Annotated in this window: 109 protein-coding genes, 1 tRNA gene, 2 other RNA genes and 1 pseudogene (1 of these 113 cut by a window edge); 39 read left to right on the top strand and 74 right to left on the bottom strand. The window is 67.5% G+C overall.

Features of this window, described 5'->3' with window-relative positions:
- From EYR15_RS15430 to fdhE, 6 genes are all read right to left on the bottom strand, one after another.
- Window positions 1–636 carry the 5' portion of a molybdopterin molybdotransferase MoeA gene (locus tag EYR15_RS15430; RefSeq protein ID WP_131004463.1) on the bottom strand. The gene continues 609 nt to the left of window position 1, outside the view, so the window shows 636 of its 1245 coding nt (coding positions 1–636); its start codon is at window positions 634–636; its stop codon lies beyond the left edge, outside the window.
- Window positions 633–1022, bottom strand: a complete 390-nt coding sequence (locus EYR15_RS15425) for a hypothetical protein (protein WP_131004462.1) — start codon at window positions 1020–1022, stop codon at window positions 633–635. Before EYR15_RS15425 ends, EYR15_RS15430 begins: the two co-directional genes overlap by 4 nt.
- A 145-nt stretch (window positions 1023–1167) precedes the next feature.
- On the bottom strand, window positions 1168–3126 hold the full coding sequence (gene selB / locus EYR15_RS15420) for a selenocysteine-specific translation elongation factor (RefSeq protein WP_131004461.1): 1959 nt from the start codon (window positions 3124–3126) through the stop codon (window positions 1168–1170).
- Complete coding sequence (locus EYR15_RS15415; protein ID WP_245498349.1) at window positions 3123–3953, bottom strand: tetratricopeptide repeat protein; 831 nt, start codon at window positions 3951–3953, stop codon at window positions 3123–3125. The genes selB and EYR15_RS15415 overlap by 4 nt, the downstream gene beginning before the upstream one ends.
- Window positions 3950–5368 carry an L-seryl-tRNA(Sec) selenium transferase gene (gene selA / locus EYR15_RS15410; RefSeq protein WP_280987352.1) on the bottom strand — a complete coding sequence of 473 codons (1419 nt, stop codon included), beginning with the start codon at window positions 5366–5368 and terminating at the stop codon, window positions 3950–3952. The genes EYR15_RS15415 and selA overlap by 4 nt, the downstream gene beginning before the upstream one ends.
- Window positions 5369–5403: 35 nt before the next feature.
- On the bottom strand, window positions 5404–6375 hold the full coding sequence (gene fdhE, locus EYR15_RS15405) for a formate dehydrogenase accessory protein FdhE (protein ID WP_131004459.1): 972 nt from the start codon (window positions 6373–6375) through the stop codon (window positions 5404–5406).
- 309 nt (window positions 6376–6684) lie between these two features.
- On the opposite strand from fdhE, the gene EYR15_RS17025 reads away from it, so the two are divergent.
- The gene (locus EYR15_RS17025) at window positions 6685–6828 is read left to right on the top strand and encodes a hypothetical protein (RefSeq protein WP_165455520.1); all 144 of its coding nucleotides are present in this window, start codon (window positions 6685–6687) and stop codon (window positions 6826–6828) included.
- A gap of 65 nt (window positions 6829–6893) precedes the next feature.
- Here the strand turns inward: EYR15_RS17025 and EYR15_RS15400 are convergent, their stop codons facing one another.
- Genes EYR15_RS15400 through fdnG form a run of 3 tightly spaced genes read right to left on the bottom strand, consistent with a single transcriptional unit; the run spans window position 6894 to window position 11619 of the window.
- Window positions 6894–7580 carry a formate dehydrogenase subunit gamma gene (locus EYR15_RS15400; RefSeq protein WP_131004458.1) on the bottom strand — a complete coding sequence of 229 codons (687 nt, stop codon included), beginning with the start codon at window positions 7578–7580 and terminating at the stop codon, window positions 6894–6896.
- Window positions 7580–8521 carry a formate dehydrogenase subunit beta gene (gene fdxH / locus EYR15_RS15395; RefSeq protein WP_131004457.1) on the bottom strand — a complete coding sequence of 314 codons (942 nt, stop codon included), beginning with the start codon at window positions 8519–8521 and terminating at the stop codon, window positions 7580–7582. The genes EYR15_RS15400 and fdxH overlap by 1 nt, the downstream gene beginning before the upstream one ends.
- Window positions 8522–8535: 14 nt before the next feature.
- Window positions 8536–11619 carry a formate dehydrogenase-N subunit alpha gene (fdnG, locus tag EYR15_RS15390; RefSeq protein WP_165455519.1) on the bottom strand — a complete coding sequence of 1028 codons (3084 nt, stop codon included), beginning with the start codon at window positions 11617–11619 and terminating at the stop codon, window positions 8536–8538.
- 250 nt (window positions 11620–11869) lie between these two features.
- Between fdnG and EYR15_RS15380 the strand changes: the two genes are divergently transcribed.
- The 4 genes from EYR15_RS15380 to EYR15_RS15365 all read left to right on the top strand — a co-directional run bounded on the left by EYR15_RS15380 (window position 11870) and on the right by EYR15_RS15365 (window position 15446).
- Complete coding sequence (locus EYR15_RS15380; protein WP_131004454.1) at window positions 11870–12100, top strand: sulfurtransferase TusA family protein; 231 nt, start codon at window positions 11870–11872, stop codon at window positions 12098–12100.
- Window positions 12101–12177: 77 nt separating this feature from the next.
- Complete coding sequence (locus tag EYR15_RS15375; RefSeq protein ID WP_245498348.1) at window positions 12178–14241, top strand: ATP-dependent helicase; 2064 nt, start codon at window positions 12178–12180, stop codon at window positions 14239–14241.
- A gap of 135 nt (window positions 14242–14376) precedes the next feature.
- Window positions 14377–14616 carry a hypothetical protein gene (locus EYR15_RS15370; RefSeq protein ID WP_131004452.1) on the top strand — a complete coding sequence of 80 codons (240 nt, stop codon included), beginning with the start codon at window positions 14377–14379 and terminating at the stop codon, window positions 14614–14616.
- Between the two features lie 56 nt (window positions 14617–14672).
- The gene (locus EYR15_RS15365; protein ID WP_131004451.1) at window positions 14673–15446 is read left to right on the top strand and encodes a phosphotransferase; all 774 of its coding nucleotides are present in this window, start codon (window positions 14673–14675) and stop codon (window positions 15444–15446) included.
- Here EYR15_RS15365 and EYR15_RS15360 read toward each other — a convergent pair.
- Window positions 15436–15795, bottom strand: coding sequence for a gamma-butyrobetaine hydroxylase family protein (locus EYR15_RS15360; RefSeq protein ID WP_131004450.1), 360 nt, complete (start codon window positions 15793–15795; stop codon window positions 15436–15438). The two genes, EYR15_RS15365 and EYR15_RS15360, sit on opposite strands and share 11 nt — an antisense overlap.
- A gap of 145 nt (window positions 15796–15940) precedes the next feature.
- Between EYR15_RS15360 and moaA the strand changes: the two genes are divergently transcribed.
- Window positions 15941–16963 (top strand): GTP 3',8-cyclase MoaA, encoded by a 1023-nt coding sequence (moaA, locus tag EYR15_RS15355; protein ID WP_131004449.1) that lies wholly within the window; start codon window positions 15941–15943, stop codon window positions 16961–16963.
- A gap of 12 nt (window positions 16964–16975) precedes the next feature.
- Here the strand turns inward: moaA and EYR15_RS15350 are convergent, their stop codons facing one another.
- The 26 genes from EYR15_RS15350 to EYR15_RS15230 all read right to left on the bottom strand — a co-directional run bounded on the left by EYR15_RS15350 (window position 16976) and on the right by EYR15_RS15230 (window position 46817).
- A complete protein-coding gene (locus EYR15_RS15350) occupies window positions 16976–17281 on the bottom strand; it encodes a low affinity iron permease family protein (protein WP_131004448.1) in 306 nt (101 codons plus the stop codon).
- 131 nt (window positions 17282–17412) lie between these two features.
- Entirely contained in the window at window positions 17413–18828 is a 1416-nt protein-coding gene (otsA, locus tag EYR15_RS15345) for an alpha,alpha-trehalose-phosphate synthase (UDP-forming) (RefSeq protein ID WP_131004447.1), read from the bottom strand.
- Window positions 18829–18941: 113 nt separating this feature from the next.
- Complete coding sequence (gene ligA / locus EYR15_RS15340; protein WP_131004446.1) at window positions 18942–21056, bottom strand: NAD-dependent DNA ligase LigA; 2115 nt, start codon at window positions 21054–21056, stop codon at window positions 18942–18944.
- Window positions 21053–22723, bottom strand: a complete 1671-nt coding sequence (gene recN / locus EYR15_RS15335; protein ID WP_131004445.1) for a DNA repair protein RecN — start codon at window positions 22721–22723, stop codon at window positions 21053–21055. The genes ligA and recN overlap by 4 nt, the downstream gene beginning before the upstream one ends.
- Before the next feature lie 25 nt (window positions 22724–22748).
- Complete coding sequence (locus EYR15_RS15330; RefSeq protein WP_131004444.1) at window positions 22749–23606, bottom strand: outer membrane protein assembly factor BamD; 858 nt, start codon at window positions 23604–23606, stop codon at window positions 22749–22751.
- 200 nt (window positions 23607–23806) lie between these two features.
- Entirely contained in the window at window positions 23807–24130 is a 324-nt protein-coding gene (locus EYR15_RS15325; protein WP_131004443.1) for a DUF6968 family protein, read from the bottom strand.
- A gap of 86 nt (window positions 24131–24216) precedes the next feature.
- Entirely contained in the window at window positions 24217–25887 is a 1671-nt protein-coding gene (gene ftsZ, locus EYR15_RS15320; RefSeq protein ID WP_131004442.1) for a cell division protein FtsZ, read from the bottom strand.
- Window positions 25888–25998: 111 nt separating this feature from the next.
- Complete coding sequence (ftsA, locus tag EYR15_RS15315) at window positions 25999–27288, bottom strand: cell division protein FtsA (protein WP_131004484.1); 1290 nt, start codon at window positions 27286–27288, stop codon at window positions 25999–26001.
- Between the two features lie 32 nt (window positions 27289–27320).
- Window positions 27321–28241 (bottom strand): cell division protein FtsQ/DivIB, encoded by a 921-nt coding sequence (locus tag EYR15_RS15310; protein ID WP_165455518.1) that lies wholly within the window; start codon window positions 28239–28241, stop codon window positions 27321–27323.
- 83 nt (window positions 28242–28324) lie between these two features.
- Window positions 28325–29245 (bottom strand): D-alanine--D-alanine ligase, encoded by a 921-nt coding sequence (locus EYR15_RS15305; protein WP_131004440.1) that lies wholly within the window; start codon window positions 29243–29245, stop codon window positions 28325–28327.
- A 155-nt stretch (window positions 29246–29400) separates the two neighbouring features.
- Window positions 29401–30312, bottom strand: a complete 912-nt coding sequence (gene murB / locus EYR15_RS15300) for a UDP-N-acetylmuramate dehydrogenase (RefSeq protein WP_131004439.1) — start codon at window positions 30310–30312, stop codon at window positions 29401–29403.
- Window positions 30313–30436: 124 nt separating this feature from the next.
- Window positions 30437–31855, bottom strand: a complete 1419-nt coding sequence (gene murC, locus EYR15_RS15295) for a UDP-N-acetylmuramate--L-alanine ligase (RefSeq protein ID WP_131004438.1) — start codon at window positions 31853–31855, stop codon at window positions 30437–30439.
- A gap of 36 nt (window positions 31856–31891) precedes the next feature.
- Window positions 31892–33016 (bottom strand): undecaprenyldiphospho-muramoylpentapeptide beta-N-acetylglucosaminyltransferase, encoded by a 1125-nt coding sequence (gene murG, locus EYR15_RS15290; protein ID WP_205741660.1) that lies wholly within the window; start codon window positions 33014–33016, stop codon window positions 31892–31894.
- The gene (gene ftsW, locus EYR15_RS15285; RefSeq protein WP_131004437.1) at window positions 33013–34188 is read right to left on the bottom strand and encodes a putative lipid II flippase FtsW; all 1176 of its coding nucleotides are present in this window, start codon (window positions 34186–34188) and stop codon (window positions 33013–33015) included. The genes murG and ftsW overlap by 4 nt, the downstream gene beginning before the upstream one ends.
- Window positions 34189–34279: 91 nt before the next feature.
- Entirely contained in the window at window positions 34280–35590 is a 1311-nt protein-coding gene (murD, locus tag EYR15_RS15280) for a UDP-N-acetylmuramoyl-L-alanine--D-glutamate ligase (protein WP_131004436.1), read from the bottom strand.
- Between the two features lies 1 nt (window position 35591).
- Window positions 35592–36713, bottom strand: coding sequence for a phospho-N-acetylmuramoyl-pentapeptide-transferase (gene mraY / locus EYR15_RS15275; protein WP_131004435.1), 1122 nt, complete (start codon window positions 36711–36713; stop codon window positions 35592–35594).
- Window positions 36714–36721: 8 nt separating this feature from the next.
- The gene (locus EYR15_RS15270; RefSeq protein ID WP_131004434.1) at window positions 36722–38170 is read right to left on the bottom strand and encodes a UDP-N-acetylmuramoylalanyl-D-glutamyl-2,6-diaminopimelate--D-alanyl-D-alanine ligase; all 1449 of its coding nucleotides are present in this window, start codon (window positions 38168–38170) and stop codon (window positions 36722–36724) included.
- The gene (locus EYR15_RS15265; RefSeq protein ID WP_131004433.1) at window positions 38170–39624 is read right to left on the bottom strand and encodes a UDP-N-acetylmuramoyl-L-alanyl-D-glutamate--2,6-diaminopimelate ligase; all 1455 of its coding nucleotides are present in this window, start codon (window positions 39622–39624) and stop codon (window positions 38170–38172) included. Before EYR15_RS15265 ends, EYR15_RS15270 begins: the two co-directional genes overlap by 1 nt.
- Window positions 39621–41453 (bottom strand): peptidoglycan D,D-transpeptidase FtsI family protein, encoded by a 1833-nt coding sequence (locus EYR15_RS15260; protein WP_131004432.1) that lies wholly within the window; start codon window positions 41451–41453, stop codon window positions 39621–39623. The genes EYR15_RS15265 and EYR15_RS15260 overlap by 4 nt, the downstream gene beginning before the upstream one ends.
- Entirely contained in the window at window positions 41450–42007 is a 558-nt protein-coding gene (ftsL, locus tag EYR15_RS15255; protein WP_131004431.1) for a cell division protein FtsL, read from the bottom strand. Before ftsL ends, EYR15_RS15260 begins: the two co-directional genes overlap by 4 nt.
- Window positions 42004–42981 carry a 16S rRNA (cytosine(1402)-N(4))-methyltransferase RsmH gene (gene rsmH / locus EYR15_RS17230; protein WP_245498351.1) on the bottom strand — a complete coding sequence of 326 codons (978 nt, stop codon included), beginning with the start codon at window positions 42979–42981 and terminating at the stop codon, window positions 42004–42006. The genes ftsL and rsmH overlap by 4 nt, the downstream gene beginning before the upstream one ends.
- A gap of 47 nt (window positions 42982–43028) precedes the next feature.
- A complete protein-coding gene (locus EYR15_RS17225; protein ID WP_245498347.1) occupies window positions 43029–43481 on the bottom strand; it encodes a division/cell wall cluster transcriptional repressor MraZ in 453 nt (150 codons plus the stop codon).
- A gap of 417 nt (window positions 43482–43898) precedes the next feature.
- An RNA gene (gene rnpB / locus EYR15_RS15245) (RNase P RNA component class A) lies at window positions 43899–44302 on the bottom strand.
- Between the two features lie 63 nt (window positions 44303–44365).
- The gene (locus tag EYR15_RS15240) at window positions 44366–44929 is read right to left on the bottom strand and encodes a lytic transglycosylase domain-containing protein (protein WP_165455517.1); all 564 of its coding nucleotides are present in this window, start codon (window positions 44927–44929) and stop codon (window positions 44366–44368) included.
- A gap of 395 nt (window positions 44930–45324) precedes the next feature.
- On the bottom strand, window positions 45325–46086 hold the full coding sequence (locus tag EYR15_RS15235) for a peptidoglycan recognition protein family protein (protein ID WP_131004428.1): 762 nt from the start codon (window positions 46084–46086) through the stop codon (window positions 45325–45327).
- Window positions 46083–46817, bottom strand: coding sequence for a TerB family tellurite resistance protein (locus EYR15_RS15230; protein WP_131004427.1), 735 nt, complete (start codon window positions 46815–46817; stop codon window positions 46083–46085). Before EYR15_RS15230 ends, EYR15_RS15235 begins: the two co-directional genes overlap by 4 nt.
- Before the next feature lie 209 nt (window positions 46818–47026).
- Here EYR15_RS15230 and panB point away from each other — a divergent pair, with 209 nt between their 5' ends.
- The 4 genes from panB (at window position 47027) to EYR15_RS15210 (ending at window position 49264) form a co-directional block, all read left to right on the top strand.
- On the top strand, window positions 47027–47890 hold the full coding sequence (gene panB, locus EYR15_RS15225; protein WP_131004426.1) for a 3-methyl-2-oxobutanoate hydroxymethyltransferase: 864 nt from the start codon (window positions 47027–47029) through the stop codon (window positions 47888–47890).
- A gap of 246 nt (window positions 47891–48136) precedes the next feature.
- Window positions 48137–48739: a cysteine hydrolase family protein gene (locus tag EYR15_RS15220; RefSeq protein ID WP_131004425.1), complete on the top strand. Its 603-nt coding sequence runs from the start codon at window positions 48137–48139 to the stop codon at window positions 48737–48739.
- Between the two features lie 14 nt (window positions 48740–48753).
- Entirely contained in the window at window positions 48754–49065 is a 312-nt protein-coding gene (locus tag EYR15_RS15215) for a hypothetical protein (protein WP_131004424.1), read from the top strand.
- Window positions 49066–49069: 4 nt separating this feature from the next.
- Complete coding sequence (locus EYR15_RS15210; RefSeq protein ID WP_131004423.1) at window positions 49070–49264, top strand: hypothetical protein; 195 nt, start codon at window positions 49070–49072, stop codon at window positions 49262–49264.
- 9 nt (window positions 49265–49273) lie between these two features.
- Here the strand turns inward: EYR15_RS15210 and EYR15_RS15205 are convergent, their stop codons facing one another.
- From EYR15_RS15205 to EYR15_RS15185, 6 genes are all read right to left on the bottom strand, one after another.
- On the bottom strand, window positions 49274–50095 hold the full coding sequence (locus tag EYR15_RS15205; protein WP_131004422.1) for a TIGR00282 family metallophosphoesterase: 822 nt from the start codon (window positions 50093–50095) through the stop codon (window positions 49274–49276).
- A 105-nt stretch (window positions 50096–50200) separates the two neighbouring features.
- Window positions 50201–50326 carry an entericidin EcnAB gene (locus EYR15_RS17085; protein WP_205741659.1) on the bottom strand — a complete coding sequence of 42 codons (126 nt, stop codon included), beginning with the start codon at window positions 50324–50326 and terminating at the stop codon, window positions 50201–50203.
- A gap of 91 nt (window positions 50327–50417) precedes the next feature.
- Window positions 50418–51011, bottom strand: coding sequence for a 5-formyltetrahydrofolate cyclo-ligase (locus EYR15_RS15200; protein WP_131004421.1), 594 nt, complete (start codon window positions 51009–51011; stop codon window positions 50418–50420).
- 15 nt (window positions 51012–51026) lie between these two features.
- Window positions 51027–51186, bottom strand: a non-coding RNA gene (ssrS, locus tag EYR15_RS15195) — 6S RNA.
- 72 nt (window positions 51187–51258) lie between these two features.
- Window positions 51259–51630, bottom strand: coding sequence for a cell division protein ZapA (locus EYR15_RS15190; protein ID WP_131004420.1), 372 nt, complete (start codon window positions 51628–51630; stop codon window positions 51259–51261).
- Window positions 51631–51634: 4 nt separating this feature from the next.
- Entirely contained in the window at window positions 51635–51907 is a 273-nt protein-coding gene (locus EYR15_RS15185) for a DUF4164 family protein (RefSeq protein WP_131004419.1), read from the bottom strand.
- 331 nt (window positions 51908–52238) lie between these two features.
- Here EYR15_RS15185 and tkt point away from each other — a divergent pair, with 331 nt between their 5' ends.
- The 8 genes from tkt (at window position 52239) to EYR15_RS15145 (ending at window position 61645) form a co-directional block, all read left to right on the top strand.
- Entirely contained in the window at window positions 52239–54230 is a 1992-nt protein-coding gene (gene tkt / locus EYR15_RS15180) for a transketolase (RefSeq protein WP_131004418.1), read from the top strand.
- 160 nt (window positions 54231–54390) lie between these two features.
- Complete coding sequence (gene gap / locus EYR15_RS15175; RefSeq protein ID WP_131004417.1) at window positions 54391–55404, top strand: type I glyceraldehyde-3-phosphate dehydrogenase; 1014 nt, start codon at window positions 54391–54393, stop codon at window positions 55402–55404.
- Between the two features lie 216 nt (window positions 55405–55620).
- Window positions 55621–56820, top strand: coding sequence for a phosphoglycerate kinase (locus EYR15_RS15170; protein ID WP_131004416.1), 1200 nt, complete (start codon window positions 55621–55623; stop codon window positions 56818–56820).
- 56 nt (window positions 56821–56876) lie between these two features.
- Window positions 56877–57845, top strand: coding sequence for a class I fructose-bisphosphate aldolase (locus EYR15_RS15165; protein ID WP_131004415.1), 969 nt, complete (start codon window positions 56877–56879; stop codon window positions 57843–57845).
- Between the two features lie 238 nt (window positions 57846–58083).
- A complete protein-coding gene (locus EYR15_RS15160) occupies window positions 58084–58737 on the top strand; it encodes a thiamine phosphate synthase (RefSeq protein ID WP_131004414.1) in 654 nt (217 codons plus the stop codon).
- Complete coding sequence (locus tag EYR15_RS15155; protein WP_245498346.1) at window positions 58734–59870, top strand: tetratricopeptide repeat protein; 1137 nt, start codon at window positions 58734–58736, stop codon at window positions 59868–59870. Before EYR15_RS15160 ends, EYR15_RS15155 begins: the two co-directional genes overlap by 4 nt.
- Window positions 59871–59964: 94 nt before the next feature.
- Entirely contained in the window at window positions 59965–60528 is a 564-nt protein-coding gene (gene efp, locus EYR15_RS15150) for an elongation factor P (protein WP_131004413.1), read from the top strand.
- Window positions 60529–60862: 334 nt separating this feature from the next.
- Entirely contained in the window at window positions 60863–61645 is a 783-nt protein-coding gene (locus EYR15_RS15145) for an inositol monophosphatase family protein (protein ID WP_131004412.1), read from the top strand.
- Window positions 61646–61674: 29 nt separating this feature from the next.
- Here EYR15_RS15145 and EYR15_RS15140 read toward each other — a convergent pair whose 3' ends face one another.
- Window positions 61675–62073, bottom strand: coding sequence for a tautomerase family protein (locus EYR15_RS15140; RefSeq protein WP_131004411.1), 399 nt, complete (start codon window positions 62071–62073; stop codon window positions 61675–61677).
- 93 nt (window positions 62074–62166) lie between these two features.
- On the opposite strand from EYR15_RS15140, the gene EYR15_RS15135 reads away from it, so the two are divergent.
- A complete protein-coding gene (locus tag EYR15_RS15135; RefSeq protein ID WP_131004410.1) occupies window positions 62167–63018 on the top strand; it encodes a LysR family transcriptional regulator in 852 nt (283 codons plus the stop codon).
- 7 nt (window positions 63019–63025) lie between these two features.
- Here the strand turns inward: EYR15_RS15135 and EYR15_RS15130 are convergent, their stop codons facing one another.
- The 3 genes from EYR15_RS15130 to EYR15_RS15120 are packed head-to-tail and all read right to left on the bottom strand — an operon-like array spanning window position 63026 to window position 65796.
- The gene (locus tag EYR15_RS15130) at window positions 63026–63355 is read right to left on the bottom strand and encodes a DUF1491 family protein (RefSeq protein ID WP_131004409.1); all 330 of its coding nucleotides are present in this window, start codon (window positions 63353–63355) and stop codon (window positions 63026–63028) included.
- 7 nt (window positions 63356–63362) lie between these two features.
- The gene (locus tag EYR15_RS15125; protein WP_131004408.1) at window positions 63363–64067 is read right to left on the bottom strand and encodes a peptidoglycan-binding domain-containing protein; all 705 of its coding nucleotides are present in this window, start codon (window positions 64065–64067) and stop codon (window positions 63363–63365) included.
- Complete coding sequence (locus EYR15_RS15120) at window positions 64060–65796, bottom strand: sensor histidine kinase (RefSeq protein WP_131004481.1); 1737 nt, start codon at window positions 65794–65796, stop codon at window positions 64060–64062. The genes EYR15_RS15125 and EYR15_RS15120 overlap by 8 nt, the downstream gene beginning before the upstream one ends.
- A gap of 352 nt (window positions 65797–66148) precedes the next feature.
- Between EYR15_RS15120 and EYR15_RS15115 the strand changes: the two genes are divergently transcribed.
- On the top strand, window positions 66149–66544 hold the full coding sequence (locus EYR15_RS15115) for a DUF5330 domain-containing protein (protein WP_131004407.1): 396 nt from the start codon (window positions 66149–66151) through the stop codon (window positions 66542–66544).
- A gap of 69 nt (window positions 66545–66613) precedes the next feature.
- Entirely contained in the window at window positions 66614–67048 is a 435-nt protein-coding gene (locus tag EYR15_RS15110; RefSeq protein ID WP_131004406.1) for a SufE family protein, read from the top strand.
- A gap of 23 nt (window positions 67049–67071) precedes the next feature.
- Here EYR15_RS15110 and EYR15_RS15105 read toward each other — a convergent pair whose 3' ends face one another.
- Complete coding sequence (locus EYR15_RS15105; RefSeq protein WP_131004405.1) at window positions 67072–67866, bottom strand: DUF6456 domain-containing protein; 795 nt, start codon at window positions 67864–67866, stop codon at window positions 67072–67074.
- Window positions 67867–67972: 106 nt separating this feature from the next.
- Between EYR15_RS15105 and EYR15_RS15100 the strand changes: the two genes are divergently transcribed.
- Entirely contained in the window at window positions 67973–68317 is a 345-nt protein-coding gene (locus EYR15_RS15100) for a DUF6477 family protein (protein ID WP_245498345.1), read from the top strand.
- 419 nt (window positions 68318–68736) lie between these two features.
- The gene (locus EYR15_RS15095) at window positions 68737–69795 is read left to right on the top strand and encodes an ATP-binding cassette domain-containing protein (protein WP_131004404.1); all 1059 of its coding nucleotides are present in this window, start codon (window positions 68737–68739) and stop codon (window positions 69793–69795) included.
- A gap of 7 nt (window positions 69796–69802) precedes the next feature.
- Here the strand turns inward: EYR15_RS15095 and EYR15_RS15090 are convergent, their stop codons facing one another.
- From EYR15_RS15090 to EYR15_RS15030, 13 genes are all read right to left on the bottom strand, one after another.
- Window positions 69803–71623: a diguanylate cyclase domain-containing protein gene (locus EYR15_RS15090; RefSeq protein WP_131004403.1), complete on the bottom strand. Its 1821-nt coding sequence runs from the start codon at window positions 71621–71623 to the stop codon at window positions 69803–69805.
- 121 nt (window positions 71624–71744) lie between these two features.
- Window positions 71745–72518, bottom strand: coding sequence for an SDR family NAD(P)-dependent oxidoreductase (locus tag EYR15_RS15085; RefSeq protein WP_131004402.1), 774 nt, complete (start codon window positions 72516–72518; stop codon window positions 71745–71747).
- A gap of 241 nt (window positions 72519–72759) precedes the next feature.
- The gene (locus tag EYR15_RS15080; RefSeq protein WP_131004401.1) at window positions 72760–73065 is read right to left on the bottom strand and encodes a hypothetical protein; all 306 of its coding nucleotides are present in this window, start codon (window positions 73063–73065) and stop codon (window positions 72760–72762) included.
- Between the two features lie 166 nt (window positions 73066–73231).
- Window positions 73232–74569, bottom strand: coding sequence for a carbohydrate porin (locus EYR15_RS15075; protein ID WP_131004400.1), 1338 nt, complete (start codon window positions 74567–74569; stop codon window positions 73232–73234).
- Window positions 74570–74687: 118 nt separating this feature from the next.
- Window positions 74688–75674 (bottom strand): protein-methionine-sulfoxide reductase catalytic subunit MsrP, encoded by a 987-nt coding sequence (msrP, locus tag EYR15_RS15070; RefSeq protein ID WP_131004399.1) that lies wholly within the window; start codon window positions 75672–75674, stop codon window positions 74688–74690.
- 104 nt (window positions 75675–75778) lie between these two features.
- Window positions 75779–76300: a DUF992 domain-containing protein gene (locus EYR15_RS15065; protein ID WP_131004398.1), complete on the bottom strand. Its 522-nt coding sequence runs from the start codon at window positions 76298–76300 to the stop codon at window positions 75779–75781.
- Between the two features lie 99 nt (window positions 76301–76399).
- Window positions 76400–77602, bottom strand: coding sequence for a pyridoxal phosphate-dependent aminotransferase (locus EYR15_RS15060; protein ID WP_131004397.1), 1203 nt, complete (start codon window positions 77600–77602; stop codon window positions 76400–76402).
- Between the two features lie 69 nt (window positions 77603–77671).
- A complete protein-coding gene (locus tag EYR15_RS15055) occupies window positions 77672–78025 on the bottom strand; it encodes a DMT family protein (protein ID WP_131004396.1) in 354 nt (117 codons plus the stop codon).
- A 23-nt stretch (window positions 78026–78048) separates the two neighbouring features.
- On the bottom strand, window positions 78049–78930 hold the full coding sequence (locus EYR15_RS15050) for an NAD(P)-dependent oxidoreductase (RefSeq protein ID WP_131004395.1): 882 nt from the start codon (window positions 78928–78930) through the stop codon (window positions 78049–78051).
- Window positions 78931–78940: 10 nt separating this feature from the next.
- Entirely contained in the window at window positions 78941–79522 is a 582-nt protein-coding gene (locus EYR15_RS15045; RefSeq protein WP_245498344.1) for an ABC-type transport auxiliary lipoprotein family protein, read from the bottom strand.
- Between the two features lie 14 nt (window positions 79523–79536).
- Window positions 79537–81117, bottom strand: coding sequence for an MlaD family protein (locus tag EYR15_RS15040; RefSeq protein ID WP_131004393.1), 1581 nt, complete (start codon window positions 81115–81117; stop codon window positions 79537–79539).
- 19 nt (window positions 81118–81136) lie between these two features.
- Window positions 81137–81937 (bottom strand): ABC transporter ATP-binding protein, encoded by an 801-nt coding sequence (locus tag EYR15_RS15035; protein ID WP_131004392.1) that lies wholly within the window; start codon window positions 81935–81937, stop codon window positions 81137–81139.
- A 2-nt stretch (window positions 81938–81939) separates the two neighbouring features.
- On the bottom strand, window positions 81940–83067 hold the full coding sequence (locus EYR15_RS15030) for an MlaE family ABC transporter permease (protein ID WP_245498343.1): 1128 nt from the start codon (window positions 83065–83067) through the stop codon (window positions 81940–81942).
- A gap of 131 nt (window positions 83068–83198) precedes the next feature.
- On the opposite strand from EYR15_RS15030, the gene dgcN reads away from it, so the two are divergent.
- The 3 genes from dgcN to EYR15_RS15015 all read left to right on the top strand — a co-directional run bounded on the left by dgcN (window position 83199) and on the right by EYR15_RS15015 (window position 86101).
- Window positions 83199–84206: an N-acetyltransferase DgcN gene (gene dgcN / locus EYR15_RS15025; RefSeq protein WP_131004391.1), complete on the top strand. Its 1008-nt coding sequence runs from the start codon at window positions 83199–83201 to the stop codon at window positions 84204–84206.
- A 10-nt stretch (window positions 84207–84216) separates the two neighbouring features.
- Window positions 84217–85206: an N-acetyl-D-Glu racemase DgcA gene (gene dgcA, locus EYR15_RS15020; RefSeq protein WP_131004390.1), complete on the top strand. Its 990-nt coding sequence runs from the start codon at window positions 84217–84219 to the stop codon at window positions 85204–85206.
- A gap of 100 nt (window positions 85207–85306) precedes the next feature.
- Window positions 85307–86101, top strand: a complete 795-nt coding sequence (locus EYR15_RS15015) for a hypothetical protein (RefSeq protein ID WP_131004389.1) — start codon at window positions 85307–85309, stop codon at window positions 86099–86101.
- Between the two features lie 2 nt (window positions 86102–86103).
- Here the strand turns inward: EYR15_RS15015 and EYR15_RS15010 are convergent, their stop codons facing one another.
- Window positions 86104–87129 (bottom strand): glycosyltransferase family 4 protein, encoded by a 1026-nt coding sequence (locus EYR15_RS15010; RefSeq protein WP_131004388.1) that lies wholly within the window; start codon window positions 87127–87129, stop codon window positions 86104–86106.
- Window positions 87130–87161: 32 nt separating this feature from the next.
- Window positions 87162–87971: a UDP-2,3-diacylglucosamine diphosphatase gene (locus EYR15_RS15005; protein ID WP_131004478.1), complete on the bottom strand. Its 810-nt coding sequence runs from the start codon at window positions 87969–87971 to the stop codon at window positions 87162–87164.
- Between the two features lie 206 nt (window positions 87972–88177).
- Here EYR15_RS15005 and EYR15_RS15000 point away from each other — a divergent pair, with 206 nt between their 5' ends.
- From EYR15_RS15000 to mctP, 5 genes are all read left to right on the top strand, one after another.
- Complete coding sequence (locus EYR15_RS15000; RefSeq protein ID WP_131004387.1) at window positions 88178–88642, top strand: DUF2852 domain-containing protein; 465 nt, start codon at window positions 88178–88180, stop codon at window positions 88640–88642.
- A 66-nt stretch (window positions 88643–88708) separates the two neighbouring features.
- Window positions 88709–89488 (top strand): SDR family oxidoreductase, encoded by a 780-nt coding sequence (locus EYR15_RS14995; RefSeq protein WP_131004386.1) that lies wholly within the window; start codon window positions 88709–88711, stop codon window positions 89486–89488.
- A 342-nt stretch (window positions 89489–89830) separates the two neighbouring features.
- The gene (locus EYR15_RS14990) at window positions 89831–90727 is read left to right on the top strand and encodes a fumarylacetoacetate hydrolase family protein (RefSeq protein ID WP_131004385.1); all 897 of its coding nucleotides are present in this window, start codon (window positions 89831–89833) and stop codon (window positions 90725–90727) included.
- A 51-nt stretch (window positions 90728–90778) separates the two neighbouring features.
- The gene (locus EYR15_RS14985) at window positions 90779–90976 is read left to right on the top strand and encodes a DUF3311 domain-containing protein (protein ID WP_131004384.1); all 198 of its coding nucleotides are present in this window, start codon (window positions 90779–90781) and stop codon (window positions 90974–90976) included.
- The gene (gene mctP / locus EYR15_RS14980; protein ID WP_131004383.1) at window positions 90966–92498 is read left to right on the top strand and encodes a monocarboxylate uptake permease MctP; all 1533 of its coding nucleotides are present in this window, start codon (window positions 90966–90968) and stop codon (window positions 92496–92498) included. Before EYR15_RS14985 ends, mctP begins: the two co-directional genes overlap by 11 nt.
- Window positions 92499–92542: 44 nt before the next feature.
- Here the strand turns inward: mctP and EYR15_RS14975 are convergent, their stop codons facing one another.
- The 11 genes and pseudogenes from EYR15_RS14975 to EYR15_RS14925 form a co-directional block, all read right to left on the bottom strand.
- The gene (locus tag EYR15_RS14975) at window positions 92543–93151 is read right to left on the bottom strand and encodes a helix-turn-helix domain-containing protein (protein WP_131004382.1); all 609 of its coding nucleotides are present in this window, start codon (window positions 93149–93151) and stop codon (window positions 92543–92545) included.
- Between the two features lie 54 nt (window positions 93152–93205).
- On the bottom strand, window positions 93206–94060 hold the full coding sequence (gene thiD, locus EYR15_RS14970) for a bifunctional hydroxymethylpyrimidine kinase/phosphomethylpyrimidine kinase (RefSeq protein ID WP_131004381.1): 855 nt from the start codon (window positions 94058–94060) through the stop codon (window positions 93206–93208).
- Between the two features lie 48 nt (window positions 94061–94108).
- Entirely contained in the window at window positions 94109–95050 is a 942-nt protein-coding gene (locus EYR15_RS14965) for a DMT family transporter (protein WP_131004380.1), read from the bottom strand.
- An 87-nt stretch (window positions 95051–95137) separates the two neighbouring features.
- Window positions 95138–95869 carry a phosphatase PAP2 family protein gene (locus EYR15_RS14960; RefSeq protein WP_131004379.1) on the bottom strand — a complete coding sequence of 244 codons (732 nt, stop codon included), beginning with the start codon at window positions 95867–95869 and terminating at the stop codon, window positions 95138–95140.
- Between the two features lie 210 nt (window positions 95870–96079).
- A pseudogene (locus EYR15_RS17220) lies at window positions 96080–96265 on the bottom strand (formate dehydrogenase subunit delta); the annotation flags it as partial.
- Between the two features lie 92 nt (window positions 96266–96357).
- Window positions 96358–97206: a formate dehydrogenase accessory sulfurtransferase FdhD gene (gene fdhD, locus EYR15_RS14950; protein WP_131004377.1), complete on the bottom strand. Its 849-nt coding sequence runs from the start codon at window positions 97204–97206 to the stop codon at window positions 96358–96360.
- A gap of 138 nt (window positions 97207–97344) precedes the next feature.
- Entirely contained in the window at window positions 97345–100185 is a 2841-nt protein-coding gene (fdhF, locus tag EYR15_RS14945) for a formate dehydrogenase subunit alpha (protein ID WP_131004376.1), read from the bottom strand.
- A gap of 10 nt (window positions 100186–100195) precedes the next feature.
- Window positions 100196–101758 carry a formate dehydrogenase beta subunit gene (locus EYR15_RS14940; protein ID WP_131004375.1) on the bottom strand — a complete coding sequence of 521 codons (1563 nt, stop codon included), beginning with the start codon at window positions 101756–101758 and terminating at the stop codon, window positions 100196–100198.
- Window positions 101755–102264 (bottom strand): formate dehydrogenase subunit gamma, encoded by a 510-nt coding sequence (locus EYR15_RS14935; protein WP_131004374.1) that lies wholly within the window; start codon window positions 102262–102264, stop codon window positions 101755–101757. The genes EYR15_RS14940 and EYR15_RS14935 overlap by 4 nt, the downstream gene beginning before the upstream one ends.
- Before the next feature lie 125 nt (window positions 102265–102389).
- Entirely contained in the window at window positions 102390–103307 is a 918-nt protein-coding gene (locus EYR15_RS14930) for a LysR family transcriptional regulator (RefSeq protein WP_131004373.1), read from the bottom strand.
- Window positions 103308–103440: 133 nt separating this feature from the next.
- Window positions 103441–104256: a DUF4394 domain-containing protein gene (locus tag EYR15_RS14925; protein WP_131004372.1), complete on the bottom strand. Its 816-nt coding sequence runs from the start codon at window positions 104254–104256 to the stop codon at window positions 103441–103443.
- A 182-nt stretch (window positions 104257–104438) separates the two neighbouring features.
- Here EYR15_RS14925 and EYR15_RS14920 point away from each other — a divergent pair, with 182 nt between their 5' ends.
- The 5 genes from EYR15_RS14920 (at window position 104439) to EYR15_RS14900 (ending at window position 107382) form a co-directional block, all read left to right on the top strand.
- Entirely contained in the window at window positions 104439–104993 is a 555-nt protein-coding gene (locus tag EYR15_RS14920) for a sigma-70 family RNA polymerase sigma factor (protein ID WP_131004371.1), read from the top strand.
- Window positions 104990–105697 carry an anti-sigma factor gene (locus EYR15_RS14915; RefSeq protein ID WP_245498342.1) on the top strand — a complete coding sequence of 236 codons (708 nt, stop codon included), beginning with the start codon at window positions 104990–104992 and terminating at the stop codon, window positions 105695–105697. Before EYR15_RS14920 ends, EYR15_RS14915 begins: the two co-directional genes overlap by 4 nt.
- 68 nt (window positions 105698–105765) lie before the next feature.
- Window positions 105766–106476, top strand: coding sequence for a glutathione S-transferase family protein (locus EYR15_RS14910; protein ID WP_131004370.1), 711 nt, complete (start codon window positions 105766–105768; stop codon window positions 106474–106476).
- Window positions 106477–106594: 118 nt separating this feature from the next.
- A complete protein-coding gene (locus tag EYR15_RS14905) occupies window positions 106595–106912 on the top strand; it encodes an ElaB/YgaM/YqjD family protein (protein WP_131004369.1) in 318 nt (105 codons plus the stop codon).
- Window positions 106912–107382, top strand: a complete 471-nt coding sequence (locus EYR15_RS14900; protein WP_131004368.1) for a phage holin family protein — start codon at window positions 106912–106914, stop codon at window positions 107380–107382. The genes EYR15_RS14905 and EYR15_RS14900 overlap by 1 nt, the downstream gene beginning before the upstream one ends.
- Before the next feature lie 52 nt (window positions 107383–107434).
- Here EYR15_RS14900 and EYR15_RS14895 read toward each other — a convergent pair whose 3' ends face one another.
- A complete protein-coding gene (locus EYR15_RS14895; RefSeq protein ID WP_131004367.1) occupies window positions 107435–107770 on the bottom strand; it encodes a hypothetical protein in 336 nt (111 codons plus the stop codon).
- 474 nt (window positions 107771–108244) lie between these two features.
- Here EYR15_RS14895 and EYR15_RS14890 point away from each other — a divergent pair, with 474 nt between their 5' ends.
- From EYR15_RS14890 to EYR15_RS14880, 3 genes are all read left to right on the top strand, one after another.
- Window positions 108245–108511, top strand: coding sequence for an SEL1-like repeat protein (locus tag EYR15_RS14890; protein WP_131004366.1), 267 nt, complete (start codon window positions 108245–108247; stop codon window positions 108509–108511).
- A 65-nt stretch (window positions 108512–108576) separates the two neighbouring features.
- Window positions 108577–108668, top strand: a tRNA-Ser gene (locus tag EYR15_RS14885).
- 786 nt (window positions 108669–109454) lie between these two features.
- Window positions 109455–111599, top strand: coding sequence for a putative bifunctional diguanylate cyclase/phosphodiesterase (locus tag EYR15_RS14880; RefSeq protein ID WP_165455516.1), 2145 nt, complete (start codon window positions 109455–109457; stop codon window positions 111597–111599).
- Window positions 111600–112327 lie beyond the last annotated feature (728 nt).

The following is a 112327-nucleotide window of genomic DNA, read 5'->3' as shown; positions in this document are numbered from 1 at the left end:
CAGCATCGGCCGGTTGGCGTCGTGAATGCGGCCGGGCGTCAGCGGCTCGCCAGGACGCGCGAGTTCGTCGCCGGTCGAAAGCACGCCAATCCGGACACGTCGCCGGACACGCGCCTGGGTGACGCCGGCCGCGGCCAATATCGCAATGTGGCGCGCGTCAAGCCGCACGGCGGCGGGGACGATGACTTCGCCTGCAGCGACGTCCTCGCCGCGCCGACGGATGTTGGCGCCGGCCTCGACATCCGCCTCGAGGGTGATCCGGTCGCCTTCGCGCCGCACCCGCTCTTGCATGACGACAGCGATCGCGCCCGCCGGCATCGGCGCGCCGGTGAGAATGCGCGCAGCTTCGCCTGGAACCAGCGTCGGCGTCTCCTCCGCCCCGGCGGCGAGCCGCGCTCGCACCACATGGCTGCGCCCGAGACCAGCGAGCGCATATCCGTCCATGGCGGAGTGGTCGAAGGGCGGCAGAGGGGTTGGCGTGGCGACCGACTCGGACGAGACGCGTCCCGCGAGCTCCCGAAGGGGAACAAGCTCGTCCTCGACGGGACCCGCCACGAGCACCGCCGCCTGCTCCTGCGCGGCGGCGATCGACAGCAGCGCAGGGTCGGCGCAGAGGTCGCGGGCGAGAACGCTCACGCGCTGTCTCCATCTTCGTCGATCCGTAGACGCTGGCCTTTACGGTTGAAGAACGCAGCCTCGTTCAGCGCCATCCGGTCGTCGTCGATCATCTGCTCGACGCGGCGGAGCTCGATGCGGGCGAGCGGCTCGTCGAGCGGCCCGCCGTCCCGCGCGGTCTCGGCAAAGAAGGCCGCGCCGTTCCATCGGTTCGGCGCGCCTGCGAACAGGCGGCTCATCTCCGCCCAGTCGGCCTCGTCCCCAATGACGTGGAAGAAGGTGGAGGCGACGGGGGTCGCGTCCTTCCTGCCGATATCGACGAGGACAACCAAGGCGGTGAACGCGCCAGTCTCCGCGAAGGCCGCCTTCAGCCAACCGTCGAAGTGAAATTCTTCAGTGCTCGCCAAGACGGCTCTCACAGGTGCTGCGTGCTTCGAGACGCGCCTGCGCGTTCCTCAGCAGAGGAGGGTTGAGATGGCTCAAACGCTCCTCATGCTGTGGAGCCCGCGTTTACGAGCGTCTCGAAGCACGCATCACGTATCGTCGCACCTATCAAGCGTCCTCCTCGGCGCCGATCCCCGCCGTGACGTCGGCGCGGCGGAAGAGGTTGCGCCTCGCTTTGTTCATGCGCCGCTCGTCGCCGCGCCGGATGGTGACGCCGTGGCGGTCGAAGAATTCGAGGATCTGGATCGCCACCTTGCGACCGTTGTCCAGCCTGTCGCGGAAGCGCGCGGCCGTCACCACGGCGCCGGGATCCGCGAGCGCGGCGTCTTCGGCGGTGGCGACCATCTCGGCGGTCACCTCGCGCAGGAAAAAATGGTCGTGGGCGATCTCGTCGACCCGGCCAAGACGGCCGAGCAGCTTGAGGACGCGGCGAACGTCAGCCTCATCCTCTCCGGTCTCGGTCGCGAGGTCGCGCACGCGCGGCGGGCGGAAGCGGGTTTCGCCGCCGAGCCGCGGCGCGATGTCAGCCCACAGCGCCTCATCACCCTCCGCAAGCCGCGCCTCGTGGCCGGGCAGCCTTATCCACGCGCCCTCGACCGCGATCGCGCCGGATTTCTGCAGGGTCGCGAGGCCTGCGAGGAACACACGGCCCGGCAGCACGGGCTCGATCGAGAGCCGCAGCCGCTCCGCGCCGATCCCCTGCAGGTCCGGGTTTTCGGCATGGTGGAGGGCGAGCGCGGCGGCGATGGCTTGGCCGAACGCCGCCCAGGTCGCGGCGCTGAGCGCCGCAGTTCCCCGAGCAAGGCGAACGAGGCCGAGCCTGGCGACGATCGCCCCTTGCGCATCCGGCGCGACGTTGCGGTCGCGGAAGAAGGCGTCGAGCTCGACCGCGTGAGGCGGCACGGCCATTAAGGCCCGCAACGCCTCGCCATGATCGGAGATCGCCAGCGCATCGAGCTGGGCGCGCCGCTCCGGCGACCGGCGCTTTCGCGCAGGAGCGCGCAGATCGAGGATGCGGCCGCCCGCAATGGTGCGGCCCCCGGCTCCATCGCGAAGGACGAAACGATCGAGCGCGACTGCCGCGATCGGCTTTTCCAGCACGAGCTGCGCGCGCGCCATCTCGCCCGGCCTGATCGCATCGCCTTCGATCGGGACCAGCCGGGCGGCGAGCTCGGCAGAGCCGCAATGCAGCCGCAGCGGCGCCCAAGCGGCGAGGGCCTTCGGTTCGGAGGCGAGCACCCGGAGCTCGACGTCGATCCTGTCCGTCGGCGCGTGCAGATGAGGATCGAGCGCCACGTCGCCGCGCCGGATCGCCTCCTTCGAGACGCCGGGTCCGGCGAGATTCAGCGCGCAGCGCTCGCCGGGACGGCCCTCCTCCGCCGGCCGATTCTGGGCATGGATGCCGCGCACTCGCGCCGTGATTCCTGAGGGCGAGACCACGATCTGATCGCCGACCCGCACCACGCCGTCGCGCACGGCGCCAGTGACCACAACGCCGGCGCCGGTGAGCGTGAAGCAGCGATCGATGGCGAGCCGGAAACGGCCGGTCTGCGCAGGGCGGATGAACCGGGCGCGCTCGGCGTCGAGCCGTTCGAGCAGTTCGCCCTCGCCTTCCCCCGTAATCGAGGAGAACGGCAGCACGTCGGCGCCTTCGAGCGCGGCGCCGCGCGTCAGCTCCGAGATCTCGGCCTCGACGGTGGCGCGGCGCTCGGCGTCGGCGAGATCGCTCTTCGTCATCACCACGAGCCCGCGGGAGACGCCCAGCATGTCGAGAATCGCGAGATGTTCGCGGGTCTGCGGCATCGGCCCGTCATCCGCCGCGACGACGAGCAGCACGAAGTCGATCGCGCTCGCGCCGGCCAGCATGTGGCGGACGAACCGCTCGTGCCCGGGCACGTCGACGAAGCCCAGCGTCGCGCCGTCCGGCCGGGGGAGGTAGGCGAAGCCGAGGTCGATCGAGACGCCGCGGGCCTTCTCTTCCTTGAGCCGGTCCGGATCGACCCCCGTCAACCGGCGCACCAGCGCCGACTTGCCGTGATCGATGTGGCCGGCCGTGCCGACGATCACTGCGCGGCTCCCGGCTCCTCAGCCTCCTCGACCAGAGGCTTGCGGGCAATCGCCTCGGCCTGGGCGATCTGCTCTTCGTCGAGCGCGCCCCTGACGGCGCCGAGGAACGGCGCGGAGAGCAGGCTGCCGCCATCCTCCGCGCGCGTGAGCCAGACGAGCGCGGCGCGGTCGTCCTTCTCGACGCCTCCGCCCATATGCAGCGCCGCGCCGAGCATCGCCTGACCGTCTGGATCGCCCCGGCGCGCCGCCTCGTACCACCAGCGCGCGGCTTCCTCCGGGTCGCGCTCCATGCCGAGCGCGTTGTGCGCGATCAGGCCGAGCCGCGTCATCGAAGTCGCGACCTCCCGTTCGGCGGCGGCGAGCGCCCAGCGGCGGGATTCGATGGGATCGGGCTCCACGCCATGCCCCTCCAACAGCATCCAGCTCAGCATGTCCTGCGCCGCCGCGTCGCCAGCTTCCGCCGCCGCGAGGTAGAGCGCGTAGGCCGTGGCGTCATCCTGCTGCGCGCCGCCCTCGCCCTTGAAGTGCAGCGCCGCCAGATTGCGCTGGCCGACGGCGTCGCCCGCCTCCGCCGCGCGTGCGAACCACGACGCGGCAACCTCAAGGTCGCGCAGGACGCCGAACCCTTCCGCATAGCAGGCGCCGAGATTGCTCTGCGCACGCGGCACGCCGGCTTCCGCAAGTTCGCTCCACATCGCGATCGCGCTCTCGTAGTCTCCCCTCTCCGCGGCGGAATAGGCGGAATCGAGCAGCGCCTCGACATCGGCCGCGTCCTGCTCCTCCTCGGATTCCGGCTTGTCGCCGAAGAACTTGCCGAACCAGCTCAAGTCGCGGCCCTCGCGCGCGTCATCTCGTCGAGCGCCGCGACGAAGACCGCTTCGTCATCAAGCGCGCGGAGGTCTAGAACCAGGCGATCCTCCGCGATGCGGCCGATGACCGGAACGCTCAGCGCCCGGAACGCGGCTGCGAGCGCGATCAGCGCGGACGATCCCCCCAAGAGCGCGCGTATGGCGAAGCCGCCGCTCGGGATCGTCTCCAGCGGCAGCGCGCCGGAGCCGATCTGGCTTCGCGTGTCCGTGACCGCCGTTTCGTAATCGGCGCCTACGGCGCGCGCGAGCGCGGGCAGCAGCCGCGCGGCCTGCGCCTTCAGCGCTTCCGGCGGCCGCGTCAGCAAAGCGAGCGTCGGCAGGCGGCCGGCGAGCCGGTCCGGGTCACGATAGAGCTTGAGAGTGGCCTCGAGAGCGGCGAGGCGGAGCTTGTCGAGGCGCAACGCGCGCTTGAGGTGATTTTTGGCGAGCCGCTTCACGAGATCGGCCCGGCCGACGACGAGCCCAGCCTGCGGACCGCCGAGCAGCTTGTCGCCGGAAAATGTGACGAGGTCCGCGCCGTCGGCCACCGCCTCCTGAACCGTGCGTTCGCGGGCGAGGCCGTGGTTGGAGAGATCGACCAGGACGCCTGAGCCGAGATCGTCGACGAGCGGCACGCCCTTTTCGCGCGCGAGTGGCGAAAGCGAGCGCGCGGAAACCTCCTTGGTGAAGCCCTCGATCCGGTAGTTCGAGGGATGCACCTTCATCATCAGCGCGGTGTCGGGGCCGGCGGCTTCCGCATAGTCCGAGAGATGGGTGCGGTTGGTCGTGCCGACCTCGACGAGCTTCGCGCCGGCGCGCGCCATGATGGAGGGCAGCCGGAACGAGCCTCCGATCTCGATCAACTCGCCGCGCGAGACGATGGTCTCGCGCCCCTCACTCAGCGAATTCAGCGTTAGTAGAACGGCGGCAGCGTTGTTGTTGATGACGACCGCATCCTCCGCGCCGGTAAGTTCCCGCAGCAGACCGCGCACATGGTCGTCGCGCTCGCCCCTTTGCCCGCTCGCAATATTAAACTCGAGCGCGGTTGGGCTGCGCATCGCGGCGGTGACGGCGGCGATCGCCTCCTCCGCCAAGAGGGCGCGGCCGAGATTGGTGTGCAGCACCGTGCCGGTGAGATTGATCACGCGCCGCTGGCTGGGCTGCTCCGCGCCCTCGAGCCGAAGCGTCGCGGCCGCCGCGATCCGCTCCGGCGCGACATCAACGGATGCGCCCGCGAGCCATGCCGGGCGAATCTCATCGAGGCTCGCACGGACGCTCGCAACCGCAGCGGTCCGGCCATAGGTCTCGGCGGCCACCCGCGCGGCATCGGTCGCCATCACGCGGTCGACGGACGGCAACTGCGCCTTGCGCTCGATCAAGCTCGCGTCGGTCACGGCTCCTCGGCCCTCGCGGAAACGCGTGGGAACCATCAATAGCCGAGAAGGAAGGGATTGAAAGCGGCGCGGCCCCAGCCGCCCTCCCGGACCTTGAGGTCGAGGCCAAGCGTCGCGACGTCGTCGGCGACCGGATCCGCCTGCGGATCAAGCGTCTGGTAGAAGATCTTGAGGTAGCTCTTGCAGGCGTCGCACGTTTCGGCCTTGGCGGTCGCCTCGTCCTCGCGCCGCTTCGCTGGCTTTGCTTCGACCGCTTCGCCCTCTTCGCTCAGCGCGTAATAGGCGATGCCCTTGGTGCTCTCGCAGATCACGCAGCGCACGCGGACCTGATTCCAGAGCGTGCCGCAAAGGCCGCAGGCGACGTAGCGTGAGCCGTGGGTGGCCGACCAGCTGACCAGCAGGCTCGAGACCGGCGCGCCGCCGCAGCACGGGCAGGCCCCCGCGCCGACCGGAACAAGCCGCGAAGCCCCGACTGCGGCCGCGAGTCGTGCGAAATGAACCTGCAGCGCCGCCGCGGCGAAGACATGCTCGGCGAGCGCGTCGACCGACGCGGAATTTTCCAGAGCTTCGGCGAGCACCGTCCGGCGAAGCGCCGGATCGGCCGCGAGCCGGGCGCGGGCCGCCATAGTCTGCGCGGGCGCGGCGACGGTCTCCATGTCGGCGAGCAGGCGCAGGAAGGTCTCGTCGAGCAGCGCGCCGAGCTCGATGCGGGCGCGATCGACCGGGGGCATGCCGAATTCAGCCGAGCGCTCCAGCGCGGCTTCGTCCGGACTCTCGGGCAGCGCCAAGCCCTGCTGGATCGCGTGCTGCGCATCACAGAGCCGGCCGAGGAAGCTGAGATAATCGCCGAGCGGATGGCCTTCCGCGAGCGAGCGGAAGCGCATGGCCCGGACGGCGAACATCGTTTCGGGCTTCGGGGCGACCGCGAAGTCGGGCTCCGATACGCCGCCGATGATGTCGGGCTGGGGCGAGATGGACGAGAAATCGACCAGGAGACGGCTCCGCATGCGATGTGTTGGAAGCTTAACGCGTTGGCGCGTGCGCGGATACGCCACGCTTCGTCCGGCGGCTGCGGCGCCGCGGATCATGAATGGTCGGCGGCAGGCAGCGGCTATCGAAGGCAAGAATTTCAGGAAAAACGCAGTTGAATCAATGATAGGTGCTACTTTAGGCGAGTGCTAAGAAATTCTGAACGTCGCGATGCGGTTTTCGCAAATCTGGCATGCCAGAAGCCGAGTTCTGCGCGTACCTCTGGTATGCCACATACCAGACACGAAACACGGTGGTCCCAAGCCGCCGCATCCAAGGTGCACGTCATGACCGCTCTCTTCTTCCAGGCCGCCTCGAAGTCCAGCCTGTTCGACACCCTCGCGAACCTCTTCCGCGACATCGTCGCGAACCTCGAAAAGTCCGGCCGCGCCACCTACGAGGCGCACCGTTACGGCCTCGGCGGCCTCTGAGCCGTCCGACATAGACTGACTAAGAACGGCGGCCGGGAAGAAATCCCCGCCGCCGTTCTTTGTTTTCAACCCTCGGTGCTCCCGCCGGGCTCCGCGCCTCTGACTTCGCGCCGCAGCCATTTGCGATGGTGCCGCCAGGCCCAGCCGCCCGTGACGTTGCCCTGCGTCATGCTGCGCACCGAGCCCTTCACCCAGATACCGGCATAGACGTGCACGATCAGCAGCAGGATCGCGCAGATCGCGATCGCTGAGTGCACCAGCGCGGCCAAGCGGTTGGTCTCGATCGTGACGATTCCGTGGAAGTACTGGTCCCAGATCACCAGGCCGGTGCAGAACAGGATCAGGATGAACAGCGCCATCAGCCAGAACACGATCTTCTGGCCGGCGTTGTATTTGTCGAGTTCTGGCAAGTGCTCCTCGTCGCCCTTCACGACATCGTCGATCTGCTTCACCCACTGCGTGTCGTCACGGTTCCAGAAGTTGTGCTTCCAGAACTGGATGAAGAGCAGCGAGAAGCTCATCAGCAGCACCACGCCGAACCAAGGATGGATCGCCCGCGTGCCCGACCCGCCGCCGAAGAACGCGGTGAGCCAGTAGAGCCCGGGGTGGAAGAGCGCGAGGCCGCTCAAAGTGAGGAGGGTGAAGGTGATGGCCGTCACCCAGTGGTTCACCCGCGCCTTGGCGTGGTAGCGGTCGATCACCGTATGCTCGACGAGCGGACGGACGGAGGTGCGTTCGACGTCGATCGCCATCAGCCTGCCCTCGTCGGTTCGGGCTGAGGCGAGCCGTTCTCGGCCTCCTCCACCAGATCAGCCGCATTCTCCTCATCAGTCGGCGACACCTTGTTGGGGCCGACCACGGTGTGGTGGAAGAAGGCCCCGACCGCCGCGAAGGCGATCGCCCCGAGGGCGAGCAGCTTCGCCCCGCCCTTCCAGGCGTTCACGAGCGGGCTGATCTTCGGGTCGTTCGGGAGACCGTGGTAGATTTCCGGCTTGTCGGCGTGGTGCAGCACGTACATCACGTGCGTGCCGCCCACGCCGGCCGGATCGTACAGGCCGGCATTGGCGTAGCCGCGCGACTTCAGGTCCTCGACGCGCCGCGCCGCCTGTTCTTGCATGTCCGTCTTCGAGCCGAACATGATCGCAGCCGTCGGGCAGGCCTTGGCGCAGGCCGGCCCTTGCCCCACCGCCACACGGTCGGAGCAAAGCGTGCATTTGTAGGATTTGCGGTCGACGGCGGAGATGCGCGGGATGTTGAAGGGGCAGCCCTTCACGCAATAGGCGCAGCCGATGCAGTTCTCCGAGATGAAGTCGACGATGCCGTTCGTGTACTGAACGATCGCGCCGGGGGCCGGGCACGCCTTGAGGCAGCCCGGATCCTCGCAGTGCATGCAGCCGTCCTTGCGGATCAGCCATTCCATGTTCCCGGTGTCGGGATTGTCCCACTCGCTGAACCGCATCAGCGTCCAGCTGTGCGGCGTCAGGTCGTGCGGGTTGTCGTAGACGCCGACATTGACGCCGACGTCCTCTTTCAAATTGTTCCACTCCAGGCATGCCGACTGGCAGGCCTTGCAGCCGATGCACTTCGAGACGTCGATGAGCTTGGCGACCTCGAGGCCCGTGGAGCGGATGGCCGGCGGCGTGAACTCCGTCGCCGAGCGCCGCTTGATGTCGAGGGACTGGTAGCTAGACATGGTTCAGCCCTCCCTCACGCCACGGGACCCGAGGCGATCGCCTCGATGTTGACGAGGAACGCCTTGTATTCGGGCGTCTCGATGTTCGCATCGCCGACGAACGGGGTCAGCGAGTTCGGGTGAAAGCCCTTCTTCGTCTTGCCCATGAAGCCCCAGTGCTGGGGAATGCCGACGACGTGAACCGGCTTTCCGTCGACCATCAGCGGCTTGATGCGCTTCGTGACGACGGCCTTGGCCTTCACCGAGCCGCGGTTCGACCAGACCCGGACCCAGCCGCCCTTATCGATGCCCTTCTCCTTCGCGAGCTGCTCGGAGATCTCGACGAAGAATTCGGGCTGCAGCACCGCGTTGACCCAGACATGCTTGGTCCACTGGTGGAAGTGCTCGGTCAGGCGGTAGCTCGTCGCGACGTACGGGTATTTGTCGGGCGTTCCGAGCGCGACGAGATCGTCCTTGAAGATGCGCGCGGCGGGATTGCCGCGGATCTTCGGAGCGATGACGTTCGCGACCGGCGACTCGAACGGCTCGTAATGGCTCGGGAACGGCCCGTCGCGCATCATCCCGCGACTGAACAGTCGCGCGACCCCTTCCGGGTTCATGATGAACGGCCCGACGGACTGTTCCGGCCTGATGGTCGGACCGTAATCGGGCACGTCGAACCCGCCCCACTTCTCGCCCGTCCAGTAGACGAGCTTGCGCGAGGGATCCCACGGCTTGCCGTTCACGTCGGACGAGGCGCGGTTGTAGAGGATGCGCCGGTTGACCGGCCACGCCCACGCCCATTTCGGCGCAAGGCCCGCGTCCCCGGGATCGGAGACGTCGCGGCGCGCCATCTGGTTGCCGGACTCGGTGAAGCAGCCGGCGTAGATCCAGCAGAACGAGAAGGTCGAACCGTCGTCCTTGAGCTGGGCGAAGGTGTCGAGCTGCTTGCCCTTAGCGACAAGAATCTTGGTCGGGTCGGTCGGATCGGTGACGTCGGCGAGCGCGGCGCCGTTCATCTCCTTCGCGAGCTCTTCAGGCGTCGGGTCCTCCGGATTGGCGTAGGGCCAGCGCAGGTTGACGATCGGGTCGGGGAGCTTGCCGCCCTCCTCCTGGTACATCGCCTTCAGCCGCAGATAGATCTGCGCCATGATCTCGGTGTCGAGCTTCGCCTCGCCCGGCGGCTTCACCGCCGGCCAGTGCCACTGCAGCCAGCGGCTCGAATTAACCAGCGAGCCCTCGTCCTCGGCGAAGCAGCTCGTCGGGAGCTGGAACACCTCGGTCTGGATGTCGGCCGACTTAACCTCGTTATATTCGCCGTGGTTCTCCCAGAAGCGCGAGGTCTCCGTCTCCAGCGGGTCCATCGTCACCAGGAATTTGAGCTTCGACAGCGCCTTGGTGATCTTGCCCCTGTCCGGGAAGGTCATCAGCGGGTTGAACCCCTGGCAGAAGTACCCGTTCATCTTGCCGTTCGCCATCAGGTCGAAGGCGCGCAGCACGTCGTAGGTGACGTCGAGCTTCGGCAGCCAGTCATAGGCCCAGTCGTTCTCGACCTTGGCGGCGTCGCCCCACATCGACTTCTGGAACGAGACGAAAAACTTCTTGTAGTTCTGCCAGTAGCTGGTTTGGCCCGGCCGCAGCGGCTTGAAGCCGCGGGTCGACATGTAGGCCCCGAGGTCCTTCTCCTTGTCCGTCGGCATGTTAAGGTAGCCGGGGATCAGGTTGGACATCAGGCCGAGGTCGGTCAGGCCCTGGATGTTCGAGTGGCCGCGCAGAGCCTGCATGCCGCCGCCGCGAACGCCGATATTGCCCAGCAAGAGCTGGATCATCGCCATGCCGCGGATGTTCTGCGCGCCCTTGGAGTGTTGGGTCCATCCAAGCGCGTAGAGCGACGTCATGGTCTTCGTCGGGGTGGAGCACTCCGACATCATCTCGGCCACCTTCAGGAACTTGTCCTTAGGCGAACCGCAGATCCGCTCCACCATCTCCGGCGTGTAGACCGCGAAATGCTTCTTCATGAGCTGGTAGACGCATTGCGGGTCCTGCAACGTGTCGTCGATCTTGGCGAAGCCGTCCTCGCCCAGCTGATAGTCCCAACTCGACGTGTCGTAGCCGCGCTTGGTCTCGTCGTAGCCCGTGAACAGCCCCTCGTTCCAGCCGAACTCGGGCTTGATCAGGTAGGAGGCGTTGGTGAACGCCTTCACGTACTCATGCTGAATTTTGTCGTTCGCCAGCAGATAGTTGATGACGCCGCCGAGGAAGGCGATGTCCGTGCCCGGCCTGATCGGACAGTAGAAGTCTGAGACCGACGCGGTCCGCGTATAGCGCGGGTCGACGACCACGAGCTTCGCGCCGCGATTGGCCTTCGCCTCGATCACCCATTTGAAGCCGCACGGATGCGCCTCCGCCGCGTTGCCGCCCATGACGACGACGAGGTCGGTGTTCTTGATGTCCTGCCATGTGTTCGTCATGGCGCCGCGACCGAACGTAGGGGCGAGACTCGCCACCGTAGGTCCGTGTCAGACGCGCGCTTGGTTGTCGAACACCAGCATGCCGGCGGAGCGGACCACCTTGTAGGTCAGCGTCGCCGTTTCGTTCGTGGTCGCGGACGCCGCCAGGAAGCCCGTCGTCGTCCAGCGGTTGACGGTTACGCCGTCCTTGTTCTTCTCGATGAAGTTCGCGTCGCGGTCGTCCTTCATGAGGCGCGCGATGCGGTCCAGCGCGAAGTCCCACGTCACCCGCTCGAACTTGTCCGAGCCGGGCTTGCGGTACATCGGGTGCTTCAGCCGCGTGTCGGCCTTCACGAAGTCGAGCAGCGCGGCGCCCTTGGGGCAAAGCGTGCCTCGGTTCACCGGATGGTCCGGGTCGCCCTCGATATGGATGAGCGACGCCTGGGTGTTCCTGGAACGGTCGCCGAGACCGTACATGATGATGCCGCACGCGACAGAGCAATACGGGCAGGTGTTCCGGGTCTCGGTGGTCTGGGCGAGCCTGAAGGGCCGCACCGCCTGGGCGAGCGCTTGTTCAGCGCCGCCAAAGCCCATCGCTCCGAGCGTTGTCCCGGCGATCCCTGCGCCCGCAGTCCGAAGGAACTGGCGGCGGGAAAATTCGCCGATCATGAGGGATGCATCCTCCCCTATAGGCGCTCGCGTTCCATCGGACGAAGCGCTCGACAACCGGCTCCATGCCAGCTTCAGGGTATGAGGCTACGACTCGCCTGCTTTCAATGTCAAACTATTCCAAGTCGTCGCCGAGCAAGAAAATCGTGTTAACAGAGGCTGTTAGCATGCGCAGCATGCCGCTTCGCAAGATACCGTCGCTCCGATTGCAAAACGTTTCCAATCAATGGGTTGTCCGTGACCGACGCTGATGAGCCGCGGCTGCGGGTTCGACCTCCGCGGACTGCGCTGTCCGCTCCCGGCGCTCAAGGCGAAGCGCGCGCTCGGCCGCGCTCGGACGGGAGAGCAAATTGTCGTGATCAGTGACGATCCTCTCGCCGGTATCGACGTCCCGAACGCCGCGCGGGAGGCCGGTGGCGAAATTGTCTCTGTCGAGCCGGATGGAGCGGCGTCCCGCTTCACCATGCGAAAGCCCGGATGAGGCGACGCAGACTTGACGCCCTTGCGAACAGACAGTGAATGGCGCCTCCTCGAACCGTCGTTCCGGAGCGTCGATTCGTGCCTGCAGCCGCCTATCTCGAGACGCTCAACCCCGAGCAACGGCGTGCGGTCGAGCATGGCGTCGGGCCGAAGGGCGCGGCCGGAGCGCCGCTGCTGGTGATTGCCGGCGCGGGCTCGGGAAAGACCAACACGCTCGCCCACCGTGTCGCTCATCTGGTCGCCTGCGGCGCCGACCCGCGCCGCATCCTGCTGCTGACCTTCTCCCGCCGCGCGGCCGCCGAGATGACCCGGCGGGCGGAGCGGATTGCGATCAAGGCGCTCGGGCCGAAGGCGGGGATCGCCGACAGCCTGCCCTGGGCCGGCACCTTCCATGCGATCGGCGCCCGCCTCATCCGCCGCTACGCCGAGACCATCGGGCTAGACCAGCAGTTCACGATCCTCGACCGCGAGGACGCTAGCGACCTGATGAACCTCGTCCGCCACGAGGCCGGCCTCTCGAAGGCGCCCAAGCGGTTTCCGACCAAGGGAACGTGCCTCGCGATCTATTCGCGCGCCGTGAACGCCGAGAGCTCAGTCGAGCAGGCGCTGGCCGCCGCCTTCCCGTGGTGCGCCGGCTGGACGGCGGAGCTGAAGGCGCTGTTCCAGGCTTATGTCGAGGCCAAGCAGCGCCAGAACGTGCTCGATTACGACGACCTGCTGCTCTACTGGGCGCAGATGGCGGCGGAGCCCGCGATCGCGGCCGAAATGGGCGCGCTGTTCGACCACGTGATGGTCGATGAATACCAGGACACCAACCGCCTTCAGGCCTCGATCCTGACCGGCCTCAAGCCCGACGGGCGCGGCCTTGCGGTGGTCGGCGACGACGCGCAGTCGATCTATTCGTTTCGGGCGGCGGAAGTACGCAACATCCTCGACTTTCCGAAAACGTTCTCGCCTCCCGCCGAGATCGTGACCCTCGACCGCAACTATCGCTCGACTGCCCCGATCCTCGACGCCGCGAACGCCGTCATCTCGCTCGCCCAGGAGCGCTTCACCAAGAATTTGCGCTCGGAGCGTGGCGATGGCGCGCTGCCGCGCCTCGTCTCGATTCGCGACGAGGCCGAACAGGCCCGCTATGTCGCCGACTCCGTGCTGGAGAACCGCGAAGCCGGCGCGACGCTGAAGTCGCAGGCCGTGCTGTTTCGCACCTCGCACCACAGCGCGGCGCTGGAGCTGGAACTTGTCCGGCGCGATATCCCGTTCGTAAAGTTCGGCGGCCTGAAATTTCTCGACGCCGCGCACGTCAAGGATCTGCTTTCGATCCTGCGCTTCGCCCAGAACCCACGCGACCGCGTGGCGGGCTTTCGTGCGGCGCAGCTGCTGCCGGGCGTCGGGCCGGGATCGGCGTCGAAGATCCTCGACGCCGTGGTCGCCTCCCCCGCCCCGCTTGAAACCCTGCTTGCCCAGCCCGCCCCTCCCCGCGCAGGCGCCGACTGGACGGGCTTCGTCGCGGCCGTCGCAGCCATCGCGCACGGTCAGGGCGGCTGGCCGGCGGAGATCGGCCTCGCGCGACGATGGTACGAGCCGCATCTCGAACGCATCCACGACGATGCAGGCGTTCGCGCGCTCGACCTCGCTCAACTCGAGCAGATCGCCGCGAGCTATCCCTCGCGCGAGCGCTTCCTGACCGAAGTCACGCTCGACCCGCCGGACGCGACCAGCGACGAGGCGGGGCCGCCGTCCCGCGACGAAGATTATCTGATCCTGTCCACCATCCACTCCGCCAAGGGCCAGGAATGGCGCTCGGTGTTCGTGCTGAACGGGGTCGACGGCTGCATGCCCTCGGACCTCGGCGTCGGCGCATCCGCCGACCTCGAGGAAGAGCGGCGGCTCCTCTACGTCGCCATGACGCGGGCGAAGGATGATCTGCGCATCCTGCTGCCGCAGCGCTTCTTCACCCACCAGCAGCGGGCGCATGGCGACCGCCACGTCTACGCCGCCCGCACGCGTTTCATCACGAAGGCCATGCTCGACCGATTCGAGCAGTTGCGCTGGCCGCCGCCATCGGCGGAGAACGAGGCCGCGCGCGGTCCTCTCCCGCGGGTCGATATCGGCGCCAGGATGCGCGCGATGTTCCGATAAAACGGCCGGGCGCGCTACTTATTGCTACGCGCTCTTCTTGCGGCGCAGCAAGGTTTCGGCTGGCCGAGACTTGGGCGACGCGCTAGCTTTCCAAGTTGACGCATCGGCACGACAAGATGCGCGAGGAGGACCGCCATGCAATGGCTTCAGCTCACCACACCAGGCAAGCACGAGATTTTCGTGAACATGTCGCTCGCGGTGCATATGCGCCGTTACGGCGACAAGACGACGATCGACATGCTGACCAGCTCGATGGACCGGACTCACTGCGTCGGCGTCGTTGAGACGCCGGAAGAGATCCTGCAGAAGATGTGCGACTGCGGCTGGGTCTCGCGAAAGGACGCCGAGGCCGACAGGCTGGCCGTCCCGAACTAGGCTGATCGCGCCGCGGGTTTGACGTCGGAGGCGTTTCGCGCTCGAAGTCGCGCGCCTTGATCCAGCATGTCGCGACCAATGAACGGACGGTCCTGCGGACCCTAGCCGTAACGGAGCTCGGGCCGCGAATCGGCCGCGGCCTCAGGTCTGAGGTGCACGCGCTCTGCGATGGCCGCGTAGCGAAGATTTTCAGGCGCTCGCGCAAGCTGCGTCGCGTCGCCCGCGAGTTCGACGTAACCCGCGCCGCACGCGCGGCTGGGGCGGCGGCCTGGCGGGTGGACGAGATCGTCCGCCTCGACGGGCGGCTCGCGATCATCGGCGAGCGCGTCGCGGGCGAGACTTACGCGGACGCTCTGCGCGCGGGCCGCGTTTCGGCTCGTCAGGCGCTCGAGGCCCTCGTCGTCGCTCAACGAACGATCGCCGGCCTGAGCATCCCCATGGAACTTGCCGGAATCGGGCGTCCGCTATCGAGGACCATCGGCCCCTCCCCCGTCGATCCCCGGCTGATGGCGCGGCGCGCCTTCAGCCACGGCGATCTTTCGCTCGAAAACCTCATGATCGACGCTGCGGGGCGGACGACCATCCTCGATTGGGGATCGGCCGGATACGGGCCGCTGCTCGCGGACGTCACCGTCGCGAACCGCGCGCTGCGGCGTACGCTGTTTCAGCGCAGCACGCCCCTGCGCCTCCGCGTGACCGCGCCGGCGATCATCCTGGCGCACCGCTGTCTCGCATTTCGCGCGCTCGGGCTGCCGATCACATCCTTCGTGCTGCTCTCGCCGGCGTGGTCGCCCCTGACGAGGCGGCGACCTGCCGGCCTCAGCGCCTGAGGCCCTTCGCCTCCAGCGCCTCCTCGTAATCCCGGAACATCTCGTCGCCCTCCTCGCCGAAGCGGCGCAAGGCGGGCCAGGTGTAGATGCCCGTGTCGTGGCCGTCGTCGAACACCAGGCGCACCGCGTAGGAGCCGACCTCCTGCACGTCACGGATCGTCACGTTCCGCTTGCCCGGAACAACGGTCTTCTGCTCGGCCGAATGACCCTGCACCTCGGCGCTCGGGCTCTCGACGCGCAGCAGCTCGGCCGTGATCGCGTGGCGCGTTCCGTCCCCCCAGGCGACGGTCAGCGTCCGCCCGTCCGGCGACAGCCTGAGCTCGGTCGGCCAGGTCGCGTCATCCGCCATCGTCATACCTCCCGAAGCGTCCGGACCCTTTACGGAAGGGGTCCGGGCGCCTAGCTTGTCGCGGACCACCCCTTTCGACGCAAGCGCCCCCGCTAAGCGGACCTTTGGCGCGCCGCGCGAAACGCGAAAGCTGCTGAAGCGCCTGATGGACGCCATTCCTTCTCTCGCCCCCGCTCCGCTGATCGATCCGTTCCAGCGCGCGATCTCCTATCTGCGCGTGTCGGTCACCGACCGCTGCGACTTCCGCTGCGTCTATTGCATGTCGGAAAACATGACCTTCCTGCCCAAGCGCGACCTGCTCACGCTTGAGGAGCTCGACCGGCTGTGCACCGCCTTCATCGGGCTCGGCGTGCGCAAGCTCCGCCTCACGGGCGGCGAACCGCTCGTCCGGCGGGACCTGATGACGCTGATCCGTTCGCTCGGCCGCCAGATCAAGACAGGCGCACTGGAGGAGCTGACGCTCACTACCAATGGCAGCCGCCTCGGTATCTACGCTGAAGAGCTCTACGCCGCGGGCGTGCGCCGGCTGAACGTCTCGATCGACACGCTGGACCCGGACAAGTTTCGTGAGGTCACCCGCCGCGGCGACCTCTCTGTCGTGCTCGCCGGCGTCGACGCCGCGCTGAAGGCCGGCCTCAAGATCAAGATCAACACCGTCGCGCTGCGTGGCGTGAACGAGGACGAGATCGCCTCGATCGCGGAATGGGCGCATGGCAAGGGCATGGACCTCTCGCTGATCGAGACCATGCCGCTCGGCGATATCGACGGCGATCGCACCGACCAGTATCTGCCGCTCAGCCTCGTGAAAGCCCGCCTTGGCCAGCGCTGGACGCTGAACGACATTCCTTATCGCACCGGCGGGCCGGCGCGTTACGTCTCGGTCGCCGAGACCGGCGGGCGCATCGGCTTCATCACGCCGATGACCCACAATTTCTGCGAGAGCTGCAACCGCGTCCGCGTGACCTGCACCGGCACGCTCTACATGTGCCTCGGCCAAGAGGACGCCGCGGATCTGCGGGAGCCCTTGCGGGCCAGCGCGAACGACGACCTGCTGGTCGAGGCGATCCGCGAGGCCATCACCCGCAAGCCCAAAGGCCACGACTTCATCATCGACCGGCGCAACGCCAAGCCCGCAGTGGCGCGGCATATGTCGACCACGGGCGGCTGAGCGCCCGAAGCGTCACTCGTCCTTCTCGATACCGATGACCTGGTTCCGGGCCTCGGAGGACCTGACGAGCTCGTCCAGCTTCGCGTGCACCGCCTCTGTGTCACGCCGTTGCGCGACCAGAACCGCATTGGTGATCGTGATGGCGGCGATCGACAGAGCGAGCGTGTAAACGTCGTCGTGGAGGAGATCGAGCCAGGTCAAAACCAGGCCGACCGCCATGATCGCGTTGACGATCAGGAAGCCGGCCGAACTCGACAGTGAGTTGGAAAAGCGGCCGATGAACCGTTCGATGAAGTTGCGACCACGACGACGCGCCATTCACGGGACCTTCTGATCCGACACGGCGAGGACCGCCGTCGCGGCTGTGCGATCAGCACACAGGGCGAGACAAAGCAGCCGTTTCACGGCTCAAGATCGAGCAGCCTGCGCGGTTTCTTGAATTCTGAGCCTCAACGCACCGCTGCGATCTTCGGCGTCGTCCGTTCCGGCTCCTCAAGCGCGCCGATGAAGGCTTTTCTCCAGTCCGTGACGTCGAACTTTGAGATGCGGTCATACATGCGTCGCCAGCGGTCAACACGCTCGTCGAGCGGCATTTCAAGCGCCCTGGCAAGCGCTCCGGCGGTGCCGTCGACGTCGTAAGGGTTCGTCAGCAACGCTCCGATGTCGAGCTCGTGGGCGGCGCCGGCGAAGCGCGACAGCAGCAGGACGCCCGGATCCGCCGGATCCTGAGCCGCCACATATTCTTTGGCGACGAGGTTCATTCCGTCCCGCAAGGGCGTGACGAGACCAACGCGTGCAAGCCGGTAAAGTCCCGCGAGCGCGTTGCGGCCGACGGTGCGGTTCACGTAGCGGATTGGCGTCCAGTCGAGATCCGAGTGCGCGCCGTTCACCCGGCCCGCGAGTTCCGCGACCTCGCGCTCCATGGCGGCGTATTCCGGCACGTCCTCGCGCGATTTCGGCGTCACCTGGAGATAGGTGCAGCGGCCGCGCCACTCCTCGTCGAGCGTCAGGAAGGTCTCGTAAGCCTGAATGCGCTCGGCGATGCCCTTGGAATAATCAAGCCGGTCGACGCCGATGATGAGCTGTCGACCAAGCAGACTCTCCTTCATCCGCTTGACCAGCGGGTTCTTGGCGGCGTGCTCCGCAGCCTCCGTGAACGCCTTGGTCTCGATCCCGACGGGATAGGCCCCGACCTTGATCGCGCGCCCATGCACGACGAATCGACCGTCGGAGAGACGGTGGCCCACCTTCTCGCGGCGGATATAGGTCTCGAAATTCTCGACGTCGCTCGGCGTCTGGAAGCCCACGACGTCATAGGCCGCGAGCCCGCGCACGATGTCGGCGTGATTCGGCAGCACGGTCAGGATGTCCGGCGGCGGGAACGGGATGTGGAGGAAGAAGCCGAGTCGGTTGGTCAGACCCTTGGCGCGCAGCTCGCCGCCCATCGGGATCAGATGGTAGTCATGGACCCAGATCAGATCGTCGGGCTCAACCTTCGGCGCGAGCAGCCGTGCGAACAGCTGATTGACCCGGTAGTAGCCCGCGAGCGCCACGCGGGTGAAATCGGCGAGGTCCATCCGGTAATGCAGCAGCGGCCACAACATGCGGTTGGAGAAACCTGCGTAATAGTCGTTGAGATCGCGCTCCGTCAGGTCGACGAGCGCATAGGTGACGCGGCCCTGTTCGACCATCTCCGGCTCTTCCTGGGCGGCGGAAGTCGCTGGCAGCGTGCGTCCGCTCCAGCCGAACCAGATCCCGCCGCGCTCCTGCATCGCGCCTGCGAGCGCAACTGCAAGCCCGCCTGCAGGCGGCGTGCCGGGCGTTGGAGTGGGAACCCTGTTCGAAACGACGACGAGACGGCCCATCAGATGGTCTCTCCCCGGACCGCAAGAACGCGCTGCTGGCGGGTCAGTAGAATCTGGAACTGGGTTTCTGTCATCTTGTTCATCCAACGTTCAGGGCCCGAACCCCGTTCCACCTAATCCCCGACGCGGGCGAGCCATTCCTCTTCGGTCAGGGTCTCGACGCCGAGCTCCTGCGCCTTGGTTAGCTTCGAGCCGGCGCCGGGTCCGGCGACGACGATGTCGGTCTTCTTCGACACCGTTCCCGAGACTTTCGCCCCGAGCCGCTCGGCCATCGCCTTCGCCTCGTCGCGGGTCATGCGCTCAAGCGTGCCGGTGAAGACGACCGTCTTCCCCGTCACCGGCGAACTTTTCGCGATCGCCTCCATCGGGGACGGCGTCAGCTCCTTGAGCAGCGCGTCGAGCGGCGGGTCGTTCTTCGGCTCCTGGAAGAACTCGACCGCAGCCTGCGCCACGATCGCGCCGATGCCCTCGATGTCGACCAACTCCCGCCAAGCTTCGTTGCCCTTGTCGCCTTTCACGCCCTTTTCAGGGGGCGTGGCGACCTTCGCAGCTTCGCGCAAGGCGTCGACCGTCCCGTAATGGCGCATCAGCCGCTTGGCGTTGATCTCGCCGATGTGGCGGATGCCGAGCGCGTAGAGCACGCGGTTCACCTCGCGCGTGCGGGCGTCCTCGATCGCGGCGAATAGCTTGTTCGCCGAAGCCTCGCCCCATCCGTCGCGGTTCTTCAGCCGGGTGAGGCCGTTCGCCTCCTCTCGCGCCTTGACCGTGAAGATGTCGGCCGGCTCGCGGATCTCGCCCCACTCGTAGAACGCCTCGATCTGCTTCTCGCCGAGCCCCTCGATGTCCATTGCGTTGCGCGACACGAAGTGGCGGAGCCGCTCGACGGCCTGCGCGCGGCAAGTCAGCCCGCCCGTGCAGCGCCAGACGACCTCGCCCTCGTCGCGCGCCGCATGGCTGCCGCAGACCGGGCAGACGTGCGGGAACTCGTAAGGCCTGGCGTCCTTTGGCCGCTTGTCCTCGACCACGGCCACGATCTGCGGGATCACGTCGCCGGCGCGCTGGACGATCACGGTGTCGCCGACGCGTACGTCCTTGCGGACGATCTCGTCCTCGTTGTGGAGCGTCGCGTTCTGCACGACGACGCCGCCGACCGTGACGGGTCGGAGCTTCGCGACCGGCGTCAGCGAGCCGGTGCGGCCGACCTGAATGTCGATGCCCTCGAGCACGGTCTGGGCCTGCTCGGCCGGAAATTTGTGCGCGATCGCCCAGCGGGGACTGCGCGAGACGAAACCTAAGCGCCGCTGGAGGGCGAGACTCTCGACCTTGTAGACGACGCCGTCGATGTCGTAGCCGAGGTTCGCGCGCTCGGCCTCGATGGCGTGATAATGCGCGATGAGATCCTCGACCGTGTCGAACGCCTTCATGAGTTCGTTCACGCGAAAGCCCCAGCGGCCGAGGTTTCCGACCATCTCCGTTTGCGTCTTCGCCGGTACGATGCTCGCCTCGCCCCAGGCATAGGCGAAGAACCGCAGGGGCCGAGCCCTGGTGTTCGCGGGATCGAGTTGGCGAAGGCTCCCCGCGGCGGCGTTGCGCGGGTTGGCGAAGACGGGTTTGCCCGCCTCCGCCTGACGCACATTGAGCGCCGCGAAGTCGGCGTGGCTCATATAGACCTCGCCACGGACCTCGAGCACGTCAGGAACGTCTTCGCCCTTCAGCCGCTGCGGCACGTCGCCCATGGTGCGGAGGTTCGCGGTGACGTCCTCGCCGACCGCGCCGTCGCCTCGGGTCGCGCCGCGGACGAAGCGGCCCTTCTCGTAGCGGAGCGAGGCGGAGAGCCCGTCGATCTTGGGCTCGGCAGCGACGCTGAGCGTCTGGTCGGCCTTCAGATCCAGAAAGCGCCGGACGCGCGCCACGAACTCGGCGACGTCGTCGTCGGAAAACGCGTTGGAGAGCGACAGCATCGGCACGGCGTGCCGCACTTTTGCGAAAGCCTCAGAGGGCGCGGCGCCGACGGTCTCGCTTGGAGAGTCCGGAGTTTTCAGCTCGGGATGCAGCGCCTCGAGCTCGTTCAGCCGGCGGCGGAGCGCATCGTATTCGCCATCGGAAATCGTAGGCGCATCGTCCTGGTAATAGCGCCTGTCGTGGCCGCGGATCTCCTCGGCGAGCCTCTTGTGCTCGGCGGCCGCATCTTCGAGCGAGGGCGGCAGTTCGCCGTCATCGTTCGTCACGCAGCGCCCTCCATCAGCCGCTTCGCCGCGGCGCGCGCTTCGTCCGTGACGGAGGCGCCGGCCAGCATGCGGGCGATCTCCTCGCGCCGCTCGGAGGCGTCCAGCGCCTGCACCCGGGTCGCGACGCTCGACGCGTCTCCCGTCGCGCCTTTCGAGATCAGGAAGTGGCGGCCGGCGCGCGCGGCGACCTGCGGCGCGTGGGTGACCGACAGCACCTGAACCCGCCGCGCAAGCCTCGCGAGCCGCGCGCCGATGGCGTCCGCGACCGCCCCTCCCACGCCGGTGTCGATCTCGTCGAAGACCAGCGTCGGCGCCGAGCCGCGGTCGGCCAGCGCGACCTTCAGCGCCAGCATGAAGCGCGAAAGCTCGCCGCCGGACGCGATCTTCGCGAGCGGACCGGCGCGCGTGCCGGGATTGGTCTGGACCCAGAACTCGACGCGATCGACGCCTTCGGGGCCGGCGGCCGCCGGCTCGTCGGCGATGTCGGTCATGAAGCGCGCGCGTTCGAGCTTGAGGTCGGGCAGTTCGTCCATCACCGCCGCATCGAGCGTTGCGGCGGCCGCCCGTCGGGCGGCGCTGAGCGCAGCCGATGCGGACTCATAGGCCGCCTCCGCCGCCTGCGCCTCTTCCGCCAGGGCCGCGAGCCGCGCCTCGCCAGCGTCGAGCGCCTCGAGCTCGCTTGCGCATTTGCGGGCGAGCGCGGAGAGATCGTCGACCGGCGCGCCGTATTTGCGCGAGGCCGCGCGAAGCGCGAACAGCCGCTCCTCGATCCGCTCTAGCTCGCGCGGATCGAACGCCGCGGCGTCGAGGGCCGCCTTCAGATGCGCGCCGCCCTCGTCGAGCGCGACCAGAGCCGCGTCGAGCGCTTTGATGGCGGGATCGACCAACTCGGGCGACGCTGCGGAGCGGCGCTCCAGCCGGCGGATCGCGTCGGCGATGCCGTGCGCCGGCGAGCGCGAGCCGGCGATCGCCTCATAGGCCTCGGAGAGATCCTCCGCCGCCTTCTCCGCCTTCATCATGGATTGGCGGCGATCGGCGAGTGTCTCTTCTTCGCCGGCCTCAGCGGCGAGCTTCGAGAGCTCCTCGCTGGCGTGGCGCAGGAAGTCGGCCTCGCGGCGGGCCTCTTCGACCTGCGCCTGATGCTCGCGGAGCGCCTTCGCGGTCGCGCGGCGGCGGTCCCAAGCCGTGGAGACAGCCAGCCGCTCGGGCCACAAACCGCCATAGGCGTCGAGCAATGTGCGATGAGCTGCGGGATCGACCAGCGCGCGGTCGTCATGCTGCCCGTGGATCTCGACCAGAACGGTCCCGAGCGTCTTCAGCGCCTGAACGCTGACCTGCTGATCGTTGATGAAGGCGCGGGTGCGCCCGTCGCGGGCCTGCACGCGGCGCAGGAACAGATCGCCGTCGTCCGGGATGTCCTGCTCTTTCAGGATGGCGCGCGCTGGATGGTCCGGCGCGAGGTCGAACACCGCCGTCACCTGGCCCTGCGCTTCGCCCGCGCGCACCAGCCCGCCGTCGCCCCGTCCGCCGAGCGCCAGAGAGACCGCGTCGAGCACGATCGACTTGCCGGCGCCTGTCTCGCCGGTGAGCACGGAGAGGCCGTCGCCAAAATCGAGATCGAGGCGGTCGATCAGGACGATGTCACGGATCGATAGCCGTGCGAGCACGGGTCCTCCCGCGCGGGGCTCTAAGTCAGCCGACGACGCCGCGGAATGCGCGGCTGATCCAGGAGTCCTGATTTTCCTGCGGCTTAAGGCCGTTGGAGTTCATCAGCGCGAAGCTCGCCTTGTACCACTCGCTGTCCGGATAGTTATGGCCGAGGATTGCGGCGGCGGTCTGCGCCTCACCGGTGATGCCGAGCGCCATATAGGCCTCGACAAGCCGGTGCAGCGCCTCCTCGATGTGGCGGGTCTGCTGGTACTGGCTGACGACGACACGGAAGCGGTTGATCGCGCCAGTGTAGTCGCGCCGCGAGAGATAGAAGCGGCCGACCTGCATCTCCTTGCCGGCGAGCTGGTCGCGGGCGACGCTGATGCGGTTGCGCGCGGTCGCGGCGTATTCGCTGTTCGGCCAGCGGCGCACCAGCTCCTCGAAAGCGTCGACCGCCTTGCGGGTGGTGTCCTGGTCGCGACTGACGTCCGGGACCTGATTGTAATAGGACATGCCGACGAGATACTGGGCGTAGGCCGCGTCGGGGCTCGTCGGATGCAGCTGGACGTAGCGCTGGCCGCTCTGGATCGCGTCCGTGTACTTGCCGCGCCGATAGTTCGTGTAGGTGGTCATGAGGACCGCCTTGCGGCCCCAATCCGTATAGGGGTGCTGGCGGTCGACCTCGGCGAACTTCTTGTTCGCCGCCTCGTAGTCGCCCTTCTCGATGCCGCCCAGGCCTTCGCCATAGAGCTTGTCGGCCGGCTCGTCGGGCGCAACCTCTTCCTTCTTGTCGAACATCGAGCAGCCCGCGATCGGCAATGCGGCTGCGAGCAGCACGGCGAAGCGAACCGTGCGGCGGCTGCCCGGAAGCGCCTGAGTTGAGGGCGTACGCACGACCATCGGGAGCCTCGCTATCCGATTCGAAACATCAGTCGGATCGGCTCGCCGATCCACGGGGCGCACGATGCAGACGCCGCAGCCGATGTCTATAGCGGAATGGCCGGAGGGACGCCACGCGGAGCGTTAACCACCCACAGTTGGACGCGCACCCGCTTCAGATCTCCTCCAACCCCGCTATTATCCCGCGACCTTGCTGAAGCTCAGCCATCGAAGCGCTTATCGTCGCCGATGAGAACGTCCCTCAGATCTTTGGGCGCGGAAAAGCCATAGCCTCCTCCGGCTCCGGGCCAGTTGAGTTCGCCTGCCTCATGATACGGACTGGTGTAGAGTTCGAGAGCGATCATCTGAAACGTCAACTGAAGCGCCTGAAGGGCGTCGACGCCGGAAGCGGCCCGTAGCGTCGCTCCATCGGGCCAGTCGATTTCGTACTGGCACTCCCAGTGACTGCCGACCTCAACAGGAGCGTGGACGCGCACGGCCAAAGTCGTCTCACCGAGACTAAGCGAGCGCTCCCCGACAACCATCAAAACAAGTCCATCTGCTGGAAATGATGAGGCCCGGATCGGCGGCGCGATCCGGGCCCGTTTTCAGTCAGACGTGGAGCCCCGACTCAGTTCGCCTGACGGCGAAGGAAGGCCGGGATTTCGAGCTGGTCATCCTCGAGCCCGCGCGGGTGCGAGACGGGAGCGCGGCCCTGTGGGTCGAACTGGCCCTGCGCCGGACGATGGATCGGCGCTTGGGGGCGACGGTTCATGTCGGGGTTCGGGGCCGGAGCGTGCGGCGCCTGCGGGTGCGGGGCGTGGGCCATCGGCTGCTGCGGAGCGTGGGGCGATTGGCCCTCCTCCTTGCCGCCGCTCAGGCCATTCGCGAGGCGCTGCAGCAGCGTCATGCGCTTCTTGTCCGGCGCGCCGGCGGCGGCCTCAGCCTGCTCGCGGTTCGCGCGGAGCTGCTGCTGGACCGGCATCGGCAGATCTTCGATCTGCGGCATGCGGGGCGCGCGGGAGGCCGGGCGTTCGGCGTGCGGCGGGATGAAGGGCTGGTCGACGCCGTGGTCTTCCTCCGCATGCGCCTCCTCGTGGAGCGGCTGCTCCATGACGGCCTGCTTCGGCGCGGCCTGACGGATCGTGACGTCCTCAATCGCGGCGACGATCTGCGCGTCGTAGTGGTTCTCGGCCTCGGGGGCCGGAGCCGGGGCGCGGAACTGCGGCAGCGGCTGCGGCTCAGGCGAGCGAGCCGCCGGGGCCTGCTGCTGCTTGATGCGGTTGGCGAGTTCCGCCACGCGCTGCTCGGCCGGGCTCTGCTGGCCGGCTTCGAGGATGTGGTCGATGCCGGTCGCGACGACCGACACGCGGATGATGCCGTCGAGGCTCTCGTCGAAGGTCGCGCCGAGGATGATGTTGGCCTCCGAATCGACTTCCTCGCGGATGCGGGTGGCCGCCTCGTCGACTTCGTACAGCGTGAGGTCCGAGCCGCCGGTGATCGAGATCAGCAGACCGCGGGCGCCGCGCATCGAGACGTCGTCGAGCAGCGGGTTGGCGATGGCGGCTTCGGCGGCCTGGACGGCGCGCTTGTCGCCAGAAGCTTCGCCCGTGCCCATCATCGCCTTGCCCATCTCACGCATGATCGCGCGGACGTCGGCGAAGTCGAGGTTGATGAGGCCTTCCTTGACCATCAGGTCGGTGATGCAGGCGACGCCGGAATAGAGCACCTGATCGGCCATCGCGAAGGCGTCGGCGAAGGTGGTGCGCTCGTTCGCGACCCGGAACAGGTTCTGGTTCGGGATGACGATGAGGGTGTCGACCGCCTTCTGCAGCTCCTCGATGCCGGCTTCCGCCGTCTTCATCCGGCGCATGCCTTCAAAGTGGAACGGCTTGGTCACGACGCCGACGGTCAGGATGCCGGCCTCGCGGGCCGCGCGGGCGACCACGGGGGCCGCGCCGGTGCCGGTGCCGCCGCCCATGCCGGCGGTGATGAAGGCCATATGCGCGCCGGAGAGGTGGTCGCGAATCTCGTCGATGACCTCTTCGGCGGCCGCGCGGCCGACTTCCGGCTGCGAGCCCGCGCCGAGGCCTTCGGTGACCTGAACGCCCATCTGGATGATGCGCTCGGCCTTGGAGAGGGTGAGGGCCTGCGCGTCGGTGTTGGCGACGACGAAGTCCACGCCCATCAGGCCGGCCTCGATCATGTTGTTGACGGCGTTGCCGCCGGCGCCGCCGCAGCCGAACACGGTGATGCGGGGCTTGAGTTCCCGGATGTCAGGCATCTTCAGGTTGATGGTCATCGCGTGCCTCTAAGGTTTGTCGCGCCATTCCGACGGGCGCCAATTCGAAAGTTCGGCGATCGGAGGGGCGCGATCGGCCCCCTTCCTGATCGACGGCCGCCGCGCCGCCGCTCAGAAACTCTCCTTCAGCCACCGGCCCACCCGGTGGATGTAAGTGTTCTTCTCAGGCGCTCCGCCGCGGCGCGCCCGCTTGGGATCGACATGCTCGAGCGCCGCGACCTGGGGGAAGACGAGCAGCCCGACAGGACCGGCGAAGGCCGGGCCCTTTGCGGCTTCCGGCAGCCCGCGGGCGCCCAACGGGCGACCGATGCGGACCGGACGGTCGAGGATGCGACGCGCAAGCTCGGGCAATCCCGTGAGCTGGCAGGCGCCGCCGGTGAGCACCACGCGGCGCGCCTCGGAGGCGTAGCCGGACGCTTTCAGCCGGTCGCGCACCAGCTCCAGCGTCTCCTCGACGCGTGGCTTCACGATCTTCACGATCATCGACTTCGGCAGATAGCTCGCGGCTTCCGGCTCGTTCTCGCCGACGGGAGTGACCGCGATCTGGTCGCGCTCGTCGGCGATCGAGGGGAACACGCTGGCGTGCAGGGTCTTCAGCCGCTCGGCCTCTTCGATCGAGGTCGAGAGCCCGCGGGCGAGATCGAGCGTCACGTGATGGCCGCCGAGCGCGACCGCGTCGCAGTGGACGAGGTTGCCGCCCTGGAAGACGGACATCGAAGTGGTGCCGCCGCCCATGTCGATCAGCGTGACGCCCATCTCGCTCTCGTCGTCGACGAGGGCCGCAAGACCAGAGGCGTAAGGCGCCGCCACCATCGTTTCGACGTTGAGGTGGCAGCGCTCGATGCAGAGCATGAGGTTGCGGAGCGGCGCGCCCTCGGCGGTGACGATATGCATGTCGACGCCGAGCTGCTGGCCGACCATGCCGCGCGGATCGCGGACGCCGCGCGTCGCGTCGAGGCCGAAGCCGGTCGGGATCGAGTGCACGACCGCCCTGCCCGGCCGCACCGAATGAGCGCAGCCCGCCTGCAGCACCCGGCGGATATCGCGGTCCTCGACCGGGTGACCGGCGATGCCGACATCGGCATGGAACGTCTCGCTGGCAAGCCGGCCTGCGGAGATCGAGACGATAACGCTCTCGATCTGAACGCCGGCCATGCGTTCGGCCGCGTCGACCGCGAGGCGGATGGCGTGCTCCGCTGCCTCCATGTCGACGACCTTGCCGCCCTTCACGCCGCGCGAGCGCTGATGGCCGACGCCGATGAGCTCGACGGTGTGGCTGCGGTCGGGCAGCGCGTCGCCGGCTTCCGTCGGGCGCAGCCGAGCGACCATGCAGACGATCTTCGACGTGCCGACGTCGAGCGCGGACACGACTACCGCGCGACGCGCCGGCAACGGCCGCATCTTGGGAACGACGCCGTAGGGGAAGGGCTGGCTCACGTCTGGCCTCCCTTCTTCTTCGCGGCCTTGGCGGCGGCCTTGTCGGCCTCTTCGGCCATCGCGGCGGCTTCGGGCGCCAGTCGGACGATGGTCCGGTCAGCTTCGCGCATGTCTACGACGTCGATCCACTTGGCGAGGACGTTGTCGCGGTCCTGCATGACCTCGAGGCGGCCGAGCGCCTCGGCGAAGCCGGTCTCGGGCAACTTCACCTCCACACCGGAGCGCAGGCGCAGGTTCCAGCGCCGCTCGGCGACGAGCACGGCGGCGTAGGTTTCCGCCTTGATCTTCGGGGCGGCGTCGAGGGCTGCGAGGAGAGTCTGCGCCCGCGTGTTCGCCAGGGGGCCGACGACAAGCGGCAGATGGGCGAAACGCGAATCGCGGAATTCGTCGATCGGGGTGCCGTCATCGGCGAGGATCTGCACCTTGCCGTCGTGCTGCCAGAGCGCGAACGGCTTGCGCTCGGTCAGATGGACGGTGACGCGGTCGGGATAGAGCTTGCGGACGGTGGCTTCGGCGACCAGCGGGTTCGCCATCAGCCGCTCGCGGGCCGCTTTCACGTCGAGGAAAGGCAGCGCCGTATCGTCCTTGATGCCGAGCGCGAGCAGGACCTCGTCGTCGGTCAGCGCGCTCTGGCCTTCGGTTTGGACCGCGAGCACGCGGAAGCCGAGCGCGTTTGCGGTCGTGATGTGGAGGTTCAGCGCCTCTTCCTTGACCGCCGGCCAGTGGCCGCCGTCGATCATGCCGAGCACGCCGACTGACGCGTAGAACAGCGCGGTCAGGCCAAGGCCGAGGCGGCGCTTGCGCGCGAGACGGGCGAGCTTGAGGCGAAGGTTCGTCGAGCGGCTGGCGCCCAGCATCTCGTCGAAGTCTTGAGAACCCGAGCGGCGGACGCGGCCGCCCTCATGGGTGGCGCGCATGTTGGGGTCGGTCTTGTAGACCAGTCTGGGCGCGGGTCGGCTGCGCGGAGCGCGACCGGCGGCGACCGCAAAGGGCGGCTCGTCTACCGATCTAAGGAGGCGTCCTCCACTAGCCATTTAACGAGCTCACCAAACCCCATGCCGGCATATGCGGCGAGTTCCGGCACGAGCGACGTCTCCGTCATGCCAGGCTGCGTGTTGACTTCGAGGCAGACGAGCTCGCCGGTTCCGCCCTTGCGGTCGTCGAAACGGAAATCGGCTCTGCTGACCCCGCGGCACCCGAGAGCGTGGTGCGCCGCGACAGTCAGTTTTCGGACCTGTTGGTAAACAAAGGGTGAAATTTCGGCCGGGAGAACGTGCTTGGAGCCGCCTTTGGCGTACTTCGCATCGAAGTCGTACCAGCCGTCGGTCGGCAGGATTTCGATGACATCGGAGGGCTCGCCCTTGATGACGGCGCAGGTAAGTTCTTTGCCAGCAACGAAATTCTCGGCGAGCAGCAGTTCGCCGTGCTCCCAGTCGTCGCGCGTGAGCTCCTGGGGCGGATGCCCATGGTCTTCGTTAACAATCAGCACACCGACCGACGATCCACCGTCGACAGGCTTGAGGACGTAAGGGGGCGTCAGCACATGGGCCTTCGCGGCTTCTGCTCGTGTGACCACTTTGCCACGGGGCACCGAAACTCCCGCTGCGGCCATCACCGTCTTCGCGCGCTCTTTGTGCATCGCGAGCGACGAGGCCAGCACGCCCGAATGCGTGTAGGGGATCGCCATCACCTCCAGCACGCCCTGGACCGTGCCGTCCTCGCCGAAGCGACCGTGAAGCGCGTTGAAGGCGACGTCCGGCTTCAGTCGCGCAAGCACGTCGGGAAGATCGCGGTTGGCGTCGACACGCGTGACGCGAAAACCCTCTCCCTCCAGAGCCTTGGCGCAGGCCTCTCCCGACCAGAGCGAGACCTGTCGCTCGGAGGACAGGCCGCCCATCAGGACGGCGACGTGCTTGGACATTGGGCAGTTCCCCCAGCAGAGATTTCGCGTCCCGGCCTTGAGCCGGGACCCAGATGCAGCCCGGCTCTCAGAGCCAGGCGACATCCGGCGCTTTCTTCTTTCGATCCAGCGGTTCTGGGTCCCGGCTCACGGCCGGGACGCGAAGGCGGCGGTTCTTAATCCACCCCTATCCGCTTGATCTCCCATTCTAATTCCACCCCGGAGGTCTCCCGCACCCGGCGACGGACTTCCTCTCCCAGAGCCTCGATATCGGCCGCCGTGGCGCCGCCGACATTGAGGAGGAAGTTGGTGTGCAACACCGAGACCTGCGCCCCGCCGATCTGCAAGCCCCGGCAGCCGGCCTCGTCCACCAGCTTCCAGGCGGTATGGCCGGGCGGGTTCTTGAAGGTGGAGCCGCCGGTGCGGCTCTTGGTCGGCTGCGTCGCCTCGCGGTGCGCGACGACGGCGTCGATCTCGGCCTTGATCGTCTCGCGCTCGCGCCGCTCGCCCTGCATCAGGACGCTGGTGAAGATCACGCCTGTCGGCGCGGCGGAATGCCGGTACGAATAGCCCATCTCGGCGTTCGAGAGCGTCACCGCGTCGCCGGATCGGTCAAAGCCGAACACCTCGACCACGCGCTGCGAGGTTTCCGTCCCGTTCGCCCCGGCGTTCATGGCGAGCGCGCCGCCGATCGCGCCGGGAATGCCGGCGAAGAAGGCGAAGCCGCCGATCCCCGCCTCCATGGCCTCCAACGCTACCCGCTTGTCGGCTGCGCCCGCTCCCGCCCAGATGGTCGCGTCCCTGCCGGGGGCAATCGTCGCGAAGGGCTTTCCGAGCCGGATCGTCACGCCGGGAATTCCCCCGTCGCGCACCAGCACGTTCGAGCCGAGCCCGATGACGACGTAAGGGACCTCGCTCGGCAGGCGACTCAGGAAGTAGGCGAGATCGTCCTCATCCACCGGCTGGAACAGGGCTTCCGCCTTGCCGCCGACCCGGAACCAGAGCGATTCCGCCAGGCTCTGCTCGGCGGCGAGCTTGCCGCGCAGCTTGGGCATGGCGGCGGAGAGAGAGGCGGCGAGTTCGGTCATCGGCCTCGGGCCGTCATCCCGGCCGCGGCGAAACGGAGAGCCGGGATCGTCTTCAGGAAGAGGCGCACTGTGCTGCGCGCGATCCCGGCTTGGCTTGCAGCCGTTCGGGATGACGGCTCTGGCGTCACGCGGCCGCCCCTGGTCCTAGCGCGGCGAGTTCGTCCGGCAGCGCTGCCGCCCAGTAGGTCGAGCTTCCGGCGCCGAGCAGAACCACATAATCACCGGGACGCGCTACGCCGGTGACCACGCCGGCCAGCGCCTGCGGATCCTCAAGCGGGATGACGTGGCGGTGGCCGCGGGCGCGGAGCGCCGCAACGAGGCCATCCTTGTCGGCGCCTTCGATCGGCGCTTCGCCGGCCGCGTAGACGTCGGCGACGATCACCGTGTCGGCGTCGTTGAAGCAGCTCGAAAAGCCCTCGAACAGCGCGTTCAGTCGCGAATAACGGTGGGGTTGGACGACGGCGATGACTTTGGCGTCCGTCGAGGCGCGGGCTGCCTTCAGCACGGCGGCGATCTCGACGGGGTGGTGCCCGTAATCGTCGAAGATCGTGACGCCATTCCATTCGCCCATGCGGGTGAAGCGCCGCTTCACGCCGCCGAACTTGGCGAGCCCGGCGCGGATCTTGTCCGCCGGAATGCCGAGTTCGTTCGCCACTGCGATCGCAGCGGTGGCGTTCAGCGCGTTGTGGCGACCGGCCATCGGCAGTTCCAGCGCATCGATCGTCCGCACCTCCCCGGATTTGCGGTCGCGCAGCGCGACCTTGAACCGGCAGACGCCGCCCTTGAGGTCGAGGTCGAGCAGGCGGACGTCGGCCTGCGGGTTCTCACCATAGGTGACGACGCGGCGGTCCTCGATCAGGCCGACCATCTCCTGCACGGTCGGGTGGTCGAGGCACATCACCGCGAAGCCGTAGAACGGCACGTTCTCCACGAAGGCGCGGAACGCGGTCTTGATCGCGTCGAACGTGCCGAAATGGTCGAGGTGCTCGGGGTCGATATTGGTGACGACCGCGACCTCGGTCGGCAGCTTCAGGAAGGTGCCGTCGCTCTCGTCGGCCTCGACGACCATCCAGTCGCCCTCGCCCATCCGGGCATTCGCGCCATAGGCGTTGATGATGCCGCCGTTGATCACCGTTGGGTCGAGGCCGCCGGCGTCGAGCAGGGTCGCGACCAGCGAGGTCGTCGTGGTCTTGCCATGCGTGCCCGCCACCGCCACGCAGGTCTTAAACCGCATCAACTCGGCCAGCATTTCCGCGCGGCGCACCACGGGCAGGCGCTTATCGCGGGCGGCGGAGAGCTCGGGATTGTTCCGCTTGATCGCGGAAGACACCACCACGACCTCGGCCTCGCCGAGGTTTTCGGCCGCATGGCCGATCGTGACGGAGATGCCCTTCTCGCGCAGGCGCTTCACGTTGGCGCTCTCGGCCGCGTCGGTGCCCTGTACGACATAGCCGTGGTTCGCCAGCACCTCCGCGATGCCGGACATGCCGATGCCGCCGATCCCGATGAAGTGGATGGGGCCGATTTCCTTGGGAAGCTGCATCGTTCTTCGTGAAGAGGTTCGGGGAGCCGGGACTTATCAGGAAACAGGCAGCGCCGTCGCGCCCTTCGATCGGTTGGCGGCGGCGAGCACCATGTCCGCGAGGCGGGCGGCGGCGTCCGGCGCGCCGACGCGCTTGGCGGCTTCGGCGGAAGCTTCGAGCGCATGGCCGTCGGCGAACTTCGCCGTCAGCTCTTCGGCCAAGCTTTCCGGCGTGAAGCGGGCCTGTGCGGTGACGACCGCCCCGCCGGCGAGCGCCAGCGCGTTGGCGTTGGCGAGCTGGTCGTTGTCGAGCGCGTGCGGCAGCGGCACAAGGATCGAGGGCCGGCCGATCACCGCGAGCTCCGCGACCGTCGAGGCGCCGGCGCGCGCGATCACGAAATGGGCGGCTGCGATTCGCGCCGGCATGTCGTCAAAGAACGAAGCGAGCTCGGCCTGGACGCCCGCCGCGGCGTAGATTCGCCGGACGCCGTCGATGTCCTCGGGCCGGGACTGCTGCACGACGCGGATGCGGGACCGAAGCTGCGGCTGAAGCATCGCGAGCGCCACCGGCACGACCTCGGACATCACGCGCGCGCCCTGGCTGCCGCCGAAGACCAGGAGGTTGATCGGCTCCGTTCCGTCCGGGGCCCGGTAGGGCGCGCCCGCGACCGCGAGCACCTGTGGGCGCACGGGATTGCCGACATGGGTCGCGGCGAGGCCCTTTGGCAGATGCGCAACCGTCGGGAAGCCCGAACCGATCGCCGTGGCCAGTTTCGCGAGCATGCGGTTCGCCCGCCCCATTACGGCGTTCTGCTCATGCAGGATGACGGGCGCGCCGAGGAGCTTGGCCGCGATCAGCGGCGGGAAGGTGGGATAGCCGCCGAACCCGACGACGGCGCCCGGTCTCACTTTCTTCAGGATGCCGCGGCTTCGGAGAACCCCGCGAGAGAGCGTCGCTGCGAGCTTCAGATAAGCGCCGGCGCCGGACCCGCGTAGCGTGTCGGCGGGCGTCGAGTGGATCGCGCGCGCCGGGAAATGCGTGGCGTAGGCGAGCGCGCGCTCGTCCGTGATCAGCTCGACGGGGACGCCGCGGCTCGCGAGTTCGACGGCCAGCGCTTCCGCCGGGAACAGGTGGCCGCCGGTGCCCCCCGCCGCGAGCAGGATCGGACGGTCAGAACTCACGCCGTCGCTCCGGCCGGCCGCGGCGCATGCCTGCGCTCATGCCGGGCGATCTCGGAGGCGAGCGCGTCGCTGCGCGGCCGGCGACGCGTCAACGCGAGCAGCATGCCCATCCCGAGCGCGAGCGCGAACATCGACGAGCCGCCGTAGGAGACGAAGGGCAGCGTCATGCCCTTGGCGGGGATCATGTGCAGGTTGACCGACATGTTGATCGCCGACTGGAGGCCGAACAGCATCGACAGCCCGGCGATCGCGAGGCGGGTGAAGCCGTCCTGCTCGCGGCGCGCGTGCATCAGGCTTCGGATCACGATGAAAGCGTAGACGGTCACGATCGCGATGCAGAACAGCACGCCGAACTCCTCCGCGGTGACGGCGAAGATGAAGTCGGTGTGCCCGTCCGGAATAATGCGCTTGACGGTGCCCTCGCCCGGCCCCTTGCCGAACCAGCCTGCGGAGGTGAAGGCCTCGGTCGCCTTCTCGATCTGAAAGTTGTCGCCGGTCTCCGGATCCATGAACCGGTCGATGCGGCGCGCCACGTGCGGCAGAAGCTCGTAGGCCGTCGTCAGGCCGATGACGCCGACGCCGCCGAGGCCCACCACCCATATCCACGGCAGGCCGGCGAGGAAGAACAGCGCACCCCAAATCGCGGTGGTCAGGATCGTCTGCCCGAGGTCGGGCTGCAGCACGAGCAGGCTAAGCACGCAGCCGAGCAGGATCGTCGCCAGGATATGGCCGGGCATGTCGCGCCGCTCCGAGCCCTGCGCGAACATCCACGAGGCCAGCACCACGAAGGCCGGCTTCACGAACTCCGAGGGCTGCACGACGATGCCGGCGAAGCTCACCCAGCGCCGCGCGCCCTTGATCTCGGTGCCGACGAACAGCGTGGCGGCGAGCAGGGCCATGCCGACGATGAACGTGACCCAGGCGAGCCGCCTCACCTGCCGCGGGCTCAGAAACGAGACGCCGATCATGATGATGGCCGCCGGAGCCAAGAACAGCGCCTGGCGGTTCACGAAGTGGAACATGTCGAGTCCGATGCGCTCGGCCACCGGCGGCGAGGCCGCGAGCGACAGCACCACGCCGAGCACCATCAGCGCCGCGACTGCGAACAGCAGCGCGCGGTCGATCGTCCACCACCATTCGCCGACAATCGTGCGTTCAGCGCGGGAGGGCATGTGAGGTCGCTCCGGGAAGCATTGGCCGCCGAGCATGGGCGATTTAGGGTTAACGAAATGTCGCCAGGCGACCCGCGCTGCGAGCCCGCGGTCAGAGCTTCAGCGCGAGCACAGCCTTCCGGAACGCCTCACCACGCTCCTCGAAGTTGCGGAACTGGTCGAACGAGGCGCAGGCCGGCGAGAACAGCACGACGGGCTCTTTGTCGGTTGACTTCGCCGCATCGGCGGCCGCCATCTCGACCGCCTTATCGACCGTGCCCGCAAACTCGTGCTCGACGCCGTGGCCGCCGAGCGTCTTCGCAAAGGCTTCCGACGCCTCACCCACGAGATAGGCCTTCTCGACCTTCGGGAAGAACGGCGCGAGCGCCTCTATGCCGCCGGTCTTCGGCTTGCCGCCGAGGATCCAGAACACTTTTGGGAACGAAGCCAAGGCCTTGGCCGCGCTGTCGGCGTTGGTCGCCTTCGAGTCGTTGACGAAGGTCACGCGGCCGGAGGTCGGGATCTCCTCCATGCGGTGCGCTAGACCCGGGAAGGTCGCCAGCGCTTTGTGGGCGACCTTATCCGGAACGCCGAGCGCCCTCGCGACGGCGAGCGCAGCGCTTGCGTTCTGGACGTTGTGCGCGCCACGCAGAGCGCGCGCGCCGGCGAGGTCGATCGCGTCATTTTCCGAGATGGCGACGACGTTTACGCCGTCCGCCTGAAGCGATTTCGCCATCGCCGCGGAGAGCGGATCGTCGGTCCCGACGACCGCCGTCCCCGAGCGCGCCACAAGGCGGCGCTTGATCGCGGCGTAGTTCTCCATCGTGCCGTGGCGCTCCAGGTGATCCTCGGAGAGGTTCATCATCACCCCAACCGTGGGGTCGAGGCCGGGCGCGAGGTCGATCTGGTAGGACGAGCACTCGACGACGTGGACCCGGGTCTCGGACGGCGGATCGAGGTCGAGGATCGCGACGCCGATATTGCCGCCCATCTGCACGTCCCGGCCGGCCTCGCGCAGCACATGGGCGATCAGCGCCGTGGTCGTCGACTTGCCGTTGGTCCCCGTGATCGCGACGAAGGGCGCGCCCGGCGCAATGGCTGCGCGCTCGCGAACGAAAATCTCGATGTCGCCGATGATCTCAATGCCCGCGGCTTTGGCTTTCTCTACCGTCCAGTGCGGCTTCGGATGCGTCAGCGGCACCCCGGGGGCGAGCACGAAGCTGTCGAAGGAGGAGAAGTCGGCCTCGCGCAGGTCGCCGGTCGGCAGACCCTCGGCGCGCGCCTTCTCGACGCTCGCAGAAGAATCGTCGAACGCCGTCACTTCCGCCCCGCCGGCGACGAGGCTGCGCACCGTCGCGAGGCCCGAACCGCCGAGGCCGAATACGGCGACGCGCTTGGTCTTGAAGGACGTGGCTGGAGTCACGTCAGCGCAGCTTCAGCGTGGCGAGACCCGCCAAAGCGAGCACCACGGCGATGATCCAGAAGCGCACGACCACCTGCGGCTCCGACCAGCCGAGCTGCTCGAAATGGTGGTGGATCGGGGCCATGCGGAACACGCGGCGGCCGGTCAGCTTGAACGAGACCACCTGCACGATGACGGACACCGCCTCGAGCACGAACAAGCCGCCGATGATCGCGAGCACCAGTTCGTGCTTGGTTGCGACCGCGACGACGCCAAGCAGCCCGCCCATCGCGAGCGAGCCGGTGTCGCCCATGAAGATCGAGGCGGGGGGCGCGTTGAACCAGAGGAAGCCGAGGCCCGCGCCGAGCACCGCGCCGCATACGACCGCAAGCTCGCCGGTGCCTTGCGTGAAGTGGATCTGCAGGTAGTCCGCGAACACCGCGTTGCCCGCGAGATAGGCGATGAAGCCGAAGCTCGCGCAGGCGATCATGACGGGCACGATCGCGAGGCCGTCGAGGCCGTCGGTCAGGTTCACCGCGTTGCCGGCGCCGACCACCACCACTGCCCCGAAAATCACGAAGACGTAGCCGAGGTCGAGCAGCAGGTTTTTCAGGAAGGGAAAGGCGAGCGACGTCGAGAAGCCGAGGTCGAGCAGCGGAAAGCTGGCCGCATGGAAGCCGCCGGGCTGGCCGGCGATCGCGATCAGATAGACGGCGACGATCGCGATCGCGAACTCTACGGCGAGCCGCATACGGCCGGAATAGCCGGCGTGGCTCTGCTTCGTGACCTTCAGATAGTCGTCGTAGAAGCCGATCGCTCCGAACCCGACGGTCACGAACAGCACGATCCAGACGTAAGGATTCGTGAGGTTGCCCCACAGCAGCGTGGTGACGATCAGGCTCGACAGGATCATCAAGCCGCCCATCGTCGGCGTGCCGCGCTTCAGGAGATGCGAGGCCGGTCCGTCGCTGCGGATCGGCTGACCCTTGCCCTGCTTGAGCCGGAGCTGATCGATGATCAACGGCCCGAACAGGAACACGAACAACGCCGCGGTCATCACCGCCCCGCCCGTGCGGAAGGTGATGTAGCGGAAGATGTTGAAGCCGGGGACGTGGCCCGACAGATCGGAGAGGAAGAAGAACATGGCGCGCGCTATCCGGCCGTGACCGTCTCGTCAACAGGGACGGCTGCGAAGCGCGCCTGAAGGGCGGCGACGATCGGCCCCATTCGAGAGCCGTTCGAGCCCTTCACCATCAGGGCGTCGCCGCCCTTCAGCCGGTCTAGAAGCATCGGTTGAAGCTCTGCCGCGGTATCCGCCCAGCCGCCGCGTTTGGCCGCAGGCAGCGCGTCGTGCAGCGCCTTCATCAGTGGACCGGCGGTGAACACGAGATCGACCTTGGCGCAGGCTTCCGCGACGCCGGCATGCAGCGCCTCGGCTTGGGGCCCAAGCTCCAGCATGTCGCCGAGCGCCGCGACCCGGCGGCCGCCGGAGCCGACCGGCGTCTGGCCGAGCAGCGCGAGCGCAGCGCGCATCGAGGCGGGGTTGGCGTTGTAGCTCTCGTCGATGACAGTGATCGCGCCGCTCGGCGTCTGCAGCGCATAGCGCCGGCCGCGGCCTGTCGGCGCCTCAAAATGCGCGAGGGCGAGCGCGGCGAGCGCGAGGTCGGCGCCGAGCAGCTTGGCTGCGAGCAGCACGCCGAGCGCGTTCTGCACGACGTGGCGGCCAGGCGCGCCGACCTTGAAGGTCAGAGGCTCGGCGAGGATTGTCGCGGCGACGCAGGAGCTTGCCTCCTTCAGCGCCACACGGTCGAGGCGCGCGTCGGCGCCGACATGCTCGCCGAAGCTCATCACCGTCGCTCCACAGGCGCGGGCGGCGGCGGCGAGCCGTTCGTAATGCGCGTTGTCGCGATTGATCACGGCATGGCCGCCGGGCTCCAGCCCTTCGAAGATCTCAGCCTTAGCGTCCGCGATCTGCTCGACGTCGCGGAACTGCGCGAGATGCACCGGCTCGACATTGGTGACGATCGCGACATGCGGCCGGACCATCTTCACCAGCGGACGGATCTCGTCCGGGTGGTTCATGCCGATCTCGAACACGCCGTAAGCGGCTGATTTCGGCAGTCGGGCGAGCGTCAGCGGCACGCCCCAATGGTTGTTGAAGGAGGCGGCGGACGCGTGCGTCGGACCGTCCTGCCCGAGCGCGGCGCGGAGCGCCTCCTTGGTGCTGGTCTTGCCGACAGAGCCGGTGACGGCGACGATCCGCGCCTGTGAACGCTTGCGCGCGGCGATCCCGGCGGCGGCGAGGGCCGCCAGCGTGTCCTTCACGACGAGCAGAGGGCCGGCGCTCTCGAGCTGCGCGGCATGCGCTTCGTCGACGATCGCGAGCCCCGCCCCGCGCGCGAACGCGCCGACCGTGAAGGCGTGGCCGTCATGCACGTCGCCCTTGATCGCGACATAGATCTCACCCTGCCCGATCGTGCGGCTGTCGATCGAGACGCCGACGAGAGCGCCTGCCGGAGCGCCGACGAGCCTGCCCCCGGTCGCGGTCGCGAGTTCCTCTGCGGTCCACAGCGGCTCCGCGAAGCTGGTCGGCGCGCTCATCAGGCGTCTCCCCTCGATGCGAGCGTCGCCCGAACGACCTCATGGTCAGAGAACGGAAGAATGCGATCGCCCACGATCTGGCCGGTTTCGTGACCCTTGCCCGCGATCAGCACCACATCGCCCTCGCCCGCCTCGTCGATGGCGGCTTTGATCGCCGCAGCGCGGTCCCCGATCTCCCGCGCGCCGCGCGCCGCGCTCATGATGGCGGCGCGGATCGCCGACGGGTCTTCGCTGCGGGGATTGTCGTCGGTGACGATCACGACGTCGGCGCCCTTCGCCGCGATCTCTCCCATGAGCGCGCGCTTGCCGGGATCGCGGTCGCCGCCCGCGCCGAAGGCGACGATCAGCCGCCCGGTCGCGAACGGCCGCAGCGCCTTGAGCACGGAGGCCAGCGCGTCGGGCTTGTGGGCGTAGTCGACGAACACCGCCGCGCCGCGGGTCTCGCCGACAAGCTCCAGCCTGCCGGGCACGCCCTCGAGCTTCTCCAGCGCGTTGAGCGTGACATCAGCGGCGACGCCAGTCGCGATGGCGAGGCCGGCCGCAACAAGCGCGTTCTCGACCTGGAAGCCGCCTGCGAGCGGTAGCCGGATCGTATGCGCCGCGCCGTCGATGGTGAGTGAGAGACGCTGCGTCAGCCCGTCATAGGCGACATCGTCGAGCCGGATAGCATCGCCTTTTTCGCCGACGGTGAGCAGCCGCGCGCCGCGCTCGCGGGCGGCGTCGATGAAGAAGGCGGCGTCCGCGGCATCGGCCCAGACCACCGCCGTTCCGTCCGTCGGCAGAAGCTCGCGGAACAGACGGAGCTTGGCGTCTCGGTAGTGCTCGACGGTCGGATGGTAGTCCATGTGATCGCGCGACAGATTGGTGAAGCCGACGGCGCTAAGCCGCACACCGTCCAGCCGTTTCTGATCCAACCCGTGAGACGACGCCTCCATCGCGAGATGGGTGACGCCTTCTTGCGCCAAGCCGTCGAGCGTCTGGTGCAGCGACACCGGATCGGGGGTGGTCAGCGACCCGTAGGTCGCACCTGACGGCTTCGTCACGCCCAGTGTGCCGAGGCTTGCGGCGTCGAAGCCCGCGTAGCTCCAGATCTGGCGCAGAAAGGTGACGGTCGAACTCTTGCCCGACGTGCCGGTGACCGCGGCGATCACCTTGGGCTGGCCGGGGTGGAGCCTCGCCGCGGCGTCCGCCAGCGCTCGACGCGTGTCCGGAACCGCCACGACCGGGATCGCGACGTCGATCGCCGTCTCCGACAGGATCGCGACCGCGCCCGCGGCGATCGCGGCGTCGACGAATCGCGACCCGTCGGTCTTGGAGCCGGAAAGAGCCGCGAACACGAAGCCGGGCTTCACCGCCCGGCTATCCGCAGTCAGCCCCGAAACAGCGAGCGTCCCGGCCTCGCCCGAAAGGATGACGCCGGGAAACAGCTCCGCCAGGGTCCGCGTGGCGCTCAATGATCGGGATCCACCGAGCCGGTGGGGATGTTGCCAAGCAGTTCGATCGCGGACGGCGCGTTGAAATCCGGCTGGACGCCGAGCAGCGGCGCGATGCGCTCGACCATCTGGCCGCCGACGGGCACCACGTTCCAGCCCGACGTCGCGAAGCCGTGGGTCTCAGGCAGCGCCTTCGGCTCGTCGAGCACTGCGAGCAGCATGTATTTCGGCTTGTCCATCGGGAACACGGCGGTGAAGGCCGTGAGGTTCTTGGTCTTGGAGTAGCGGCCGCCGATCACCTTCTCGGCGGTGCCGGTCTTGCCGCCGACGCGGTAGCCCGGGATGTCTGCCTTCTTCGCCGAACCCTTCTCCGCGTTGAGGCGCATGAGGTAGCGCATCATCACGCTGGTTGACGGCTTGATCACCTGCGTCGACTCCGCGCGCGCCTCTTCGGCGGTCCGCTGCAGGAAGGTCGGCTTCATCATGTAGCCGCCGTTCACCAGCGCGCTCACGCCCATCACGGACTGGATCGGCGCGATCGCGATGCCGTGGCCGAAGGAGATGGTGATCGTGTTCAGCTCGCCCCAGCGTCCGGGCACGATCGGGCGGGCGCTCTCCGGCAGCTCGGTCTGCAGCCGGTCGAGCTGCCCCATCTTCTTCAGGAAGGCCTTGTGCGCCTCGACGCCCATCGTCAACGCGATGCGCGCCGTGCCGATGTTGGAGGAATGCACGAACACCTCCGGCACCGTCAGGATGCGGTGCGTCGGGTGGAAATCGTGGATGCGGAACCGGCCGTATTGCAGCGGGGCGCGCGCGTCGAAGCGGCTCTGCAGGTTCACCTTGCCGCTGTCCAGCGCCATGGCGAGCGTCAGCGCCTTGAAGGTTGAGCCCATCTCGAACACGCCGACATTGATGCGGTTGATCGCGTCGGGCTTCAGCGCGTCGGTCGGCTTGTTCGGGTCATAATCCGGGATCGACACCAGGCTGACGATCTCGCCGGTCTCGACGTCGGCGATGGCGGCGGAGGCGGCGATCGCCTTGAACTTCTGCATGCCGGCGATCAGCTCGTCACGAACGGCGTGCTGAACGCGCAGGTCGAGCGCGAGCCGGATCGGCGCCATGCGCTCGCCGTGCTTGGCGGCGGCGGCGGCCTCAGCGGTCTTGCCGGAGACGTCGAGATACTTCTCGATGCCGGCGATGCCCTTGTTGTCGACGTCGGCGAAGCCGAGGATGTGCGCGACCTCCGAGCCGTTCGGATAGACGCGCTTGTTCTCCTGGACAAAGCCGACGCCGGGGATGCCGAGGCGGAAGATCGCGACCTGCTCGCCGGGCGAGATCTCGCGCTTCACCCAGACGAAGCCGCGCTTGGTGGAGAGCTTCGCGCGCAGATCCTTCTCGTCGAGCCCCGGCAGAGCGCGGGTCAGCAGGTCGACCGCCTCATCGACGTCAATGATGTTCTTGGGCTCGGCGTAGAGCGAGGAGACCTTGACGTCGGTCGCCAGCACTTCGCCGTTGCGGTCGACGATGTCGGGCCGCGAAATCGCGGCGACGGTCTGCGCGACCTCCTCGCCGCTGACCGTTCCGGGCGCGATGGCGTAGCTCATCAGCCGGGCGCAGACCGCGAGGTAGATCAGGCCGAACACCATCGCGGCGATCCGCAGGCGCCCGGTGGTCAGCCCAAGCCCTTCGCCCGAGCCGATCAGCAGCCGGACGACGCGCCGGAGCGTGCGCCAGCCGACCACCGAGGCGGTCGCCACGGCGGCGCCGAACGTGATGAGGCCGCGGCCGAGCGCTGCGCCGGCGACGGCGCCGCCCCGGAACGCTCCATCGAGGACGTCCTGCCCGGTCATTGGGCGAGCCCCATCTTCTTCAGGAAATCAGAGATGCCGAACGGCGCGTTGCGGCGCTCCGCCGGCATAGGCTTGGGCGCAGGGATCGGCCGGGAGTCCGGCGCCTTGAGCTGCGCCACGGGCTTCACGGCGATCGTGGTCTTCTTCGGCGCGGACGCCACAGGCTTCTTGGCGGCTGTCGGCGCCGTCGGCTGAGGGTCGACCGCGATGCTCGCGTCCTGGCCCATCAGGCCGAGCGCCTCGAGCTTGTTGCCGATCTCGTCGACCGGCGCCGGCCTCGCGGGAAGCGAGGCGAGCGTCACCGTCTGCTCGCGACCGAGCGGCGCCAGATCGAGGTGCTGCTTGGTGAAGGTCTGCACGCGGTCAGGCCGCGCGAGATAGGCCCATTCCGCCTTGAGCGTCGCGATGGCGTCCCGCTCGAGCGTGATCTCGCGCTTGAGCTTCTGCGCGTGCTCGGCGTGCATCGTGGCGTCGTATTTGATGCGGTAGAGGTTCACCGCGGCCGCGACCAGCGCGCCGACGGCGACCACGTTGAGGATGCGGGCGATCTTCACGAGCCGCCTCCCGAAAGCAGCGCGAAGGGCAGCCGCGGGGCGCCGAACGCGAAGGGATCGCCATCGCGCGCCGGCGCGTCGGTGCGGACCGCCGCCCGAAGCCTCGCCGAACGGGCGCGCGGGTTGACGGAGACCTCCGCCTCGCCCGGCGTTTCGACGCCGCGGGTGAGCAGTTCGAAGGTTGCGGGCGGCACCGGCGTCTCGGGCGCATGGCGCGAACCACCGAATGACGTGCGCGAGCGATCGGTGAGGAAGGTCTTCACGATCCGGTCCTCAAGCGAATGGAACGCCACCACGACAAGGCGGCCGCCCGGCTTCAGACGCTTCTCGGCGGCGAACAGCGCCAGAGCGAGCTCGCTTAGCTCCTCGTTCACGGCGATGCGCAGCGCCTGAAAAGTGCGGGTTGCGGCGTGGATCGGATCTGTCGGCCGGCCGATGGCGCGCTCCACCGTCCGGGCGAGCGCGAGCGTCGTAATGATCGGCTCCTTCGCGCGCTCGGCGCAGATCGCGCGGGCGACAGCGCCGGCGCGGCGCTCCTCGCCGAGCGTCCTGAGCACGGCGGCGAGCTCCTTCTCATCGAGATCGGCAACGAGGTCGGCCGCGGTGGGCCCATCGCCGCCCATGCGCATGTCCAGCGGTCCGTCATTGCGGAACGAGAAGCCGCGGCCAGCCTGATCGAGCTGCATGGAAGAGACGCCGACGTCGAGCACGACGCCGTCGATAAGGTCGAGGCCGAGGCCATCAAGGGCGACTTCAAGCGCGGAGAAGCGCTCCATCACCAAGCGGAGGCGCCCGTCGCTCGCCTGAACGAGGGCTTCGCCGCCAGCGATCGCCGTGGGGTCGCGATCGAGCGCGACGACCTGGCAATCGGCCGAGCCGAGAATGCCGCTGGTATAGCCCCCTGCCCCGAAGGTGCCGTCGAGGATGGTTTCGCCGTCTTTGGGCGCGAGCGCTTCGAGGACTTCCGCGAGCATGACCGGGCGGTGACGCTCGGTGGCCTCCGGCTTCGGACCGCGCGGGCTCACGAGGCCGCGTCCGCCGATTGCCGGCGGAAAGCGCGCAGGCTCTCCCGCGAGGCCGCGAGATGCGCCGCGAACCGCTCCGGCTCCCAGATCTGGAACTTGGATCCCTGCCCCACGAAGGTCGCGTCGTCCTTCACCCCGGCATAGGCCTTGAGGCTTTCCGTCAGCATGACGCGGCCCTCCGCGTCGACCTTCAGGATTTCGCTCACCCCAAGCAGCGCCGTCGAGAGCGCGTCCCGCTCCGTCGAATAGGGCGCGAGCCGGCCGAGCAGGCCATCGATCTCCGAAAGCAGCGCCGATCCCCCACAGTCGAGCGCCGGCAGCTCCAGAGAGGGATGCAGGAACAGCCCCTCGAACCCACCGCGCGCGAGCGTCGCGCGAAACGAGGCAGGGATCGAGATCCGCCCCTTGGCGTCGATCCGATTGGTGAAATTGGACACGAACCGGTCCATACGCCCCCGCCTGCCGACCGCCTCCCCCCGAGGCCGATCCCGCAAGAGAGCGGGCGTCGAAAGGCAGCGCCGCGGCCTCAGAGACCGCGGGAACTGAGGACCAGCATCCTGTTTGGAAGCCGTCGCTGAGCCGTCTCGACGGGATGGCTTGGGATAGCATGGGGCCCTATGGGCGTCAACGACACGTTAACTTCGTCGCGGCCCGCGATGCGGCTCAGGACGCAGAACCTGACAAGAGCCGCCTCGCGGCCAGCGCGACGAGGTGAGTAGAACTTCCTTAGGGTTAAGAAGGCGTTTCGGCGGCTCGAAATCAGCCGCTCATGATCGATCTCTGGCCGGCTTTCCCGCCCGCTGCGACGCAAGGCGGTCCTCATGCTCCGAGCAGGAGCAAACGCAGCCGAGCCGAGCCAAAACAAAATCGCCAGTCGGCCTGTAAGCCGGGTTTTGTATGGCGGGGCCGCCCGAAGACGGATCCCACGTGACGGCCATTCCTCTGGGACGCCCGTTACCGGACGCCTCTAGCGACCAACCCGGGCGACGGCCCGGAAACGGGCCTGTCTTGCGTCCGAGAACGCAATCCGTGTCGCCCCTATTCGGTCTTGCTCCCGGCGGGGTTTGCCGTGCCGCTCCCGTTACCGGTCGCGCGGTGCGCTCTTACCGCACCCTTTCACCCTTACCTGCGGCCGAAGCCGCAGGCGGTCTGCTCTCTGTGGCACTTTCCCTGGGGTCGCCCCCGCCGGACGTTATCCGGCGCCGTGCTTCCGTGGAGCCCGGACTTTCCTCCCCGATCTTGCGATCGAAGCGGCCGTCCGGCCGACTGGCCGGGACGTCGTCGCCCAAGCGGCGCGCGCGGTCAAGCGCACGCCGCTCAGGAGGATCGCTTCTCAGTTCGAGGCGACCTTGCCGGATGACGGAATGCCTTCGGCCATGTAGCGCCGCACCTTGGCGCAATAGACCGCGCCGGCGCGGGTCACGCCGCGCACGCCGTGGCCGCCCTGGTACTTCGAGACCGCGCCGCAGGTGCTGCCGCCGGCGAGCCTCACGGCCTGTGCGAGATAGCGCATGCCGTAGGTGAGGTTGTTGGACGGCTGGTAGAGCGCCTGGCGGCTGCCCTTGAAGCCCATGCCCTGCGCGGTGCGATAGCTGAGCTGCATCAGCCCGACATAGCCGCCGCGGCCAGTGGCGTTCGGCTGATAGCGCGACTCGACCTTGACGACGGCGTGGGCGAGAGCCGGGCTCACGCCGGCGCGCCGCGCCTCGGCGGTGACCATGGCCTGGATCGAGCCTGCCGGAGCCGCCGCGACGTCGGTCTTCGGCATGGGGATCTCGATGTCGCGCTGCAGAGAGACCGGGCGGCTTCTGGAAGCGAGCTTGCGGATGGAGGCGACGCGCTGGCGCTCGAAGCGGCGGATGGAAGCAATCTTGCGCGAGCGATGCTCGACCTTCACGACCTTAACCGGGGCCGGCGCGGTTGCGGCGGGCTGCTGCGGCTGAGGACCACTGCGAAACGCGATCCAGCCTGCGGCCGAGCCGTTTTTGGAAGGAGAACCGCCACGGGGAACCGAAGCGACATAAGGCGCGTTAATGCGCTGTTGAGAATTGTTGGCCGAAGCCGAAGTCAAAACCTTTTTCTGACTGATCTTTGAGTGAACGCCGGCCTGAGCGCCAAGTCGTTCTTTGATCGGCGCAGCTCCCGCCGAGGCGACGGTCGCCGCTAGAAAAGCGACGACGATCGTCGATCTACGCATATTCACGCTCCCGATGACATTACGTTCAGCGGGACCAAAGCCTTCTAAAAATGACCTTGGATTGTCTCCGAAGTGTCGACAACAAGGCGCGTCAGTCAGATAGCCGGCAACGTCTTCAACAGCCGGCGCAGCGTGTCGGTTGTTGAAAAATCGGCAATCCCGTCGACTAGTCTTTGCCGAAAATGGCGCTGGAAGGCCGCCACGACGGCGACCGTGGGCGGCCCATAGCTGCCGTCGATTTCGATGCCGTAGCCATACATGGACAGCAGCGTTTGAAGCTGTTCCACCGGGGTTCCTTGCTCGCCCGGAGCGAGCGAAGGGCCCGGCCGGCCGACCGGCGTCGGCACGGTCCAGTGGCCTACTCCGGCCGCGAAAAGCTTGTTCCAGGGAAACCGTTCGCCGGGATCCTGTTTACGGCGCGGCGCAACGTCCGAATGCGCGAGCACGCGCTGCGTCGCAATCTGGCGTCGTGCGCAAATGTCGCGGGCAAGCGCGATCACGGCGTCGACCTGTCCTTGAGGAAAATCGACATAGCCAAATTCGTGGCCGGGATTGCCGATCTCGATCCCGATCGAACGCGAGTTCACGTCGGTTTCGTCCTCCCACGAGGAGAGGCCCGCATGCCATGCGCGCCGCTCCTCCGGCACGAGCTGAAGGACGCGTCCGTCCTCAAAGACCACGTAGTGGCAGGAGACGCCGCTGGCCTCCTCGCACAGCCTGACGCAGGCCTCCTCGGTCGATTCCATGCCGGTGTAGTGCAGCAGCAGGATATCGGGCGAACGCTCGTCGCGCCGCTCGTCGTGATTGGCGGCGGGGCGGACCTCGTCGACCAGCGGGCTGTCGGCCGAAAAGGTCACGCGATGCCCCGCTGGGCGCGGATCGCGTCCCACGCCGCATTGATAGAGGCGAGCTTTGAGGTCGCGATCTGGACGGCCGCCGCCGGCAACCCGCGGGCGACGGCGCGGTCGGGGTGGTTCTCGGCGACCAGCGAGCGATGCCGGCGCTTCAGCTCCTCGTCGGTCGAGGCGGCGTCGGCGCCCAGCACCTCGTAGGGATCGTTGTCGGGAAAGCGCACGTGGAAGCCGAGCGCGCGGCGGAAGCGCGCGCGGTCGAAGCCGAAGATCTCGCCGACCTTCTCGAGGAAGCCGAGCTCGTATTCGTGGATCGCCCCATCCGCCGCAGCGATCGCCGCCAGCCCATGCAGGACGTCCTCGAGCGTCGCCGGTTCGCTCGCGAACATCTCGGCGAGCTGCCGCGCATAGGCGTCGAAGCCCGCAATGTCCTTCGCCGCCAGATTGAAGGCGTGCTCGACCTCCGGCCGGTCCTTCTCCTCGATCTGGAAGGTCTTTTCGAACGCCGCGACCTCGACCGGCGCGACGACGCCGTCCGCCTTCGCCATCTTGGCGGAGAGCGCAATGACGCCGATGGTGAAAGCAAGGTTGCGGTGGTCGCGCTCCTCGGCCTCATGCTCCGCCGGCGTCTCCCGGTCGATCAGCAGATGCCCCGCCAGCGCGCCGCCGATGGCGCCGAGCGGGCCGCCGAGCGCGAAACCGCCCGCCGCGCCCGCGAGCTTTCCCCAATAGGACATTGGCTCCTCCGATTCGCTGGGAATGATAGGCGAGACGCGCGCCGTCATCCGCCCTCCGCGGCAAAACGTTATTTCGAGGGCTTTCGAGTAGGACCCTTTAACATCGCGGCGGCCAAGACCAATTCCGTGGTCGACCGGAGCGCAGCGATCGTCATAAAACCGCGATCACGAAGGCGGGTCTGGTCCGATCGCCTTGAGGAGTTTGGGTCATGAGCGCACGTCGACCGACCTCGGTTGAGGGCGGCAAGGCGTCGAAGCCCGTTACGGTTTCTTCGATCCGCAACGCCAAGGGGCGCGAGCCCCTTGTCTGCCTCACCGCCTACACGACGCCCGTCGCGCAGGCGCTCGACGAGGCCTGCGACCTGCTGCTGGTCGGCGATTCGCTCGGTATGGTCGTCTACGGCCTGGATAGCACCATCCCCGTTACGCTCGACATGATGTCGGCGCACGGCGCTGCGGTGGTCCGCGGCGCGCGCCACGCTCTGGTCGTGGTCGACCTGCCGTTCGGCTCCTATCAGGAGAGCCCCGGCCAGGCTTTCCAGAGCGCGGCGCGCATCCTCGCCGAGACCGGCTGCGGCGCGGTCAAGCTGGAGGGCGGCGCGGTGATGGCCGAGACCATCAACTTCCTCACCCAGCGCGGCGTGCCCGTGCTCTCCCATATCGGCCTACAGCCGCAATCAGTGAACGCGCTCGGCGGCTATGCCGCGCGCGGCAAGCAGGCGGCGGAAGCCGAGGCCATCGTCGCCGACGCCCGCGCGGTCGCCGACGCCGGCGCCTTTGCGATCGTGGTCGAAGGCGTTGTGGCGCCGCTGGCGGCGCGCATCACGGAGACGGTGCGCGTGCCGACCATCGGCATCGGCGCTTCGGCGGAATGCGACGGCCAGATCCTCGTGACCGAGGACATGATGGGCGCGACCTTCGGGCATGTCCCGAAATTCGTTCGGAAATACGCCGATGTCGGGAATGTCATGCGCGAGGCCGCAAAGGCCTATGCCGAGGACGTCCGCGCGCGGCGCTTCCCGGCCGAGGAGCATCTTTACGGCGTGCCAAGTCCAAAGGTCGCGGCGGTCTGATGGGCGCCCTTCCAACCGCTCTCAGCAGAAGCGGCTGTGGGTATTGTCCATAGCGTCACTAGCATTTATGTGAAATCCCCACACTGCCGCTCCGGGATTTCTTCAATGGACGCGACCTACAAGTTAAATCTGCTCGCGACCTTCGCCGCCTTCGGCCTTATCGCTGCAGTTGTCGTCGGCCTGCTCTGAGCCCTTTCCCGCTCCTCCCGGCCGCGCGATGCTGGCGGCCGAGAACGAGGAGCAACAATGAGCGACGAACCAAAGACCCTGCTTGAACTCGGCGGCGGCGCGCCCGCGCCGGCCTCCCTCAAGGACGCTACGCTCGTCGTGATCGACGCGCAGAACGAATATGTCCGCGGACCGCTCGCGCTGCCGGGCGTCGCGCCTGCGCTCGACGCCATCGAAAGCCTGCTGGCTGAGGCGCGCGCGGCGGGAACGCCGATCGTCCATCTCGTCCATCGCGATGTCGAAGGCGTCTTTGTTCCCGGCACGGAAGGCGCCGAGATCGCGCCGCAGGCCGCCCCTTCAGGCGACGAGCAGGTGTTCGAGAAGACGCTGCCGAACGGCTTCACCAATGCCGAGTTCGGGCCCGCGCTCAAGGCGCTCGGCCGCGACAAGCTCATCCTCACTGGCTTCATGACGCATATGTGCGTCGACTCCACCGCTCGCGCCGCGGTCGATATCGGCTACGGCGTCACCATCGTGGAGAACGCGGTGGCGACCCGCCCGCTGCCGGGCGTGCTCGGCCGGCCCGCACGTTCGGCGCAGGAGGTGCACGACGGCGCGCTCGCTGGGCTGGCGGATCTGTTCGCCGTGGTCGTGCCGGACGCTGGCGGCTTGTCGAGGTAAGCGGGCTCGGACGCATGACGAGAGAAGATGACGATCGCTCTCCGCCTCCCGCCAGCGAAACACCCGAGCCTCCCTCAGAGACGCTGACGGGATCAGGGCGCCCGTCCGTTCTCGTCTACAACGAGCAGCTGAAGTACACCGCGACCTGGTTCAACACGATCGCCGCTGGCGCAATCATCGCCGGCTTTGTCGCGCCCCTCGCTGCGCTCGCCGCAGGAGGCGCGTCGCAATGGACGATCCTGCTGTCGCTCGTTTGGATTCCGGCGGGGATCGCATTACATTTGGTGGCGAGAATGGTCCTTACGGACCTCAAAGACGGGACGTGAAGCGATGAGCCTCGTCGAAATCATCACCTACTTCGTCCTGCCGGCGATCATGGTGGCTGGCGGCTATGGTTTCGCCCGATACGCTACGACGCGCCCCGAACCGCTGAGCGTTGTCCGCTCTCGAAACGACGCGTCGGAAATCGGTGGCTCACAGCCTCGCGGCGCGGTGTCTCGTAAGACGCCCGGGGCCGCGCGCTAATCCGGCCCGTTACTCCCAGAAGTCCGGAAGCGCTTCGCTAAGTGCCCCGCCGATCCGCACCGGCGCCGCACGGGTCGCGAGCCCTCTGCCGTCGATCTCGACGGCAAGCCCCGACAGCGTGCCCTCGCCTTCCGCCGGCTCGAACCGGCCGGAGGGGAGCTTGGTCAGGAAGCGGTGGACCGGCTCATCCTTCTTCATGCCGAGAACGCCGTCATAATCCCCGCACATGCCGGCGTCCGACATATAGGCCGTGCCGCCCGGCAGCACGCGGTGGTCGGAGGTGGGGGTGTGGGTGTGCGTGCCGATCACGAGGCTGGCGCGGCCGTCGAGGAAATGGCCAAACGCCTGTTTCTCGCTTGTCGCCTCGGCGTGGAAATCGACCACGATAGCGTCGACCGCCTCGCCCAGGGGACAGGCGGCGAGTTCGGCGTCGATCGAGCGGAACGGATCGTCGAGCGAGGTCCCCATGAAGACGTTGCCCATGACGTTGACGACGAGCACCCGCGCGCCGTTGCGCGCCTCCGCCATCACGGCGCCGCGGCCGGGCGTCCCCTTCGGGAAATTGAGCGGCCGCGCCAAGCGGTCTGCGCGTTCGGCGAAGACAAGCGCCTCGCGCTGATCGAAAGCGTGGTTCCCGAGGGTGACGGCGTCGCAGCCGGCGTCGAGCAAATCCTGGTAGATCGCCTCGGTGATGCCGAAGCCGCCGGCGGCGTTCTCTCCGTTGATCGCGACGAAATCGAGCGCCCAGCGCTCGCGAAGCTCCGGCAGACGCTCCGTCACAGCGAGACGCCCGGCGCGACCGACGACATCGCCTAGAAAAAGTAGCCGCATCTCGGATCCAGACGTGAAAAAGCGCGCCGGCCGAGCAGCCGACGCGCTTCACTATCCAAGCTCCGCGGCGCCGTCATCGCGATTCGCGAAGCGGCGCCGTCGAAATCAATGTGCGACTGCGTTGCCGGTCGCCTGCACGTCGCGCTTCGCGCCGCGAACGGTGTTCGCGCAACCGGCGACGGTGACGGAGAAGGCGAGAAGCATGGAAAGAGCGATCAGACGACGCGCCATTTGAGGAAACTCCCGATGCCATAAGGCGGCGCCCCGAGCGGCGCGGCGCGAGATGAACGCGCGAGCCGCCACAAGGTTTCCAGCGAGCCGATCAGCCGAAGGTTACGACGCCGTTTTCTGTGAGCACGCCATCGAGCGGCTCGTCATGCGGCTCGACCGGCACGTCCTCGAGCGCCTGAGCGGCGAAGGCGAGGCCGATCGCCATCGCGGGCCCGGTCGCGCGCAGTTTCTGCAGCGTGCGATCGTAGAAGCCGCCGCCATAGCCGATGCGGCCGCCGGCGCGGTCGAAGGCCGCGAGCGGCACGAACAGCAGGTCAGGCGTGACCTCCGGCGCGCTCGCGGGCGGCTCCTTGAGGCCGAAGCGCCGGTCTTCCAGCGCGTCTCCGGGAGCCCAGGCGCGGAAGACGAGCGGCTCCCCCTTCTGGACGATCGTCGGGAGGCACATCGACACGCCGGCCTCGGCAAGCTTCGCGGCAAGCGGGCCGATGTCGATCTCGCCGCGCACGGATACGAACAAGGAGACGCAGGCCGGCTTCTCGCGGGCGACGAGCGCGGCGCCCTCGGTCGCGATCGCCTCCGCCGCCGCCGCGCGGATGTCGGCCCCCAACGCGGCGCGCGCGCCGAGCGCCTGCGCCCTGAGGGCCGCCTTGCGCTCGTCGATGGAGGCGGTGGTCTTCTGGTTCATGCCGAGGAGGAAGAGTGCGGAGCCACGGTGGCCGTTGGAGGTATAGATCCCGGGACACCTACAGAGTAGGTGGGCGCCGTAATGACCAAGACCACGGTCGAGGCCAGTGACAGCTCCCGTTCGGAATCGTAAGGGCCCGGGGATTCAAAGTTCCTGACGCGCCCCGCAGCACCGCACGGATGAAGATAAGCGACGGAGAGGCGAAGCGCCAGACCAATGAGGAGCGCCGCCGTCGCCGCTCCGCCCCTTACTCCCGCTTCACGCCCTCAGCCAGTTCCTCCGCCAGCCGCTCCAGCCTTTCGGCGGCGGCGGCGATGTGGTCGGCGACTTCGGCGTGGCGCTGGTCGAAGGCGCGCACGGCGTCCTTATCCGCGACCTTGAGGGACTCGAGCTCGACCTGCAGCGCCTTGTGACGGCGCTTCGCCTCGTTGAGCTCGTCGGCCATCATGATCGCGGTCATGATGGAGAGCCGGTTGTCGCCGACCTCGCCGAACTGGCCTCTCAGCTCGGCATGCCTCGCGTCGACCTCGCGGGCGAGGCTCAGGAGGTGCTCCTCCTCACCCTCTCCGCAGGCCATCTTGTAGTCGCGTCCGCCGATCTGGACCGTCACCTGCGCCATCGGATCAGCCCTCGCTCTCGGCGAGAACGGTCTCGACCGCCGCGATCGCAGCTTCAACCCGGGCGGAAATTTCCTGGCGTGCGACGTTCGCGGATTCCGCCTGCGCTGCGGAGACGTCGAGCAGTTCGATCAGGCGCAGCCGATCGTCAGCGAACGCGGTCAACTCCTCTTCCCGGGCGCGGCCGGAATCCGCGGCGTCGAGCGCGCGGCCGACGGCCGCTTCGGCCGCATCCAGCGCGTGGTCGAGGCGCTTCAGCGCGACGTCGAGCTCACCCACGCCCCTGCCCCCCGGTTCACCTGCTTGACCAATTTTCGCGCTGCAACAACATCTTGCGAGCGGCAGCTTAGGCGGCGAAGCAAAAGCCCGTCAATGCGCGGCCGGCTATCGTCCACCGCGGCTTGCAGGAACGAAGGCCCAAACGCCGAGCCCCTAGCATGAGCGGCCTGCGCCGTACTCGTATTGACATGAAGGAGAGCCACCTTAAACGTCCCAGCCAAATGACGGACCGGCCTCGTTTTCGCGGGGAACGGCGCCGCGCCGATGACGGTTTCGCCAGCAGCCAGGCGCGCGCTTCCTCAGCGCATCTTCAAGATTGGACGGACAGCCAATGACCGACGCTCCCACGATCCGCCGGATGGCGAACGCGATCCGCGCGCTCTCGATGGACGCAGTCGAAAAGGCCAATTCGGGCCATCCCGGCATGCCGATGGGCATGGCCGACGTCGCCACCGTGCTGTTCACCAAGGTCCTGAAATACGACGCGACCGATCCGCATTGGATCGACCGCGACCGCTTCATCCTCTCCGCCGGTCACGGCTCGATGCTGCTCTACTCTCTCCTTCACCTCACGGGCTCGAAGGAGATGACGATCGACCAGCTCAAGAACTTCCGGCAGGTCGGCTCCAAGACGCCGGGACACCCCGAGCGCGGCCACACCGAGAGCGTCGAGACTACGACCGGCCCGCTCGGCGCCGGCATCTCGAACTCCGTCGGCCTGGCGCTCGCCGAGCGCATCCTCGCCGCTGAATATCCGACGCTCTTCGACCACCGCACCTTTGCGATCTGCTCCGACGGCGACCTGATGGAGGGCGTCAGCCAGGAGGCGATCGCGATCGCCGGGCACTACAAGCTGTCGAAGCTCGTCTTCCTCTATGACGACAACGGCATCTCCATCGACGGCCACACCTCGCTGTCGGATTCGGTCGACCAGATCGCGCGCTTCAAGGCCTGCGGCTGGAACGCCGTCGAGATCGACGGCCATGACGACGAGGCGATCGAGGCGGCGCTGAGGGCGACCGAAGGGTCGGACAAGCCGACCCTGATCGCCTGCAAGACGATCATCGGCTTCGGCGCCCCGAACAAAGGCGGCACCGAGAAGGTGCATGGCTCGGCGCTCGGCGCGGACGAGGTCGCGGCCGCCCGTAAGGAGCTCGACTGGCCCTACCCCGCTTTCGAAGTGCCCGGCGACGTAAAATCCGCTTGGGAGCAAGCCGGCAGCCGCGGGGCCGACCAGCGGAAGGAATGGGAAAGCCGCTACGCCGCGCTCGACGCCGGCGTCCGTGAGGATCTGGAGCGCCGCCTCAAGGGTGGGCTTCCGAAGACCTTCGGCAAGGCGATGGCGGACTACAAGGCGAAGCTCTACGCCGAGCCGAAAGAAATGGCGACGCGCAAGGCCGGCGAGGCCGCGCTCACCGTCGTGCGAAGCGAGCTGCCGGAACTGGTCTCGGGATCGGCCGACCTCACGCCGTCGAACAACACGCTCACCAAGAACATGAAGGTCATCACGCCGGGCGACTACGGCGGGTCGTTCATGCACTGGGGCATCCGCGAGCACGGCATGTGCGGCGCGATCAACGGCATGGCGATCCACGGCGGCATCCTGCCGGTCGGCTCGACCTTCCTGGTGTTCTCCGACTACTGCCGCCCGCCGCTCCGCCTTGCGGCGCTCATGAAGATCCGCGTGATCCAGGTGTTCACGCACGATTCCATCGGCGTCGGCGAGGATGGCCCGACCCACCAGCCGGTCGAGCATCTGGCGAGCTTGCGGGCGATTCCGAACCTCAACGTGTTCCGCCCGGCGGACACGATCGAGACCGCGGAGGCCTGGGAGATCGCCGTCGCCAGCCTCGAGCGGCCGAGCGTGCTGGCCCTCACCCGTCAGAACCTGCCGCAGCTCCGGTTGAAGGACGCCGGCGAAAACCTGACGGCCAAGGGCGCCTACGAACTCGCGGGCGCCGACGGTGTGGCGGAAGTCAGCCTGTTCGCCTCCGGCTCCGAGGTCAGCCTCGCGGTCGAAGCCAAGAAGGTCCTGGACGCGGCGGGCGTGAAGACCCGCGTCGTCTCAGTTCCTTGCTTCGAGCTGTTCTTCGACCAGCCCGGCTCGTACCGCGCCGAGACGATCGGCACGGCGCCGGTGAAGATCGCGATCGAGGCCGCCATCCGTCAGGGTTGGGACGCGATCGTCGGCTCCTCCGGCGGCTTCGTGGGGATGCACAGCTTCGGCGAAAGCGGACCTGCGGGCGAGGTCTACAAGAAGTTCGGCATCACCGCGGACGCGGTCGTCGAGCTGGTGAAGTCCCTGCGCGGGACGGCGGCCTGAACCAGGCTTCACCGTCGCGCATGAACCACACGCACAAAATTCATGCGCAATTTGGCGTGCGATCCGCCATATAAGCCGCGCGGCGCAACCGATGGTTTGCGCCCGCAGGTCGGCACGGGCGCTTCGAAGCGCCCATTGTAGATTGAGGAGAAGCGCCACCATGGCTGTGAAGGTCGCGATCAACGGTTTCGGACGCATCGGACGGCTCGTCCTGCGCGCCATCGTCGAATCCGGGCGCAAGGACATCCAGGTGGTCGCGATCAACGATCTCGGCCCGGTCGAGACCAACGCGCATCTGCTGCGCTACGACAGCGTGCATGGCCGCTTCCCGGCCGAAGTCACCGTGAACGGCGACGTCATCACCGTCGCAGGCCACGGCGACATCAAGGTCACCGCGATCCGCAATCCCGCCGAGCTGCCGCATGGCGAGCTCGGCGTCGACATCGCGCTCGAATGCACCGGCATCTTCACCGCGAAGGACAAGGCGGCAGCCCACCTTCAGGCGGGCGCCAAGCGCGTCATCGTCTCGGCGCCTGGCGACGGCGTCGACCTGACCGTCGTATTCGGCGTCAACGAGGACAAGCTGACGAAGGACCACCTGATCGTCTCGAACGCGTCCTGCACCACCAACTGCCTGGCGCCCGTCGCCAAGGTCCTGAACGACGCGATCGGCATCGAGCGCGGCTTCATGACGACAATTCATTCCTATACGGGCGATCAGCCGACGCTCGACACCATGCACAAGGACCTCTACCGCGGCCGCGCCGCGGCGCTGTCCATGATCCCGACCTCTACCGGCGCCGCTAAGGCCGTCGGCCTCGTGCTGCCGGAGCTCAAGGGCAAGCTCGACGGCGTGTCGATCCGCGTGCCGACGCCGAACGTCTCGGTCATCGACTTCAAGTTCGTGCCGAAGCGTCCGACGACGGTCGACGAGGTCAACGACGCGATGAAGGCCGCGGCCGCCGGCCCGATGAAGGGCATTCTCGACATCGTCGACGCGCCGCTGGTCTCGTCCGACTTCAACCACAACCCGCATTCGTCGAGCTTCGCGCTCGACCAGACCAAGGTGCTCGAAGGCAATTTCGTGCGCGTGATGGCCTGGTACGATAACGAGTGGGGCTTCTCATCCCGCATGTCGGACACCGCAGTCGCTCTGGGCAAGCTGCTCGGCTGAGCGTCCAGCCGCCCCGGCGCTGGGCCGGTTCGAAGAATTTCAGAACGCGCGGCCTTCACGCCGCGCGTTTTCTTTTGGCTTCGGATCTCCGGCCCACGGCCGGACCCAAGCGCCGCCAATCGGAGAATTCTCCGTGAATGCGACGTCGCACCGGGTGGCGGGACGCTTAAAATTCTCTAGAACGACCCTCGAAGCCTGCTCCGGGGATTTTTGTCCATGACCGCCTTCAAGACCCTCGACGACGTCAATGTCGCCGGCAAGCGCGTGCTCGTGCGGGTCGATCTGAACGTTCCGATGGATGGCGCGCGGGTCACCGATGACACGAGGCTGACCGCGATCGCGCCGACGATCGGCGAACTCGCCCAGAAGGGGGCGAAGACCGTTCTGCTCGCACATTTCGGCCGGCCAAAGGGCAAGCGCGACGAGAGCCAGTCGCTCAAGGCCGTCGTCTCCGCGCTGGAGACGGTCCTCAAGCAGGACGTGCAGTTCGCCGACGATTGCGTGGGCGAGGCGGCTGAGGCGGCGGTCGCGAAGCTGACGCCCGGCGACGTGCTGCTGCTCGAAAACACCCGCTTCCATGCCGGCGAGGAGAAGAACGATCCGGAATTCGCGGCGGCGCTGGCGAAGCTCGGCGACATCTACGTCAACGACGCCTTCTCGGCCGCCCACCGCGCGCACGCCTCGACGGAAGGCGTCGCGAAGTTGCTGCCGGCCTATGCCGGGCGCTCCATGCAGGCGGAGCTCGACGCGCTGACCCGCGCGCTTGGCGACCCCGAGCGGCCCGTGGTCGCGGTCGTCGGAGGCGCCAAGGTCTCGAGCAAGCTCGACCTCCTCGGCAACCTCGTCTCCAAGGTCGACTATCTCGTCATCGGCGGCGGCATGGCGAACACCTTCCTTGCGGCTAAGGGCGTCGAGGTCGGCAAGTCGCTGTGCGAGAAGGACCTGCTCGACACCGCCCGCGACATCCTCGCCAAGGCGAAGGCGGCTGACTGCCAGATCGTGCTGCCGAACGACGTCCGGCTCGCCAAGGAGTTCAAGGCGAACGCCGAGAACCGGGTGACCACGGCTTCCGACGTTCATGCGGACGAGATGATCCTCGACATCGGTCAGCAATCGGTCGACGAGGTCGCGGTGGTGCTGGCGCAGGCCAAGACGCTGGTGTGGAACGGACCCTTCGGCGCGTTCGAACTCACCCCCTTCGACACCGGCACCGTCGCGGTCGCGAAGAAGGCCGCGGAGTTCACGGAAGAAGGCCGGCTGCTTTCGGTCGCAGGCGGCGGGGATACCGTCGCCGCGCTCAATCATGCAGGCGTCACGGACAAGTTCTCTTATGTTTCGACCGCCGGCGGCGCCTTTCTCGAGTGGCTCGAGGGCAAGGACCTGCCCGGCGTCGCCGCGCTTCGCGCGACAAGCTGACGTCGCCGCCCTATAGTGCCCCTGACGAAACCTGACGCGAGAAAACCGAGAACCCGATGAACGTCTCGACCCCGATCACCGCCGCGCGCCCGCTCGCGATCACGCCCCGCGTGAAGGAAATCCTGTCCTGGTACGAGAGCGACAATCCGGGGACGAAGGGCAATCTCTTCCGCTTGCTGATGACCGGCCGCCTCGCCGGCACTGGCAAGCTGGTCATTCTGCCCGTCGATCAGGGTTTTGAGCACGGTCCGGCGCGGTCGTTTTCGGTCAACCCTGCGGCCTATGACCCGCACTACCACTTCCAGCTCGCGATCGACGCGGGGCTGAACGCCTACGCGGCCCCGCTCGGCATGCTGGAGGCGGGCGCCGACACCTTCGCCGGCCAGATCCCGACCATCCTCAAGATGAACAGCGCGAACTCGCTGTCGCGTCTCAACGAAGACGCCGACCAGGCGGTGACGGCGTCCGTGGAGGACGCCGTCCGCCTCGGTTGCTCGGCGATCGGCTTCACGATCTATCCCGGCTCGGACGTAGCCTACGACCAGATGGAGGAGATCCGCGAACTCTCCGCGGAAGCCAAGTCCGTCGGCCTCGCCGTGGTGATCTGGTCCTACGCCCGCGGCGGCACGCTCGACAAGAAGGGCGAGACCGCAGCCGACGTGATCGCCTACGCCGCGCATATCGCGGCGCTGCTCGGCGCGCACATCATCAAGGTCAAGCCGCCGACTGATGCAATCCACCTCGACCCGGCGAAGAAGGCCTACAAGGCCGGCGACATCAAGCTGGACAGCCTGTCGGACCGCATCCGCGACGTCGTTAAGTCTTGCTTTAACGGCCGCCGCATCGTGATCTTCTCCGGCGGCGAGGCGAAAAGCGACGCTAACGCGGTTCTGGAGGAAATCAGCCAGATCGCGGCCGGCGGCGCATTCGGCTCCATCATGGGCCGCAACGCCTTCCAGCGCCCGCGCGACGAGGCGATCAAGCTGCTGAACGACATCATGGACATCTACGCCAAGCAGGCGTGAGATCCGGTTGATCGCCTGACGCCGCGCGCGTACCGGTCGAAGAGCCGAGATCCAGACGCACAATCGTTCGAGGAAGGCGCGGCGGATGCCGCGCCTTTTTCTTTGGATCGAAGCGGTTCTGGGTCCCGGCTCAAGGCCGGACGCGGAGCCGGCGCTTGATCGGCCCTCGACAAGCAGCCCTCCTTTCGCCATCACCGCGGACAAGCCTCCTTCCGCCGCACTGTCTCTTGAGAGTTCCATGTCCGCCGCGAAGACGCCTCCCCGCCCCGTCACCCGCCTGATGCTGGTCACGCCCGAGCTCGCCGACATCGAGACCTTCGAGCCGATGCTCGAGGCCGCGGTCAGCGCGGGAGATGTCGCGGCGGTCGTCATCCGCCTTGCGCCCGCGGACGAGCGCACCCGGCTGTCGCGCGCCAAGGCGCTGGTGCAGATCGTGCATGCCGAAGGCGCCGCCGCCTTGCTCTGCGGCGAAGACATCGAGGACATCGTCGGCCGCTCCGGCGCCGATGGCGTCCACGTCGCAACGCCGGGCGAGGACATCGCCGAGATCGTCGCCCGCTTCCAGCCGGAGAAGATCGTCGGCTGCGCCCCGCAATCGCGCGACGGCGCGATGTCCGCCGGCGAGGCCGGCTGCGACTACGTTCTGTTCGGCGAGGATTTCGGCGGCGCGCCCTTCCCCGCGACGCTGGAGCGCGTCGAGTGGTGGGTGCCGATCTTCGAGACGCCCTGCGTCGCCTTCGCCCAGACGCTCGAGGACGTCGCGCCGCTCGCGGCGCTCGATGCGGAATTCGTGGCGCTCGGCGAAGCGCTCTGGCGCCATGAAGGCGGCCCGGCGACCGCTATGGCGGGCGTCGGCGCGACGCTCAGCCTCGTCAAGGCGCCGACCCCGTGAGACGTTTGGCGCTTGTCGTCGCCGGCCTTCTCGCGGCGGCGCCGGCGCTGGCCGCGACCCAGAAGAAGCCGGCCGCGAAGCCAGCGCCCGAGCCGATCGCCCGCGATCTCATGAAGCCCGAGCTCACCGTGCCGAGCCTGCGCTACATGATGCTGCCGCCACCGGCCGCGTCGGCCGCCCCGCAGGCCCCCGGCTCCTCCGTTCGGAAGGAGGAGGGCTTCCTTCCTCATGCCGATGTGGGGCTCGGCGATCCGAATTCCGACCTTGCTTACGGCGCCTATCAGCGCGGCCTCTATGTCGCGGCCTTCAAGGAGGCCAAGAGGCGCGCGGCGGAACGGCCCCCCTCCCCGCAGGCGATGACCCTGCTCGGCCAGCTCTACGCCTCCGGCGCAGGCGTCGCGCGCTCGCCGGAGGAGGCCGCGCGCTGGTACGCCCGCGCGGTCGACTATGGCGACCGAAAGGCGATGGTCGCGCTCGCGCTTGCGCGCCTCGGCGGCGACGGCGTGCAGAAGAGCGAGACGGAGGCCGCGAAGCTGTTTGCGCAGGCCGCCGAGCTCGACGAGCCCGAGGCGCTTTACAACCTTGCGGTGATGCGGCTGCAGGGCGCTGGCGTCCCGCGCGACCCTGCTGCCGCCGTGCGCGACATGAAGGCCGCAGCCGAGCTCGGCCAGGCCGAGGCGCAATACGCCTACGCCGTGATGCTGCGCGACGGGACCGGCGTCGAGCGGGACCTGACCGAGAGCGCGCTGTGGCTCGGCCGCGCGGCCGGACAGGACGACATCCCCTCGATGGTCGAATACGCGATCGCCCTGTTCAACGGCAAAGGCGTCGCTAAGGATGAGGCCGCCGCCGCCAGCTTGTTCCGCCGGGCGGCCGAGCGCGGCAACGCCATCGCCCAGAACCGTCTGGCGCGTCTCTACGCCAACGGACGCGGCGTCGAGCGCGATCCCGCGCGCGCCGCGGCATGGCACCGGCTCGCGCGGGCGCAGGGGCTGAACGACACATGGCTCGAAGGCTTCGTCGGCTCGATGAGGCCGGAGGACCGCGCAGCCGCCGACAGGCTCGCCGCCAAGTTCGGCGAAGGCTTCGGCCCGGTCGCGCTCTCGACGGCCGCCGCCTCTCCCAAGCCCTGACGGCGCGCAAAACCTTGACGGGAAGGCCGCGCGGGGGCAAACGGGCGGCCTTGCGTCGCTCCGGCTGACGCCACCCTTTTCCGGAACGCTGCACATGAAGCTCAACGGCAACCAGATCACGCCCGGCATGGTGATCCAGCACCAGAACGGCCTGTGGGTCGCGGTGAAGACAAACGCCGTGAAGCCCGGCAAGGGCGGCGCGTTCAACCAGGTCGAGCTGAAGAACCTGATCGACGGCCGCAAGCTCAACGAGCGCTTTCGCGCCGACGAGACGGTCGAGCGCGTTCGCCTCGAGCAGAAGGACCACCAGTTCCTCTACGCCGAGGGCGACAATCTGGTGTTCATGGACAACGACTCGTACGAGCAGATCACCATCCCAACCGACTTCATCGGCGAGCGCGCGGCCTTCCTCCAGGACGGCATGACGGTCACGCTCGAAATGCACGAGGAGACGCCGATCGGCGTCAAGCTTCCCGACCAGGTCACGCTCGAGATCGTCGAGGCCGACCCAGTCGTGAAGGGCCAGACTGCGGCGTCCTCCTATAAACCGGCGAAGCTTGAGAATGGCCTGCGGGTGATGGTGCCGCCCTTCATCGGCACCGGCGAGCGCATCGTGGTCGACACCAACGAAGTGACCTATCTCCGCCGCGCGGACTGAGACTTTTCCCTCTCTCCCTGCGGGAGAGGGTCAGGTGACGGCTGCGGGCGGCGCCTCATCCGGATGGGACGCCTGCCCCCTCATCCGACCGGCGCTTTGCGCCGGCCACCTTCTCCCGCAAGAGGAGAAGGGAAGACGCCAGGCGAGAGCGCCTACTGACTTCTGCTGCTCTTACCGGTAGTGCGTGCTTCGGGACGCCTGCTTCGTAGGCTCCTCAGCATGAGGAGGTCAGAGGTCCCTCTACGGTCCTCATGCTGAGGGGGCCAAAGGCGCGTCTCCAAGCACTCGCGTCCCGCCTGTCCTGCGCTAACCTCCGAAAGCTGAAGACCCGACCATGGCCCGTTCCCCCGTTCTGCAAGTCATGGTCCAGGCGGCGATGAAGGCTGGCCGCGCGTTGAGGCGCGACTTCGGCGAAGTCGAGCATTTGCAGGTCTCGACCAAGGGACCCGGGGACTTCGTCTCGGCGGCCGATCGCAAGGCCGAGGAGGTGATCCTCGCCGAACTCCAGCGCGCCCGGCCGGGCTACGGCTTTCTGATGGAGGAAAGCGGCGCGATCGAGGGCTCCGATCCCGACCACCGCTTCATCGTCGACCCGCTCGACGGCACCACGAACTTCCTGCACGGCATCCCGGTGTTCGCGATCTCGATCGGGCTGGAGCGCGCGGGCCAGCTCGTCGCCGGCGTGGTCTTCAACCCTGCGACGGACGAGCTCTACACCGCCGAGCGCGGCGGCGGCGCTTTCATGAACGATCGCCGTCTTCGAGTCGCCGCCCGCCGCGATCTTGCCGATAGTGTGATCGCGACAGGCGTGCCGCATCTCGGCAAGCCTGGCCACGACCGGTTCCGCGACGAGCTTTCGCGGGTCCAGATCGAAGTCGCCGGCATCCGCCGCTTCGGCGCAGCCTCTCTCGACCTCGCGATGGTGGCGTCCGGCCGCATGGACGGCTTCTGGGAGCGCAGCCTGAAGCCGTGGGACGTCGCGGCCGGCATCCTGCTGGTCAAGGAAGCCGGCGGCTTCGTCACCGACATGAGCGGCGGCGACGGCATGCTCGCTGGCGGCTCAATCGTCGCCGGCAACGAGGCGATCCACGGACACCTGCTGAAGCTGGTGAAGTAAGCGGGCCGGCGGGCCCGACGCGCCGCCCGTCACCCCCTCGCCGCCCAACGCGCGTTCTGTGTCCTGCCGCCATAGCCATAGGCGTCGCCGTCGACGGCGTGGACCAACACGTAGCTCTCCTCATGGAGGGGCCCGAGCAGGTCGGCCATCCCTGCGAACGCCGCCTCGACGAAGGACGCGGTCTCCGCCTTCACGTTCGTGCCGGCGGTGATCTTGATGTCGAGCCAGAATGCCGCGAGCCCGTCATCGGCCGGGCGCCGGCCCGCGATGAACCAGTTCTCGGCCGCAGCCTCCTCGACCAGAACGGCGGTGACGCCGGGATCCTTGCCGAGATGTTCGGCGGCAAGACCGGCGGCGAGCGTCGCTATGGCGTCCTTCAAGCCGGAAGAAGCTGTGGGCGTGACATAGCGTACGATGATCATGGGCATGGCGGTCGCTCCTATTGAGGACCTCTTCTTGACGGATCTTCTGAGATCGCGGAACGATATGATGATGTCTTTTCATCATATCGGATTATTATGATGCTCGATCTTCAGTCCGTTCGAATGTTCGTACTCGCCGTCGAATTCGGCAGTCTGACGCGCGCAGCCGAGGCGGCGGGAACCGTGCAGCCGGTCGTCAGTCAGCGGCTCAAGGCGCTCGAGCGAACCGTTGGGAGACGGCTGCTCGATCGCACGCCCCGCTTCGTTCGGGCGACCGCCGATGGCGTCGCCTTCCTCGACCGCGCGCGGACGCTGCTCGCCTCGCACGACGACGCCCTCCGGTTCTCCGACGCGCCGACGGTGCGATTGGCGGTCGGCTTCAGCGATCATGCCATCGGCCTCGGCGCGTCGGCCGTGCTGCGGCGATTGCGCGCCGCCCTACCGGCGGGCGCGACGCTCGAGGCGCGGACCGGCATGTCGCAGGATGTCGAGGCGCTGTTCGACGCCGGTGAGCTCGACGCCGCGATCGTCCGGCGCGAGACGGCGGGCGGCGACGGAGAGACGCTCGGCGCCGACCCGCTCGGCTGGCGCGCGGCGCCCGGATGGGTCCCGCCCGCCGGCGCGCCGGTTCCGCTCGCGGTGCTGGCTTCGCCCTGCGGCGTCCGAGCCGCCGCGATCCGCGCGCTCGACGCAAGCCGCACACCCTGGCGGGAAGCCTTCACGGCTGGTAGTTGCGCCGCGCTTCTCGCAGGCGTCGAGGCGGGACTTGGCGTCGCGCCGATGGGCCGCGCGGCTTCCGGCGACGCTCCCGATCAGGGCCCTGCTCTCGGCCTACCGGACTTGCCGCCGTCACGCATCGTGATGCTCGCGCGTGCGGGCTCGCCGACCGCGGCGGCAGCTGTGAACGCGCTTTCCGCCGCGGTCGTGGCCGGGCTTTCGCGGCCGGCGTGACCCGCCTTCAGTCCAGAAACGCCCTGCCCTGCCGGTCCTCGACCGCGACGATCCAGAGGTCGGAGTCGAATTTCAGCTCGCGTGCGATCCGCTCTTCGACGGTGAGCCCATCGACGGCCTCTGCGATCCGCTCGAAGACGCGACCGCGCGTGTCGTCCAGCTCGGTCTGAGGCGCGGGGGCGTAGAGGTCGTTCGCGCCGTCGAGCCGGTCGACCACGATCAGGATCGCGCCGGCCTCGGCTGCGCCGCGGCGGCGGATCAGCGCGAAGGCGCCCTCATGATGGCAGCGGCGCACATAGGCCGAGACCCAGAAATCCGAGGTCAGCCGAGCGGGCATCGGCCGCTCACTGCAACGGCGCGCCCGTGGTCGCCTGAAGCGCCCGGAGCACCGGCGGCGTCGGCTCGCCGGTTTCCGGCATGTTGCGGTCGCGCTCGAAGTTGATGATCGCGGCGCGCGTGCCGGCGCCCATCTTGCCGTCGACCGACACCGGTCCGTAGCCGAGCTTCGCGAGCGCCTTTTGCACCGCCATCAGCTTCGGAGCGGAGATCGAGGTCGAGCCGGTGGTGGCGGGCGCAGATTGCGGCAGCGGTGCAGGCGCAGGCGCAGGCACGAGGCTTGCGGCTCTGCGCGGCGGCGCGACCAAGGCGGCCGCAAGCAGACGGTCGCTCGGCGCGCCGGTCGGCTCCATCTTCTGGGCCTGCTCGAACGCGCGGATCGCGGCGCCGGTGCGCGCGCCCATCAGGCCGTCGACCGCGCCGTCGTAATAGCCGATATCCGTCAGCGCCTGCTGAACCTGCGCGACGAGTTCGTTTCGCTGGGGCGCAGCGGCGTGCGGCGTCGCGGCGGGCGCCGCCTCGCCGAATAGCGGCGCGGGATGGCGACCGGACTGAAGCGCGAGCGCGTTGACGAACACCATCCCCGTACAGGCCATCGCGAGCACGACGGCCAGCGTGTCGACCGGCCTGCGCTGCGCGCGCGCGAGCAAGCCTGAGAGCGCGCCGGAGGCCGGCTCGTCTAAATCCTCGTAGCGGGGGGCTCGCTTAGGCACGCAATCTCACCCTGTCGGCGCGGTGGATCGGCGTCGGGCGCGCGGCTTGCGCCTCGACGGGAAGGAGGACGGCGAAGCGGGCGCCGCAACCGGGCGCGCTTTCGACCTTGAGCTCGCCGCCATGGAGCGCCACCAGCCCGCGGACGACGGAGAGACCGAGACCCGCGCCCTCATGCCCCCGCTTATAGCTCGAATCGCACTGGAAGAACGCCTCGCCGAGCCGTGCGATATGCTCCGGCGCGACCCCGACGCCGGTGTCGCGCACGATCAGCGCCAGCCGGTCCTCGAGATGCTCCACCGCGACGTCGATGCGGCCGCCCTTGGGCGTGAACTTGATGGCGTTCGACAGCAGGTTCAGCAGGATCTGCGTCAGCGCGCGCGTATCGGCGCGGATCGCCGGCAGCGGCCGGTCGATCTTCACGCCGACGGCGATCTCCGCCTCTTCGGCCTTCAGCGCCATCAGGCTCACGCAATGGGCGACGACGGGCTCGATCTCGCAGGGCTCCCGCAGGATCGAAAACGCGCCGCTCTCGATCTTCGCCATGTCGAGAATCGAGTTCACGACCTCGAGCAGATGCGCGCCGGACTTGTGGATCAGCGCCGCGTAATCCGCCCGGCGCTCGGGGCCGAGCTGGCGCAGATTGTCGTCCGACAGGATCTCGGAGAAGCCGATGATGGCGTTGAGCGGCGTGCGGAGCTCGTGGCTCATATTGGCGAGGAAGCGCGTCTTGGCGACGTTGGCGCGGTCGGCTTCGTCGCGCGCGGCGATCAGCGCTTCGGCCTGGGCGCGACTCTCGCTGACGTCGCGGAAGGAGGCGACGACCACGGTTTCGCCCGCGGTCTCGGCCGGGTCGACGAGGCGCGCGCGCATCTCGACCCAGACGAAGCGCGGCGCGCGCGTCTGGTCCTCGCCGGCGCGCAGGCGGATCTCGGCCGGCCGGGGCCCCTCCCCGGCGCCGGCGGCGCCGAGCGTCTGCAGGAAGGCCGGGCGGTCGGCGATGTGGACGCGATCGAACAGGCCGTGGCCCATCAGTTCGCGGGCGGAGGCGCCGAGCAGGCGCTGGGCCGCGGTCGAGGCGTAGGTCGCCGAACCGTCGGCGGTATGGCGGGTGACGAGGTCGCTCGCAGCTCCGGAGACGAGGTTGAGCGACGCGCGCAGGCGGCGGGCTTCGGCGGCCGCGCCCGAGACGAGGGCGAAGGCGCGACCGCTCAGCGTCAGCGCGTAGACCGCAGCGACCCCGATCCCGAGCAGACCAGGGCCCTTGACGGATATTCCCGCCATCTGCGCGCCCGCCACGCCGAGAAGCGTGAGCAGGATCGCGACGCTTGCGGCGCCGAGAGCCCTGCGCGATCCGGACATGCCGGCCTCGATCAGCGGCAGCGCGAGAAGCAGCAGCGCGAGCGATGACAGCCCGCCCGAGCCCGCCGCAATCAGGCCGACCAGAGCGGAGAAGGCGAAAGCGGATAGCGCGGTCGCGCGGAACAGGTCGCCCGAGCGCAGCAGCGCAAGGCCGGTCAGGATCGCGCATGCGCCCCACAGGAACGGCGCGAAGCCTGCGCCGGACGGTGCGACGCCGAAGGCAAGCAGCGCGGGCAGCGCCGCGAAGGGCGCGACGCCGGCGAGCAGATGGCCACCCGCGAAGGCGCGATGGCGCAGCGCTTCGAACGGTTCGGCTTCGGCTGCGGGATGGACCCCGCGCCTCGCGACCTGCTCTGCGATGGCAGCCACTTTCGCGAACTGACGCAACCGGCTTACTCCGACGCCCTGGACGGCGACAGGCCGTCCACCGGCCGCGCGCCCTGCTTGAAGGGGTCGTCGGCCGATGACGCACAGTCGCAGTCCCGGCTTAAGCGAACGCTAAAATGCGCCACGTCGATGCATCTGGAGGGAACTGAATTGCTCGTCCTGTTCTTGCCAAAGAACTTTACGAAGTCTTGTCATTTCCTTTCGAGAACGTGAATTTGAACATACAACTTGAACGAGCCGGCTTCAGCGCGATTTAGCGGAGGCCTGCTAGGGTCTCGTCAGGTGGGGTCCGCGACCGGCGGGCCGTGGGCTTCTTGTTCAAGGGCGTCGACCGATGTTCTTCCTGTTGCGTACCGCGTTCTGGATTTCTCTCCTGCTGCTCTTCCTTCCGCTCGGCGGCGTCTCCAAGGACGGCCCGAACGCCGACGAGCGCGCCTCGCTCGACGCCCTGTCGGCGCTCGCCGCCGCCGGCGCGACCGTTTCCGACGTCGGCTCCTTCTGCCAGCGGCAGCCGGACGCCTGCACGGTCGGTAGCCAGGCGCTGAAGATCGTCGGCGAACGGGCAAGCGTCGGCGCTTCGATGCTGCAGGATTACTTCGGCTCCGACGCCAAACCGTCGGAGGTCAGGGCGAAGCCGGTCTCGGCGACAGCGGCGCCGGCGGGCCGGGACACGCTGAACCCCACCGATCGCAAGCCGGCGTGGCGCGGCGCGGCGCGCACACAGGCCTAACCCAACAGTTTTCCTTTGCAGCGGAGCGGCCCGCGCCCTACCTCGTGATCGACCGCGAGGAGAGCTTCCGTGACGATCGACGAGATCATCGACGGCTTCGAGTATATCGACGACTGGGAGGAGCGGATCCGCTTCCTCATCGAGCTCGGCCGCGAGCTCGAGCCGCTGCCGGACGACGCCCGCTCCGACGCCAATAAGGTGCAGGGCTGCGCGAGCCAAGTCTGGCTGCAGACGACCACCGGCCCCGGCCCGGACCCCGTTCTCACCTTCCGCGGCGACAGCGACGCCCATCTCGTGAAGGGCCTCGTCGCGGTGACCATCGCGCTTTATTCGGGCAAGCACGCGACCGAAGTTCTCGCGACAGACGCCGGCGAGGTCTTCGACCGGATCAAGCTCCGCGAGCACCTCACCCCCCAGCGCTCCAACGGCCTGCGCTCGATGGTCGAACGGATCAAGCGAGAGGCGGCCGCGGCGGCGCAGTTGTCGCCGGCCGGGGCTTCGTAGAAACGCTCGACGCCCGAGGCCCCTCACCCGCCGTCGATCGTCGGCCGGCTGCCGTCTGCGCCCCAACTCAGGATCCGGCCGGGGCCCTGCTTGTCCGGGACATAACCGTAGTGCCGCGCGAGGCGGGCGAGGCCGAGGCCGAGCACGAGCTTCGCGCCGCGCGCCGGCCAGCGACGGTCGCGCTCGACCTCCTCCAGTCCCTTCAGGAAGCAGCAGACGTCGACCAGCGCGCCCGCAAGTTCGGGTCCGACGGCGTCGAGCGCGCGCGACACCCTCGTGCGCGCCGCGATCGCCGCGTCCGCGAGGTCGACGCCTGCCCCGCCCGCGCCACGTGGTCCGCGGGCGATCGAAGCCTCCCAGTTCGCGGTGACCCGCGGCGTCATCTGCCCGCGGGTGAAGTCAGCGCGTAGCCGCTCGCCGGCGAGCACCTCCTCGGGGGCAAGCAGCGGGCGACCGTCGCGATCCTTGCGGCGGGCGAGCCAGGCGAGCGGGCTCTCGTCGAGATCGACCAGCGTCTCGGGCCCCACGCCGCCCTCCGGCCGGCGGCGCGCGAGAGTGCGGTGTTGGGCGAGGAAGGCCGCCTCGCCACCGGCTTCGCGCGCGGCGCGCGCCAGCCCCTCGGGCGTCGCGCGCAGGAGGCCGCCTTCGTCCGCCGCCAGCCCGCGCGCCATCAGCGCCGCAGCGGCCGCCTCCTCGCGCTTCGCGATCAGGAGCCCCGAGGAGCCCGCCGCCGCGATGCGCGCGAGCAGCCGCACCGCTCCTGAAACCTGCTTCTCCTTTTCCGGACCATGTCCCGTTCCGCCGCGCGCTTGCGCCATCGACCCCTCCTCCACATAATGGATAAATCCATATTATAGGATTTTCTTCTTGTCCAGATCGTTGCGGTCCTTCATTGTCGATGACGAACAGAGCTGGAGAGGCGGCATGACGACCGGAGACATCGGATCGAACATGAAGGGCGTGGTCTGGCCGACGGAGCGGTCCGGGCTGGAGCAAGCGGTCCGAGCGACGACCGCCTCGGCGCTGACCGAGACGCGCCGCAGTGGGATCGCGGCGTACGACCGGGAGCGCGCATTGCCGCGGCTGATCGCGATCGGACCAAGCGAGCTTCACGACCGGGGCCCGGACATTCGCCGGAAGATCGTGGCGCGGCTCATCCGGGCGTGGCGCGCGGAACGCCGCCGCGGGATCGCCGGGCATTGGGCCTACGATCTGAACCGCCACCTCGCGTTATCGCAGGCGTTGGCGGCGGAAAGTCGTTCGTTATGACGAACGAACTGGCACATCCCGGCAAACGCTCTTCCGGACTGCGGCGCAGCACGAAGGCGAGGCTGGAAACGCTCTAATTCTAGAGTGACTTAACGCTTTCTTATGATCGTCGAATTGCCGGCCTTCTCCCTTGGAGAACTTGACATGTTCTCTTGAGAGAACGAAATTTGGCCGTAGCTCGTCGCGGAATGGCCGCGTCGTCGTCATGGCGGCGTCGCACGATTCGCCGAGTGTCGCGACGCTTCAGGAGAGCGGCGCGAGGAAGCGCCGAAAGGGATGTCGGGCATGACGTGGGTATCGAAACGCTGGGGCTGCTGACGCCCCTCCCATTGTCAGCGGCCGCCCCGATCCGGCGACCGTTCGTTCCGCCTTCCCTTCGCCTTTCCGGCGCTTTTGACATCGTGACCTCGGAGTTCGCCATGAACGCTCCGCTGCGCTTCGCGCATTCCCCTGCCGTTGCTGGCTCGCTGCTTGCCTTCGCCGATGTCCGAAAGGCTTATTTTGGCCGTGACGGCGTGGAGCGCGTGGCGCTCGACGGCGTCTCCTTCGAGATGGCCAATGGCGAGATCCTCGCCGTGATTGGCTCCGCAAGCTCCGGCAAGTCCGCGCTTGCGCGCCTCGCCGCCGGGCTCGAACATCCGAACTCCGGAATGGTGGCGCTCGACGGCGCCGCGATGTCCGGCGAGCAGGCGCGCGCTGGCGTGGTCTACCTCAGCGCCTCCGCGGAGCCCCCCTCGCAGCGGCCGATCCGCGAGATCGTCGCCGAACTCGCGGAGAAGGCGCGGCCGGACGCAGGTCGCAAGCTCGACGCGCTTATGGAGTTGCTCGAGCTTGGACCCGACGGCGATCGCTATTTCGACGAGCTGTCGGACGGCGCGCGGCGCCGCGTGGCGCTGGCCCGGGCGCTTGCGGCCGAACCGCGCCTGCTGGTGCTCGACGGCGCGACCTCGGCGCTCGACCCCGAGATCGCCGAGGCGGTTCTGGCCGCGCTGTCTTGGGCTAACCGCGAGATCGGCGTCGGCATCCTGCTCGTCACGCACGACATGAGCGCGGTCACCGCGCTTGCGACGCGCGTCGTTGTGCTCGACGGCGGCCAGGTCGTCGAGGAGGGCGCGACCGCGCGGGTGTTTGCCCATTCAGGTCACGCCGTGACGCGGCGCTTCGCGGCCGCGGCCACCGGCGCGACGCTGCCGCCTTTCCTCGCCGGCAAGCTCTCCGCGACGCCCCAGCCGATGGGCAAGGCGCTGGTGCGGCTCGCCTTCGAAGGGCCGGCTGCGACACGGCCGGTGCTGACCTCGGTCGCGCGCGAGCTCGGCTTCGACGTCGGCATCGTGGCGGGCTCGCTGGGGGCCGCTGGCGGCGCGCCCTATGGCGTGCTGATCGTCGCGGCGCCGTCGGACGAGCCCTACTTCACGGCGGTCGTCGAGCGCTTCGAGGATTCCGGGCTCGGCGTGGAGTTGCTCGGCTTCGTCGCCTGACGCGCAGTCAGGCGACCTTGCCGGCGACGCCGAAGAAGCGCCAGACGCCACGACCGTCGCGTTTGGCGGCGTAGAGCGCGCGGTCGGCGCGAACGACGAGGTCGTCGCCGGCCTGCGCGGACGACGCCGCCACCGCGACGCCGATCGACACCGAGGCGGTGATCTGGCCGTCGCCATAAGGGACCGGCGCCGCGAGCTCGACGCTCAGGCGCTCCGCGAGCGCGTCGAATTCCGCCGCACTCTGGCCGATCGAGATGACCGCGAACTCGTCGCCTCCGAGCCGCGCCGCGACGTCGCCAAGGCGCACGCCCTTCCGTAGCCGGTCCGCGACCGCGACCAGCAGCGCGTCGCCCGCGGCGTGACCGTAGGTGTCGTTGACCTGCTTGAAGTGGTCGACGTCGATGAGCAGCGTGGCGAGCCGCCCGCCCTGACGGTCGAGCCGCGCCGCGAAGCGGTCGAGTTCGCGCTCGAAGACGGCTCGGTTGGCGAGCCCGGTCAGCGCGTCATGATTGGCGAGATGCTCGAGCGCGCCTTCAAGGCGCTTGCGCTCGGAGATGTCGGTATAGGTGCCGACGGCGCGCAGCGGCGCGCCATTCTCGTCGCGCTCGACGATCTTGCCGCGATCATGCACCCAGATCCATTCGCCATCCTTGCGCCGGAAGCGCAGCTCGGCCTCGTAAAACTCGGTCTGCCCCTTGATGTGGGCGTCGAACATCGCCCGCGCCGCGCCGTAATCGTCCTCGTGGATCAGGTTGTCCCAGGTCGCGGCCTCGCCGAACTCCTCGGCGTCGTCATAGCCCAACATGCGCGAGGCGCGGTGGCTGAAGAAGCCTTTGCCGGCCGCGATGTCCCAGTCCCACAGGCCGTCATTGGCGCCCTCGAGCGCATAGGACAGGCGGCGCGCGTTGACGTAGAGTTCGCGGCGCGCCTTCTCGCGCTGGGAGGCGATTGCCGCAACGAGCAGCGCCGGCAGCGTGGTGAGCGCGAGCATGGCCTGCAGCGCCAGCATGTCGGCCTGGTGATGGCCGTTGGAGGCGCCGGCCGGCCACAGCCCCATCAGCCCGCAGGCCACGACGCCGAGCGCGAACAGCGTGGTGGTGGCGGCCGTGTAGAACATGCCGAAGCGCAGCGCGAACCACAGCAGCACGGCGCCGGAGAGCTCGATCAGCCACAGCATGCCGGTGAACGGCACGACGGCCGCCGCGCCGACGAGGGCCACGATCGCCACCGCCATCTCGACCGCGCGCGCCCGGGTGATGCCGGGACGATGGTGAGGGCTCGCCGCCGCCTTGCGATGCCGCGGGCTGCGCCAGAACAGGAAGGGCGGCAGGATCAGCAGAAAGCCCACCGCCTCCACCAGCCACCACGAGCCGATATAGTAGAACGACGGCGTCTCGGGGCTCAGCACGGCGCCGATCGCCAGGCCGCCGAGCGCGGAGCCCGGGATCGGTCCGAGTAGCGAGATCAGGATCAGGTTCAGCACCGAGCCGACATGGGTCGGCTGATCGCGCGACACCCGCCACAGGCTGAGCAGCGCGCCCGTGACGCCGATGCTGAGGCCGTTCGCGACGCCGGCGAGGACGGAATGGGACAAGCCGTCGGCCATCAGCCAGTGCGCGACGGCGTTCGCGACCGCGAGCCCGACGATCTCCGTCCAGCCGTTCGCGCGGTTGAGCGCGACGAGCACGCCGAAGGCGAGCGCGTTCGCCGGCCACACGACGGCCGACACGCCCGTCGCGCGTCCGAGCGCCAGCGTCCCATAGGCGACGGCGCAATACACGATGCTCAGGAGGACCGTTCGCACGATCGTAGAGGTCGACGGCGTCACTCAAGTTCTCCGAGACCGGCCCATCTCGGGGCCTACCCTCGGTGGTAGAGCAAAGCTGCTACGATTTCGTTTAGCGGTCCATTCGAATTGCCGCGCAGCTTACAACCGAAGCGCGAAGCGCTCACCCGCGGTGAACGGCGAAGGCGGAGAACGCCTGATCCGTGGGCATCACCTGCAACCTGTTGATGTTGACGTGCTGCGGCAGCGTCGCGCACCAGAAGATCGTCTCCGCGACGTCGTCCGCGCTCATGCCGCGCATCCCGGCGTAGACATTCTCGGCCTTGCCCTCATCGCCCTTGAACCGCACCAGCGAGAACTCGGTCTCGACCATGCCGGGTTCGATATTGGTGATGCGGACGTTCTTCCCCAGCATGTCGGCGCGGGTTGCGAGGCAGAACTGCTTCACGAAAGCTTTTGTGCCGGCATAGACGTTGCCGCCGGGATAGGGATAGTCGCCGGCGACGGAGCCCAGGCCGAACACATGGCCCCTCCCCCGCTTCACCATGCCGGGCAGGCTGGCGCGCACCGTGTTCACGAAGCCGGTGACGTTGGTGTCGATCATCGTGTGCCAGTCCGCGATGTCGACCTCGTCGGCCGGACCGAGACCGAGCGCGAGGCCGGCGTTCGCCACCACGACGTCGACCGCCGCAAACTCCTCCGGCAGATCTGTGAGCAGCGCCTCTGTCGCCGGCAGGTCCCGCACGTCGAGCTCGCGCCCGAGGAACAGGTCGCCAAGCTCCTGCTCCAGCTTGTCCAGCCGCTCCTTCCGCCGCCCCGTCCCGACGACCCGCGCGCCCGCCTTCACGAACCGCTTCGAGATCGCCTCGCCAAAGCCGGACGTGGCCCCGGTGACGAGCACGGAGAGCGTGGCGGGATCGAGCGTGGGGTAGGACATGGGGAGGCTCCGCACGGAAGGGTGCGGAGGAGTTAGCGCGGATGGAGCGGCACGTCGACGGCTTCCGATCTGAACGGAATTCCTCGACCGATCCCAAATCATCGCCGGATTTTTTTCGCAGTCTTCGCTGACCGTTAGATTAATCCAGAGGACCAGCCGACTGACCGAGCGTCAGGCTCCATCAACAAAAAATCCCGCGCCGAAGGCGCGGGCTCATCAGTAGGCGTTCAGCTGATTTTGTTCAGCGCTCGATGACGGTCGTGCTGGTCGACGGCGCTTCGTCGACGTGGGTCTTGTTGACCTCCTTGGTGACGGAGCCGTCTTCGTGCTCGGTCACGGTTTTGCGCTTCTCGACGGTGTCGCCCATGTCGTTGGTGTGGGTCTCGACCGTGGTCTTCGAGGACTCCGTCGCCGGCGGCTGGTCGGTGATGATCGTGGTGCTGCTCTGCGCCAGCGCCGGGCCGGCGGCGAGGACGGCCGCGACGAAAGCCGGCGCGGCGAGACGGCCGATGCGCGACAGCGCGGCGTCCAGGTCGTGTCGGTTCATGATCTCTCTCCTTCGAGGCGCAGGTTCGGCGCCTATTTCTCTGCCCCGCAGCCAAACGCATCCCCCGTCCGCACGGTTCCTCGCGCAAGCGTGAAGGCGGCTAGGGAGAGACAACGTCATCCCCCTTAAGAGCTGGGATGGCGCCCGGGATGCCGAGCCGGCCGTTTCAGAACCTGACGATCGTCGCCACGCCGAAGATCGTCGCGTTCTTGACGCGGCGCGCACCGTCCTCGTCCGGCTCCAGCGTCCCGGCGCCGGGGTGGATGACGTATTGCAGGCTCGGCTGCACGGTGAGGCCGGGGACCATCTCCATGCGGTAGGTCGCTTCGATCACGCCTTCGAAGCCGTGCGGGCGGTCGGCGAGGCCGAGATCTGCGTTTGCTTCGCGCGCCTCCCGCAGCAGGCCGGGCGAAAAGCTCGCCCAGGCCGCAGCGATGCCGAACACGTCGTGCGGGCGGGAGGCGAACAGGCCGGTCGCCGCGAAGCCGCCGTCGACGTAAGCGTCGACGGGGTTGCGGTCCGAGGGCCCAAAAATGCCGCGCAGGAACACGCCGAGGCCGCGCTCGTCGTCGCGTTCGCCGAAGCGCAGGACCTGCTGGTCGAGCACGGCGTAAAGGTTGAAGTCGCCACGGCGCGTGCGGCTGTCCTCGTCGAGGCGTTTGAACCGGCCGCCGTGCCAGTATCCGCCGAGCTTGAGCGTGCCCGGCAGACCTGAGGCCTCCTCGCCGCCGTTCCAGCGATATTGCCCCTCGACGAGGACGAGCGGCGGATCGCCGATTTCGAAGTTCAGGCCGTGGCGGTTGCGCTTCTCGGCGTCGCCTTCGCCCTTGCCCGCGGGGTAGCCGTTGAACAATCCGGCCAGCAGGGTGAAGTCCTCGCGCGGCGTGTATTTCAGCCGAACGCCGGGCGCCGCGAGCGGATAGGCCGGGCCGCCGGCGGGCAGGTTTTCGGAGGGCGGCCCCGCCCAGCCGAAGGTGGCGTCGAGGAAGTTCTCGCCATAGTCGGAGGTGATGAACTCGACGTCCGTCGCCATCTGCCCGACGCGGATCTCGAGCTGGTCGTTAAGCGGCTGCTGCCACCACAGCTCGAACAGCCGGGTGGAGGGCCGGGCGCCGATGTCGTTCGCCGACAGAAAGTTGCCGACGAAGCGCTCGGAGACGTCCTTGCCGTGGATCTGGAACATGTTGGCGTGGAGCTTCGCGCCCTCGACGCCGAACAGTTTTTCGCCGTCGAGATCGACCGCGAGATTGAACAGGCCGCTATAGGTCGCGCCGCTGTCGCGGCCGCCGGAGAGGCCTGCGCGCGGGTCGGAGAAATAGAAGCCGGAGACGCGCACGCCCTTCTCCGCCAGGGCGTCGCGCGCTTCTTTGAGCGGCGCAAAGGCGGGGAGATGATCGAGGATGGAGGGCTCGTCCGCCGCCTCGTCCTCGCCCGCCAATGCCGGCGCGGCGACGAGCGCGGAAAGAGTAAGCGCGCCAAACAAACGCGCGATGCGAAGCGCCATGCGTCCCCCGGACCGGGCCCCTTATGAGAGTGTTCTTAAGGACCGTCCGGACGCTTGCATGTTCGTCGCGTAGTCTCAACGCCGCGGCGGGCGAGAGCCTAGGGGTGTCGCCGGCGCGTCACATGAAGAGCTTCTCGCCCTTCATGTCCTTGTAGAGGTCGGCGACCTGCTCGCCATAGCCGTTGAAGATCAGGGTCGGCTTTGTCTCGCTGGTGCCGATCACGCGCTCCTGCGCCTGGCTCCAGCGGGGGTGCGGGACGGCCGGATTTACGTTCGCCCAGAAACCGTATTCGCCGGGGCCGGCGGTCTCCCAGAGGGTCTTCGGGCGCTTGTCGGTGAACTCGACGCTAACGATCGACTTCACCGATTTGAAGCCGTACTTCCACGGCACGGCGAGGCGGATCGGCGCGCCCATCTGGCGTGCAAGCGGCTTGCCGTAGGCGCCGGTCGCGAGAAAGGCGAGTTCGTTGGTCGCCTCGGCCATCGTGAGGCCTTCGGTGTAAGGCCAGTCGTAAAGCGGGCTCGCCTGCCCGTCGGCGACGTCCGGGTTCATGAAGGTCTTCAGCACCACGTATTTCGCCGAGCCGAGCGGCCGCGCGAAGGCGACAAAATCCTTCATCGGGATGCCTGACCACGGCAGCGCCATCGACCACGCCTCGACGCAGCGGTGGCGGTAAAGCCGCTCCTCGGGCGGAAGCTGTTTCAGCAGGTCGTCGATCGCGATCTCGCGGGGTCGCTCCACCATGCCGCCGATCTTGATCGTCCACGGGCGGATCGGCAGCGCCTGGGCGGCTTCGGCGATGTCTTTTGACGTGCCGAACTCATAGAAGTTGTTGTAGCCGAGATTGATGGGCTCCGGCGTCACCGGGCGGTCGAGCGTGAAGGCCGGATTGCGTTTGACCGGATAGAGTCCGGCGGACGGATCCGGCGGCTGCGGCGCGACGTCCTTCTTGCCCCAGCCGAACAGGCCGGCCTTGGCAGCGGAAGGCGCGAGCGCCGCGGCGCCGGCGGCGGCGCTCATGAAGGCGCGGCGGTTGAGGAAAACGCTTTCCGGGGTCGCCTGCGATTCCGGAATGGCCCAGGAGGGCGGCTTGCCGATCAGCATATCGCGCCTTTCATGGCGGTGATGTTCATGATCGGCTTACGAACGAAAACGGCCGAGGGTTACGCCCTCGGCCGCGATCAGACTCACGATGCTGCGATCTTCGCTCAGATCGGGTCGAGCGTCAGCGAAGAATAGCCGGCGGTGACCGAGAGGCCGGTATTCCCCTCGAGGCTGAGCGGCTGGAGCGAGATGGTGGCGTCAGAGCCGCCGACCAGGAGGTTCGCGCCGGCGCCGATGAGCGCGGTGGCGCTCGCGGAGGCCCCGCGATACTTGCCCGCGAGATCGCCCGGCCCGAGATCGTTCGAGTGCGCGACGACCGCCCACGCCATCACGCCCGGACCCGTCGCGCCGACATCCACGCCAACCTTGTTGACATGGCCCATGTAGAGATCGACCGCATTGCGGCCGGCGACCGGGCGGTACTCGCACGACACCGCCTGCCGCGAGCCGACGACATAGCCGATCGTGCCTGACGTCTCGCAACGCAGCGTGCCGACCTGATAGCCCGAGACGGGCTGGTAGCGCTTCGAAACCGTGACGTCGGGATGGCCCAGATCGGCCGCTGAGGCCGCGCCCGCCGAAAGGCAGAGCGCCGCCGCCGCGCCGGCCTTGATGAATGCGTGCATTGGATCAGTCTCCAGAAAACGTCCCCGACTCGAGCCAACGCCTAAAGCAAGGCGTTTGTTCGGCGGCGCCGTTCCGGATTTTCGAAGCTCGCGGCCTCGTTATCGAAGCTCCCCGCAAAAGCGCTGAATCCGGCGGCAGGCTTCCTCGAGCTTTTCGTCCGCCGCCGCGTAGGAGATTCGGAAGTTCGGGCCGAGGCCAAAGGCCGAGCCATGAACAACCGCGACGCCTTCGGCCTCGAGCAGTTCAGAAACGAAATCCTCGTCGGTCGCGATCACTTTGCCTGACGGCGCGGTGCGTCCGATGGCTTCGGCGCAGGACGGATAGACGTAGAACGCGCCCTCTGGTTTCGGGCAGGCGACGCCCTTCGCCTGGTTGAGCATCGAAACGACGAGGTCGCGTCGCCGCTCGAAGGCGACGCGGAAGCCCGGCAGGAAATCCTGCGGCCCGGCGAGCGCTTCGAGCGCCGCCCATTGCGCGATCGTGCAGGCGCCGGACGTCTGCTGGCCCTGGACCATCTCCATCGCCTTGATCAGCTTGTCCGGCCCCGCCGCGTAGCCGATGCGCCAGCCGGTCATACAATAGGCCTTGGAGACGCCGTTCATCGTCAGCGTGCGGTCGTAGAGGCCAGGCTCGACCTGCGCCGGGGTGAAGAACTCCAGCCCGTCGAAGAGGAGGTGCTCGTACATGTCGTCGGTGAGAATCCAGACGTGCTCGTGGCGCATCAATACGTTGGTCAGCGCCTTGATCTCGGCACGCGAATAGGCCGCGCCGGAGGGGTTCGAAGGCGAGTTCAACAGGACCCACTTGGTCTTCGCCGTGATGGCGGCTTCGAGCGCTTCGGGCCTCAGCTTGAAATTGTCCGCCTGGGTCGTGTCGACGATGACGGGCGTTCCGCCGTTGAGCGCAACCATCTCGGGATAGCTGACCCAATAGGGCGCGGGAATGATGACCTCGTCACCCGGATTAAGCGTCGCCACGAAGGCGTTGTAGAGGATCTGCTTTCCGCCGGTCGCGACGATCGTCTGCGTCGGCTTGTAGTCGAGGCCGTTTTCACGGCTGAACTTCTGGGCGATCGCCTCGCGCAAGGGAGCGATGCCGGCCACGGGCGGGTACTTGGTCTCGCCGCGGCGGATCGCGTCGATCGCAGCGTCCTTGATGTTCTGCGGGGTGTCGAAGTCCGGCTCGCCGGCGCCGAGCCCGATGATGTCGCGGCCGGCCGCCTTCAGATCGCGCGCCTTTTGGCTGACGGCGATGGTGGCGGAGGGCTTCACGCGCGACAGCGCGTCGGCGAGGAAGGCCATGGATCGTCGCTCCTTTGGGGACAGCGCGGGGAGGCTTAAGCGCCGTGGCGGGCGGGCGCAAGGCTCGGGTTAGAGCGGGCCCTTGAAGACGAAGAATGCGCCGAGCGCGATCAGCGCGAAGCCGGCGATGTGGTTCACCGTCAGCTTCTCGCCGAGATAGGCGACCGAAAACACCGCGAAGACGCAGAGCGTGATCACCTCCTGCATCGCTTTGAGCTCGGCCCCGGAATAGACCGCGGCGCCGATGCGGTTCGCCGGCACGGCGAAGCAGTATTCGACGAGCGCGATGCCCCAGCTCGCCAGCACCACGATCCAGAGCGGCGAGTCCCTGAACTTTAGATGGCCGTACCAGGCGAACGTCATGAAGACGTTCGAGGAGATCAGCAGAAGCACGGGCGCGATGGACGCGGGGATCGCGGGCATGGGAGGTCTCGCCGTTTTGTGCGTCAGCCGAGCCGCTTGCCGGCGAGCGCCTCGAGCTGGAGCAGAAGCGCGGAATGGTCGAGCGCGCCGCCGTCCATCACGTCGCGCAGATGCGCGAAGCGGTCGCGCGCGTCCTGCGTCAATGGCAGCGTGACGCCGGCCTCGCGGGCCGCGTCGAGCGCGGTGTCGAGATCCTTGACCTGGGTCGAGACCATGCCGCCGGGCGCGAAATCGCGCTCGATCATGCGCCGGCCGTGCTCTTCGAGGATGCGGCTTTCCGCAAACCCGCCGCGGATAGCCTCGCGCACCGCCGCAGGGTCGGCGCCGCCAGCGGCGGCGAGCAATAGCGCTTCGGACACCGCGCCGATCGTCACCCCGACGATCACCTGATTGGCGAGCTTGGCGAGCTGTCCTGCGCCCGCCGGGCCGACGCGCACCGCGCGGCCGAGGGCTGAGAACACCGGCGCCGCAGCGTCGAAGGCGGCCTGCTCGCCGCCGACCATGATCGCGAGCGTTCCGGCCGCGGCTCCGCGCGTGCCCCCGGAGACCGGCGCGTCGAGATGGGCGACGCCGCATTCGCCCAGCCTGGCGGCATGGTCGCGCGCGGTCGACGACGGGATCGAGCTCATGTCGACGAGGATCGCGCCTGGCTTCAGCGCCTCGGCGACGCCCGCGTCGAACAGCACGTCGGTGACCGCCGGACCGTCGGAGAGCATCGTCACGACGATGCCGGCGCCGTCGACCGCAGCCGCTGCGTCATCGGCGACGCGGGCGCCCTCCCCGGCAAGTGGCTCTGCCTTGGCGCGGGTGCGGCTCCACACCGTCACGTCGAGCCCTGCGCCGATCAGGCGACGGGACATCGGCGCGCCCATCAGACCGACGCCGAGGAACGCGACGCGCATCATTCCGGAAAGCTCAGGCGCCGGCGCGGGGGCCGCGCCAGGTCACGAGCTTCGCCAACACCTCCGCAAGCGCGCCGTCGAGCGCGCGGGTTGCGTTCGGGCCATCGATCGCGCCGCCGACCGGGCGGCGCGCAGAAAATACGCCGGCGACCGCGATCTTGCCGGTCTTGTCGTTCACGGCCTTGGCGGTGATCTCGACATACGCTGTCCCGGTCGCCGCCTCGATCTCGAAGGAGCGGATCTCGGTTACGAGCTGGAAGTCCGGACTCAGCCGATCGCCCGGCCTGCCGACAGCGCTCAGCCAGCGAGCGTTTTCGAAGGCCTCGATCATGCGCGCCTGGACGAGCTTGGGCAGCCGGTCGGCCCACTGGGCATTGGGCAGGTAGGTGACTTCGCCCGCGCTCGGCTTCACGACGACGCGCTGCCCGTCGAGCGTCGCGATCGCGGTCGGCTCCGGCACGATCAGCACGCCGCGCGGGCCGCCTCCGCCCGACAGACGCTGCGGGGCGGTGAGGTCGAAGGTGGAGGGCGGCTTGCCGCCGCCGCAGCCGGCCAGCGCTATCGCTGCGCCGAAGACGAGGGCGAAACGGGCCATTGCGGATCGAGTGGTCATCGGCCGCGATACTCCGGCACGCCGCCGTCGCTGCCGAACAGGAACTGGCGCGGGTTTCTCTTGAGATCCTGAATCACGCTGTCGAGATTGTTCAGCGTGCGGCGGCTGTCCGCCACGAAGCCCTGCAGGTCGCGCGAGCCTGAGCTCGAGATGCGGCCGACGCTGGCGGCGATCTCCGCGGTGCGACCGTCGAGCTTGATCGCGAGCTCGCGGATCGCCTGGCTGGTCTTCTGGAAGTCGTTGACCGCGCCTTGCGTCTCGTTGCTCCCGACAAGCCGGCGGGCGTCGTCGATCAGTCCGTCCAGCTTCGCCGCGGTGCCGTTCAGCCGCTCCGAGATGCTGCGGGCGTAGGCCATGATTTGATCGACATTGCCGGAGTTGCGGCCGAGCGATTCCGCGAAGGCGTTCACGCTGTCGACGGTGGAGCGGATCTTGTCGCCGTCGACCGCGGAGATCGCACGGTCTAGGCCGGCGATCGTGCGGTTGATGGTCGGGCCGTCGATCGATGTGGCGAGGCTGGTGAAGCCGTCGACCGCGCGGTTGATCTTCTGCGGATCGACCGCGGCGATCGTGTCGCGCGCGCTCTTCGCCGCATCGTCGATGGAGGCGATGGCGCTCGACACGCGGTTTGGATCCACGGACTGCAGCACTTCGGTAAAGCGCGCGACCGACTGGTTGATCTTTGCGGGATCGACCGCCGCGACCACGTTCTGGACCTGCTTCAGCACCTCGTCGACCCGCTCGCCCGAGCCGCGAAGCTGCTGAGCGAGGCCCGCCACGTCGCCGAGCGCTTTCTCGACCTGTGGGCCGGCCTTCTTCAGCGCATCCGTGAAGGCGACTGCGTTGGTCATGGTCTGGTCGACCTTGTTCACGTCGACCGCGCGGACGAGGTTCTGCACGTCGGTGACGAGCGGCACCAGATTGTCGGCGAGGTTGCCGATCTGCCGGGCGGCGACGCCGGTCGACTGCATGAAGGATTTAAGGTCGTCGGAGTTCGCGGCCAGCGCCGCGGTGAACTGCTCGACGTTCTGCAGCGAGCGCTCGATCGATCCGCGGGAATTGCCGACGAGGCCCTGCACATCGCCAAACGTCGTCTGCGCCTGCTGCAGCACGGTGCGCGCGCCCTCCAGGATGTCCTGGAAGGCGGAGCCTTCGGCGATCAGCACGGGCGCGTTGGCGGGGTCTCCGCTTTCGGTGGTCACCAGCGGCAGCGCAGGCGCGTTCTGCGCGCCGCCCGTCATCTGGATCACGGCGCCGCCGGTGAGGCCCGTCATTTCGAGGCGCGCGCGGGTGTCGCTACGCACCGGCGTGTTCTTGAACACCTCGATTCGCGCGACGACCTTGGCCGGATCCTGCGGATCGAAGTTGAGGTCGGTCACGTCGCCGACGCGGATGCCGTTGAACAGGACGCCCGAACCGGGGGTGAGCCCCGAAACGGCGCCCTGGAACTGGATCCGGTAGATCGCACGCTCGCGGTTCTGCCCCGCGGCGGCGAACCACCACACGAACAGGAAGGCGGCCGCCAGCACCAGCAGGGTGAAGGCGCCGACGAGAGCGTGATTGGCGCGGGTCTCCATACGTTTTGCTACTCCGCCCTTACGCCGCCGCGCCCATGCCGGCCGCCCGGGCCCGCTCACCGCGGAAATACTCTTTCATCCAGGGATCGTCGTTCTTGACCATCTCGGATAGCGGCCCGATCGCCAGCACCTTGCCGCCCTTGAGCGCACAGATGCGGTCGCACGCCGTGACCAGCGTGTCGAGGTCATGGGTCACGAGATAGACGGTCAGCCCCAAGGAATCTTTGAGCGTCATGATCAGCCGATCGAAGGCGTTGGCCCCAATCGGGTCGAGCCCGGCCGTCGGCTCGTCCAGGAACACAATGTCGGGATCGAGCGCCAGCGCGCGGGCGAGAGCCGCGCGCTTGATCATGCCGCCGGAGAGCTCCGAAGGGAGCCGGTCGCCGGCTTCCTGTTTCAGGCCGACAAGGTCGATCTTCAGCCGCGCGATCTCCTCGCGAAGCTTCGGCGAAAGGTCGGTGTGCTCGCGCATCGGCATCTCGATGTTCTGCCGGACGGTGAGCGAAGAGAACAATGCGCCCTGCTGGAACAGCACGCCCCAGCGTCGTTCGACCGCAAGCCGCTCCTTCTCCGTCGCCGTGTCCATGTCCATGCCGAACACTTCGACCGTGCCGCCGCGCTTCGGCGTCAGGCCGGTGACTGCCCTGAGCGTCACCGACTTGCCGGTGCCGGAAGGACCGACGACGCCGAGAATCTCCCCACGGCGCACATCCATGTCGAGGCCGTCGATGACGTTGCGTTCGCCGAAGCCCACGACGAGGTCGCGCACCTTGATGATGGTCTCTGGTTCGTTCGAGGAGTTCGTCGCGGCGGCGCCCATAATCAGATCCCCAGCGCGGCGAACAGCATGGCGAACATGCCGTCGAGGACGATCACGACGAAGATCGCCTTCACGACAGACGACGTGGTGCGCGCGCCGAGCGATTCGGCGGAGCCTTCGACCTTCATGCCCTCAGTGACGGCGATCAGGCCGATGATGATGGCCATGAACGGCGCCTTGATGATTCCGACGAAGAAGGTCTGCAGGCTGAGCGCGTCCTTCAGCCGCTGCAGGAACGTCACCGGCGTGATGTCGCCGTAGATCCAGGCGACCAGCCCACCGCCGACCAGCGCCGACATCGACGCGATGAAGGAGAGCAGCGGCATGGCGATCAGCAGCGCGACGAGGCGCGGCATCGCCAAAACCTCGATCGGATCGAGGCCCATCGTTCGCAGCGCGTCGATCTCCTCGCGCATCTTCATCGAGCCGATTTCGGCGGTGAACGCCGAACCGGAGCGGCCGGCGACCATGATCGCCGTCAGCAGCACGCCTAATTCGCGGAGCACGAGGATGCCCAGCAGGTCGACCACGAACAGGCTAGCGCCGAAATTCTTGAGCTGGAAGATCGACTGCTGCGCGACGATCGCGCCTACGAGGAACGAGATCAGCGCGATGATCGGCACCGCGCGGAGGCCGACTCGCTCGAGATTGGCGACGGTCGACGTGAAGCGGAATCGCCAGGGGCGGGCCGCGAGCCGTCCCGTCGTCATCACGACCGCGCCGAAGAAGCCCAGGCCCTTCTTGAGGTCCGCGCCGATATCGACCACGCCTTCGCCGACGTCGGCGAGCAGCGCGATTGGACCCGCCTCCTGCTTCTTCGTCGGCGGCGGCTCGCGGGTGCGGTCTTTCAGCGCGTCCATCAATCGGGCGTGCTGAGGCTTCGCGCCGTGCGTCTCCGCCGTCGCGCCCGCCGTTTCGGCCGCATCCTTCAGCCGGTCGATCAACAGCGCGCCGACCGTGTCGAGGCGCGAAATCTCGGCAAGGTCGATCGCGAAGGTCTTGCCGGAGATCTTGGAGAGATCGACGCCTTCGACCATGTCCTGGCCGCGGTCGCCGGTCCTCGCCGTCCAGACGCCGGTCGGAGTCGCAACGAGGCCTTCGTCGAAGGTCTCGACCTTCAGATCGCACACGTCTTCGTCGGCATCCACCGTGGTTTAGCCCGTCCTGTCCAGCCGTCCCCCGGCTTGCGGCAGCGTCCCCCGCCTCTAATACTCAGGTGCGTCGCGGCCTGTCGAGGAGACGGCCCCAGCGGAGAGCTCCCTTGGAGATAACGAAGCCGTACGTGTTGTTTCTGGGAGACGCGAAGGATCAGCTCGCAGCGAAGACGGCTGCGGGCGTCGTGGACTGGCGGCGCGATTGGTGCGTCGGGCAGATCCGCCTGCGCGGCTGCAAGGCTGATGTCGGGCTGGACGACGTCACGATCGCGGACGGCGCCGCCCGCGGGGCCAAGACGCTTGTGATCGGCGTCGTGAACCCCGGCGGCACGCTTCCGGACCATTGGATCGACGAGATCGTGGCCGGGATCGAAGCGGGGATGGACGTCGCGAGCGGGTTGCACATGCGCCTCGGCGACGTTCCCCGCATCGCCGAGGCCGCGAAGGCGCATCGCCGGAAGCTGTTCGACGTGCGCCATTCGACCGAGCATTTCTCGGTGGGAAGCGGCGTGAAGCGGCCCGGCAAGCGCGTGCTGACGGTCGGCACCGACTGTTCTGTCGGTAAGAAATACGCCGCGTTAGCGCTCGAAGCGGAAATGACGGCGCGCGGCCTCGACGCCGAGTTCCGCGCGACCGGCCAGACCGGCGTGCTGATCGCCGGCCGCGGCGTCGCGATCGACGCGGTGGTCGCCGACTTCATCTCCGGCGCTGCGGAATGGCTGACGCCGGCGGCCGATCCGGATCATTGGGACGTCGTGGAGGGTCAGGGCTCGCTGTTTCACCCGTCCTTCGCCGGCGTGACGCTCGGTCTGCTGCACGGCAGCCAGCCCGACGCCTTCGTCGTCTGCCACGAGCCGACCCGGACCACGATGCGCAACGTCCCGAACCCGCTGCCGACGGTGGCCGAGGTGATCGACGCCACGATCTCGGCCGGCCGGCTAACCAACCCCGCCATCCGCTGTGTTGGCGTCTCGATCAACACCTCGGCGCTTTCTGAGGCCGAGGCGCTCGCCGTGCTCGACAAGGCGATGGCGGATTACAGCCTGCCCGCGAGCGATCCCGTGCGCTTCGGCATGGGAGCGATCGTCGATCGGCTGGTGGCCGAGTTCCCGTGAGGACATCGCCATGCCGCCCGTCCTGACGGCCACAATCGAGCATTGGCCGGTCGCGGGCGCGTTCTCGATCGCCCGCGGCTCGGTGACCGAAGTCGTCACCGTCGTCGCCGAGATCGTCGACGGACCGTTTCGCGGTCGCGGCGAGTGCCGCCCCTACCCTCGCTACGGTGAGACGCCCGAGGGCGTGAAGGCGGAGATCGACGCGCTCGGCCACGAGATTGCCGCCGGGCTGACACGGCAGGCGCTGCAGAAACGGCTTCACGCCGGCGCCGCCCGCAACGCGCTCGACTGCGCCCTGTGGGATCTTGAGGCGAAACGAGCCGGGACGACAGCGGCTGCGCTCGCGTGCCTCCCGGAGCCTGGACCGCTGGTTACGGCCTACACGCTGAGCCTCGGAGCTCCGGATTCGATGGCCGAGGCTGCGCGAAAAGCTTCGACGCGGCCGCTGCTGAAGGTGAAGCTCGGCGCGACCGACGGGCTTGATCCTGAGCGGATTGCGGCGGTTCGCGCTGGCGCGCCGGAGTCGGAGCTGATCGTCGACGCTAACGAGGGCTGGACCGGCGCGGCGCTCGAACGGAACCTCGTCGCCTGCGCGGACGCCCGCGTCACGCTTGTCGAGCAGCCCCTGCCGGCCGACGACGACGCCTTGCTGGCCTCTATCGACCGCCCGATCCCGGTCTGCGCCGATGAGAGCGCCCATGACCGCGCCAGCCTGAAGGCGCTGATCGGCCGGTACGACGCGATCAACATCAAGCTCGACAAGACCGGCGGCCTGACCGAGGCGCTGGCGCTCGCCGCCGAGGCGCGCGAGGCCGGGCTGACGGTGATGGTCGGCTGCATGCTGGCCTCGTCGCTCGCCATGGCGCCGGCGGTGCTCGTGGCGCAGGGGGCGGCGGTCGTCGACCTCGATGGACCGCTCCTCCTCGCGCGCGACCGGGAGCACGGTCTGGTGTTCACCGGCAGCACGCTGGCGCCGCCCTCCCCGCTTCTTTGGGGTTAAAAGAGCCGTCGGGTACTTTTCGGCTGGCGTCGAAGTTCAGAATCTCGGCTTACTGCGGCTTAACCCGAAGTTAACCGGGTCTCATCTGCCGCAAGCCGATATGAACCCGCCCGCGCCCATATCCGACCACGATTACGAGGCCATCGCGGAAGCGGTCATGGAGACTGAGCGCGGCCGCTGGTTTTTGGCCGAGTTCGCGCGCCGCAACCGGACCGCCGATACGACACAGGTTCTCTCCGCGCTCGAGGAGATCGAGCGCAGGCTCGCCGTCCGAGCGCCGGCTGAGAACGAGACCTTCGCCGATCTCCTGCGCCACGTCGCCTCCCGCGCGGCCCTTCTCCGCGAGGCGCTCGAATCCGGTCCGGACGAGACCCGCGCCGCCCGCGCCCTTCGCCATCTCGACCGGCTGGAGAGCCTCGTCGCCCTAGCGTCGCCGAGGGAAGACCAGCCGGCGGAGCTGATGGCGCCCTCTTCCTCACATGCAAAAGCGTCAAAGCCGCCCGAACCGATCGACGCTGCGCCGAGCGCGGCGCCTCTCTTAGAGCGGCCTGCGCTTCCGGAAGCGAACGTGCTCGTAGCTCCCGAGCCGATCGCGGAGTTCGATCAGGTGACGGCGGCGCTCGCTGAAATGCTTGAAGAGACGCCCGTCTTACGCGAGACGCCGGCCATCGTGCAGGACCCCCCGCCCCCGGTCGACTACAAACCGTTAGTCCCTGCGGTCGCGAAGCTGCCCGAGGCCGAGCCGCCGCTGCGGCCGGTCGAAGCGCGTCCCGCGGGTCGCGAGTTCCGGCCTGCGCCGAAGATAGATCCCGTCGAGCCGCCATTGTCCACGCGGTCGGGTCCCGATCTCCTGGGCAGCCTGTCGGCCGCCGAAAGAGCGATGCTCTTCGCCTGACCTCAGACGCCGCCCGCCGCCCTCTGTGGGGCGACGACGGCTCTCAGATTGTCGAAGAAGTCCCGCGCGGGCGCGTCCCAGCCGTGCTTCAGCGCCAGCACCCGCGCGTTCTCCGGAAAGAGCTTGAGCGCCGCCAACGCCGCGGCTCGGAGATCCTCGTCCAGCACGCCTGCGCCGTCCTTCAGAACGTCGATCGGGCCGGTCACCGGGTACGCCGCGACGGGGAGCCCGCTCGCGAGCGCTTCCAGAATGACGATGCCGAACGTGTCGGTTTTGCTCGGAAAGACGAAGACGTCGGCCGACGCGTAGGCGAGAGCGAGATCTTCCCCGTCGAGCGCGCCGGTGAACAGCGTGTCCGGAAACGCCGCCTCCAGCCGCTTCCGCTCCGGGCCGTCCCCCACCACGACCTTGAAGCCTGGAAGGTCCAGCGCGAGAAAAGCCTCGATGTTCTTTTCGGTCGCGACCCGTCCGACATAGAGGAAGACCGGCCGCTTGAGACCGAACACGTCCGCGCCCGGGCGCGGGTGGAACCGCTCGGAATCGACGCCGCGCGACCACTTCATGATGCGCTCGAACCCTCGGGCGCGAAGCTCCTTCGCCAGCGAATCGGTCGCGACCATCACGCCGGCGCCGGCGTTGTGAAAGCGCCGCAGCAGCGCGTAGGTCAGCCGTTCCGGTACGGGCGCGCGCCGCCGGATATATTCGGGGAATCGCGTGTGATAGCTCGTCGTGAACGGCCGCTTCGTCTTCAGACAGACGCTGCGCGCGGCGAAGCCGAGCGGCCCTTCGGTCGAGATGTGGATGTGGTCGGGCCGCGCCTCGGCGATCATCCGCGCGACCGTCTTGGGCCGCGCCAGTGCGAGCGGGATCTCCGGATAGCTCGGCATCGGCACGGTGCGAAACCGATCGGGCGTCAGAAGCTCGACCTCCGCGCCGAAGCGAGGCGCGGCCTTCACGATCTGCTCGATCGTGCGGACGACGCCGTTGATCTGCGGCGCCCAGGTGTCGGTCACCAGGAGGACGCGCATCGGTGGGGCGTCGCGCGCCTGCTCGGCGGCGCTCAAGCGACGGCTGGCAGCTCGGCGAGGGGCTCGCCCGAAATATCGGCCTCCGCCCCGCGTCTTTCGCTCCAGCGTATGAGTTCGAGACGACCGTCCTCGTGCTCGGCGATCGCAGTGCAACTCTCCACCCAGTCGCCGGTGTTCACGTAGATCACGCCGTTCATCTGCTGGATCGCGGCATGGTGGATATGGCCGCAAATGACGCCGTCCACCTGGTGCCTGCGGGCTTCCGCCGAAAGCGTGTCCTCGAAGCGCCCGATGAAGTTCACGGCGTTCTTCACCCTCATCTTGGCCCATGCGGACAGCGACCAGTAGCTCAGGCCGAGGGAGCGGCGAGCCGCGTTCAGGTAGCGGTTGAGCGTCAGGGCGGTTTCGTAAGCCCAGTCCCCCAGAAGCGCGAGCCATTTGGCGTGGCGCACCACCATGTCGAAGAAGTCGCCGTGGATCACGAGATATCGCCGGCCGTCCGCGGCTTCGTGTATCGCGGTCTCCGCCACTTCGACTCCGCCGAAGTGCTGGCCGTAATACTTACGCAGGAACTCGTCGTGATTGCCGGGGATGTAGATGACGCGCGAACCCTTGCGCGCCTTGCGCAACAGCTTCTGAACGACGTCGTTATGAGCCTGAGGCCAGTACCAGCTCTGCTTGAGGCGCCAGCCGTCGACGATGTCCCCTACAAGATAGAGCGTGTCCGCCTCGTTGTGACGCAAAAACTCCAGAAGCATCTCCGCCTGACAACCTTTGGTGCCGAGATGCACATCAGAGATGAACAGCGTCCGGAAACGGCGGGCTGCAGGTTCTTCCAGCATCGTCCCCATCGACCCCTGCTTCATTGATCCCCGCGCTAAAGAACCTTCGTCTCATGAGTATGACAGCTCAAGCAGTCGAATTGGAGGGCCAGCTAGCGGCCTCAAATTCCGCGGGATATCTGCTTGAACGAGAAACCAGGCGTCGCCAAATGAGAGGTAACGCGGCGCCGTCGCGGACCCCGCCGATCGATTCGCTGGAGACCCCGATGACTTCGAACCCCCCTTTCGACGACGCGGCGACCGCCGCCATACCCGGCGTTCCCCATCGCTGGACGGCGCTGACAATCGCGCTGACGGTGATCGGGTTCATCGTCTTCTGGCCGCTCGGCCTCGCCATGATCGCCTATGTGCTCTGGGGCGAGAAGATCGCAGCCACGGCGCGCGGGTCCGCCGGCGCAGGCGACTGGTTCAAGAAGACCGCCGACGATTTCGGCCGCAACATCCGCAAGGAGTTCTCGCCGAAGGGCTTTTATGGCGTCCGCCAGACCGGCAATGCCGCCTTCGACGCCTGGCGCGCTTCCGAGCTCGCCCGGATCGAAGATGAGCGTCGGAAACTCGACGAGACGACGGCCGCCTTCGAGGCGCATCTGCGCGCAGAGCGCGGCGCCCATGACGAGGGCCGGGCGCGCGAAGAGTTCGAGCGCTTCATGTCGGAGCGCCGCGCGGGTTGACTTCAACTCCATCAACGAGTGAAGCCGGCCTACGGGCCGGCTTTTTCGTGTCTGGAGGACGCCATCATGGATCTCGGCATTTCAGGCCGCACGGCCATCGTCTGCGCGTCGAGCAAGGGGCTTGGGCGCGCCTGCGCAATCGCGCTGGCCGACGAGGGCTGCCGAGTGATCGTGAACGGTCGCGACGCCCATAGCCTCGAGCGGACGGCCGCAGACATCCGCGGACGTTCCCGCGCGGAGGTGATCGCGGTGGTCGGAGACGTCTCGACGCCGGAGGGTCAGGCGGCCTTGCTTGCAGCCGCCCCGGAGGCGGACATCCTCATCAACAACAATGCCGGCCCGCCCCGCCGCAGTTTCCGGGAACTCGACCGCGACGCCATGCTGAACGGCGTCATCGCCAACATGGTCACGCCGATCGAGCTCATCCAGCAGGTGATCGACGGCATGGCGGAGCGAGGCTTCGGCCGCATCGTGAACATCACCTCGGGGTCTGTGAAGGCGCCGATCGCGGGTCTCGACCTGTCGAGCGGCGCCCGGGCGGGCCTCACCGCCTTCATGGCGGGCGTGGCGCGCGAGGTCGCCCATCGCAACGTCACGATCAACGCGATCCTGCCCGGCATGTTCGACACGGATCGGCTGCGAGGCGCCTTTCCGGCCGACGCGAAGCGCCGGGGGGTAAGCGAGGACGAGGTGGCGGACGCCAGGCGCGCGACGGTCCCGGCGCGGCGGTTCGGCGATCCAGATGAGTTCGGCCGCCTCTGCGCGTTCCTCTGTTCGCAGCACGCGGGCTACGTCACCGGGCAGAACGTGCTGATCGACGGCGGTCTGTTTCCCGGCGCGTTCTGAAGCCGCATTGGATTAAAAAGGGGCCGACCTCCCCCAAGGCCGGCCCCTGCCGGAAGCGATAGCGGCTGCGCGTCAAACCCCCGAAGAGACGAGCGCCGCCGGCGTTCGCCGCCGAACCAAAAGTTCGCAGCGCATTTCGCGTCCCTTCACAGGGCATTGACAATCGATTTCGCACGCTTGGCCACATTTTCGCCTCAAGCGTGGCGCCGACGCCGCACTTTTAGCGACGCTCCAAAGTCTTTCGTCGAGGGGATGCATCGCGTGCTTGGCGCAGCCGTCAGGCCGGGTAAAAGGGTGCAGGGAAACAAAAATACCAATGCAAATAACAATAAGGAGACGTCCATGAAGCTGGTGCGTTTCGGCGAAGCTGGCGCAGAGCGTCCGGGTCTGATCGACGCGCAAGGGTCCATCCGGGATCTAAGCGACGTCGTGCCGGACATCGCCGGCCGGGCGCTGAGCGCCGAGGGCCTCTCCCGGATCAAGGCCGCCGATCCGTCGAGCCTGCCGCTGGCCCCGGCCGAAGCGCGCCTCGGCCCCTGTGTCGGCTCGGTCGGCTCATTCATCGGCGTCGGCCTGAACTACGCCGACCACGCCGCCGAGACCGGCCTTCGGATTCCAAAGGAGCCTATCCTCTTCAACAAGGCGGTGAACTGCATCGTCGGCCCGAATGACGACGTCATCCTGCCGCTCGGCCAGCAGCGTACGGACTGGGAGGTCGAGCTCGCCTTCGTCGTCGGAGAGCGCGCCCATCATGTCGCGGAAGAAGACGCGCTCCGCTACATCGCCGGGGTGTGCATCTGCAACGACGTCTCCGAGCGCGCCTTTCAGACGGAGCGTTCCGGCCAGTGGATGAAGGGCAAGAGCGCGCCGACCTTTGGTCCGCTTGGGCCCTGGCTCGTGACCCTCGACGAAGCCGGTGACCTCGGCGCGCTGGACATGTATCTCGACGTGAACGGCCGCCGGATGCAGGACGGCGGCACGTCGACGATGATCTTCAAGATCCCCTATCTCCTCAGCTACATCTCGACCTTCATGGCGCTTGATCCCGGCGACGTGATCACGACGGGGACCCCGCCAGGCGTCGGCATGGGCAAGAGCCCGCCGGTCTATCTGAAGGCCGGCGACGTCATGCGGCTCGGCATCTCCGGTCTCGGCGAACAGCAGCAGCACGTTTTCGATTACAGCGAAGGCGTCGAGGGGCGCGCGGCTCACTACAAGTCCGGCTTCGACCTCGTCTAGGCCCAAGCGGCGCAGGCCGCGTTCAATTCCAATCGTCAGGGAGATCCGGCCATGGACCGGCGCAAATCGCGGATAGCCTTGTGGCTTCTGCTCATCCCCTACATCGGGCTGCTCTGGGTCCCGTTCTACAACTTCCTCGAGCCGCGGCTGTTCGGCTTCCCGTTCTTCTACTGGTATCAGCTCGCCTTCGTGCCGATCACAGCGCTGCTGACCTGGTTCGCCTACAGGAGCGTGCGCGATGACGCCTGACGCCGCAGCCGCGCCCGCCGTGTGGGCGCCTCAGATCGACTATTCCGCGATCGCCGTCTGCGTGTTCTTCTTCGGGCTTGTGACGGTGATGGGCTTCATCGCCGCCAGGTGGCGCAAGCCGGAGACCCTCGCTCATATCGACGAGTGGGGCCTCGGCGGCCGCAATTTCGGCACCTGGATCACCTGGTTTCTGGTCGGAGGCGACTTCTACACCGCCTACACCGTGATCGCGGTGCCGGCGCTGGTCTACGCGGTCGGCGCCTACGGCTTCTTCGCCCTGCCCTACACCATCATCGTCTACCCGTTCGTCTTCCTCGTCATGCCCAAGCTCTGGCAGCGCGCGAAGGACATGGGCTACGTGACCGCCGCCGACGTGGTCCATGGGAAGTATGATTCCCGCGCGCTCGAACTCGTGGTGGCGATCACCGGCGTCGTCGCGACCATGCCGTACATCGCGCTCCAGCTCATCGGCATGGAGGCCGTGATCAAGGCGCTCGGCCTGTCCGGCATGTCGGTTGGCCCGATCCACAACTTCCCGCTGACGATCGCCTTCCTGATCCTCGCGCTCTACACCTATTCCTCGGGTCTCCGGGCCCCGGCGCTCATCGCCTTCGTCAAGGACATCATGATCTACATCGTGGTGATCGTGGCGGTGATCATCGTGCCGATGAAGCTTGGCGGCTACGGAGCGGTATTCGGGGCGGCGCAAAACGACTTCGCCGCCGCCGGCAAGGGCGGTCTCACGCTCGGCGGCAATCAGGTCGTGGCCTACGCCACGCTCGCGCTCGGTTCGGCGCTCGCGGCCTTCATGTACCCGCACACGCTGACCGGCATCTTCGCCGCCAACAGCGGCGACACCATCCGCAAGAACGCAGTCCTGCTGCCGGCTTATACGCTGCTGCTCGGCCTCATCGCCATGCTCGGCTATATGGGCCACGCCGCGGGCCTGAAGCTCGCGAACAACAACGACGTCGTGCCGGCGCTGTTCAGCACGTTGTTCCCGGGCTGGTTCGCCGGCTTCGCCTTCGCCGCCATCGGCATCGGCGCTCTTGTGCCGGCGGCGGTCATGTCGATCGGCGCCGCCAACCTCTTCACCCGCAACTTCTGGAAGGCCTACGTGAACCCGAGCGTGACGCCCGCAGGCGAAGCCTCGGTCGCGAAGATCACCTCGCTTGTGGTGAAAGTCGGCGCCCTGCTCGTCATCCTCTACATGCCGACGCAGTTCGCGCTCGACCTTCAGCTGCTCGGCGGCATCTGGATCCTCCAGACGCTTCCGGCGCTGGTGTTCGGCCTCTACACCAACTGGTTCCGCGCGCCGGGCCTGCTTGCGGGCTGGCTGGTCGGCTTCATCGGCGGCACCTGGATGTCTTGGGCGAACGGCCTCAAGCCGCTTCAGGCGCTGCCGTTCGGCGGGCCGACCGGCACGACGGTCTATATCGGCCTGATCGCGCTCGCGCTGAACATCGTGGTCGCGTTGCTCGTCAACGCCGTCACCCCGAAGCGGGCCGCCGTTTCCGCCTGATCGCTGCTGATCAGCGCTCTCCGGGCTCCGGCCCGGAGAGCGTCTCAGTCCATCACCGCGGCTTTCATGATGCACACCATCGTGGCGTGCAGGTTTTCGGCGCCGATGGCGCGGATCGTGTGCGGGCGGTCGCAGCGGTAGCGCAGCGTCTCGCCGGCCTTGGCGGTCTCGATGATCCCCGCGACATCCACCTCGGCCTCGCCGGCGAGAACCGAGAGGCACTCCAGCGCGCCGCGTTGGTGGCCTTCGGATTCAAGCGAGCCGCCGGGTTCGGCGGAGACGTCGTACCATTGCAGCCATTCGACGGTCTTGATCCAGCCGATGATCGAGAGACGCATCTTGCCGTCGTCGGAAACGATGTAGGGCGTGTCGCGCCGCGCGAGCTTCTCGACGAACGGCTCCTCGTCGGCGGAGGCCAGCACCCGCTCGATCGACACGTCGAGCGCCTGGCTGAGCCGCCAGATGGTGGCGAGCGTCGGGTTGGTTTCGTTGCGCTCGATCTGGCTAATGATCGATTTCGCGACGCCGGACTGCTCGGCGAGTTCGGACAGCGAGAGATTGTACGCTTTGCGCAGCCGCTGGATGGTCTTACCGAGCTGCCCGGAGACGACCTGCGCTCCGTTCTCGATCTCGGCCCTGCCGCGTCCAGCCATTCGTCTCGCCGCCGTTTGCTGCGCCGAACGATTGTCCGGCGTACCGGACGGACCCTAGGAGCCGGCCGAGGTCGGCGCAAGCGCACCGCGCGTGTCCGCCTTCCCGCCCCACCACCGGACGAAATGGTGAACCGGCCCGTGTCCCTGGCCGATGTCGAGTTGACCCGCGGCGTCGATAGCCTCGGTGACGTAGGCTTTGGCCTCGCGCACCGCCTGAGTCAGGTGCAGGCCCTTGGCGAGCCCCGCGGCGATCGCCGAGGACAGGGTGCAGCCGGTGCCGTGCGTATTGCGCGTGAACCGCCGCGGCGACGCCAGCCGCAAGGTCGAGCCTTCGGCGTCGATCAAAACATCGACGGCGTCCGGCCCGTCGCCGTGGCCGCCCTTGATGAGCACGGAGCGCGCGCCGAGCACCTGCAGCGCCCAGCCCTGCGCCTCCATTTCCTCGACGCTACGCGCCTCGTCGAGGCCGAGCAGAGCCGCGGCCTCGGGCAGGTTCGGCGTGATCAGCGTCGCGCGCGGCAGAAGCTGCGAGATCAGCGCCTCGGTTGCGCTCTCCGAAAGAAGGCGCGCACCGGAAGCCGCCACCATCACCGGATCAAGCACGATCGTCCGCGCCCGATGGCGATCGAGACCCGCCGCGATCGCCGCGATCGAGGCGGCCTGCGAGACCATGCCAATCTTGATCGCCTTAACGGCGAGATCAGACATCACCGAATCGATCTGGGCTGCGATGAAGTCCGGCGGCACGTCGTGAATGCCGGTGACGCCGCGGGTGTTTTGGGCGGTCAGGGCGACGATGACCGAGGCGCCATAGACGCCAAGCGCCGAGAACGTCTTGAGGTCGGCCTGGATGCCGGCGCCGCCCGAGGAATCAGAGCCTGCGATGGTGAGTGCGATGGGCGCGGCCATGCTTCTCCTTAGCCGCTCGCACGAATTCGTCCAAGGGGCGGAGGAGGTTCAGCCGATCGGCGTCTGAGGAGCGGCCTTGGCCAGCCGGGCGCGCTTCAGCCCGAGGCGGCGCTCGTTGAGCGCGACGGCAGCGCTGGAGGCGATCACGATCACGCCGCCGATCAGCGTCCAGCCGGTCGGCACGTCGCCAAACGCCAATGCGCCGATCCCAAGCGCCCACAGGATCGTGGAATATTCGAAAGGAGCGATCAGCGAGGCGTCGGCGTGGCGGTAGCTCTCCGTGAGCAGGATCTGCGCGACCCCGCCGACGCAGCCGATCAGCACGAGCAGGATCGCCGTCGGTCCGTCGGGAAGCGCCCAGCCTGCGAAAGGCGCCACGCAAAGCGCGAGCATGGTGGACCAGACCGTGAAATAGAAGACGATGGCACCGGTGCCCTCCGTCTTCGTCAGCCGCCGGATCTGGACCATCGCGCCGGCCACCAGCACCGCGCCGGCCAGCGCGTAGAACGCGCCGACCGAGGTCGCTTCCATCTGCTCACCGTGAAGCGCCGCGGCCAGCGAGCCCGACACGAGGTTCGGCCACAGCATGACGATGACGCCGCCGAAACCGACGGCGACGGCCGCCCAGCGTGCGCCATCGACGCGCTCCCCCAGCGCAATCGCCGCGAACAGCACGATGAACAGCGGCGAGGCGTAGCCGAGCGCGGTCGCGTCGGCGAGCGGCAGATGGCCAAGCGCCGCGAACATGCAGAACATGGCGGAGATGCCGATCACGCTTCTCAGCAGATGGCCGAACGGCCGGTCGGTCGCGATCGCGCGCCGCAGCCCGCCTCGCCAGACGAGCCAGGCGATAATGGGCGCGAGCGCGAAGAAGGAGCGCGCGAACACGATTTCGGAGGTCGGCGCCGCGTCGCCCACGGCGCGGATCAGCGCCGCCATCACCGTGAACAGGAAGGCTGAGCAGAGCTTGAAGATGATGCCGAGGTTCATGGCGCGCCGTCTTGCCGAGGGCGCTTCCCTAGCATACGCAGCCGGCGTCGCGACCCCACCCGGCCGCAAGGAGGCTATCGCGCCGCCTCAGTTCTGATCGGTCGCGTTGTCGCTGGGCTTGAACAGGCGCGCCGCCGTCCAGCAGAGCAGCGCCCAGGCCGCGCCGAGGCTCCACCCCGCCAGCACGTCCGTTGGATAATGCACGCCGAGATAGACGCGGCTTATCCCGATCACCAGCGTCAGGGCCACAGCGACGGCGAAGATGAACGCGCGGACGCGGAAGCGCCGCTCCGTCCGGGCGAGCAGCACGCCGAGCGTGAGATAGGTGACCGCGGACGCCATGGCGTGTCCGCTCGGGAAGCTCAGCGAATTCACCGGCACGAGATGGTCGACGAGATCGGGCCGCGGGCGCGCGAAGCTGAACTTCATCGCACGGGTCAGAAGGGCGCCGCCGACGACGGAGGCCGCGACGAGAGCAGCGTTCGCGAAGCGCGCGGTGACCAGCAGATAGGTGATGACAAGCGAGCTGATCAGCGTCAGCACCGTCACGCTGCCGAGCGACGTGACGTCGATCATCGAGCCTTCGAGCCAGCCCGGCCCGAGCGGGGAGGCCCGGTTCGCAGGGTCGCGGAAGGCGAGCAGAATGGTCTCGTCAAAGCCGCGGGTCTCGCCCTCCTTCATCTCGCTCGCGATGCGGATGAACCCGAAGGCGAGGCCCGAGAACAGCAGGAACGCCACCAGCGTGCCGAACTCCGGCAGACGCCATGACGGCGTCCACCGCGCGACGGAAAACAGCTTACCTGCGAATGGAGAGCTCATGACGGTCCGGAGAAAACCTCGACCGCCGTTGAGATAGCGCCGGATCGAGGCTTTGGCAGCCTGGAGCCGAACTCAAGCGTCGCGCGGCGTCGGAATCGGGCCGTGCTTGTCCTTGGTCGGGCCGTCGTGATCTTGCGCGGCCTCGCCAGTGCGGGGCTGGTCCGTGGGCACCTTCTCGGCTTCCCCGCGCGTCGGGCGCTTCCCCTCGGCCGCCTGCTTCAGGATCGTCAGCGCTTCCAGCACCGGCGGTTCGAGACCAGCGCCTCCATTGTCGAGATGCCGGAAAATCTCGCTCCGCATGCGCGGATCCCAGAAGTGCTGAATGTGGTCGAGGATGCCGGGGACGACCTTCTCCTCGGGCTGGCTCTTGAAGAACCAGCCAATCTGGTTGCCCATGTAGATCAGGCGATCGAGCGTCGACTTGTGCGGATGGTCTTCCTGGTGTTCGCCCAAGGATTCGACGACTTCCGCGCTGCCCTGTTGTGCGCTCATGGTGCGGTTCCTCCGGCCGCGAGCTTCTCCGGCTCGGCGGCGATAATACGTCGATGGTGAGTGAAGACTTCGAAGCCGTCCGACCGGGCGATGGCGGCGAGCGTGATCCCCGCCTCCTCCGCCATGCGCACGCCGAGCGCGGTCGGCGCGGACACGGCGACAACGAGTCCGACGCCGATCACGGCGGCCTTCTGAATCATCTCGACGGAGACCCGGCTCGTCAGGACGACGAAGCCGTCCTCAGGATTTTCGCCGGCCCTGGCCAGAGCGCCCGCGAGCTTGTCGAGGGCGTTGTGGCGGCCAACATCCTCGCGCGCCGCAACCAGCCCTTGTCTTGGCCGATAGAAGCCAGCGCCATGCACCGCGCGGGTCGCGAAATTCAACGTTTGCGCACGGGAGAGCGCATCAAGCGCCTCGTGAATGTCGGCTGCTGAAAACGTCGCATCTGACGTCACTTGGCAGGCGGGCTTCACAGCTTGCTCAAGGCTGTCGATGCCGCAAATCCCGCAGCCGGTCGGGCCGGCGATGTTGCGGCGCCGGCGGCCGAGCCGTTCCGCTCTGCCCTTGGCGAGCCACATCCGCGCTTCGAGACCAAGACCGTGATCGACGATCTCGAGACTCTCGATCTCGTCCACGGACGCGACCGTTCCCTCGGTGAGGCTGAAGCCTACCGCGAAATCCTCGACGTCGGCCGGGCTCGCCATCATCACGGCTTCCGTTCCGCCGTCATAGACGATGGCGATCGCGGTCTCAGCCGGCGTCGCTCGCTCCGACGTCTCGCGCAGTTCGCCGTCGCGCCAGACGGCGCGGGGCGTGCGGACGATGGCGGGCGGCAGGTCGGTCATGGGATCTTTTTGGCGCTGTCCCGCCCGAGCGTCAGCGGAGAGCAGGGATCGCGCGCCCGAAAGGCGCTTCGTTCTAATGAGATCCCGGACCGGCGCGTGCGCGCGGTCCGGGATGACGTTTTTGGCCTTTTCCGAGGATTACTCCGCCGCTTCCGCCGTGATGCGGCGGCTGAGCTGCGAATGCTCCTCGTACTCCTCCTGCCAGGCGCTCGGCCCGTTGGAGGGCGAGATCTGCACCGCCGTCACCTTGTACTCCGGACAGTTGGTCGCCCAGTCCGAGAAGTCCGTGGTGATGACGTTGGCCTGCGTGTTCGGGTGGTGGAACGTCGTGTAGACGACGCCCGGCGCCACGCGGTCGGTGATCAGCGCGCGAAGGCTGGTCTCGCCGGCCCGGCTTCTGAGCATCACCCAGTCGCCGTCACGAACGCCGCGGTCCTCGGCATCGATCGGGTGGATCTCCAGACGATCCTCCTCATGCCAGCGCGAGTTCTCCGTGCGGCGGGTCTGCGCGCCGACATTGTACTGGCTGAGGATGCGACCCGTGGTGAGCAGCAGCGGGAAGCGCGGGCCGACCTTTTCGTCAGTGCCGACATATTCGGTGATGACAAAGTTGCCCTTGCCGCGGACGAACTCGCCGATATGCATCGTCGGCGTGCCTTCCGGCGCTTCCTCGTTGCACGGCCACTGGATGGAGCCGAGCGTCTCGAGCTTGGCGAAGGAGACGCCGGAGAAGCTCGGCGTCGCGCCGGCGATCTCGTCCATGATCTCCGAGGGATGGTTGTAGTCCATCTCGTAGCCCATGGCCTTGGCGATCATCAGCGTGACCTCCCAATCCGCGTAGCCGTTCTTCGGCGCCATCACCTTGCGGATGCGCTGGATGCGGCGCTCGGCGTTGGTAAAGGTGCCGTCCTTCTCGAGGAAGGAGCAGCCCGGCAGGAAGATGTGGGCGTAGTTCGCCGTCTCGTTCAGGAACAGGTCCTGCACGACGACGCATTCCATCGCCTTCAGGCCGCCGATGACGTGCTTGGCGTCGGGGTCGGACTGCGCGATGTCCTCGCCCTGGACGTAGAGGCCAAGGAAGGTGCCGTCGACGGCCGCGTCGAGCATGTTCGGGATGCGCAGGCCGGGCTCCGGATCGAGCGGCACGCCCCAGAGCTTCTCGAACAGTTCGCGCGTGTCGTCCTGGCTGACGTGGCGGTAGCCCGGGTACTCGTGCGGGAACGAGCCCATGTCGCACGAGCCCTGGACGTTGTTCTGGCCGCGGAGCGGGTTCACGCCGACGCCCTCACGACCGATATTGCCGGTCGCCATGGCGAGGTTCGCGATCGCCATGACGGTCGTCGAACCCTGGCTGTGCTCGGTGACGCCGAGGCCGTAATAGATCGCCGCGTTGCCGCCGGTCGCGTAGAGCCGCGCGGCTTCGCGCACGAGGTTCGCCGGCACGCCGGTGACGAGTTCGGTCGCCTCCGGAGAATGACGCTCCTCGGCGACGAACGCCGCCCAGTCGTTGAAGGTGTCGAGGTAAGCGCGCTCGCGAACGAAGGCGTGATCGACAAGGTCCTCGGTGACGATGACATGGGCGAGCGCCGTCACCAGCGCGACGTTGGTGCCGGGCTTCAGCGGCAGGTGATGATCCGCGCGGATGTGCGGGCTCTTCACCAGATCGATGCGGCGGGGGTCGGCGACGATCAGCCGGGCGCCCTGGCGCAGACGCTTCTTCATGCGGCTGCCGAAGACCGGGTGACCATCGGTCGGGTTCGCGCCGATCACGAAGATCACGTCTGAATAGTCGACGGAGTCGAAGTCCTGTGTGCCGGCCGAGGTGCCGAAGGTGGTCTTCAGGCCATAGCCGGTCGGCGAGTGGCAGACGCGGGCGCAGGTGTCGACGTTGTTGTTGCCGAACCCGGCGCGAACCAGCTTCTGGACGAGGTAGGTCTCTTCGTTCGTGCAGCGCGACGAGGTGATGCCGCCGATCGACGACCGGCCGTGCTTGGCCTGGATCCGCTTGAACTCGGAGGCGGTGTATTCGATCGCCTCCTCCCACGAGACCTCACGCCACGGATCGGTGATCTTGGCGCGGATCATCGGCTTGAGAATGCGGTCGCGGTGCTGGGCGTAGCCATAGGCGAAGCGGCCCTTCACGCAGGAATGGCCGTGGTTCGCCTTGCCGTCCTTGTAGGGGACCATGCGGACGAGCTCGTCGCCGCGCATCTCCGCCTTGAAGGTGCAGCCGACGCCGCAATAGGCGCAAGTGGTGACCTTCGAGTGCTCGGGCGTGCCGATGTCGATGACCGACTTCTCCATCAGCGTCGCCGTCGGACAGGCCTGCACGCAGGCGCCGCACGAGACGCATTCGGAGGTGATGAAGGCCTCGTTCATGCCCGGAGAGACGCGGCTCTCGAAGCCGCGGCCGGAGATCGTCAGCGCGAAGGTGCCCTGCACCTCCTCGCAGGCCCGCACGCAGCGCGAACAGACGATGCACTTCGACGGATCGTAGGTGAAGTACGGGTTCGACTCGTCCTTCTTGGAGACGATGTGGTTGTCGCCCTCGTAGCCGTAGCGGACCTCGCGGAGGCCGACGACGCCGGCCTGCTCCTGCAACTCGCAGTCGCCGTTCGCCGAGCAGGTCAGGCAGTCGAGCGGGTGATCGGAGATGTAGAGCTCCATCACGCCCTTGCGGAGCTGCTTCAGCCGCGGGGTCTGCGTCTTGACGACGATGCCTTCCTGGACCGGCGTGGTGCAGGAGGCCGGCGTGCCGTTGCGGCCTTCGATCTCGATCAGGCACAGGCGGCAGGAGCCGTAGGCCTCGACCGAGTCCGTCGCGCAGAGCTTGGGGATCGCGTTCCCGGCGTCCATCGCGGCCCGCATGATCGACGTGCCTTCGGGCACGGTGATCCTTTCGCCGTCGATGGTCAGCGTGACCATCTTCTCGGCCTTGGAGAGGGGCGTGCCGTAGTCGATCTCGTGGATCAGTGACATGGGTTCTTCCTCACTCCGCAGCTATGGACAGCGGCGAACCGCGTCCGAAGTCTTCGGGGAAATGGGTGAGCGCGCTCATGACGGGATAGGGCGTGAAGCCTCCGAGCGCGCACAGCGAACCGAGCTTCATCGTATGACAAAGGTCCTCGACGATCGCGAGATTACGCTCGCGGTCGACGCCTGCGATGACCTTGTCCAGAGTTTCGACCCCGCGGGTGGAGCCGATGCGGCAGGGCGTGCACTTGCCGCAACTTTCGACGGCGCAGAACTCCATCGCGAAGCGCGCCATCTTCGCCATCTCGGCGGTGTCGTCGAACACGACGATGCCGCCGTGGCCGATCAGGCCGTCACGCTTGGCGAATTCTTCGTAATCGAACGGCGTGTCGAACAGCCCCGTCGGGAAATAAGCCCCGAGCGGACCACCGACCTGAACGGCCTTCACCGGGCGACCCGTGAAGGTGCCGCCGCCGACGTCGTCGACCAACTCGCCGAGCGTTACGCCGAACGCGATCTCGTAAAGCCCGCCATACTTCACGTTGCCGGCGAGCTGGATCGGCATCGTGCCCCGCGAGCGGCCGAAGCCGACATCTGCGTAGGCCTTCGCGCCCTCGGCTAGAATAAAAGGCACGGAGGCGAGCGAGATGACGTTGTTGATCACCGTCGGCCTGCCGAACAGGCCCTTGTGGGCCGGCAGCGGCGGCTTGGCGCGGACAAGTCCGCGACGCCCCTCGAGGCTCTCAAGCAGCGAGGTCTCCTCGCCGCAGACATAGGCGCCGGCGCCCTGCCTGATCTCCATGTCGAAATCATAATCCGAGCCGGCCACCCGCGAGCCGAGATAACCGGCTTTGCGAGCCGCCAGGACCGCCTTGTTCATCGCGGCGATCGCGTGCGGATATTCCGAGCGGCAGTAGACGTAGCCCTTGGTCGCGCCGACGGCGAGACCGGCGATCGTCATGCCCTCGATGAGCTGGAAGGGGTCGCCTTCCATGATCATGCGGTCGGCGAAGGTGCCGCTGTCGCCCTCATCGGCGTTGCAGACGATGTACTTCTGCTGCGGCGGGGTCGCGGCGACCGTGCGCCACTTGATCCCGGTCGGGAAGCCCGCGCCGCCACGACCGCGCAGCCCGGACTGGAAGACCTCCTCGACGGTCGACGGCCCGCCGAGCTCGATCGCGCGCTGCAGGCCCTTGTAGCCGCCATAAGCGAGGTAATCGTCAAGCGAGACAGGGTCGGTCAGGCCGACGCGCTTGAAGGTGAAGCGCTCCTGCTTGGCGAAAAATGGAATTTTCTCGACGTTGCCCAGGCTTAAAGGACCGCCCTGCCCGTCGAGCATTCCGCCGTCGAGCAGCGTCTCGACATCGCTCGGCTTGACCGGGCCATAACCGACGCGACGGCCGAAAGGCGTCACCACCTCGACCAGGGGCTCCAGCCAGAACATGCCACGCGAGCCGTTGCGGACGATCTGAATGTCGAGCCCGCGACGCGCAAAGGCGTCGGCGAAGGCCTTGGCGACCTTGTCGGCGCCGAGCGCGACGGCGCCGGCGTCGCCGGGAACGTAGATGCGGGCGGTCACTGGCGCACCTCGGCGGCGATCTCTTCGATCGCTTCATCGTCGAGCCGGCCCATCAGGCGGCCGTCGACCATGGCGGAGGGCGCGCATGCGCACAGGCCGAGGCAGTAGATCGGCTCGAGCGTCACCTGCCCGTCCGGCCTCGTGTCGCCATAGCCGCAATTCAGCGCTTCGGAAATCTTGGCGGAGGTCGCGTGTCCGCCGGCCGCCTGGCAGGCTTCAGCCACGCAAACCTTCACGACATGCTTGCCCGCCGGCTCATGCCGAAAATCATGATAAAACGTCATCGTCCCGTGCACCTCGGCGCGCGAGAGATTGAGCGCGTCAGCGATCAGCGGGACCGCGTCCTGCGGGACGTAGCCGAAAGCCTCCTGCATCGCGTGCATGATCGGAAGTGCCGGACCTTCCAGAGCAAGGTGGTCCGCGATGATCTCCGTGCCGCGCGCAGGCGTCCAAGCTTCGTAGCGCCCTCGCGCCGCTCCATGTGCGGCAGATTGGCCGATCGTCATAGCGCCGCGTATCCTCCAGACTATATTTTTTCTTATCCTAGACAGTGGGTCTTTCTTACCTCGGTATCAATGCTGGTATACCGTTGGGCGATAGATAAATCCTATCGCCAAGGCTGATTTGCCGATCAGTCGCTCTCACCAAGTCGGACCGTCGGATCGAGCCGCGCCGCGAGCGCTTTTGCCTCCGCCGCCAGCACCTTCGTCGCCGGCGTCATCGGATCGCGATGGGGAACGACCAGCCCGACGGTGTGCACGACTTCCGGATCAACGATCGGGATCGACCGTATGTTCGGCGGCAGACCCATAGTTTCGACGAAAGTCTGAGGCATCACGCTGGCCCAGGCGCCGGTTCGCACATGCGCGAACAGCACCACCGTCGAGTCGGACTGAAGGGTTGGAGCGGGCGCCGCTCCGGAATCGCGGAGCAGACCCTCGACGATCCGTCGGTTCTGCATGTCCGGCGTCAGCAGCGCGAGCGGCAGGCGCCCGACGTCCCGCCACGTCACCTGATCGCGATCGCCGAAGACGCCGTCAGTGGCGGTGAACAGGCGATAGCCCTCACGCCAGATCGGAACCGCGGAGACGCGGCCGAGCGGCTCGTTGTCGAGATAGGTGATGCCGGCGTCGATCTCGAGATTGTCGAGCGCCGCGCCGATCTCGACCGACGTACGGCTGAGGATCGTGAAGCGCACGTCGGGATGCCGCGCGCGATATGGCGTGGTGAGCTGCGCCACCATCGGCAGCGCGGTGGGAATGACGGCGATCCTCAGATGCCCGACGACGCCCCGCTTCAGCGCGTCGATATCCTGGCGCATGGCGCGAGCGTCGCCGACGATGCGGCGCGCCCATTCGAGCGTGCGCTCGCCTTCGGCCGTGAAGCCATGGAAGCGGGAGCCGCGCTCCACGAGCCGAACGCCAAGCGTGTCCTCGAGCTGCTTGACGCCCGCCGAGAGCGTGGGCTGCGTGACGCCGCACGCCTCGGCGGCTCTGCCGAAATGCCGTTCCTGGGCGAGCGCCAGAAGAAAGTCGAGCTTGTCGAGCATGCCTTGGCCGCGCGCTATCCTATTGAGCCTCTAGGGACGGCTCATTAGCAGCTTTGCGCGTGGAATGGGCCCATTCCAGAGGAACCCCGGCTCCGCAGCTCGATAGAACAGCCGCGGAGCTCTGGGACACTGGTCAGGAGGCGGACGGCCACCAAGCGATGTCGATGACGTCAGCAAGACCGGAGATCTCGCCGGTTTTCGTGGTCGCCCCGGTCTTGAGATCGACCGAGTAGAGCGCGCCTGACGTCAGCAGCCAGGCGGCGTTCGAGCCGTCTGCGGCGGCTGCGATCTCGAAGGCCACCGACCCGGATGGCTTCATCCCGATCTTGCCGATGGCCGAGAGCACGCCGTCGTTCGGCGGGGCCTGCTTCACCAGCGCCGGGATCGTGGCGTCGATGTTGAACAGCTCGGTCTTCTCGGCCTTCTTGCCGTTCAGCGAATTGGTGTAGGCGCCGGCGACCACGTTGGGCGTCTCGCCCTTGTGCATGTCGGTCTCGGCATATTTATGCGAGCCATCGACCGTCGCCTTGCCGTCATCGACATTGACGCGAAGGCTCATGCCGCCGTCGGTCATAATGCGCAGGCGGTCGGCCATGGGGTTGAAGTCGACAGTGACCTTGGCGCCCATAGGCAGCTTTTCGGACAATGCGGACTTCTTCGTCGCCGCGCCGGTTCTGGCGTCGATCGTGACGATGTCGCCGCTGGCCGTGACCCCATAGAGCATCCCGTCCATGGGACGCACATCGATGCCGACCAAGTCGGAGGCGCCGGAAACCTCGACCTTGTCGGTCACCTTGAGCGTGCCGGGATCGATCATGTGGAGGGACTTGCCGCCCGCGAGCGCGAGGAGGCTGTCTGCTTTCGCGGAAGCGGCCAAACCGAGAGTGGCGACGCCAAGCGCGCCGGCGGCCGTCAGCGCGCGCAAGGTGGGGCGGGTCGTGGCGTTCATGGCGTTTCTCCTGTCAGAACAAGCGCCGATCCAGCCGACGCGCCGCCATTACCCGGCGGATGCCGATCCGGATGCGCTCAGGCTGATCCCAATTAGTTGATCGCCCTCGGGAGACGGTTGCATCCAATGGAGCCTGGCCGGGGTATGGGATGGTTCGCGCGCCGAAGGACCAAACCGAACCCATGACGCAGCTCCCCGCGGCCGGTCGCGACGACATTGCTGTTGCGCTCGCCTCCTGCGCGCGCGGCGATCGTTCGGCGCTCAAAGTGATCTATGACAGCGAGACCCCCGTCCTGCTGGCCGTCGCCACCCGCATCGTCCGGCGACGCGAGGTCGCCGAGGAAGTGCTTCAAGACGCCTTCGTCCGGATCTGGCGGTCCGCATCGACTTACGACCCGGCGCTTGGCTCCGGGCGGGCCTGGGTGTTCGCGATCGTCCGCAACCGCGCGCTGAACCAGCTCCGCGACGATCGGCACACGCCTGTCGATGATGCCGAACTCGAAAGCTTCGCCGCGCGCGACGCTGAAGCCGCTGCCGCCTACGACCGGCTTGGCGAAACGAGCGCGCTGCGCCGCTGCCTCGAACGGCTCGACCCGACGCGGCGCAACGCCATTCTCCTCGCCTACGTCACAGGGCTCACCCATGGCGAGATCGCCGGGCGGCTCAACGCTCCGCTCGGCACTGTGAAAGCCTGGATCCGCCGCTCGCTCCTCTCGCTGAGGGAGTGCATGTCGTGAGCGAGACCGACGCCGCCGCCGCCGAATACGCCTTTTCGCTTCTGGCGCCTGAAGAACAGCAAGCGATGGAGGCGCGCATGGCGCGGGATCAAGCGCTCGCCGCCGCCGTCGCGGAATGGCGCGTGCGCCTGCTCGAGATCGACGCCGCGGCGGCGCCGCTCGTCCCCTCCCCCGATCTCTGGTCGCGGATCGAGGGCGGACTGGAGCGCGCCGCTTCGCGGGCGGAGGTCCGGAAGACGAAGCCGCTATTGCTGTCGCGCCTTTGGGCGGATCTCGCGACGCTGCGCGGGGCCGCCCTTGCCGGCGCGGCGGCGAGCGCTGCGCTCGCCGTGTGGCTCGGCGTCGCGCTCGAAGCCGGTCGGCAGCGCCCGCAGGTGATCGCGGTGCTGCTGCGCGCCGACAACCAGCCCGGCGCGATTGTCGAAGTGTTCGCGGACGGCTCGGCCTATGTCGCTCCGATCACCGACGTTCAGGCCGCCGCCGACCGCGTCATGCAGGTCTGGACCTTGCCCGATGCTGCGACCGGCCCCGTGTCCCTTGGCCTGCTCGAAGGCGAAGGCGGCGCGCGCCTGGAGCATGCGAACCTGCCTTCGCCCAAGCCAAAGCAGCTTTACGAGATCACTCTCGAACCAACGGGCGGATCGCCCACTGGCAAGCCGACCGGCCCCATCCTCTTCAAAGGCTTCGCGGAACGGCCACGCTGACGCGGGCGCCTTGTCTGCGCGCATGACTCGTTTAGCTTCGGCCTCGCAAGACGAAGCGAGGACGAATAATGGCCGAGGCTCCAAACCAGTCGATCGAGCTCTTCTACTGGCCCACGCCGAACGGCTGGAAAATCACGATCATGCTGGAGGAATGCGGCCTTCCTTATGAAGTCCGCGCGGTGAACATCGGCGCCGGGGACCAGTTCAAGCCCGAATTCCTCGCAATCTCGCCCAACAACAAGATGCCCGCGATCCTCGATCCGGAAGGGCCGGATGGCCCGCCGATCACGATCTTCGAGTCCGGCGCCATCCTGCAGTATCTCGGCCGCAAGACCGGCAAGCTCTACCCTTCAGCGGAACGGGCTCGCATTGAGGTCGACGAGTGGCTGTTCTGGCAGATGGCGGGCTTCGGGCCGATGCTGGGCCAAGTCCATCATTTCAGGAACTATGCGCCGGAAAAGATCCCTTACGCGATCGACCGCTACGTCAACGAGGCGCACCGGCTCTACGGCGTTCTCGACAAGCGGCTCGAGGGCCGTGAGTTCGTCTGCGGCGACTACTCGATCGCGGACATCGCGATCGTCGGCTGGGCGAAACTCTGGGACAAGCAGGGCCAGGATGTGAGCGATTTCCCAAATGTCGCACGCTGGTTGGACGTCATGCTGGCCCGCCCCGCTGTCCAGCGCGGCCTCGCCGTGAAGGCCGAGGGGCCTACCTTAGATTTGGCGAACGACCCGGGGGCGCAGAAAATCCTATTCGGCCAGCGCGCCCGACGCTGACATCATCGGAACGGGCGCCCTCGACAGGGCGTTTGCACGTGCGACTTCCGAGCGAGGGGGAGAGCGACGACCGCTCCCTTCCCGACGCTCTCGACGAGACTTCCAGGAGAAGAACTAGATGTCCGATACCCCTACCGGCGGCGCGGCCGCGCCCGACGCGTCCAACGTCGACACCGACATCGAGATCCTGAAGGGCGACATCGCGCGTCTGACGGATACCGTCTCCACGTTGCTGTCAGACAGCGCGACGGCGGCGCGGGCGGCGGCGCAGCAGGGCGTCGACCGAGCGACGGCCGCCGCCGAGAACGCTAGGGATTACGCGGAGAAGAAGGCCGACGACCTCAGCGCCGCCGTCGAGCAGAACCCGCTGACCTCCGTGCTCATCGCGCTCGGCCTCGGCTACATCATCGGCGTTCTCGGCCGGAGCCGCCACTGATGTGGAAGCTGCTCCTGCATTCAGGAGTGGGCCTTGCGACGTTCGGCGTCGGCCGACGGATCGCGCAGATCAAGCGCACCGTCACCTATCTTGCGATCGCCGGGATCGTCGCTCTGCTTGGCGCGGGGGCGTTGGTCGCGGCGGCGATCATCGCCCTCGTTCCCTATTGGGGGCCGCTTTGGGCGACGGCCGCGGTCGGCGGCGGGCTCCTGCTCGTCGCCATAATCGTCGCCTACATCGGCACGCGGACTCAGCGTCCGGTCAAGCAGCCCACGCCGATTGTCGACCGGGTGCGCGCGGAGCTTGGGGCGGCCGGCTCGGCCATCGCGTCGGCCCGCGCGACACGACCCGCTCCTCAGTCCGCAGCGGTCGTTACGCCGCCGCCTCCGCCCGGCGCCCGCAAGAAACGAGCGATCAACATGGTTCTGATCGCGACGCTCGCCGGCGTCGTTTTGGGCCGGCGTCTCTGAAAACTAAAAAGCCGCCGGCGGATCGCCGGCGGCTTTTTAGTCATCGACGCCCTCAGTTGCGGGTGTCGGTCGCCTGCTTAGGCTTTCCGCCGGTCCCTGTCGCGGATCCGCCGGTCGCGTTCTGGCCTTCCCGCACCTTGTAGTTTTCGTCCTGCGCCGCAGCGTTCGCGCCGCTCCCCCCCGACTGAGTCGGGGCCGGAGAGGTCACCGAGCTGCCGCCGCCGGAGCTCGCCCCCTGTTGATCGCGAACCTTGTAATTCTCCCTCTGCGACGCCGCGTTGTCGCCGTTGCCCGTTGAAGCGGGGGCCTGCGCAAGCGCAGCGACAGGGGCGGCAAGCAAGCCGGCGGCGAAAGCGGCGGCGGCGGTGACGTTCACGAGCTTGGACATATGTTTTTCCTTATGTCTGCCGGTTCCGTCCGCGATATCGAGCCCTAAAAGTACGGCAGGCGCGACAGGAACCTTGCGTTCACATTTAAACGTTCGTCGCGCCGTTTGGTTTGTTCTTCGCTCGCAGAAATTTCGTCCTGACCCGGAACAGGCGCGTGGCCCTTACCGCCGGCGCCCGCCGCACGACGCCAAACAGCCGCCGCTTGGATCAGCCTTCGTGGTTGATGGAACGTATAGGCTGCAGCTCCTTCAGCGCAGCCTCTCGACGCCGCGACGGTTCCTTTTCTAAGACTCTTGAAGTCAACAATTCTCTAAATTCATCTTTCATTTCAATCTTGTTTAAAGCGCATTCATGTAAAGTTTTAAGCGCCTGGTAGAAGGCATGCCCGATACTTCTTCTATCAGCCGGACGAGAAAGTCAGGCGCGGGACAACACGGCGATTACAAGCGCCGCCGAGGACAGGGGATGTAACGATGGCTCGCTTCGACATGTCTTCCATTGAATGCGGCGCGCTCGGCGCGGTGCGTTCTGGGATCGTCTACTTCCAGCTCGGCATGACCTACGCCATCGGCAAGTCGACGCCGATCGACCGCGTCGCCGCGCACAAGTGGTTCAACCTCGCCGCCCGCGAAGGCGTGTCGGAGGCCGTCCGCATGCGCCGTGAATTGTCGCTCGAGATGTCGACCGCCGAGATCGCCGACGCCCAGCGTGCGGCCCGCGAGTGGCTCACCGCGCACTGAACCCACGGAACAATCTCATCCGGCCGTTGACCGCTCGAACGCCCCCGTGTACCCCTCGCCGCAACGGAGACGTGGCCGAGAGGCTGAAGGCACTCGTTTGCTAAATGAGCAGGCCTGGAAACGGGCCTCGAGGGTTCGAATCCCTCCGTCTCCGCCACCCCTTTTTCGCTCCGATCTTTACTGGTTGTTTTTGAAAGATTTGGGCGAGAAGGCTGCGCCCGTTGTTACCCGAAATGTTTCTCAATGATGCCAGCCGTTGTCTCGCACGCGCCACAGTCGCAACCCGCCGCGAGGATGGCTAAAGGACCGACGACCCGCTTGCCCCCCACGGGATCGGGTTGAGCTCGATGCTGGGATGGGCGCTCTCGATTTTAAGCGTCGGGGGCGTTGATCCGGCCGGTCGGCTATTTGATGCGTGGGCCGGAGCACAGCCGCCAGCCTGATCGTCTCCCAGTGGATCGTTGTGTATCCTGCAACATTACTAGGTTCGACGGTCGACTCCGGGGCCTCACCGCCATCAGGTCGACTGTCGATGTGCCGGGCGTGGAGGCGAGTGAGGGTTGGAGCGCGCCTCCGCGCGCCCTCCGCAGCCGGCGAGCGCGACGCACGAGGCAAGAGCAAGCGCTTGAGCGAGCCGCGATGCATCCGAGACAAGGACCCCGATATCTCGACGCCCAGCGGTCGCCGCAGGTCGACCCTTAGTGCGGATGCGCAGTCAGGTTGAGAGTGCGACACCGCCGCCGCAGAGCGCTGAGCACCGCCGATGACGAGGACAGACCCCCTAGCCATGCGAACCGCGGTCCGGCGTTGGCGCCGCGCGCCAACGACTCTGCACCTGAGCGGGAACGCGCCGCGCCATGCGGTACAGCGATTCCGCGAATCTTTAACACTTAGGCTTACCCATGAACCCGGTGCGCTCAAACCGAGCCTGAGGCGATCCTCAATGCTGGCGTCATTATCCATCCGGACCCGTCTGGCGTTCTACCACTCGCTTACGGTTGCGTTGCTCCTTGGAGTTTGCGCGGTCGCGTTACTTGGGGTGGTCTCGCTGAACCGATTGACGGATTCGCTTGACCAGAAATGGGTGGCGGGCACCCGCATGCTTGGCGAGGCCGCGGACCTAATTTCCAAAATCCGCGCCGATGATCTGCAACTAGCTCTCGCGTCGGGCGAGGCAGAGATCGCCGCTGCGCTCGCCAATACTGCCAGGCACGAGCGAGAGCTCGCTGCACAGCGATCCGCTTACGCTGAACTTCCGAAGACGGTTGAAGAAAAAGGATTGTTCGAAGCGTTCGGTCGCCTTGCGGATTCTTGGGAGGCTGAACATCGCGCTTGGAGCGCTCTCCCGGCTGATGCGCGAAAGGCGGCCTCCGCAGCGTTTCAGGGCAAGGCTAGTTCGCTCTATCTGCAGGCGGACCAGGCGATCGTCGCTCTCATAGACGCGAACACGCGAGGCGCTAGCGCTGCGGGCGAGCGCGCTCGAGTGATCGCCGGCAGATCTGCGCTTATTTTCTGGCTGTTCATCGGGGCTGCGCTGGTCCTCGAGGGCACGCTCTTCATGGTAATCCGCAGCCAGATCACGCGGCCCCTTGCCTCTATTACCGAGGCTCTTTCGGCGCTCGCGGGCGGCGATCGCGATGTGGCCATGCCGGAGAGTCGCCGCCATGATGAGATTGGCAAGCTCGCACAGGCATTCGAGGTCTTTCGCGCCGCGGCGTTTACGCTCGAAGATGCGCATAGGGCCGCTGAAGCCTCGCAGCTCCGAGCGCAAGCGCTTGCCCGTCATGACATGTTGACAGGCCTAGCCAACCGCCGCGTGCTTTTTGACGAGTTGAACAAAGCTATCGCGCGGACCGCTGACGGTTCGGCGAGCTTCGCCGTGCTTCTCCTCGACCTCGATCAGTTCAAGCCAGTTAACGACATCTATGGGCACAGCGCCGGAGACATGGTGCTGGTCGAGATCACGACACGCCTGAAAGGCGCTTTACTGACCGACGACACGTTGGCTCGGATCGGCGGCGATGAATTTGTAATCATCCTCGATTTGCAGGGGAACGGTGAAAAGCTTCGCGAGGAGGCGATCCTCCTTGCCGAGCGCATACTGAAAGCGATTTCGGATCCGGTGGTCGTGGGCGAGAGCCAGGTCGAGGTCGGCGTCAGCATTGGCATCGCGCTCTGGCCGGGCGACGGCAATGACGCTGAAACAATTCTGCACGCCGCCGACATGGCTATGTATCGCGCAAAAGCGGCCGGCCGCGGCACCTTCCGGTTCTACGAAGCCGATATGGACGCTGAGCTTCAGGCGCGCACGCGGCTTGAGAGCGCGGTGCGCCAAGCGGTGACCGATGGCGCGATTGAGCCGTACTATCAGCCTCTGATTGAGATCGCCACCGGCCGGGTTATCGGGTTCGAGATTCTGGCGCGCTGGACTGACGTCGAGAACGGACCGATTTCCCCTGACACCTTCATTCCGACAATCGAGCATCTTGGTCTCATGTCTCGATTCACCACGGACATGCTACGGCGCGCCTGCATCGCCGCCAGACGATGGCCCAACCACTTGACCCTCTCGCTCAACGTCTCCCCGTCAGAGCTGAGGGACGCTTTGTTTCCGACTCGCCTGCTGGCTGTTTTGTCAGAGACCGGCTTTTCGCCCCGCCGCCTAGAGATAGAGATCACTGAGAGCGCGCTCTTGGCCGATCTGGACACTGCACGCGACATCCTCCTCACCCTGCGGAGCATCGGGATCAAAGTCGCCTTGGATGACTTCGGCACGGGATATTCGAGCCTCTGCCATTTGCGAGAGTTGAGCTTGGACAGAATCAAGATCGACCGCAGCTTCGTGCAGTCGATGAACGAGGATCCCGAGAGCGCCAAGATCGTTCACGCGATCCTCGGGCTTGCGAAGAGCCTCCATTTGCCGACCACAGCCGAAGGGGTCGAGGACACGGACGTAATGGCTGGCCTGGGCGGCGCCGGCTGTGAGATCGGACAAGGCTATCTCTTTGGGAAGGCAATACCGGCGGATATGGTCATGAACTGGATCGAGGATCAGACCGAGCAGCAAGGCGCAGCAAAGATCGCGTAACAAAGCGCGCCTGGTCTAGACCGACAACTTGCTCGCTCCGCTGGTCGAGTTCCGCGGCCGCACACCGAGTGGCGGGCTCAGGCATCCCGGCTGGAAGGCATGCCGGATGCCACTAATCCAAATCAGCATCGTTCGGGGCTGCGCTCGTAACCTCTTCTCTGCGCCTGGAGAAACGCGGCGCCTCAGGAGAAAATGTGGCAAGTCGGTCAGAATTCGTCGAATATATTGCATCTCTCGCAGATGAACTAAGGGTCATTGCGCAGCGCGAGAGACTCGCGATGATTGGATATCTACTTGCGTTGGTGGTTGCTGAAGCGAACGACGTCCTTTTAGAAAGCGGCGAGGCGCCCGATTCCCAACATTAAAGCAGGAGAACGGCCGCCCCATCTTCCTTGCCGCCCCGCGCGACGATCATAGCGCGTCGTTCGGGAGGGGCCGCTGCAGCGCCTTCGCCTCGCTCCAGTCCGAGCGCGCTTCCACACTCCGATCTCTTCGGGCGTCGCAGGATTAGCGGCATCGCCTTTGGATGGATCGCGCCATGACGGCGTCCGGCTCGTTGTCAGGACACCGTAGAGATCGCACGTCGCTCGCCTTCTGCACACGTCCAGCCGGCTCAGACACCGGCGACAGCTACGACGCCTTATCCCATAAGCGTGCGGTCAGCCGCTTGCGCGTTGCTTTGTCATCGACCGTCATGTTGCTCGACGCCCCGCATTCGTCGATGGCTG

It is taken from the genome of Hansschlegelia quercus (assembly GCF_004310425.1).
Taxonomy (GTDB): Bacteria; Pseudomonadota; Alphaproteobacteria; order Rhizobiales; family Methylopilaceae; genus Methylopila; species Methylopila quercus.
Note: the sequence above shows the minus strand (reverse complement) of the source record. Positions and strands in the feature narration are given on the sequence as shown.

Bases quoted from the DNA above. Each gene is read 5' to 3' on its own strand.
- fdhE (WP_131004459.1), bottom strand. From the start codon at position 6,375: ATGCGGAGCCGTCTCCTGGTCGATTTCTCGTCCATCTCGCCCCAGCCC.
- EYR15_RS17025 (WP_165455520.1), top strand. From the start codon at position 6,685: ATGACCGCTCTCTTCTTCCAGGCCGCCTCGAAGTCCAGCCTGTTCGAC.
- EYR15_RS15400 (WP_131004458.1), bottom strand. From the start codon at position 7,580: ATGGCGATCGACGTCGAACGCACCTCCGTCCGTCCGCTCGTCGAGCAT.
- fdxH (WP_131004457.1), bottom strand. From the start codon at position 8,521: ATGTCTAGCTACCAGTCCCTCGACATCAAGCGGCGCTCGGCGACGGAG.
- EYR15_RS15380 (WP_131004454.1), top strand. From the start codon at position 11,870: ATGAGCCGCGGCTGCGGGTTCGACCTCCGCGGACTGCGCTGTCCGCTC.
- EYR15_RS15370 (WP_131004452.1), top strand. From the start codon at position 14,377: ATGCAATGGCTTCAGCTCACCACACCAGGCAAGCACGAGATTTTCGTG.
- EYR15_RS15360 (WP_131004450.1), bottom strand. From the start codon at position 15,795: ATGGCGGATGACGCGACCTGGCCGACCGAGCTCAGGCTGTCGCCGGAC.
- moaA (WP_131004449.1), top strand. From the start codon at position 15,941: ATGGACGCCATTCCTTCTCTCGCCCCCGCTCCGCTGATCGATCCGTTC.
- EYR15_RS15350 (WP_131004448.1), bottom strand. From the start codon at position 17,281: ATGGCGCGTCGTCGTGGTCGCAACTTCATCGAACGGTTCATCGGCCGC.
- otsA (WP_131004447.1), bottom strand. From the start codon at position 18,828: ATGGGCCGTCTCGTCGTCGTTTCGAACAGGGTTCCCACTCCAACGCCC.
- EYR15_RS15330 (WP_131004444.1), bottom strand. From the start codon at position 23,606: ATGGTCGTGCGTACGCCCTCAACTCAGGCGCTTCCGGGCAGCCGCCGC.
- EYR15_RS15325 (WP_131004443.1), bottom strand. From the start codon at position 24,130: ATGGTTGTCGGGGAGCGCTCGCTTAGTCTCGGTGAGACGACTTTGGCC.
- ftsZ (WP_131004442.1), bottom strand. From the start codon at position 25,887: ATGACCATCAACCTGAAGATGCCTGACATCCGGGAACTCAAGCCCCGC.
- ftsA (WP_131004484.1), bottom strand. From the start codon at position 27,288: ATGCGGCCGTTGCCGGCGCGTCGCGCGGTAGTCGTGTCCGCGCTCGAC.
- EYR15_RS15310 (WP_165455518.1), bottom strand. From the start codon at position 28,241: ATGCGCGCCACCCATGAGGGCGGCCGCGTCCGCCGCTCGGGTTCTCAA.
- EYR15_RS15305 (WP_131004440.1), bottom strand. From the start codon at position 29,245: ATGTCCAAGCACGTCGCCGTCCTGATGGGCGGCCTGTCCTCCGAGCGA.
- murB (WP_131004439.1), bottom strand. From the start codon at position 30,312: ATGACCGAACTCGCCGCCTCTCTCTCCGCCGCCATGCCCAAGCTGCGC.
- murC (WP_131004438.1), bottom strand. From the start codon at position 31,855: ATGCAGCTTCCCAAGGAAATCGGCCCCATCCACTTCATCGGGATCGGC.
- ftsW (WP_131004437.1), bottom strand. From the start codon at position 34,188: ATGCCCTCCCGCGCTGAACGCACGATTGTCGGCGAATGGTGGTGGACG.
- mraY (WP_131004435.1), bottom strand. From the start codon at position 36,713: ATGTTCTTCTTCCTCTCCGATCTGTCGGGCCACGTCCCCGGCTTCAAC.
- EYR15_RS15270 (WP_131004434.1), bottom strand. From the start codon at position 38,170: ATGAGCGCGCCGACCAGCTTCGCGGAGCCGCTGTGGACCGCAGAGGAA.
- EYR15_RS15260 (WP_131004432.1), bottom strand. From the start codon at position 41,453: ATGACCGGGCAGGACGTCCTCGATGGAGCGTTCCGGGGCGGCGCCGTC.
- rsmH (WP_245498351.1), bottom strand. From the start codon at position 42,981: ATGCTCGCGGAAGTCCTCGAAGCGCTCGCGCCCAAAGACGGCGAAACC.
- EYR15_RS17225 (WP_245498347.1), bottom strand. From the start codon at position 43,481: ATGGACCGGTTCGTGTCCAATTTCACCAATCGGATCGACGCCAAGGGG.
- EYR15_RS15230 (WP_131004427.1), bottom strand. From the start codon at position 46,817: ATGTCCTATTGGGGAAAGCTCGCGGGCGCGGCGGGCGGTTTCGCGCTC.
- panB (WP_131004426.1), top strand. From the start codon at position 47,027: ATGAGCGCACGTCGACCGACCTCGGTTGAGGGCGGCAAGGCGTCGAAG.
- EYR15_RS15220 (WP_131004425.1), top strand. From the start codon at position 48,137: ATGAGCGACGAACCAAAGACCCTGCTTGAACTCGGCGGCGGCGCGCCC.
- EYR15_RS15215 (WP_131004424.1), top strand. From the start codon at position 48,754: ATGACGAGAGAAGATGACGATCGCTCTCCGCCTCCCGCCAGCGAAACA.
- EYR15_RS15210 (WP_131004423.1), top strand. From the start codon at position 49,070: ATGAGCCTCGTCGAAATCATCACCTACTTCGTCCTGCCGGCGATCATG.
- EYR15_RS15205 (WP_131004422.1), bottom strand. From the start codon at position 50,095: ATGCGGCTACTTTTTCTAGGCGATGTCGTCGGTCGCGCCGGGCGTCTC.
- EYR15_RS17085 (WP_205741659.1), bottom strand. From the start codon at position 50,326: ATGGCGCGTCGTCTGATCGCTCTTTCCATGCTTCTCGCCTTCTCCGTC.
- EYR15_RS15200 (WP_131004421.1), bottom strand. From the start codon at position 51,011: ATGAACCAGAAGACCACCGCCTCCATCGACGAGCGCAAGGCGGCCCTC.
- EYR15_RS15190 (WP_131004420.1), bottom strand. From the start codon at position 51,630: ATGGCGCAGGTGACGGTCCAGATCGGCGGACGCGACTACAAGATGGCC.
- tkt (WP_131004418.1), top strand. From the start codon at position 52,239: ATGACCGACGCTCCCACGATCCGCCGGATGGCGAACGCGATCCGCGCG.
- gap (WP_131004417.1), top strand. From the start codon at position 54,391: ATGGCTGTGAAGGTCGCGATCAACGGTTTCGGACGCATCGGACGGCTC.
- EYR15_RS15170 (WP_131004416.1), top strand. From the start codon at position 55,621: ATGACCGCCTTCAAGACCCTCGACGACGTCAATGTCGCCGGCAAGCGC.
- EYR15_RS15165 (WP_131004415.1), top strand. From the start codon at position 56,877: ATGAACGTCTCGACCCCGATCACCGCCGCGCGCCCGCTCGCGATCACG.
- EYR15_RS15160 (WP_131004414.1), top strand. From the start codon at position 58,084: ATGTCCGCCGCGAAGACGCCTCCCCGCCCCGTCACCCGCCTGATGCTG.
- efp (WP_131004413.1), top strand. From the start codon at position 59,965: ATGAAGCTCAACGGCAACCAGATCACGCCCGGCATGGTGATCCAGCAC.
- EYR15_RS15145 (WP_131004412.1), top strand. From the start codon at position 60,863: ATGGCCCGTTCCCCCGTTCTGCAAGTCATGGTCCAGGCGGCGATGAAG.
- EYR15_RS15140 (WP_131004411.1), bottom strand. From the start codon at position 62,073: ATGCCCATGATCATCGTACGCTATGTCACGCCCACAGCTTCTTCCGGC.
- EYR15_RS15135 (WP_131004410.1), top strand. From the start codon at position 62,167: ATGCTCGATCTTCAGTCCGTTCGAATGTTCGTACTCGCCGTCGAATTC.
- EYR15_RS15130 (WP_131004409.1), bottom strand. From the start codon at position 63,355: ATGCCCGCTCGGCTGACCTCGGATTTCTGGGTCTCGGCCTATGTGCGC.
- EYR15_RS15115 (WP_131004407.1), top strand. From the start codon at position 66,149: ATGTTCTTCCTGTTGCGTACCGCGTTCTGGATTTCTCTCCTGCTGCTC.
- EYR15_RS15105 (WP_131004405.1), bottom strand. From the start codon at position 67,866: ATGGCGCAAGCGCGCGGCGGAACGGGACATGGTCCGGAAAAGGAGAAG.
- EYR15_RS15100 (WP_245498345.1), top strand. From the start codon at position 67,973: ATGACGACCGGAGACATCGGATCGAACATGAAGGGCGTGGTCTGGCCG.
- EYR15_RS15095 (WP_131004404.1), top strand. From the start codon at position 68,737: ATGAACGCTCCGCTGCGCTTCGCGCATTCCCCTGCCGTTGCTGGCTCG.
- EYR15_RS15085 (WP_131004402.1), bottom strand. From the start codon at position 72,518: ATGTCCTACCCCACGCTCGATCCCGCCACGCTCTCCGTGCTCGTCACC.
- EYR15_RS15080 (WP_131004401.1), bottom strand. From the start codon at position 73,065: ATGAACCGACACGACCTGGACGCCGCGCTGTCGCGCATCGGCCGTCTC.
- EYR15_RS15075 (WP_131004400.1), bottom strand. From the start codon at position 74,569: ATGGCGCTTCGCATCGCGCGTTTGTTTGGCGCGCTTACTCTTTCCGCG.
- msrP (WP_131004399.1), bottom strand. From the start codon at position 75,674: ATGCTGATCGGCAAGCCGCCCTCCTGGGCCATTCCGGAATCGCAGGCG.
- EYR15_RS15065 (WP_131004398.1), bottom strand. From the start codon at position 76,300: ATGCACGCATTCATCAAGGCCGGCGCGGCGGCGGCGCTCTGCCTTTCG.
- EYR15_RS15060 (WP_131004397.1), bottom strand. From the start codon at position 77,602: ATGGCCTTCCTCGCCGACGCGCTGTCGCGCGTGAAGCCCTCCGCCACC.
- EYR15_RS15055 (WP_131004396.1), bottom strand. From the start codon at position 78,025: ATGCCCGCGATCCCCGCGTCCATCGCGCCCGTGCTTCTGCTGATCTCC.
- EYR15_RS15050 (WP_131004395.1), bottom strand. From the start codon at position 78,930: ATGATGCGCGTCGCGTTCCTCGGCGTCGGTCTGATGGGCGCGCCGATG.
- EYR15_RS15045 (WP_245498344.1), bottom strand. From the start codon at position 79,522: ATGGCCCGTTTCGCCCTCGTCTTCGGCGCAGCGATAGCGCTGGCCGGC.
- EYR15_RS15040 (WP_131004393.1), bottom strand. From the start codon at position 81,117: ATGGAGACCCGCGCCAATCACGCTCTCGTCGGCGCCTTCACCCTGCTG.
- EYR15_RS15035 (WP_131004392.1), bottom strand. From the start codon at position 81,937: ATGGGCGCCGCCGCGACGAACTCCTCGAACGAACCAGAGACCATCATC.
- dgcA (WP_131004390.1), top strand. From the start codon at position 84,217: ATGCCGCCCGTCCTGACGGCCACAATCGAGCATTGGCCGGTCGCGGGC.
- EYR15_RS15015 (WP_131004389.1), top strand. From the start codon at position 85,307: ATGAACCCGCCCGCGCCCATATCCGACCACGATTACGAGGCCATCGCG.
- EYR15_RS15010 (WP_131004388.1), bottom strand. From the start codon at position 87,129: ATGCGCGTCCTCCTGGTGACCGACACCTGGGCGCCGCAGATCAACGGC.
- EYR15_RS15005 (WP_131004478.1), bottom strand. From the start codon at position 87,971: ATGCTGGAAGAACCTGCAGCCCGCCGTTTCCGGACGCTGTTCATCTCT.
- EYR15_RS15000 (WP_131004387.1), top strand. From the start codon at position 88,178: ATGACTTCGAACCCCCCTTTCGACGACGCGGCGACCGCCGCCATACCC.
- EYR15_RS14995 (WP_131004386.1), top strand. From the start codon at position 88,709: ATGGATCTCGGCATTTCAGGCCGCACGGCCATCGTCTGCGCGTCGAGC.
- EYR15_RS14990 (WP_131004385.1), top strand. From the start codon at position 89,831: ATGAAGCTGGTGCGTTTCGGCGAAGCTGGCGCAGAGCGTCCGGGTCTG.
- EYR15_RS14985 (WP_131004384.1), top strand. From the start codon at position 90,779: ATGGACCGGCGCAAATCGCGGATAGCCTTGTGGCTTCTGCTCATCCCC.
- mctP (WP_131004383.1), top strand. From the start codon at position 90,966: ATGACGCCTGACGCCGCAGCCGCGCCCGCCGTGTGGGCGCCTCAGATC.
- EYR15_RS14975 (WP_131004382.1), bottom strand. From the start codon at position 93,151: ATGGCTGGACGCGGCAGGGCCGAGATCGAGAACGGAGCGCAGGTCGTC.
- thiD (WP_131004381.1), bottom strand. From the start codon at position 94,060: ATGGCCGCGCCCATCGCACTCACCATCGCAGGCTCTGATTCCTCGGGC.
- EYR15_RS14965 (WP_131004380.1), bottom strand. From the start codon at position 95,050: ATGAACCTCGGCATCATCTTCAAGCTCTGCTCAGCCTTCCTGTTCACG.
- EYR15_RS14960 (WP_131004379.1), bottom strand. From the start codon at position 95,869: ATGAGCTCTCCATTCGCAGGTAAGCTGTTTTCCGTCGCGCGGTGGACG.
- fdhD (WP_131004377.1), bottom strand. From the start codon at position 97,206: ATGACCGACCTGCCGCCCGCCATCGTCCGCACGCCCCGCGCCGTCTGG.
- fdhF (WP_131004376.1), bottom strand. From the start codon at position 100,185: ATGTCACTGATCCACGAGATCGACTACGGCACGCCCCTCTCCAAGGCC.
- EYR15_RS14935 (WP_131004374.1), bottom strand. From the start codon at position 102,264: ATGACGATCGGCCAATCTGCCGCACATGGAGCGGCGCGAGGGCGCTAC.
- EYR15_RS14930 (WP_131004373.1), bottom strand. From the start codon at position 103,307: ATGCTCGACAAGCTCGACTTTCTTCTGGCGCTCGCCCAGGAACGGCAT.
- EYR15_RS14925 (WP_131004372.1), bottom strand. From the start codon at position 104,256: ATGAACGCCACGACCCGCCCCACCTTGCGCGCGCTGACGGCCGCCGGC.
- EYR15_RS14920 (WP_131004371.1), top strand. From the start codon at position 104,439: ATGACGCAGCTCCCCGCGGCCGGTCGCGACGACATTGCTGTTGCGCTC.
- EYR15_RS14910 (WP_131004370.1), top strand. From the start codon at position 105,766: ATGGCCGAGGCTCCAAACCAGTCGATCGAGCTCTTCTACTGGCCCACG.
- EYR15_RS14905 (WP_131004369.1), top strand. From the start codon at position 106,595: ATGTCCGATACCCCTACCGGCGGCGCGGCCGCGCCCGACGCGTCCAAC.
- EYR15_RS14900 (WP_131004368.1), top strand. From the start codon at position 106,912: ATGTGGAAGCTGCTCCTGCATTCAGGAGTGGGCCTTGCGACGTTCGGC.
- EYR15_RS14895 (WP_131004367.1), bottom strand. From the start codon at position 107,770: ATGTCCAAGCTCGTGAACGTCACCGCCGCCGCCGCTTTCGCCGCCGGC.
- EYR15_RS14890 (WP_131004366.1), top strand. From the start codon at position 108,245: ATGGCTCGCTTCGACATGTCTTCCATTGAATGCGGCGCGCTCGGCGCG.
- EYR15_RS14880 (WP_165455516.1), top strand. From the start codon at position 109,455: ATGCTGGCGTCATTATCCATCCGGACCCGTCTGGCGTTCTACCACTCG.